Here is an 83,857-nt window from a genome sequence, read left to right on the forward strand (position 1 = left end):
AACGCCTTTTCTACTCTGCATTGATCGGATATATCTTCTATGAAGCACCAGAGGAAGAAAAGAATTTTACCACGCTTCTTGAAATGATAAACGCATCGGAAGCCCGTGAAGATGACCCGGAATTTCAAAGCCCGGTTGACTTAATGTTTCAAAGATTGGAGGAAAAAGGCCCGGAGCATTTTGCGGTAAGGCAGTATAAGAAGTTTCTTCTTTCCGCCGGAAAAACAAGATCCTCAATCTTAATTTCCTGCGGTGCCCGTCTTGCCCCCTTTGACATCCGGGAGCTTAGAGAGCTACTTGAAAAGGATGAAATGGAGCTTGATACCATAGGGGATCGAAAAACGGCACTCTTTGTCATCATAAGCGATACAGACGACACCTTTAACTTTGTTGTATCAATTCTATACACCCAGCTTTTTAATCTTCTCTGTGATAAGGCGGATGACGTGTACGGAGGAAGGCTCCCCGTTCATGTTCGCTGCCTACTTGATGAGTTTGCAAATATCGGGCAGATCCCGAAGTTTGAAAAGCTGATTGCCACCATTAGAAGCCGTGAAATATCGGCTTCTATTATTTTGCAGTCCCAGTCCCAGCTGAAAGCCATATATAAGGAAAATGCGGACACCATTGTCGGAAACTGCGACAGCTTCCTCTTTCTTGGAGGAAAAGAAAAGACAACTCTAAAGGAAGTATCGGAAATACTGGGAAAGGAAACCATCGACAGCTTTAACACCTCTGAAACAAGAGGACGGGAATTATCTCACGGACTGAACTACCAAAAGCTTGGGAAAGAGCTTATGACGCAGGATGAAATCGCGGTTATGGACGGCGGAAAGTGCATCCTGCAAATCAGAGGCGTAAGACCGTTCTTTTCGGATAAATACGATATTACAGCCCACCCTAATTACAAATACCTTTCCGACTATGACAAGAAAAACTCTTTTGATGCAGAAAGGTATATAAAGCGCCGTCCCGCAGTCGTAAGAAAAAATGAAGTTTTTGACTACTACGAAATCGACGGGGAAAAATTAGCGGAAGAATAAAAGAAGGAGAAAAAAGTTTGATATATAAGACAGCAGTATATAGAGCGCGGGCACCTGACGCCTGAATGCTTATCCGCCGAAGCAGGCGGTTTTTTTAATAAGGAAAAATAAAAACTATGTGTAGCCGCACAGGCGGCAGAAAGGATGAATCTATGGCATTTTTTAATTCAGCAGTTGGAGTATTACAGACACTTGTTATCGCACTTGGCGCAGGTCTTGGAATCTGGGGCATCGTAAACCTTTTGGAAGGATATGGGAACGACAATCCCGGCGCAAATGCTTGTGTATGGTAAAGAAGCAGACAACAAAAAAGATAGGCAGAAAGCCTCGCTATTCCGTAAAACGAGGGGAAATAAGCAGCATAGTAAGACGACCGTTTGCACCATTATGTTATTATGACGTGACGAATGATTAAACCGCAGAGAAAAGATACATTCAACTTTTTTGAAACAGCACTATCTTTTTCAAGCTCTCCATTGTTATACATTATAGAGCCGAGCTTTTCAGGGCAGAAAGTAGGGATCGCGTGGATACAGATTTCAAACTGAATCGCCGGGAATCTGTGTAAAAACTATTACCGGCAGCCCAGAGGTCAACCACTTGATTCCATCGGAGAGGAGACTCTATCTGTAAGTCCGGAAGATGCTTTATCCACACAAATCACAGTTCGTATGTGCCTTGATCGACTGTCAGAGGAATTTCGGGAGGTGATTATCTTGTACTACTATCAGGATTTGCGGCAGACCGAAATTGCCGATGTGTTGGGAATTGGGCTGCCGCTTGTGAAGTACCGGCTGAAAAAAGCAAAAGAGCAACTCGAAAAAATGTTGAGAACGGAGGGATAGCATGGATATAGAAAAGTTGCTTAATGAAGAGCGTTTTGAGGTCGTTGCTGACGAGGCGGAAATCCAAACCGTTATTCAGAAAGCAAAAATGGCCTTTTTGGAAAGCGAAAGTAAACAGCTTCTTTCCTACCATGAGTTTATCTGGAATCAGCTTCGCATGATCCGCAAGAGGTGGTGGGCGATTCAATTTGCCGTTTTATATTTGGCGTGGCTGTTTCTTTCGACGGAAAATGAGGTGTTTTATTTACGTCGGGGGATGGGTGTGTTTGCTGCCTTGTTTGCGATTATTTTGATCCCGGAATTATGGAGGAATTTGACAAACCGCTGTATGGAAGTTGAAATTGCTTCCTACTATTCCCTGCATCAGATTTATGCGGCAAGAATATTTTTGTTTGGCGCTGTGGATGTACTGTTGTTGACGGCATTTATTGGCGGCGCACATCACTTTCTTAGCATTGCATTGACGGACCTTGTTACACAATTTCTGCTACCTGTGGTCGTGACTGCCTGCATTTGCTTCGTGGTTCTCGGCAAGCAACACCGTAACGGATGGCTTGCAATAGGGCTTTGTGTATTGTGGAGCGGTGTTTGGTGGGCGATTGCCGCTAACGATCAGTTGTACTCTGCAATAACGATCCCGATCTGGCTGACTGTCTTTGTCTTTGCTTTCCTATTCCTGGCGTTTGCGATCTATCGCCTATTGAAAAACTGTGACAAATACATGGAGGTGAATCTAAATGGAGCTGTCTTTGAATAATCTGACAAAACAATATGACACCCTCACGGCAGTAAAAGACCTGAATCTTACCATGACGAGCGGCGTCTATGGCCTGCTGGGTGTAAACGGGGCAGGGAAAACGACATTGATGCGTATGATCTGTACCTTAATCCGGCCATCACAAGGAAACATTACTTGTGATGGGAAAGACATCTTTGAAATGGAAGGTGATTATCGGCGTCAGTTGGGGTATCTTCCGCAGGACTTCGGATATTACCCTGACCTGACCGTATTAGATTACATGATGTACATTGCATCCATAAAGGGATTGCGGCCAGCATTTGCAAAAAGTCGGACAGACAGCCTTTTGGAACAGGTCAGCATGAAAAAGGCGTCCAAAATGAAGATGCGTAAGCTGTCTGGCGGTATGCTGCGGCGCGTCGGCATTGCACAGGCGATGTTGAACGATCCTAAAATTTTGATTCTGGACGAGCCAACCGCCGGGCTTGACCCGAATGAAAGAATCCGTTTCAGAAATCTTATCAGCGAGCTTGCCGATGATAGATTGGTCTTGCTGTCAACACATATCGTTTCCGATGTGGAGTTTATCGCAAACGAAATCATCCTGATGAACAAAGGTGAGTTTTTCTTTACCGGGACAGCAGAGGACATTGTTTCCTCTATCGGGAAAGAAGTATGGACGTGTGAGGTTCCCCGGCCGGATGTGGATGAATACCTGAAACGATACCTGGTAGCTAACGTAAAAACGGCTCCCCAAGGTGCCGAGCTCCGTATTCTCTCAGATCGTCCTCCTGTGCCGGATGCGCGGCAGGAGCAAGCCACTCTGGAAGATGCGTTTCTATTCTATTTTGGTGAGAAAGCAGGTGAAACAGAATGATGCTGAAATATGAACTGAAGAAAGTCCTGAACAAGCGGATGAATCGCATGTTGCTTGCTGCTGCTATGCTGCTGATGGTTGTTTTCAGCATTTTTGCGATTGGTAGTTTTCGTGCTCTTGATGCTGACGGCGAAACCGTGACCGGCTTCTCCGCCGCTCGCATTATGGTTGAGGACAAAAACCGCTGGAAAGGAGAACTGACGCCGGAAGTAATTGAAAAGAGTGTGGAAAGCAGACGGGCTGACGATTGGCAATCCACCTCTGACATCATTTATTCGACCAGCAGAATGTTGGTTGGTGAATTTAGTGACCTTGATGATTACGAGGCCATCCTTTCCGCCAATCCAGCGCAGATCGCCTCGATCTATGACACTTACCGTGATAACCTGCGGGCAATGAGTGAGGAGTATGGAGATACGCCAGAGAAACAGGCGTTTCTGATGGAACAGTATGAAAAAATCGATACACCTTTTACCTATGAGGCATACGATTCCTGGGATACGATGCTAATGTATGCCACAAATTGCGGCCTCATTCTGATTATTGTCATTAGCTTTATAACTGCTGGCATTTTTGCGGAGGAGTTTCAGTACAAGGCCGACGCCGTGTTTTTTTCCACGAGATATGGGAGAAGTAAAGCGGTGCATGCGAAAATCCGCGCTGGCCTAATCATTGCGACGCTTGTTTACGGAATTGGTATTGGCCTGCTCTCCGCAATTTCATTCGGTGTTTTGGGCACCAGCGGTGCATCCGCTGCATATCAGTTTTCTCAGCCGTATGCCATTTATTCCGTCACTTTTGGCCAGATGTACGGCATTCTCGTTTTGGGTGGATACATCGCCAGTTTGCTTGCCGCCTCTGTATCCATGCTGATTGCCTCAAAAACAAAGACGATGAGCATCGCCATCATTGCCCCGGCTATTCTGTTTTATGTCTCCCCGTTTGTCGGGCGGGCTTTGCCCTTCCATACCTTTTTCAGCTTGACGCCGGATCAGTTGATGAACATCGTAAACTGCGCCCGTATCCCATACATATATCAAGTTGGGAGCCTCGTTTTCCGGCAGATTCCGTTCATTATTGTCTTTTATGCTGTTATAGCTGTTGCTTTTCTTCCGCTGGTGTACCGAAACTACCACAAGTTGCTTTTGAAATAGGAGAACAAAATGAGATACCGAAAGAAATGGCGATTGCCGCTGCTTCTGCTGCTCTTGATACTCGTTATCGCGTTCTTTTCGATCAAAGCAGTTGTGCAGGAATACCCTCTTGATTATACCAGTGTTTTCAACATCCATCATACGGCGGATGAATCAAGAGGGTGGAATCTCATTCTTGTAAATCGGGATAACTATATTCCGAAGAATTACGAAGTTGAATTGACAACATTATCAAATGGCGAACAAGTAGACTCACGGATATATCCTGATTTACAGGCTATGTTCGATGATGCCAGGGCCGCAGGGCTGCAACTCTTTGTACGAGATGGATACCGCACACAGGAAGAACAACAGGAGATTCTTGACGAAAAGATAGAGGCATACCGAAACGAAGGATATTCCAGAAACGAGGCTGAAAAGCTGGCGAAAGAATGGGTGGCTATTCCGGGAACAAGCGAACACCAGCTTGGTCTTGCAGTTGATATTAACGCAGATACTTCCCTCCCGCTATACTGCAAGAAGAGTTCGGCGGGTTGTTCCGCCAGAGAAACGGGAAGGAGTATCGTTATGGCAAAATTCGTTACCGCTCAAGAGGCAGTCCAAGCGATTCACTCTGGCGATCGAGTGGCGTTAGCGCATAGTGTAGGGGAACCACAGGCTTTGGTTAACGCGATGTTAGACAACTGCCAGGCATATCAAAATGTGGAGATCTGCCACATGCTGGCTTTGGGGCCTTGCAAATACACCCAGCCGGAAATGGCCGGCCATTTTTGGCACAACTCTCTCTTTGCCGGACCAGGAAGCCGAAAGGCGGTCAACCAGGGGCGAGCAGATTATACGCCCAACTTGTTTGGGGAGTCGCCCCGTCTGTTTATGGAAGGGTATCTTCCCATCGATGTGGCGCTCATTACCCTCTCTCCTCCCGATGAACGGGGATACTGTTCCTATGGCGTAACGGTAGACTATACAAAGTGCATCACAGAGTGCGCCAAACTGGTGATTGCCCAAATCAATCGCCACATGCCCCGTACATACGGCGATACGCTGGTCCATATTGACGATATCGACCTGGCGGTGGAGTGTGATGAGCCTCTCTTCCAGCGTCCCATTCTTCCGGTCGGTCCTATTGAAGAGCAAATCGGCCGCTATTGTGCCAGCCTTATCGAGGATGGATCTGTGATCCAGCTGGGGATTGGTAGCATTCCGGATGCCATCCTTCATTTTTTAGGGGATAAAAATGACTTGGGTGTTCATTCGGAGATGTTGTGTGACGGTGCGCTGGGGCTTCTCAAAGCAGGGAATATCAACAACAGCCGTAAGCAAATTAACAAAGGAGTCTCTGTGGTAACCTATCTCTACGGGCAAAAGGAACTGTATGAGTATGCTCACTTAAATCCAAAGTTACAGATTTTTCCGGTCAATTACGTGAATGATCCCCGAGTTATCGGCCAGAACGATCATGTTGTCTCGGTCAATTCCGCTTTGAGTGTGGATCTGATCGGCCAAGTGGCTGCGGACTCCCTGAGCGCAGACCAGATTTTCAGCGGAGCAGGCGGCTTTGTAGACTTTGTACGGGGCGCTTCCTTTTCTAAGGGAGGAAAGTCCATTGTTGCAATACCCTCTACGGCTATGGGAGGCAAAATCTCCCGCATTGTCGAGCAGTTTGATGCTGGACGTCCAGTGACCCTGTCTCGCTTTGAAACGCACTATGTTGTGACGGAATATGGCATTGCGCAGCTGCGTGGTAAAACGCTTCAGCCAGAGCACTCATCGAGATTTCTCATCCAGACTTCCAAGATGAATTGAAAGAAGTCTATTCCAGGAGATTCCATGAATCGTATTAACTGTGTTTTTCAAACAGTACGCCTGGTCGTTTTGATCACAGCGCACTGTTTTCTTTATAAACCACAAAAACAAGGTTGCTGTGAAAGCTTCACAGCAGCCTTGTTGGATAAAACGATAGGGCAGGTCAGCGGGTACTTTTGTCGTAAGGAATGCCTTCTGCCTTGGGGGCGCGGGAACTCTTAGAGGTAAACGCAAGGACCACCAGCGTAATGAGATAGGGCAGCATCCGATAGAAATGGGGGCTGACGCCGATCTCTGCCAGCCAGTAGATACCGTCACCATTGATATCAATGCTGGCGTAGCTGGCGGCGATGCACTTGAACATACCAAAGAGCAGGGACGCCCCTGCGATGTTCAGGGGTTTCCAGTTACCGAAGATCATGACGGCCAGGGCCAAGAAGCCGAAGCCTGCTACGTCGCCGTTGGCGCTGCAGTTGGCAGTGGTCAGAGCATACACAAAGCCGCCCATGCCTGCCAGCGCACCGGAAATGGTGGTGCCTGCATAACGCATTTTATAGACGTTGATGCCCAGGGAGTCTGCGGCCTGGGGGTTTTCACCGCAGGAACGCATCCGAAGGCCGAACCGGGTTTTATACAGGATGATCGAGAGGATAATAAACAGGATCATACAGATATAGGTAGCCAGGTAGACCTTATGGAGGAAGGTGTTGCCCAGGAAGCCCAGGTCCGCCGTGCGGTCAAATCCAAGGGTGGATTTTTTGATCATAAACCAGCTGGCGGAGTCTCCGCTGGCCATCTGCAGGGTGTTCTGGTTGGCGATCATTCGGATGAAGAAGAGCACCAGCGCAGGGGCCATCAGGTTCAAGGCGGTGCCGCCGATGGTCTGGTCAGCCCGCAGATTCACAGAGGCGAAAGAGAGCAGCAGGGAGAAAATAGCGCCCATCACCGCCGCTACCAGCATGGCCATAAGCTCCAATCCCTGCAGGGTCATCCAGTCTCCGCTGGACGCTGCCATGGAGAAGAGTTCTGTTCCCTGCATGGTTCGCACGAACAGGACACCGATGAAGGCGCCGAAGATCATGATACCTTCCAGGGCCAGGTTGATGATACCGCTTCGCTCTGCAAAGACGCCGGCGAGGGCCACGATCATCAAAGGAATGGCATAGATCAGAGTTTGCTGAATCAGGAATGTCATGCGTCCTCGCCTCCTTTCTCGTCCTTGGGTTCTTCTGTGTGCGCTGCAGCGGCTGCGTTCTTCTCCTTCCGCTTTTTCCGCCCGGTGATGAACATCTTGATCACCAGAGAGAACGCACTCAGATAGACGATGGTTGCGATGATAACATCCGTGATATATTCATTGTAGGCAGTGAGGTTGGTCAGCTGCATACCGGCCACGTCCAGCATGGACATAAAGCAGCCGGTGAAGATGACGCCGATGGGATTGCTGATAGCCAGCAGCGCCACCGGGATGCCGTTGAATCCGATCACCGGGAGAGACTGATAGGTGGACCAGAAAAACTCGGTGTTGCCGGAGAGATAATACAAGGAAGCACCTGCTGCGGACAGCGCGCCTGCAAGGGCCATGGAAAGCACGATATTTCTCTTGTCATGGATACCGGCGTACCGGGCGGCGTGACGGTTGGCGCCGCAGGCCTTCAGCTGATAACCGAAGGTGGTCTTATTCATGATCACAAACATAACGATGGCAATGACGATCGCGATGATGATGCCCATATTCACCTGAGAATTGGGGAAAAGCTTGTCCAGGCCCATTTTGGGCGTTGCCACCCCGTTAAAGGTAGTTTTATAAATGTAACCGGACTTGGTGTTCTCCACCACGTTTTTGAAATTACTGATGTCGAACATCCAAGTGACCAGGTTGGCGGCCAGCCAGTTGGTCATAATACAGGCCAGCACCTCATTGATGTTGAGGAAGGCCTTAAGCAGACCAGGGATGGCGCCCCACAGAGCGCCTGCCAGACAGCCGCCCAAGAAGGCGATGATCCAGATGAGAGCGGGCGGGACCACTTCGGAGGGGATACCCAGGGCCAGCATCAGGGTCGCCATGGTGCCCATCAGGTACTGACCGGGAGCCCCGATGTTGAACAGGCCGGTCTTAAAAGCCACTGCCACAGACAGACCGGTCATGATCAGAGGCGCAGCCCGGAAGAGCATGTTGCCAATGTTTGTGGGATTAAAACCAAAGGTGAGCTGCCCTGCGGCGTCCCGCCCGGTGCTGAAGATGCCGCCCAAAATGATACGGATCCCATCCCATGCACCGGAAAGGGAAATGTCAGCGCTGGAAAATCCAACGATCAGCACGATCACACAGCCCACCAAAAGGCCAACCAGGATGGAGAGGATCGAGGCGAGCACAGAGCGGGCGCCTTCCTTTTCCATCAGCTTAAAGAAACGCTGTCTCATGCCTGTGCCTCCTCCTTTCTCTCCCGTTTGGCGCCGGACATATACAGGCCCAGCTCCTGAATGGTGGTTTTCTTGGGGTCCAGCTCTGCCACGATCTCCCCTTCGTACATCACAAGGATCCGGTCCGAAAGGCTCATGACCTCGTCCAGCTCCAGAGAAACCAGGAGAACGGCCTTGCCCTTATCCCGCTCTGACACCAGCTGACCATGGATGTATTCAATGGCGCCGACGTCCAGACCACGGGTGGGCTGGACTGCCACGATGAGGGGCTTGTCCCGGTCCACTTCCCGGGCAATGATAGCCTTTTGCTGGTTGCCGCCGGACATGCTGCGGGCCACAGTGATGGGACCCTGGCCGCTTCTCACGTCGTACTGCTCAATGAGCCGCTGAGAGTAGGCACGCACGGCGTCTTTCTTAATGAACCCCATTTTCTGGAATGCAGGGTCCTGGAATTTCTGGAGCACCATGTTTTGTTCCAGGGTAAAGTCCAGAACCAGGCCATGCTTATGACGGTCTTCGGGGATGTAGCCCATATATCCCAGCCGATGATTGATGGAGGCATGGGAAATCTCCTGACCGCAAAGTTGGATGCTGCCGCCAGAGCATTTTTCCAGACCGGTCAGACCGTAGATCAGGTCGCTCTGACCGTTTCCGTCGATACCAGCCAGACAGACGATCTCCCCGGCGCGCACGGTAAAGCTGACGCTCCGCACTGCGTCTGTTTTATGGAGCCGGGAGGGAACCGTCATATTTTCTACGCGCAGGACCACGTCGCTGGGCTTGGCCTCGTCTTTTTTCACTTCCAGCTGCACAGGCCGTCCCACCATCATGTTGGACAGGGCCTGCTTATCGGTGTCCTTGGTCTCGACCGTACCCACGTACCGGCCTTTCCGCAGGGCGGTGACGCGGTCAGCCACCGACATGATTTCGTTGAGCTTATGGGAGATGAACAGGATGGACTTCCCCTCTTTGGTGAGGTTCTTCATGATCTGCATCAGTTCATCGATTTCCTGGGGGGTCAGCACTGCGGTGGGCTCGTCAAAGATCAGGATCTCATTGTCCCGGTAGAGCATTTTCAAAATCTCGACCCGCTGCTGCATACCCACGGTGATATCCTCCACCTTGGCATCCAGGTCTACCTTCAGGCCGTAGTGCTCTGAGAGCTCCAGAATTTTCTTTCTGGCCTCTTTCTTCCGCAGGAACCCAAACTTCGTCGTCTCTGCGCCCAAAATGATATTATCCAGCACGGAAAACACTTCGATCAATTTAAAGTGCTGGTGGACCATACCGATTCCCAGCGCAGTTGCATCATTGGGATTGTGGATGGTTACGGTTTTTCCGTTCTTGCGGATCTCGCCAGCCTCCGGCTGATACATGCCAAACAGAACTGACATCAGCGTCGATTTTCCAGCGCCGTTTTCCCCCAGCAATGCGTGGATCTCTCCCTGTCGCAGCTGTAGGGTAATGTCATCGTTGGCTTTGATGCCTGGAAACTCCTTGGTTATGTGAAGCATCTCGATCACATACTGCGGAGTATTGTCCATGCCATCACCTGCTTTCCTCTCTATTTTGGTCATAATGAACCAATTTTCAGGACTATTATACAGGCAGAGACAAACTGTTGCAAGATTTCCTAAGATTTACACTGGATTCTCAAAAAAATTTGAGCCCGATCCCCTGATATCGACTATCCTTTCGGGATATCGCCCCCCGGAGAAAGGAGTTAGCGTTGTCTTTCTTTCCTTCCCCTGTTATAATAAACAAAAGAAAAATTAAAATCATCCGGAAAGGAGGAATGAGGGTATGGTATCCTGGGAAGAGCTGGAGGCCATCTGTCAGCAGTGCCGCAACTGCGCCCTGGCAGAGACCCGACACAACGTGGTCTTTGGCGTAGGCAGCCGCCAGGCAGATGTGCTTTTCATCGGAGAGGGCCCGGGAGAGCAGGAGGATCTGCAAGGGGAGCCCTTTGTGGGCCCTGCGGGGAAACTGCTGGATGTGATGCTGGAGGTCATCGACCTGAACCGTGAACGGGTCTACATTGCCAACATCGTTAAATGCCGTCCACCCAGAAACCGGGACCCACTCAACGTAGAGCAGGACGCCTGTATTCGCTATCTGAGGACACAAACCGCCCTTCTTCGCCCCAAAATCATCGTCTGTCTGGGCCGCATTGCCGCCATGCGCATCATCGACAAGGATTTCCGCATTACCAAACAGCACGGTCAGTGGTTCGAGCGGGCCGGGGTCCACATGATGGCCATGTACCACCCCTCTGCCCTTCTCCGGGACCCCTCCAAGCGGCCGGATACCTTCCTGGATCTAAAATCTCTTCAGGCAAAAATTCAGGAACTCTGTCCCGAAACCTTTCTCCCGAATCCCTTTCCCGAAATGGCTCCATAAAAAGACAAAAAATTCTCCGGTCTGATGAACTATCATCAGACCGGAGAATTTTTTCTTCCAATCCTTTGTTACAGTTTGCATACGTTTTCCGGCGCGCCTTCCAAGTAGGCGTCCAGGTTCCGGAACACGATTTCTGCCCGGCGCAGCATACTTTCGTCGGTGGCGAAAGCAATGTGAGGGGTGAGGACGGTGTTCTTTGCATGGAGCAGCGGGTAATCCTCGGGAATAGGCGGCTCCATGTCAAAGACGTCGATGCCAGCACCGGCGATCTTCCCCTGGTTCAGGGCATCGGCCAGGGCCTTGTTGTCCACGATGGCGCCCCGTGCTACGTTCAGCAGCAGAGCAGTGGGCTTCATCCGGTCAATGAGCTCCCTGGAAATCATGCCCTTCGTCTCGCCGTTGTTGGGGACGTGTACAGACACGATGTCGCTCTGCTCCATGAGTTCTTCCAGAGAGATGTAGGTAACCCCCATCTCCTGCACGTCCTTCCGCACCGTCCGGGAATACGCGATGACGCGGGCGCCAAAGGCCTGAAACAGTTTGGCGGTCATGATGCCAATGGCGCCGGTCCCGATGATGCCTACGGTCTTTCCACCAATCTCCCGGCCGCGAAGCGCGGCACCGGTCCAACTGCTGCGGGTCACGCTGTCGCACTGGGGAACAAAGCGCAGGCAGGAAATAGCAAGGCCGATGGCCAGCTCTGCTACGCACTGGGTAGAGTACCCTGCTGCGTTGCACACCATGACCCCTTTTTCCTTGCAGGCGTCCAGGCCTACATGGTCAATGCCAGTGAAGGCTACGTCCAGCATTTTCAGGTTGGGTGCACCCAGGACCACAGAGGCAGGGTACGGGGTGTTGGCGATCACGGCAATGTCGCTGTCTCCGGTCCGGCGGAGGAGTTCTTCCGGGTCAACAGTCTTGGTATCATAGGCTGTAAACTGATGTCCCTTGTCCTCCAGCTTTTTCTGATATTCTGCCAGTACAGAGGCGGGAATGCCCAGAGGCTCCAATAAGGTGATTTTCATTGCTCGCACCACTCCTTTTAAATTAGAAGGGAAGATTCATCCCGCTGGTGATCTTTCCCATGCTGGCGCTCATGTCGTCCATAGCAGCCCGGATGGCCTCATTGACCGCTGCGATCACCATGTCCTGCAGCATCTCCACATCATCGGGATCCACTGCCTCAGGATCGATGGTGAGGGCTTTCAGGGTGTGCTTGCCGTCCACGGTAGCAGAAACCACACCGCCGCCAGCGGTGGCCGTGTACTCCTTCTCCTGGAGCTCTGCCTGGGTCTTCTCCATATCTGCCTGCATCTTCTGCGCCTGCTTGATCATGTCCATGTTCAGGCCGGGCATACCCATGCCCATCTTTCCACCCTTTCGTCCCATGGGGGGACGTCCGTAACCTTTTGCCATATGAATGACTCCTTTCCACTTGTAAGATCGGTTGGATCCTTATTTCACTTCAATATTTCCAAATTTCTGCCCCAGCGCCATGAGGTCTGAGAAATGATCCTCCTGCTGCGGGGGTGTTTCAGGCTTAACTTCTGGCCGGCCGATTTGGAATACTACCCGGCGTTTCTCCCCTGTGAGCGTCTGTGCTGCCTGTTCCAGCATGGCTGGAGTGTCCCCCCGGCTGAGGAAGCTCTTGGTCAGTTCCGAATCCACCCAGATGGTCAAGGTTTTTTCCTCAAAGGTTCCTGTCACCGACTCGGGTTTGTGAAGGAAGGAATGGACCATAGGGGGAAGAGCGGGCAGATGGGCCAAAAGGTCCTGCCATTGGCCGCGGCTGCCCTGGGCAGAAGCAACCGGCGTTCTGGCCACAGGCTGCTGCTGCGGTGCCTGTCTGGGAACCGGTGTCTGCTCCACAGGAGGAGCGGGTTGGGGTTCTGGGTCAAGATCCCAGGGAGGCAGATCCTCTTCTTCCGGGGGAGGAAGCTCTTCCCAGGGAGGCGCTTCCTCTGGCGCAGGCGCTGGTGACGCTTCTGTCACAGGCGCCGGTCTGGGTTCTGCTGTTTGGGGTGCGGGCTCTGCCGGCCTTATCGAAACGCCCTGTGCAGCGGCTTCTTCCAGACGGCTGATGCGGGCGGATAGCCCTTCCGGCGTATCTGAGAGGGTCCGGTCACACAGACGAATGACGCAGAGTTCTGCGTCCAGCCGACGGCTGCTGCTGCGGTAAAGGTCCGCCTGGGCGCTTTGCAGAATGGTCAGCATCTGGACCAGCTCTGCGCTGGTAAACTGGGAGAGCAGTGGGCGCAGAGATCGTTCCTCGTAGCCGCCCATAAGAAGGCCGTGGCCACCCTCCGGCGCGGTCTTTCGGATGAGAAGGTCCCGCACCAGGGAAGAAAGTTCCCCCAAGAAGGCGCCCATATCCTTTCCGTCCCGATACAGGGCATCCAATTCGGCCAGTGCACCTGCGGTATCCTCCCGGCCGATGCACTGCATGATCGCCAGCGTCTTTCGGTTTCCCGCCAGACCCAATACATCCAAAACCACTTCTTCGGTAAGGTCTCCCTCCGCGCCGCTGCACTGGTCCAGCAGAGAGAGGCCATCCCGCAGACCGCCGTCGGCCAGCCGGGCCAGCAGTTCTGCTGCCGGTACCGTGAGGGAGATCCCCTCCTGCTCTGCCACATAGCCCAGCCGCCCCGCAATGGTTTTGGGGGTGATCCGCTTAAACGCAAACTGCTGGCACCGGGACTTGATGGTAGCCGGGACCTTATGCAGCTCTGTGGTGGCCAGGATGAACATAAGATGGGCAGGGGGCTCCTCCAGGATTTTCAGGAGGGCGTTGAAGGCTGGGGTAGAGAGCATATGGACCTCGTCTACAATATAAACTCTCTTTCTTACCGCAGCCGGTGTGTAGACCGCTTCCTCCCGGAGGGCTCGGATCTGGTCCACGCCATTGTTGGAAGCGGCGTCCAGTTCCACCACATCCAGGATGGCTCCGCTTTCGATGCCCTGGCAGGAGGGACAGCAGTTACAGGGGTTGCCGTCTACGGGGTGTTCGCAGTTTACCGCCCTGGCCAGGATCTTGGCGCAGGTGGTCTTTCCGGTTCCCCTGGTTCCGGTAAAAAGGTATGCGTGTGAGAGACGCCTTGCGGCGACCTGTCGCTTGAGGGTATCTGTAATGTGGGCCTGTCCCACCACGTCGTCAAAGGTGCGGGGACGCCACTTTCGATAGAGTGCCTGGTACAACCGCCTGTCTCCTTTCCGATAAAACAATAGTCTGCCGAACCCTTTCGGCATCCGGCAGGACCGCACACCGGTCTTTGAAGGACCTCTCATTTCTGTCTCACCAGCAGCCAGCTCAAAACCGGCAGACCTGCGGCACACGCGGCGTTCTGCTTAGTGCTGCTCGGTTCCCCGCCTGACACGGTTCACAGTGCTGCGTTGCGCAGGACCGATTCATCATCACCGCTTACTGGCAACTAACGAAACAAGAGGCCTCCGGGGACCGGGATTCATCCCTGCTACAGCGGATTGCAGGCAGAGGGCACCGCTATCTCCCCGACTAGTGCGGCCATGCCCGACACCGACTATAGTATCCGGCAGACTGTTTTCTTATCATACAACATTTTTCCGAAATAATCAAGAATGGATTCCGGGAAATCCCACTGTTTTCCTTGTAATTTTTTCCAGGCATCTTTTCCTGCACATATTCTCCCCCTTCCTGCATAGACTGGTTTGGATAGCGCAACGGAAGAAAGGAGGTCAACGCCATGACCGATACTGTGTCCTATCCCCTTCCGATCCCCTCTTCGGAGCCGCAGGATCTGGACGATTTTATTTTTCGCTGGGAGTCCGACGTTCCTTCCACCAGCAGCCGCTGAGGGAAACAATCGTCGGTTTTCCCGGCGTTTTCCCTTTACAGGGAGGAAAAAATCGGATATAATAGCACAGTTAAATATTTCAGAATGCGAGTGATCGAAAGATGCTTCAATTTGACGAATACAAGGTCAAACTCAACAACCTGCTCCCCCAGTTGGACGAGCTGGAAAAAGCCCTGAACCTGGAAGGCGCCGCCCGGGAGGCGGACTTTCTGGAAGCCCAGAGTGCAGCGGATGGATTTTGGGACAACCCTGAAAACTCCCAGAAAGTACTGCAAAAACTGAAACAGCTGAAAAATAAGCTGGAGTCTCAGGCAAAACGTCGTTCTTCCTGGGAAGATATGATGGTCCTGTGCGAGATGGGCAACGAGGAAGAGGACGAATCCCTGCTCCCTGAGCTGGAACAGGAATACGCTGCCCTGGTGGAGAGCATGGAGTCTGCCAAACTCCAGACTCTGCTCACCGGAGAGTATGATGCCTCCAGCGCTATCCTTGCTTTCCACGCCGGCGCCGGCGGAACAGAGGCCCAGGACTGGGCGCAGATGCTCTATCGTATGTATACCCGCTGGGCAGAACGCCATGGCTTTACCTATAAAATTATGGACTATCAGGAGGGCGACGAGGCCGGCCTGAAGTCCGCTACCATTATGATCGAAGGTGAAAACGCCTACGGCTATCTGCGGGGTGAGCACGGCGTGCACCGCCTGGTTCGTGTCTCCCCCTTTGACGCCAACGCCCGCCGTCAGACCTCCTTTGCTTCTGTGGAAGTTATGCCTGACCTGCCTGAGGACGTGGAAGTGGAGATCCGCCCGGAGGACATCGAAATGCAGGTCTACCGCGCCAGCGGCGCCGGCGGTCAGCACGTGAACAAGACCTCCTCTGCCGTTCGTCTCATCCACATCCCCACCGGCGTGGTGGTCTCCTGCCAGACGGAACGCAGCCAGTTCCAGAACAAGGACAACTGTATGAAGATGCTCCGGGCCAAGCTGGTGGAGCTTCAGATGCAGGAAAAGGCAGAGAAGATCTCTGACCTCAAGGGCGTGCAGCTGAAGATCGAGTGGGGCAGCCAGATCCGCTCCTATGTCTTTATGCCCTACACCCTGGTGAAGGATACCCGCACCGCTTATGAGACCAGCAACGTCAACGGCGTGATGGACGGCGATTTGGACGGCTTCATTAACGCTTACCTCACCGCAGACGCAACGGGAAACTGGGCCAGCAAATAACCGGTTTTTCCCAATTTTGATTCATATTGTAAAACATCCCCATGTCTGTTCCAACAGGCATGGGGATGTTTTTGTTACCTTCGCCAAAAAGCGAACATAGCTCATGCACTTCTTGACTTTTTAGCTTTTTGGTGTTAAAGTTGGAAAGCAATGAATTGGAGGGATTGTGATGAAACTTGCGCTTTTGCTGATCTACTTCGCCATCATGGTGGGGATCGGCCTCTATTGCCGGAAACACACCACCGACGTGGCAGGCTTTGTGTTGGGCGGCCGTTCTGTGGGACCGTGGCTGACCGCCTTCGCTTACGGCACGTCCTACTTTTCTGCCGTGGTCTTTGTGGGCTATGCCGGACAGTTTGGCTGGAAATACGGCATTGCTGCCACCTGGGCTGGCATCGGCAACGCGCTGGTGGGTTCCCTTCTGGCCTGGGTAGTCCTGGGCCGTCGGACCCGAATCATGACCCAGCATTTTAACTCAGCGACCATGCCTCAGTTTTTCGGGGAACGCTTTCAGAGCAAAGGGTTGAAAATCGGCGCATCGGTGATCGTTTTCCTGTTTTTGATCCCCTATACCGCTTCCCTGTTTAACGGCCTGTCCCGTCTCTTTGGTATGGCCTTTCATATGGACTACGCCATCTGTATCATTCTGATGGGGGTACTCACAGGAATCTACGTCATCGCCGGAGGCTACATGGCCACGGCCATCAACGATTTCGTTCAGGGATGCGTGATGCTGGTGGGGATCTGTGTGGTGATTGCTGCCGTCCTCAACACCCAGGGCGGGTTTACAGAGGCCCTTCACAGCCTGGGTGCGGTCTCTGACCCCACCACCCCCAACGGCGAGGTACCTGGGATTTTCGCTTCCTTCTTCGGGCCTGACCCGGTGAACCTCCTTGGCGTGGTCCTCCTGACCAGTTTGGGGACATGGGGCCTGCCTCAGATGGTACAAAAGTTCTACGCCATCAAATCGGAGGACTCCATCCAGAAAGGCACCATCATTTCTACCCTTTTCGCCTTTGTGGTCGCCGGAGGATGTTACTTTCTGGGTGGATTTGGCCGACTGTTCTCTGACCGGGTGGACATTGCCGCAGATGGCTACGACTCCATCATCCCGGCTATGATGGAAGGTCTGCCGGATCTTCTCATTGCCATCGTGGTCATTCTGGTCCTGTCCGCTTCTATGTCTACCCTGTCCTCTCTGGTCATCGCCTCTTCGTCCACCATGACCATCGACCTGTTAAAAGACAACGTGATCAAGGATCTCAACGACCGGGAGACCATTTTTATCATTCGCTGCTTTATCGTGGTCTTCGTACTCATTTCCATGATCATTGCCATCGTGCAGTATAAGTTCTCCATCGGCTTTATCGCCCAGCTGATGGGCGTTTCCTGGGGCGCGTTGGCAGGTGCCTTCCTTGCCCCCTTCCTCTACGGCCTCTATTGGAAAAAGGTGACCAAAGCAGCTTGCTGGACCTCTTTCCTTTTCGGCTCTGGTATTATGGTTCTGAACCTTTTGCAGAATGCCTTCTTCCCGGAGCTCTTCCCCGTTCTGCTGCGCTCTCCCATTAACTGCGGCGCCTTCGCCATGCTGGCAGGTTTGGTGATCGTTCCTGTGGTGAGCCTCTTTACCCAAACGCCGGATCAGGCGATGGTAGACCAGGCCTTTGCCTGCTACGAAAAGAAGTCCCCTGTGTCCCAGAAAAACGCGCTTAGCGACTAATAGGATTGTTTTGGCATAGCAACACCCCCTGTGTCGGTTTGGTTTCCCGGCACAGGGGGTGTTGTCGTTGTTGTCGTATAAATCAGGTGATTTCTTCCGCCTGAGTGAGCATCTTCTGAAGTTCCTCCAGGGAAAGGACAGGAATCCCAAGGGACTCGGCCTTGGTCAGCTTGCTCCCGGCGGCCTCCCCTTCCAGTAGATAGCTGGTCTTTTTGGAGACGCTGCCGGTCACCTTTCCGCCCTGAGCCTGGATGAGCTGGGCAGCCTCTTCCCGGCTCATACCGGGGAGGGTTCCGGTGATAACAAAGGTTTTTCCGGAGAATGGTAACTCTTCGGAGGGTGCCTTGCGGACCTCCTGCGCCATGGTCACTCCGGCAGCAGTCAGCTTGTCCAGCACAGCCCGGTTGTGGGGGGCGCGGAAATAGGTGTAAACACAGTGGGCGGAGATGGGACCAATGTCATCGATGGCGGTAAGCTCCTCTTCTGTGGCGGCTTGCAGGGCGTCAAAGGAGCCCAAATGGTTCATGAGTGCCTCTGCGGCCGATTTCCCCACGTTGGAAATGCCAAGGCCGGTCAGCAGCCGGGCGGGGGGATTCTGCTTTGCCTTTTCAATGTTGGCCAGCAGTTTATCGGTGTTCTTTTCCTTGCCGATGATCCCGGCCTCAATGAGTTCCTCCCGCTTCTCATACAGTGTGAAGATATCTGCCACATCCGACAGGTATCCCTTTTGGATGAGTTCGTGAACGTAAACTGCACCGAATCCCTTGATGTCCATGGCGCTGCGAGAGACAAAGTGGCCAATGAGACGTTCCAGCTGAGCAGGACAATTCAAGTTTACGCATTTAATATCTGCGGTATCATCTCGCACCGCCGGCTCCCCGCAGACAGGACACACCATGGGGATCTGAAACACCTGTGCACCCTCCGGGCGCTTTTCCCGGACCTCCCCCACGCACTTGGGGATGACGTCCCCGGACTTCTCAATGAGCAGTGTAGAGCCCAGGCAGATGCCGAGATTATTGATGAAATCCTGGTTGTGAAGGGTGCAGCGGGAGACCGTCGTGCCGCACAAACGCACCGGTTCAAAGACAGCCGTGGGGGTGATTTTCCCCGTCCGCCCCACCGACAGTTCGATTTGGAGGAGTTTGGTTTCTTTTCGCTCTGGAGGGTATTTATAGGCCACCTGATACCCGGCGTTTTTTGCCGTATCCTTCAGGTTTTTCCGGGCGGAGAGTTCATTGACTTTCACCACAGCACCGTCAATGTCATAGGGTAGCGCAGCGCGCATCTCTCCAATGGCTTCAATGGCCTCCCAGATCTCCTGGTTGGTCTTGCAGACAAAATAATGGGCGATGACCGTAATACCGCAGTCTTTCAAAAAGGAATAGGCTTCCTCATGGGTTTGCAGTTCTTTCCCCTGAATGTCCTGGATATTGAACACAAAAAAGGAGAGCTTGCGTTCTTTGGTGATGGAAGCATCCAGCTGGCGGAGGGTACCTGCCGCGCAGTTTCTGGGGTTGGCAAAGGTCTTTTTCCCCAGCAGCTCCTGCCGTTCATTTACGGCCTCAAAGGCTTCGTTGGTCATGTAGACCTCACCCCGCACCTCCAGATAAGGAAGGGGCTGGGTCAGGGTCACGGCTACGTCGTCGATGACCTTGGCGTTCTCTGTTACGTCCTCACCGAAGGTGCGGCCGTCCCCCCGGGTGATGGCGGTGACCAGCTTTCCCCCCTCATAGCGGAGGGCCATGGACAACCCATCAATTTTGGTTTCTACCAAAAAGGTGGTCTCCTCCCCTAATTTTTCCCGGCAGTCTTCTGCAAAATGCTCCACATCCTCTCGGGAAAAGAGATCCTGCATGGAAAGCATAGGGACCCGATGGGCTACCAGAACCCCGGCGGACCGCTTGGCGGTCCCCCCCACCTTTTGGGTGGGAGAGTCCGGGGTAATGAGGTCAGGGTTCTCCTTCTCAAGGGCCTTCAGCTCTTGCATGAGGCGGTCATATTCCGCGTCAGAAAGGCTGGGATTGTCTTCGTTATAGTAGAGGTTACTGTGATAGTTCAAAAGCTCTCTCAGTTCTTCTGCTCGCTTGGCTTGGTCCATGATGGGGTCCTTCCTTCCGTGTGGGTATTCAAAGGCTTAGGGGCGCAGCAGCTCCTGGGCTGCCAGAAGGATCCCCAGTTTGCCGGATTCATAGGTCAGTCCTCCCTGCATGTACACCGTATAGGGAGGACGCATGGGGGCGTCTGCAGACAGCTCAATGGAGGCACCCTGAATAAAGGCACCGGCTGCCATGATGACCGGGCAGTCGTAGCCAGGCATGTCCCAGGGCACCGGGGTCACATAGGAGTCCACCGGTGCGCCGGACTGGATCCCTTTGCAGAACCGCTCTACCGCCTCCGGCTTTTCCAAATGAATCATCTGAATAATATCGTGGCGAACGTCCGTAGAGAGGGGGTCAGTGCGGTAACCAAGCAGCTCCATCATCTTGGCGGCAAAGACTGCGGTCTTGGTTGCCTGCGCCACTGTGTGGGGGGCCAGGAACAACCCCTGATATAATGCCCGGTTGTTGCCCAGAGATGCGCCGCATTCCCGGCCAATACCAGGTACGGTCATGCGCATGGCAGTGCTTTCCACCAGATCTCGCCGGCCGGCTACATACCCGCCCATGGGGGCCAGACCGCCGCCGGGGTTCTTGATGAGGGAGCCCATAATGAGGTCGGCTCCCACCTGGCTGGGTTCCATGGTCTCTACGAATTCACCGTAGCAGTTATCTACCAGAATATTGACCTTGGGGTTGGCGCTGCGGATCACCCGGCACAGCTCCCCAATGGTCTCCACCGAGAGGGAAGCCCGGGTGGCATATCCCCGGGAACGCTGAATGAGTACAGCCTTGACCCCTTCCTCCTGCACCGCCTGAACGATGCCAGGAAGGTCGGGCTTGTCGTCGGGCGTCAGGTCCACCTGACGATACCGAATCCCGAATTCTCGGAGGGAGCCGTTGCCATCGCCAGTGATCCCGATGACCCCTTGCAGGGTGTCATAAGGGGCACCCACGGCGGAAACCAGGGTGTCCCCGGGACGAAGGACTCCGTAAAGAGCAGAGGCGATGGCGTGGGTCCCATTGACAAAGTTGATGCGTACCATGGCATCCTCAGTGCCGAAGATGTCCGCATAGATCTCCCCCAGTTTTTCCCGGCCCAGATCATCGTATCCGTAACCGGTGGTCCCCTGGAAGAAGGCTTCCGCTACCTTGTGCTTCTGGAAGGCGAAGAGTACCTTTTCGGTGTTCTGTTCCGCAATGGCGTCGATGCGTGCAAACTGCTCGGCAAGGGCAGCCTGTGCCTGGGCGCCAAGGGCGCGGACGCGCTCACTAATCTGTAAAGGCATTTCACATTACATCCTTTGTTATTTAAAGTTTTTTTCGGAAAACGCAGTGATCAAACGGGAAACCGCACGAACGTCGTCGGTCTCAACTGTTTCCACGGGAGAGTGGATATACCGGCAGGGGATGGAGATACCACCGGTGATAACACCGGCCCGGGTTACATGAATGGAACCGGCATCAGTTCCTCCGCTTATCAGCACATCCTTCTGAAAAGGGATTTTACTTGACATAGCAAGAGACTCAAGGGTTTCTACCATTTCCGGATGAGAAATTACGGCGCTGTCCATCACTTTGATGGCGGCACCGCCGCCCAAAAGTGCGGTCCCTCTCCCCTTGTCTTCGGTTTCCCGAGCAGCGGTGACATCCACGGCGATACCATAGTCCGGGTCGATGGTATAGGCCGCCGCTTTGCTCCCCCGCAGCCCCAACTCCTCCTGGGTGGTAAAGACAAAGTACAGGTCGCTGGTGTGGCTGCGGATCAGGCTGAGGGCCTCCAGCATGGCTGCGCAGGAAATGCGGTTATCCAGGTAAGGAGAGACCAGGCGAGAGTCCATGGAGAAGGCGGGCATCCGGGACACTGCTGTGTCTCCCACCTGCACCAGGCGCTGGGCATGGGCGCGGTCCTTGGCCCCAATATCCAGGTAGAGATCCTGTAAGGTCATCTCTTTGACGGAGCGCCCATGGCGAAGGGAGACCACACCGCACACACCATTCTTAAAACGGAAGGGGGTGTGAAGGATGTTCTCCGGCCGAACCCCACCCAGCTTTCCAAAGGAGAGGTAACCGTCCTCATCGATATGGGTGACAATGAGACCAATGGAATCCATGTGGGCGGCGAACATGACTTTGGGGCCATCGCCCTTTTTATGTACGATCAGGTTTCCCAGGGTGTCGATATAGCATTCGTCGGCGTAAGGTTCTGCCAGGCGCTTGAGGGTCGAGGCGATCTGCCGTTCCTCCCCGGCGGGACCGTGGCAGGCGTTAAGCATCTGGATCACAGAAAGATAATCCATGTTGTATGATTCCTCCTTATTCCATGGTGGCAGCGGCAGAAAGGAACAGTCTGGCCAGAGAAAGGATCTGGCGGCAATCCTCCAGGGATACGACGCTGGAGGGGGTATGGAGGTACCGAACGGCAGCGGAGATGGCCGCCACCTGTACGCCCCCCTTACTTCTCTGAATCGCGCCGGCATCAGTTCCGCCAGAAATCAGTTCCTTGGTCTGCCAGGGGATACCATGTTCCTCTGCCAGAGAACGAAGCAAAAGGAACAGGGTTCGGTCATAGACGGTAGCCCCATCCATGTAAGGGATGACTGGGCCCTTCCCCACAGAGCAGACCCGCTGGTCCTCCGGCGAGTCCGGCAGGTCAGCGGCCGTGGTGCCTTCCAGCACCAGAGCCAGGTCGGGTGTGACGGAAAAAGCAGCCCCAAAGGCTCCTCTGGTCCCCACTTCTTCCTGTACGGTAAAGACAAAGGTGCAGTCCATGGGTAAGGGCTCCTTTATGAGCTCAATCATGACGGCGCAGCCGATGCGGTCGTCAATGGCTTTTGCCTTCAGCAGCCCGTTGCCGAACTCGATCACGTCGCCGTCAAATACGATAGGGTCCCCGGGAGAAACCAGGGCGGCGGCCTCTTCCTTATTCTTTGCACCAATATCAATGGAAAAGTCTTTCAGCTTGGGGACGTTCTTTTCCTCGTCGGCGCTGGTAAGATGGTAGGCTTTCAGACCGATCACCCCAGGCACCCCCTGCTTCCCTACCAGGACTTGTTTTCCGATCAGAACCCGGCGGTCAATGCCCCCTACGGTACGGAATTTTATGTATCCTTCCTCCGTAATGGAGTGGACCATCAGGCCAACCTCGTCCATATGGGCGGCCAACATCAGGGTTTTCTTTCCGGGAACGGCCCCTTTCTTGGTGACAATTAAGTTCCCCATGGTATCCACCCGGAGGGTATCTGCATAGGGAGCCACCTGCTCTTTGATGTAGTCTCGGACGTTGTCTTCCCAGCTGGAGATGCCCGGCAGGGCGCACAGCGTTTTCAGCGTATCAATCAGCAAGGAACTCCCCTCCTTCCTGGGCAAGATCCGTGACAAATGCAGCCAGCAGCTTGGCTGTTTGCTCCAAATCATTCTGATCCAGCGTCTCTACTGGACTATGCATATAGCGCAGGGGCAGGGAGACCACTGCTGTGGCAATTCCCTCCCTGGCGGTCTGAACCCGCCAGGCGTTGGTTCCGCTGTGTCCGGTCATCACCTCCGGCGACCAGGGGATCTGCTGGGCTTCGGCTTTTTGAATGAGCCGTTCCTGCATCCATCGGGTGATGTTAGGACCGATCCCGATGACCGTCCCCTCTCCCAGAGGGAAGGTATCCTCTTTGGGGCCGTCCGGGGTTCTGCCATGGGTGACGTCCACCGCTACAAAGCAGTGAGGAGCCAGCGCGAAGGCCCCCACCAGAGCGCCCCCACCGTTGACCTCCTCCCGGCTGCTGCCCATGACATACAGGTCGACATCCAAGGGGACCTCCCGCAGCAGCTCCAGGGTCCGGAGCAGGGTCACAAAGCCAGCACGGTCGTCCATGGCCTTCCCGGTGACTCGTTGGTTTAATAGAGAGCGGAAGGGCCCTCTGGGTACCACAAAGGTGCCCGTCAGCTGGCGGGCTTCTTCTTGCGTCAGTCCGGCGTCAATATAGAGGTCCTCCACAGGGATACTCTTATTGGCGGCCCCGGGCTTCTGCACATGGGGAGGCAAAACGGCGATGAGCCCAAACCGGGGCGGCTGGGTCAGGATGGTGACCTCCCGGTTGGGGAGCATCCGGGGGTCTACCCCTCCCACCAGCCGGAAGGAGAGAAAGCCCTCTTTGGCTCCGGTGGTCACCATGCCCACTTCATCCAGGTGGGCGTCCAGCACCACCCTCTTTGCATTGGGTTTTCCGCATCGACGCAAGCCGATCACATTTCCGAACCGGTCAACCGTCACCTCATCGGTGAGGGGACGCAGCAATTCTGCGGCCAGCTGCACCGCAGCGCCCTCCCGGCCAGAGGGTGCTGCGCAGGCAGACAGGGCCGACAAATATTCTTTCTGTTCCATAGAACCTCCTCCTCAGAGCGAACGGACAATTTCTTTGAACCGTTCTCCCCGCTGGGCAAAGTTCTTGAAGTGGTCGAAGGAAGCGCAGGCAGGAGACAGGATGACCACATCCCCCTCTTCTGCGGCGTCTCTGGCGGCCAACACCGCCTCCTGGAAGTCGTCCTTCCGCAGGATCACCGGATGTCCTTCCCGATAGTCCGGTCCAGCCATGACGGCCTGCTGGATCTTCTCTGCCGTGGCTCCGGTGAGAACCAGGGTTTTGACATGCCCCGGGACTTCCTGCCCCAGCAGGTCAAAGGGAATTTTTTTGTCATAGCCGCCAGCAATCAGAATGACCTTCTGGTGGAAGGACCGCAGGCCAGCCACCGTACGGGTGGGGCTGGAGGCGATGGAATCGTTATAATACCGTACCCCATTCAGCGTGCGTACCAGCTCGATTCGGTGTTCTACGCCAGGGAAGGTCTCTGCCGTGTGGAGGATCACCTCATCCGTGACCAGGCCCTGCACAGCAGCGATGGCAGCCAGATAGTTTTCTACGTTGTGCTGACCGGGAATCAGAATACGGTTGGTCTCAAAGAGTCTGCGGTGCTCCCCATGGTTTGCCACCACGATAGTACCGTCTTCCACATAGACCCCCTGCTCCACCGGTTGACGACGGCTGAACATCATCACCCGGCCCGGTGCTCGGGCGCTCATTTCCAAGGTCAGGTCATTGTCCTGGTTAAAGATAGCCAGCCCCTCTTTGGCCTGATGGCAGAAGATGTTTTCTTTGGCCTGGGCGTACTCCTCCATGGACTTGTGAATGTCCAAATGGTTGGGAGAGAGGTTGGTAAAGACTGCGATATCCGGGCTCTGGGAAAGAGTCATAAGCTGGAAGGAGGAGAGTTCCAAAACGGCTACGTCGGTTTCCTTCATGTCTCCAGCTTCCGACAGCAGGGGCTTCCCGATGTTGCCGCCCAGGTGCACAGTATATCCGGCGTTTTTCAGCATTTCCGAAATCAGTGTGGTTGTGGTGGTCTTTCCGTCGCTGCCGGTGACTGCAATGATCTTGCAGGGGCAGACCTGGAAAAAGACCTCCATCTCAGAGGTAAGAACACTCCCCTTCTCCATGGCAACCAGGAAGGGCGGGATATCCGGCCGAATGCCCGGAGAACGGAAAATGATGTCCTGGTCCAGGCCGTCCAGGTAGGTGTCACCCAGGTGGAGCTCTGCGCCCAGTTCCTCCAGTTCCTGAGCCAGAGGACCGAATTTCTCCCGGGGGGTCTTGTCACAGGCGGTCACGGAGATGCCTGCACCCAGCAAAGTTTTGATCAGGGGGGTATTCGATACCCCGATGCCGATCACGGCAACCCGTTTCCCTTGGATCGAATCCAGATATTGCTGTAATAAAGTAGTAGCCATTATCCTTCCTCCTATCTGAAATCCACAGACCGGCGCAGAACCGTCCGACTGTGGAACCATCCTTTGATGTACTTCTGCCTCTTTTCCCAGAGACAGACACTATATTATACGTCGAAACCCCATGGATTGCAAGAAAACCGCCCCTGTGCTTTGTGGGCACAGGGGCGGGAACGCTTACGCTTCCAGAGAAGCTTCCAGTTGACGCAGCAAAGCCTCGCTGGCTTTGGCCACCTCTTCCAAGGCACCCTGGGCAAAGGGAGATCGGAGACCAGCCTCCTCCAGCAGCTCGGTAAACACCTTCTCGCCCCCCTGGGAGAGGAAGCGGACATACCGGGCAAAGGCATCCTTGTAATCCTTTTTGGATTCCATCAGGAACTGAAGGGCTGCGGTCTGTGCCAGGCAGTAGTCAATATAATAGAACGGTGTTTCGTAGATGTGCATCTGATACTGCCAACGGGTCCCCTCTTCCAGATAAGGAATTCCCTCGAAGGTGATGTGAGGACGGAACTCGGCCTCCAGCTTTCGCCAGGCAGCCTTTCTCTCCTCGGGCGTCCAGTCGGGATTCTCATAGACCTGGCGCTGGAAATCATCCACAATGGTTCCGTAGGGCAGGAAGGACAGTGCGTCCACCAGATGCATGAACTGATACCGCTTGGCATCCTCGCCGAAGAAATGCTCCATATAGGGCCAGGCAAAGAACTCCATGCTCATGGAGTGGGTCTCTGCCGTTTCCATGCCGCCTACGTTCAGCTCCACAACAAACTTGTTGTGGGAGGTGGTATAGTCGGCAAAGGCGTGGCCTGCCTCATGGGTCACCACATCCACGTCACCGGAGGTCCCGTTGAAGTTTGCCAGAATGAAGGGCTGGTGGTAAGCCATAAAGCTGGTGCAATAGCCGCCGCCCCACTTGTTCTTCCGGGACTCCACGTCAAAGGCCTCGGTTTCCAGCATGAAGTCAAAGAACTCTCCGGTCTCTTTGCTCATGTCATGATACATGGCCTTGGCCGCAGCGAAAATTTCCTCTTTTCCTCCCTTGGGAACAGGGTCTCCCTGGGGGAAGATGATGTCATAGTCGTAGAGCATAAGGGGCTCGGCACCCAGCCGCTTTCCCAGCTCGGTTCTCAGGCGGGAGACAACCGGTACGATGTCCCGGCGAACGTTCTCCCGGAATTGTTTGACCTCGTCCGGACCATAGCACAACCGACCCATCCGGTAGTATCCTAGTTCCACAAAGTTCCGGTACCCCATCTTCTTGGCCATCCGGTCGCGGATATGGACCAGCCGGTCAAAGATATCATCCAGCTCCTTGCTGTGGGCCTGGAGGGTCTCGCCCAGCACCTGGTAGGCTTCCTTTCGGGTGGCCCGGTCCGGCGACTTGGCGTACTTCATCAGCATGGGGCGGGGGAGCTTCTCTCCCCGGAAGGGGAATTCCATCCCAGCCATGAGCTTGGAGTATTCACTGACTGCTTTGTTTTCTTCGATCATGTCCTGGATGATCTCCGGGGACATGGCCTTCAGCTCCACCTCAAAGGACCGGAACACCAGGGGAATGATGTCTCCTCTCTCCTCCAGTTCCTTTCGGTAGGGAGAGTCCAGCATCGCTTTGGTGTACTCCAGCAGATAATTCTGCGCCTGGGGACCGACCTCATCGTAGTAATCCTTTTCCGCCAGATAGAAAGCATCGGCGGTGTTGATGCTGTACCGCATGTAAGACAGGGCCTGGGCGGTTTCCAGCCGGATCGCCAACTGGTTGCAGCGATTTCTGGCAGCCATCACGTCATCTGCGGACGCAGCCGCTTTCACTTGCGCGATGACTTCTTGCATTTCCTGCGCAAATTCCTCAATGGAAAGGCGTTCGTATTTCAGTTCGGATACTTTCATGATCCCATCCTTTCTGACAGGGTTCGTGCCCTCATTTCCCGCCGAAGGGGAGGTCTCTGAGGGCGATTCTTCCGTGGAGACTCTGGGCCTTCCTTACCGAGCGGATGATGGCTTCCTCCACTGCCTTGGCAGCCAGGATGCCCACTGCGTCGGGATCGAAGGAAACCGTTCCCCGGCACATGGCGAACATGCAGTCTCCGTCAAAGGTCGCGTTGGCGGGGCGAACCGCCCGGGCAATGCCGTTCTGGGCGACAGCAGCCAGTTTGGCCGCCTGGCTTTTGGTCATGGCAGCGTTGGTGACAACGCAGCCGATGACGGTGTTTTCTCCAACATATTTTCCGCTGAAAATATCTCTCTGACGCTGTCCGTTGGAAACCAGCCAGGCTTCGGTATCAGCAAAGCCGGTGTCATCATCGTTTCGGGCTCCGGCGATGATTCGGCTGTTTTCCAGCACATCACCCATGGCATTACAGGCCACAATGGCGCCTACCATAAGTTCACCCTGACGGAAGGCGCAGGCGCCAATGCCGCCTTTCATGGCATACTCTGCCCCACGGATCTTCCCGATGGTGCAGCCGGTTCCGGCGCCAGCGTTTCCTTCCCGGAAAGGCTGGCCTTTCAGGGCGTCTTCGCAGGCGGCATAGCCCATCGCGCCATCGGGGCGGATCTCCATAGAGCCGCATTTCAGGTCAAAGAGAACAGCAGCGCAGACGTTAGGGACCACAGTGACGTTGACATCCCGGCCAATGCGCTCTTCTTCCAGCTTTTTCATGACACCGCCAGCAGCGTCCAGGCCGAAAGCACTGCCCCCGGTCAGGACCACACTGTGGACCACCTCACGATTGCAGACCGGGTCCAGGGCGTCCGTGTCCCGTGTGCCTGGGGAGCCGCCGCGGACATCAACGCCGGTAACGGCTCCCTCGGGACAGAGGATGACGGTACAGCCGGTTCCGGCTGCCAGATCCTCTGCCTGCCCGAAAAGGAACCCGGGAATTTCATGTATCTCTATCTTTTCCATTTTTCATTTCTCCAAACAGGACGGTGAAAATTTCTTAGTCCTCTCCCCGCTTGACCAGGGCCTCTCCCACAGTGTAGATATTGCCTGCACCCACGGTCAGGATCAGATCGCCAGGCTGCGCCAGATTATACAGCCAGTTGGTCAGCTCTGCAAAGCTGGGCGCCACCTTGGCGCCGGGGATGTTCTTTGCCAGGTCTTCCGAGGAGACCCCCACGTCATTCTTTTCCCGGGCGGCAAAAATTTCCGCCAGGAAAGTAATATCCGCCTGACAAAGGACCTGAGAAAACTCGTTCAGCAGGGCTTTCGTCCGGGTATAGGTATGGGGCTGGAAGGCACAGATGACCCGCTGATAGTCTAAAGTAGAGGCCATATCCAGCAGGGCCTTCAGCTCGCCAGGATGATGCGCATAGTCGTCGTAGACACTGGCGCCCTTCACCGTTCCCTTGAACTCAAAGCGGCGGCCTGCGCCCCGGAAGTCGTTCAGTCCACGGGCCACTGCCTCTCCCGGGATCCCAAGGATCAGACCGGCAGCAGCGGCAGCAATGGCGTTCTTGACGTTGTGAAGCCCGGGAACCTGAAGGGTGATATGAGCAGCAACTTCCCCGTTGCGTACCAGGTCAAAGGTAGGCAGTCCCCGCTTCCAGACCAGGTTCTCTGCATGAAAGTCCCCCTTCTCCAGGCCGAAGGTCAGGACATCTCCCTTTCCTTTCAGCGCCTGCATGGTGTTTTCGTCCTCGCCGTTGGCCAGAACCGTTCCTCCGGGGGGAACCAGATCCGCAAAGGCACGGAAGGAGTGTTCCACGTCTTCCAGATCCTTGAAAAAGTCCAGATGATCCGCCTCGATATTCAGGATCACTGCCACCGTGGGATAGAAGGAGAGGAAGGAGTTACAGTATTCACAGGACTCCAGAATGATGGTCTTGCCTTTTCCCACCCGATGGCCTGTGCCCAGCAGGGGCAGTGTTCCGCCGATCATCACGGTGGGGTCGATGCGGGCTGCCATGGCAATATGGGTGCACATGGACGTGGTCGTAGTCTTGCCGTGGGTCCCGGAGATGCAAAGGGCGTTCTCATACCGCCGCATAATGGAGCCCCAGGCCTGGGCCCGCTCAAAGACGGGGATCCCGTTGGCTCTGGCCGCCGCGATCTCCGGGTTGCTGTCGTGTACCGCAGCGGTACGAATGAGCAGGTCTTTTCCCTCCACGCTCTCAGGCAGATGGCCGATGACAACAGGGATCCCGATGGAGCGCAGATGCTCTACGGTTTCGCTTTCCTTCATATCGGAGCCGGTAATCACGAGTCCTTCCCCTTGAAGAACTTCTGCCAGCGGGGCCATGGACACGCCGCCAATTCCCACCAGATGCGCCCGTTTCCCGGGCATAATATATTCATGGATTCGATCAATTGCCATTGGGTTTACACACCTTTTCCGTTTCGCTATAATATGACAAAATGACATCTGCCAGCACCCTGATAAGGTGCACGTCAGCAATTGCTTATTATACCCCTTTTCCCGGCAAATTGGCAAGACTTTCCCACTTCTTTTCCCTATTGACAGAAAGGAATCCCCTTATGAAAGTATACGGTGCGAAAAACATGCCTGCGATGCTTTTGTTATCTCAGGTTTTGCTCCGGGAATATGGTCTGCGTTCCCTGCCGGAAGTCCGGACGACTCCCCTGGGCAAACCCTATTTCCCCACCTTCCCCGGCCTGCATTTTAACCTTAGTCACAGCGGCTCCTGGGTGCTCTGCGCAGTTTCCCAGTCCCCTGTCGGCGTCGATATTGAAGAAGTCCGGCTCAGAGGCCCTTCCCTCCCCCGGTATGCCCTGTCGGAAAAAGAGTATGCCCGGTTCTGCGAAATGGGAGGAGACTGGCCCGCCTTTTATTCCCTCTGGACACGAAAAGAAGCGTGGTGCAAATACACCGGGCAGGGCCTGAGGCGGCAGTGGAAAGAGGACCCGCCGGAAGAGGGGCTCTATTACGGAGCGTATGGAGACCAGCTTTGGCGGGCTGCGGTCTGCGGAGAGGAACCCGCCCCCAAAGATATCATTTGGTGGGAGGGCTCGATATGAAACTCTCGCAAGACTTTTATTTACGGGATACCAGAGATGTGGCACGGGACCTGTTGGGAAAGTATCTGGTTCAGATGCAGGGAGACACCCCGCTGGTGGTCAGAATCTGTGAGACTGAAGCGTACATCGGCCCCATTGATAAGGCCTGTCATGCCTACAACTACCGGCGAACCCCCCGCACGGAGACCCTCTTTGCCCCGCCGGGTACGGCGTATGTCTACCTGATTTACGGTATGCATCACTGCCTGAATTTCGTGACAGAGCCGGAGGGGACCCCCTGCGCTGTACTCATCCGAGGCGCCAAGGCCCGGGCGGGACTGGAGGAACTGGCCCTCAACCGATACGGGAAACCCCTTTCTGCCCTGACCCGGCCCCAAAAGAGGCAGTTTCTTAACGGGCCTGGAAAACTGTGCAAGGCCTTAGCCATAACCCGGGAAGATAATGGGCGCTCTCTGTTGGGTGAAACCTTGTTTGTCTGCGACCGCCTGGAGGATGTCGGCCTTGTCACTCCGCCGGAGGATGCGCAGTCCTTTGTCGTACGGCAAACCCCTCGCATCGGGATCGACTACGCAGAAGAAGCCGTATACTTCCCCTGGCGCTATCTTTTTTAGCACAAAAAGCAGGGTTTCTCCTCTGCCTCCTTGGTCTCGGCAGACGGTATCGTTGTTGGCGCCCTGCCAAAAAACAGAATCCTTTGCTCTTACATCATGAAGTGCCGCTGGAGGACAGCGAAAACGACACCTGGCGTATGATGACGCCAGGTGTCGTTTCGTATACAGTCCAAAAACCAGCGCTTTGTTTCCAAAGCCACAAAAAACCACGGCAAGCCCAGAGCAGGAGACGGCGCAGAGACAAGATATAACCAAAAAGCATATCACAGCATACTATATAGGTATTTGTCGTACTCATTTTCCGGTGATACAATGGACGCAGAAATCCCAGTGAACAGGAGCGCACCCATGGAATCAAAGGAATTTTTGACACATTTGAGTTCCGGAAAAACAGTGCACGGAGGCAGCGCTGTGCACCGGTTTATGCACGGCGTCAGCCAGGACGCCCTGCGCATCACCGCCGAGATCAACGGCCGCTACCATGAGCCGGACGCACTGCGTACCCTCTTCTCTCAGCTCATTGGTAAGCCGGTGGACGATGGCTTCACTCTCTTCCCCCCCTTTCACACCGACTGCGGAAAGAACATCCATATTGGCAAGGATGTCTTTATCAATATGGGTTGCAAGTTTCAAGATCAAGGGGGTATTTTTATCGGGGATGGTGTGCTGATCGGCCACAATGTCGTGCTGGCCACCCTGAACCATGCAAAATCCCCCAAAGACCGCCGTACCATGCTCCCAGCCCCGATCCATATTGGAAATCATGTCTGGATCGGTTCCAGCGCTGTCATTCTGCCCGGCGTAACGATTGGAGACGGTGCCATTGTAGCAGCTGGGGCGGTAGTGACCAGAGATGTCCCGGACAATACCATCGTAGGCGGCGTACCTGCCAGTGTCCTACGTCCATTAAGCGGGGAGGAAATGAGTAAAAAAGTTTTGGTCATCTCCACTAGTCCCCGGAAGGGCGGTAACTAGGAGACTCTGGCAGACGAATTTATCCGAGGCGTCCAGGAGGCAGGGAACCTGGTAGAGAAAGTGACTCTGTATGACAAAACCATCGGATTCTGTAAAGGCTGTCTTGCCTGCCAAAACACCCAGCGCTGTACCATCCATGACGACGCAGATACCATTGCGCAAAAGATGCTCACCGCCGATGTGATTGCCTTTGCTGCCCCGATTTACTACTACGGAATGTGCGGACAGATGAAAACCATGCTGGATCGAGCCAACCCCTTCTTCCCTGCTGACTACCAATTCCGGGATATTTATTTGCTGGCCGCAGCAGCCGAAGAGAATGAACACACAGTAGACGGCGCAGTCACTGGCCTGCAGGGCTGGATCGACTGCTTTGAAAAAGCCCGTCTGACTGGGACGGTATTCGCCGGCGGCGTAACGTCAGTCGGTGCGATCAAAGGTCACCCCGCCCTGGAAAAAGCCTGGGAGCTGGGTAAGCACGTGTAAGGAGGCGCAAGAATATGAACGCCAAATATCAAGGATATTCCTTCCCTATGGGGGATACTGTTAAGCGTGAGAAGGTACGCTTCCATAACCGTTACGGCATTGAACTCTCTGGTGACCTATACCTGCCCAAGACGGCTTCGGAACAGCTGGCCGCTGTGGCGGTTGCTGGCCCCTTCGGCGCAGTCAAGGAACAATGTGCCGGGCTCTACGCGGAAGAGCTGGCCAGCAGAGGCTTTGCCGCCCTGGCGTTTGATCCTTTTTTTATGGGAGAAAGCGGCGGAGCCGTGCGCAATGTTGCCTCCCCGGATATCAATACAGAAGACTTTTCCGACGCAGTAGATTTTCTCTCCACCCGTGATTTTATCGATCCGGAGCGAGTCGGCATCCTGGGCATCTGCGGCTGGGGCGGCATGGCGCTCAACGCAGCTGCTATGGACACCCGCATCAAAGCCACGGTTACGTCCACGATGTATGACATGACGCGCGTAAACGCCAAGGGATATTTTGACGCCGACGATACGGAATCCGCCCGGTATGAAATGAAAAAGGCGCTCAATGCACAGCGGACGAAAGACTACAAAAACGGAACCTATGCCCGGGCAGGCGGTGTAGTCGATCCCCTTCCAAAAGATTCGCCCGTCTTTGTGAAGGACTACTATGACTACTATAAGACCGAGCGGGGCTATACCCAGCGCTCCCTCAACTCCAACGACGGATGGAATGTGACATCATCCCTCTCCTTCCTCCTGATGACGAGGGTATTTGCATCTCCCCTCTCACCCCATCATCAATCCCCCTATCCTTGTGTCGATAAAGAAAGCCGCACAGGATAGGGGGGATTTACGATCCATGGTCCTTTGAAGAAACACCAAATATTGAGATGCCAAGAATTGGAAAATTACTGAATAGTAAAACCCGTGGATCATTTTAGTTTTTCTAAAATGATCCACGGGTTAACACATTTTATTTCATATTGATCTGCTGCGCAGCTGCTAAGGCTTCAGCGAACGTGCTATATTCTTTTTCGGTAATATGAGAAATCTTATCGACGTCTTTCGCGGTTAAAGCGGTTTCCACATCATCTGTCTTGGCTTCTTTCACAGTACCCATAAACAGCATGTCGGAAGAAATGATATCGAGCAATTTCCAAGAATTCTCTTCCAAAGTCATCTTCGCTTTGATCCGTTCTACATTCAAGGGGGACCGAATCTTAAAAGTATTAGATTCTTCCTCAATCCATGTGCTGTATCCAGATACCTGTGCCTCTACAATAACATCGGAACCATTTTCATCCGGGGTGATTTCGATGATTTCGCAGTCCAGGATACCACAGTTTACTGTATAGCCGACGGTATTTTGTAAAGCGCCTCCCAATAGTTCTTCATGCATTCCTTTGTACATTTCTCTGCATGGATTGTCTACTGCATAGAATAAATCCACATCTTGATTAAAAGCCTGGATATTATCTTGATACTCTACGCTATCAACTGCCGGAGCCAAGCCATTCTGAGATTCAAACCGTCCTGCATCAAGCTGTACCTGTACGGCACCCATAAGAGAGTTTTTCATTTCCTGATCCGATACATTCGATAAAAACTGGTTTCTTGCTAAAGCAGAGGGATATAAGGCGAAAGCAATCGCAAGCACACAACATAAACTACCACATACGGTCAATATACTTTTGCGTTTCATTGTTTTACCTCCTATCTATCCAAATATGTTTTCTTTTAATGCATTATTATCTATTCCGGTTGCTTCTTTCATCATTTTAATGGCAGCAAATGATGTTTACTCCTAAGTTTTTATCCTCAGATCTCATAGGAGTTTTAGTATTTTACCATATTTTCTTTCAAATAGCAAGCTTATATCATTGATATATGGAGAACATAGCTCCTTCCATGGCTGCAAAGACTTTACAAGATCCCATCGGATCCAGGCCTTCTCTTTTCCTGGGTGAGGTACTGCGCGCAGCGTGGACAGCGTCCCTCTCCAGACCGCCGCAGAAACCCAGGAGGAAAATAAAGCCCTTTCCGTCCGGGCATTTCTCTGGTATACTGTGGCTATCTATGTGGCAGAACCCCAAAAGTCCATGCCATCCAAAAGAGAAGGAGAAAAGAACCCATGCAAAAGAAAACCATTTCCCTGCTTCTGGCGCTGGTCCTGGCGTTGAGCCTGACGGCCTGCGGGACCGCCACCAAAGAAGAGACGCCCTCCTTGTACGCCCAAGCAGAAAACTGGGCCTATCTGGAGACCGAGAAGACAGCGGCAGCCGATGTCTTTTTCCTCTGCCCCACCGTCTACGGGGGTGAAAAGGACCGCTTCAATATGGCTCTGGACGACACGGCTACCAAGGAAAGCTTCCTGGGTGCTACCAACATGGAGAAGGGCCTCTACGACGAGGACGCCCGCTTCTTTGCCCCCTACTACCGCCAGGTCGGTTTGAACGTCTACGAACTGCCCACCGACCAGTGGGAGGCCTATCTGAACCTGGCCTACGAGGACGTAAAGGAAGCCTTCACCTATTACATGGAGCACTACAACCAAGGCCGCCCCATTATCCTGGCCGGATTCTCTCAGGGGGCAGACATGTGCATCCGCCTGATGAAAGACTGCTTTGCCAAGAAAGAGACCCAGGATCTGCTGGTGGCCTGCTATGCCATCGGCTGGAGCGTCACAGAGCAGGAGCTGGAACAGTATCCCCACCTGCGCTTTGCCCAAGCCGCAGACGACACCGGGGTGATCGTCTCCTTTAACAGTGAAGCAGAGAGCGTCACCGACTCCCTGATGATCCCCGAAGGGACCCGCACCCTGGCCATCAACCCCCTCAACTGGAAGACCGACGGAACTCCTGCCGGAAAAGAGGAAAATCTGGGCGCTTGCTTCACTGACTACGACGGTAATATCATCACTGAAATCCCCCAACTTACCGGCGCCTACATCGACCCGGTACGGGGCGCTTTGAAAGTCCCCGATGTAACCCCCGAGGCCTATCCCCCTGTGCTCCCCATCTTCACCGACGGGGTGTATCACCTGTATGACTATCAGTTCTTCTATCGAAATCTGCAGGAAAATGTGGGCGTCCGGCTGGATTCCTATCTGGCCCAGAACGCCGCCTGATTTTCTATCATAACCAAAGAACATCCTCCGATGCCGCCATGCTTCACAGACAGGTTCTGCATCGGAGGATATTCTTTTTTCTATCGCTTACACAGCATTTCCTTTACTTTTGCTTTTTCGGTAGTTTCCCCATTGACTCCAACCGGGCGGTCATGGCCCCACGGCTCCTGCCATGCTCTTTCGCCATGGCAGCGATGGTCATGCCCCCATGAAACTCATCCAACAGCTTGTCTTCCTCGATCTGTGTCCAGGGTTTTCCTGCGTTGGGGGCAGACGATTCCTTCGGAACAGATTGAAGCGCCCCCAGCGCTTTGTGCAGCGCCCGAATGATTTCGGGTCGGTTGCAAATATGATCTTGAGGGAACACCTCCCCAGTAAAGGGATCGACTCCGTCCGCCAAGGCAGACAACAACCATTTCGCCCTGTCTGTCTTCATGCAGCAGTCCTCCTTCCTATCATATGATCGCATTTTTCTGTAGATTTCATTTTCTTCACTTTATATTTAGTATAACTATGTTTCAATGAATACACAAGATTCTTTTTCCTATTTCACCCGCTGAAGATGACGAGTTCTTCTTCTGTTCTGCTTCATTTTGCTCGCGTTTGCGGCGGAACAGGATACACTTTACAGTGGAGTTCCCTTTTTTCGTGTTTTTTCTCTTTTTCTATACAAACTGTTGCAATATACTAAGAATTATAGTACAATAAGCCAGCTTCGATTCTCAGCGTTAAAGCAGCAAATGAGAAAAGGGGCACATTCGAGAGTATAAGAGAGGAATCGCTATGGAGAGAGAACGCTTAGGCAGCCGGTTGGGCTTTATTTTGCTCAGTGCCGGCTGCGCCATCGGCATCGGCAACGTCTGGAAATTCCCCTATATGGTGGGACAGAACGGCGGCGGCGCATTTGTGCTGCTCTATCTGTTCTTCCTGCTCATTATGGGCATCCCCGTGATGACCATTGAGTTTTCCCTGGGCCGTGCCAGTCAGAAGAGCCCTGTACGGCTCTACCAGGCCTTAGCACCCAAAGGTACCTACTGGAAGATCCACGGTTATGTGTCCATGGCCGGTAACTACATCTTAATGATGTTCTACACCGCTGTGGCCGGTTGGATGATCCAGTACTTTTTCGCCACCGCCTCCGGCCGCTTCGAGGGTCTGAACGTAGAGCAGGTGGGCAAGGTCTATGAAGAGATCTGCGCCAACCCCGTGGGCATGGTGGGCTTCACCTCCTTCGTTGTGGTGCTGGGCTTCTTCATCTGCTCCTTCAGCCTGCAGAAAGGTCTGGAAAAGGTGAGTAAGTTTATGATGCTGGCCCTCTTGGCCATCATGGTCATCCTGGCCATCAACAGCTTCACCATGGAAGGCGCCAAGGAAGGCCTCACCTTCTACCTGAAGCCTGACCTGAACAAGATGCAGGAAGTGGGCATCGGAAACGTCATCGTGGGCGCTATGACCCAGGCCTTCTTTACCCTGAGCCTTGGTATGGGCAGCATGGCCATCTTCGGCAGCTACATCAACAAAGAGCGCTCCCTGCTGGGCGAGTCCGTGAATGTGGCCGTTCTGGACACCTTCGTGGCTCTTGTCTCCGGCCTGATCATCTTCCCCGCCTGCTTCACCTATAATGTAGAAGCCGGCGCAGGCCCCAGTCTTATTTTCGTTACCCTTCCCAACGTATTCAATCACATGCCCATGGGCACCCTCTGGGGCTCCCTTTTCTTCGTCTTTATGACCTTCGCCGCCCTCACCACCGTGCTGGCAGTCTTTGAGACCATTCTGGCCTGCTGCATGGACCTCTTCGGCTGGAGCCGCAAGAAGGCTTGCTTCATCAACTGCCTGATCATGCTGGTGCTGGCTCTGCCCTGCGCCCTGGGCTTCAATCTACTGTCTGGTATCAATCCTATGGGCGGCACGTCTACCTTCATGGATCTGGAAGACTTCCTGGTCAGCAACATTATCCTGCCGGTGGGCTCCCTGGTCTTCCTGCTCTTCGTGGTCACCAAGAAGGGCTGGGGCTGGAAAAACTTCACCGATGAAGCCAACGCCGGCAAGGGCTTGAAGGTCAAGGACTGGATGAAAGGTTATATGACTTACATCCTCCCCTTCCTCTTCCTGGCCATCTTCCTCATCGGCCTCATCACTTATTTCAAATGATCTCACGCGATCTGCCTTCGGAGCATAGGTTCCGAAGGCAGATTTTCTTTCCGTTGGGCGTATTGACGAAGACTCTACAACGGGGCTACAATAGGAAAATCTCCACGGGCGGCGCACGGTTCTGTTGCTCTCCCGCTCCTATACTTCCTCATTCGGAAAGAAGATGGTTGCTTGCACTCCTCTACTACTGTACAAAAAACAGTTCGGGTGATGTTCTATCTCATCGGACTGCTGATCCTGGCCCTTGGCATTATCATGAATACCAAAGCCGGTCTCGGTGTCTCTCCCATTATCTCCGTCTCTTACAGTATCTCCACCATCGGACAGTTCAACTTCGGCAACACCACCCTGGCCCTCTACTCTTTCTACCTGCTGGCAGAGATCATCCTGCACCTCTTCCACGCCCGCCGGTGCCGTAAACGAGGGAAACCGCCTGAACGATCTCTGTCCACCCTTCTCCTTCTGGATATACTCCAGTTTCCCCTCAGTCTGGTCTTCACCCGCTTCCTCAACTGGTTCGGGCAGTGGATCCCCGACCTGACCCTTTCATGTCAGGGGAGCTTCTGGGGAACCATGACCGGCCGAATCCTCTTCCTGTTGGTCGCCATCATTCTCACTGGCGTGGGCTCTGCCCTCTCCTTGAATATGCGCCTTATCCCCAACCCTGGTGACGGGATCGTTCAGGCCATCGCCGACACATCGGGAAAGCGCCTGGGATTCTGCAAAAACCTTTTTGATCTGGGCAACGTGACCGTTACCCTGCTGGTCAGCCTGGCGGCCTCCGGGCACATCATCGGGATCGGACTGGGCACCATCCTGTCCGTTCTCGGTGTGGGCCGGGTCATTGCAGTCTTCCATCATTTTTTCTTCCGTCCGCTGGCCTCTCTCACCGGTCTTCTCCCTCCATCTCAGGCATCCCAAACCCCTTGATCTGGTATCCATCACCAACCCCTCTGCTGTCCCTCCCTTCCCTTACGTGTCCATTCCCACGCCGGTTCATACAGAACCCACAGCTTATCTTACATTCAGAAAATTCTTATGAGTGGTTGCATTGTTCGATGAAATATAGTACAATTTGACCCGTTGCGCAAACGCAGCAAAGAGAAAGAAAACGGGAGAGATACTATGCAACGAGATCGTTTAGGCAGCCGGCTTGGCTTTATTTTGCTCAGCGCCGGCTGCGCCATCGGCATCGGAAACGTGTGGAAGTTTCCTTACATGGCAGGTCAGTTCGGAGGCGGCGCCTTTGTGCTGATCTACCTGTTTTTCCTGCTCATCATGGGCATTCCTGTGATGACCATTGAGTTTTCCCTGGGCCGCGCCAGCCAGAGGAGTACCGTCCGCCTCTATCAGCAGCTGGAACCCAAGGGCACCAAGTGGCATATCCACGGATACATCGCCATTATCGGCAACTATCTGCTGATGATGTTTTACACCACGGTAGGCGGCTGGATGATCCATTACTTTATTTCCACCGCCTCCGGAACCTTCAATGGTATGACCACAGAGCAAGTGGGTCAGGAGTTTGTGCGGGTCTGCTCCAATCCTGTTACCATGGTAGGATTCATGGTCCTGGTGGTGGTCCTCGGCTTCTTTGTCTGTTCCTTCAGTCTTAAGAACGGTCTGGAGCGCGTCACCAAGTATATGATGCTGGCGCTGCTGGCCATTATGGTCATCCTGGCCATTAACAGCTTCACCATGGAAGGCGCCAAAGAGGGCCTCACCTTCTACCTGAAACCTGATCTGGGGAAAATGAAAGAGATCGGCATCGGCAATGTGATCGTAGGTGCTATGAACCAGGCCTTCTTCACCTTGAGCCTGGGCATCGGCGCCATGGCCATTTTCGGCAGTTACATTGGCAAAGACCGTTCTCTCATGGGCGAGTCGGTGAACGTGGCCATTCTGGACACCTTCGTGGCCCTGGTCTCCGGTCTCATCATCTTCCCCGCCTGCTTCACCCACGGCGTGCAGGCAGACTCCGGCCCCAATCTGATTTTTGTGACCCTCCCCAACATCTTCAATCATATGCCCATGGGCAACCTCTGGGGCGGTCTGTTCTTCGTGTTCATGACCTTTGCCGCTCTGTCTACTGTGCTGGCGGTCTTTGAGAACATCCTGTCCTCCTGTATGGATATGTTCGGCTGGAGCCGCAAAAAGGCCCCTGCCTGATCAACTGCATCCTGATCATCGTTCTGTCCCTGCCCTGCGCTCTGGGCTTCAATGTTCTGTCTGACATCCATCCCCTGGGCGGCACCACCAACTTCATGGATCTGGAAGACTTCCTGGTCAGCAATATTCTCCTGCCCTTGGGCTCCCTGGTGTACATCCTCTTCACCGTGTCCAAGCGAGGCTGGGGTTGGGACCGATTCATGGAGGAAGCCAACGCCGGCAGAGGCCTGAAGGTCAAAAACTGGATGAGAGGCTATATCACCTATGTCCTCCCTGTGATCGTACTGGCCATCTTTGTGATCGGCCTGATCGACAAATTTAAATAATCCCCGGGTATCCTTCAAGGCCCCAAAGTGAAAAAACACTTTGGGGCCTTGACTTACTCTATTACAGAGTAATTTCTGCGTCGCAGCAGCGATAATCTGTGTCGATGGTATGGGCAATCAAGCGTGCCTTAAACTGTCTGGGACCGCAGATCAAAGTGTCGTCTCCCTCTGCCGGAACCACAAAGGGAATGCACTTCACCAAAACATCACGACAGCCAGGGTCATCATGAGCCGGGATGGTCATGGTCTTCATGCCCCGGGGCTGCTCTGTGCCGCTACTGTCAATTTCGGTCAAAATGGCTGCCAGCGCAACCCGTTTGCCGGGACAGACATTGGGAATGGTCACATCCAGCTGGATGATTTGCCCCTGTGATTCCAAGCGCACCTCTCCCATGTCCACAAGAACCGCATCGGTACAGTGATCCACGGTAAACTCAACAGGAACAGGACATGCTTCGGGATGAACCACAATGGTGCAGTCCACTTCTACCGTGGGCTCGGGGAAAAACACTTCGTTTCCCTCCGCATCAGAATACGTGATAGACTCATTCACCAATTTTGTTCCCGTGGTCTGCGCTGTGTGACGAATGAAAAAGTCGAGGGACGCACTTTCACTATCCATCACACCCAGTTCCGGGATGGTCCAGCGAAGCGTATTGGATCCCGTCATCGTTGCAGTTCCTTTGGTGGGCAGCATCACGCTGGTGATTTCAAAGTCAGGGTTGAGGACTTCTTCCATGACAATGTCGGTGGCGCCGGTTTTAGAAATGTTGGCAGCCAGCTCTGCAAACAGCTCAATCAGGTCTTCTTCGTTGGGCGTCACCGCCACATGGGATGCATCCGGGTCCGTGGCCCAATGGTTCAGTGTATTAATGTCCAGGCCATCGGAACCGATCAGGCCAATGCAATAGATGATAATTCCCTGAGCTCTTGCCGCTGCTGCCACCGGCGCAGGCGAGGCCCCTGTTGTGGTATTGCCGTCCGTAAACATTACCATTACTTTGGCATTATTGGAGTTCGGGTCAAACAGATTGATGGCTTCGTTAAATGCCGCTGCATGATTGGTGCTTCCTCCTGCGGACAACTGATCAATGGCGCTTTTCAGTGTGTTCACGGAAGTGCTCAACGGAGCATTGACGGCAGCGGTGTTGGCAAAGCTCACCATGCCGATCCGGCTGCCGGAACCGATCTGGGAGGGATCATCGCCTGTTACCTCTGCCATGATGTCCACAAAGATTTTCGCACCGGTTTTCATGTTAGCCATAGGTGTTCCCGCCATGCTGCCGGAGCGGTCCAGAACCAGCACAATATCGGTTGGATTCGAAAGAATATCCGGTACTGCGGTGAGGGCCAGAGTAACGCGCAGAGCCCCTTCGCAGTCGATCCGGGTGCGGTCGATGACCTTGTTCGAGTTTGTAACACCCATCATGTTGCCTCCTTCCGGGGATTGCCCCGCCTCATCGTATGCAGGGTCCCCCTTTTTCGTCATCCATCGACAAGCAAAAGAAAAAGAGGACAGCCCGGACGCTGTCCTCTCGTTTATTTATTGTCTTTCTTTCAGGAATTTTCTCAGGAAGGCTCTGAGGGCAGGCTGCGCAAAAAGGCTGACAGGCCGTCCTGAATCTGCTCCATCTCTTCCTGGGTCCGGTCAAAGGCAGTGCGTACAGAATCCAGCTCAGTCTCTGCCACCGCCACAGAGGTTTTGATCTCCTGCTGAAGGGCCTGGCAGCGGGTCTGGAAGTCCAGCAGCCACTGGGTCGCTTTGATGCGGATCTCTTCCGCCTGGACCTGTGCCTCCTGAATGGTGATCTGTGCCCGCTCATGGGCGGAAACCTCAATATTTCCAGCAGTTTCCCGGATCCTCTGCCAGGATTCCGCCCCCGGTTCCAACGCAGTGACTTTGCTGCGGAGGGATGATACGCTGGACTCCGCTTCCACAAGGGCAGCGCTCTTTTGATCCAGCACCTCTTTTGCCTGCGCCAGTTCTTCTTCTGCCGCAGTTTGTGCTGCCTGGGCCTGCGCAAGCTGCGCCTGAACCTCTGCCAGCGCTTCCTCTGCTTTTCCCTGTGCTCTCCGGGCTTCCTCCAGCTCAGCCCGGAGGGCATCCTGTATCTCCTGTTGCTCCCGGGCAGTCTTTTCCAAATAATCCAGCACATCCTGGCGGTGGAACCCGCCAAAAGCAGCGCTGCGGAACTGGCCTGTCTTCTCACTCATTGGATGTTCCTCCTGAAAAGGAATGCTATTGTATGACAGATTCCCGGCGACTTTGGGAAAATCCCGCAAATCTGTCCTTCTTTCCTTTGTTTTCCTCCGTATGGTACCATATTCTCTCGTACAATACAATCATTTTCCCCGGGCGGACAGCCTCTTATGATATAAGATTGACGGAAAGCCTCCGAAATGATATAATTTTCTATCTGTAGACAGGGATATTTTTTGACTCCTGAAGAAGCAGCGCCAGGAGAATTCGGCGTTTTCAACAGACAGGAAAAGGGGAATGACTATGTGGGCATCAACCGATTGGAAAGACTATGAGCTGCTGGACTGCGGCAGAGGTGAAAAGCTGGAGCGCTGGGGAAACTATACCCTGGTTCGTCCTGATCCTCAGGCCATCTGGAACACGCCCCGCCGTCATCCCGGCTGGAAGCGGTTTGACGCAAGGTACGCCCGGTCCAACACGGGTGGCGGGCAATGGGTAAAAAAAGACCTGCCGGAGCGCTGGCAGGTTTCTTATCGTAACCTCACCTTTAATGTAAAGCCCATGAATTTCAAGCATACCGGCCTTTTCCCGGAACAGGCTGCCAACTGGGACTTTGCCGCCCGGCAGATCCAAAACGCAGGCCGTCCCATCTCGGTGCTGAACCTCTTTGCCTACACAGGCGGTGCCACCGTTGCCTGCGCGGCAGCTGGCGCTTCCGTTTGCCACGTGGACGCAGCGAAAGGCATGGTCAGCTGGGCCAGAGAAAACGCAAAAAGCTCCGGTCTGGAAGACGCACCCATTCGCTGGATCGTGGATGACTGCGGAAAATTTGTCGAGCGGGAGATCCGCCGGGGCCGCCGGTACGATGCCGTCATCATGGACCCTCCGTCCTATGGACGCGGACCTTCCGGAGAGATCTGGAAACTGGAAGAAAACCTCTATCCTTTCGTGGAGTTGGTCGCCGGTGTTTTGTCGGACCAGCCGCTGTTCTTTATCATTAACTCGTATACCACGGGACTGGCCCCCTCGGTCCTCACCTATATCCTGGAAACCCTGCTCTCCCGCAAATACGGAGGGCATACTGTAAGCGACGAACTGGGACTGCCGGCCACCGCCAGCGGACTGGTGCTCCCCTGCGGCGCCGCAGGACGCTGGACCGCTGGTAACGAATAAGGAGTTTCTATGCATACCATTATCAAAGCAGAAAATCTCACCTTTTCATACCCGGATGAACCGGCCGGGCATCCCCCGGTTCTGGACCAGATCAATCTTGAGATCGAAGCCGGCTCCTTCGTGGCCATTCTGGGCCACAACGGGTCTGGCAAATCCACCCTGGCCAAGCATATGAATGCCCTCCTGGTCCCAACGGAGGGTACCCTCTGGGTGGAGGATCTGGCCACCTCGGACCCTAACAACCTTTTGGCCATTCGGGAAAAAGTTGGGATGGTGTTTCAGAATCCGGACAATCAGATCGTAGCCAGCGTGGTTGAAGAAGACGTGGCCTTCGGCCCGGAAAACATGGGCCTGCCCCCTGAGGAAATTCGCCGCCGGGTGGACACCGCCCTGAAAATGGTTGGCATGTATGAGATGCGGGAACACTCCCCCCATCTGCTCTCCGGCGGACAAAAGCAGCGGGTCGCCATTGCCGGGATCATCGCCATGATGCCCCGCTGTATCGTTTTGGACGAGTCCACCGCCATGCTGGACCCGGTGGGCCGGCGGGAGACCGTGGATACCATTCGGACTCTGAACGAAAAATACGGGATTACCGTAGTCCTCATCACCCACCACATGGATGAGGCTGCCCAGGCTCAGCGGCTCATCGTAATGGCCGGCGGCAAGATCATCGACGACGGCTCCCCCAAGGAGGTCTTCCAGCATGTGGAGACCCTGCGCTCCGCTGGACTGGCCGTTCCGGAAACCGTCGCACTCCTGTACGAACTGAAAGAGCAGGGCCTCCCTGTTCCTTTGGACGCCATCAGCGACGAAGAGTGTGCCGCCATTCTGGCCGGACTCTTGAAATGACACACCCCTTTTTCTATCGCAAAAAGTGAGGAATGAAGATTGGAACCAATTATTGAAATAAAAAATCTCACCCATATCTACAGCCCTAACACCCCCTTTGAACAGAAGGCTCTGGACAACATCAACCTGACCATCTACCAAGGGGAGTATCTGGGCATCATCGGGCGAACCGGATCAGGAAAATCGACCCTGATCCAGCACCTCAACGGACTCATTCAACCCACTGCCGGCCAGGTCCTCTTTGAGGGGCAGGATATCTGGAGCAGCAAAGACTTGACCCACAACATTCGTTTCCAGGTAGGCCTGGTCTTTCAGTACCCAGAGTACCAGCTCTTTGAAGAGACTGTCTACAAAGATATCTCCTTCGGTCCCCGAAATATGAAGCTGGATGAGCAGGAAGTGGACCGTCGGGTCCGCCGCGCAGCAGAGTTCGCCGGTATCTCCGACGAGATCCTTCAGCGCTCTCCCTTTGAACTCTCCGGCGGACAAAAGCGCCGGGTCGCCATTGCCGGTGTGATCGCCATGGAACCAAAGGTCCTCATTTTGGATGAGCCCACTGCCGGGCTGGATCCGGCCGGGTCCGCCAGCATTCTGGCCAACATCGAGGCCTACCGGCAGGCCAACCAGGCGACCATCATCATTGTGAGCCACTCAATGGAGGACGTAGCCCGCCTCACCGACCGTATGGCGGTGGTGAGCCACGGCACCCTCCCCTATGTGGGCACCCCCAAAGAAGTGTTCTCCCATGGAGAGGCACTGGAATCTCTGGGCCTGGGCGTCCCAACCATGAACCGGGTGTTTTCCCGTATCCGTTCCATGGGCGTGGACATTGATCCCGCTGTCTATACCGTTGAGCAGGCGAAAGCTGCCTTCCTGTCGGCCTATCGCAGAAAGGAGGGGCTGTAATTGGCGCTCAAAGACATTACCCTTGGCCAGTATTTTCCTGGCAACTCCCTCATCCACCGGTTTGACCCCAGAGCGAAAATCATCTTTACCATTTTATACATTGCTGCGATTTTCCTCTGCAAACAGGTGGTGTCCTATGGAGTCACCCTGCTGATCCTTCTGGTTTTCATTGCCATTTCCCGGGTGCAGCCCAAAGTCTTCGTCAAGGGCATGAAACCGGTGGTCTTTATCATTGTTTGTACCGCTGTACTGAACCTTTTCTACACCTCCGGTACGGTACTTTGGAGCTTCGGCTTCTTAAAGATCACAGAGGAAGGCCTGTGGAAGGCAGGATTCATGGTGGTGCGGATCCTGATGCTCATCGCCTGCACCCTGCTGCTCACCTACACCACTTCCCCCATCCTTTTGACGGATGGCCTGGAGCGGCTCCTGCGGCCCCTGAAGAAGATCAAAGTGCCTGTCCACGAGCTGTCCATGATGATGAGCATTGCGTTGCGCTTCATCCCCAATCTGATCCAGGAGACGGACAAGATCATCTCTGCGCAAAAGGCCCGCGGCGCCGACTTTGACAGCGGGAATCTGATGCAGAAGGCAAAAGCCCTCATTCCCATCCTGATCCCCCTGTTCATCTCCTCTTTCCGCCGGGCGGAAGATCTGGCCGTGGCCATGGAATGCCGCTGCTATCACGGGGATGAAGGCCGCACCAGCCTGCGCCAGCTCACCATGCACGGAAGAGACTGGGGTCTGGTGATCTTCAGCATTCTGCTGTGTGTTGCGGTCTGCGTCCTCCGGCAGTTTGGCCTGTAATTCCCTGAACAAGGAGCATGCTATGCGTAATATCGCTTTGACCCTGATGTACGACGGAACAGCATACCACGGATGGCAAGTGCAGAAACGGGACATTTCTGTGGCAGAGACCCTGGAAAAGGCCCTCTCCCTGGTGGTCAACCATCCAGTCAAGTGCACTGGCGCCGGCAGGACTGACGCCGGTGTCCACGCAGAGATCTACGTGGCCAATTTTCGGACCACCTCCACCATCCCCTGTGACCGTTTTCCTTTGGCGATGAATACCCGTCTGCCGGGGGATATCGTCGTCACCAAAGCCACCGAAGTCCCGGATTCCTTTAACGCCATTGGCAGCTGTATCAAAAAAGAGTATACCTATCGGATCTATAATTCCAGAATTCGAAATCCCTTTCTGGTCAACCGTGTCTGGTTCTATCCTAAGCATCTGGACGAAACTGTGATGCAGCAGGCCGCCTCCCACTTTGTTGGAACCCACGACTTTGCCTGTGTGCGCTCGGTGGGCACCGAAACCAAGACCACCGTTCGTACCGTCCACTATTTCCAGATCCAGCGGGAAGGCAATCAGATCTCCTGCCGGGTCTGCGCAGACGGCTTCCTTTATAACATGGTCCGCGCCATGGTGGGAACCTGCGTTTACGCCTCAGAGGGAAAGCTCTCCCCTGACGACATTCCCGCCCTGCTGGAGGGCCGAAACCGCACGGATGCCGGTCCCACTGCCCCTCCCCAGGGACTGTACATGACCAACCTCTGGTACCCCATCCCCGGTCTTCCCTGACCGGTCTTGCAACGCACAACGGAGGATAGTATGAAAAAACTCCAAACCTTAAAAACGTCCCTCTCCCAAAAGCAGAGAATCCTTCTCCTGGTCACCGCCGCTGTGATCGTTTTGGGCATTCTTGCTGCGACCGTATTTCGAGAAAATGTCTCCAGCGCCCTTCGTTGGATGACATATTCCCAAAGTGACGACACCTTTGCCCATAACGCACAGTCCAACAGCCTCTTCCTTGGCCTGGAAAACAACCTGCTCATCTGTACCTCTACACAGATCCAGCTCTACTCCCCCACAGGTACCCCCCGCTTAAAGGAGACTGTCTCTATGGACTCCCCTGCCATGAATGCCTCCGGCCAATATGCTGTGGTATACGATGTGGGAGGCCAGCAGCTGAAGGTCATTGCCGGAGAAAAAATTTCCTACCAAATGGATCTGCCGGCAGAAGAGTCCATCCTCTGTGCCACCATCAACGAAAAGGGATGGCTGGCCGTGACCACCAAGGTCAGTGGATACAAAGGCGTCGTCACCGTTTACAATGCTTCGTATGAAGCTGTCCTTTCGATCCGCCTTTCCAGCCGCTATGTCTCGGACGCCGTTGTCACGCCGGACTGCCGCGGTGTCTACCTCATCTCTCCGGGACAGGCAGAGGGTGCCTTTGAAAACACGCTGCTCTACTATACGTTCTCTTCCCAGGAGACCCCGGAGAAAGAAGTCTCTCTTGGGTCCAACGTGGTCCTTTCCATCCGAAGCAGCAGCGACTGCTGGATCCTGGGCGACAAGAACCTCTTTGTCCTGGATTCCAGCGGAACGGTCACCGCTTCCTATGATTATGAGGGTCAGTACCTGAAAATGGGGTCCCTTTACGGCAGCGATTTTGCCACCCTCCTTCTCTCCCGCTCTGCCTCCGGCAGCGCAGGGACCCTGGTAACGGTAGGTTCCAACGGAAAGCCCTACGGAAGATTGGAGCTGGATGGCCAGGCTGTTGCTCTGGCCGCCCAGAGCAGCGAAGTAGCTGTTCTGACGACTGGTGACATCATCACCGCCAAACGAAATCTGGAGAGCTACTACGTCTCTCCCAACCAAAAGGGGTACCGTAACATGGCCATGTATAAGGATGGCAGCCTTGCCTTGGTCAGCAGCGCATCGGTCAGCCTCTTCTTCCAGGACGGAGAGAAAGTAGACAACAAGGAGGAGAGCAAGTAATGGTCCTGACTGCATCGCTTCTTCTGGACCTTTCCATCCTTGCGCTGCTCCTTTACAGCGTCGTTATGGGGTTCCGCCGGGGACTGATCCTCACCCTTTGCTCTCTTCTGGCGGTCGTTCTCGCTGTGGCTGGTGGATGGTATCTTGCCACCCACCACTCCGCCTCTCTGGAAGTCTATTTCCAGCCTGTGATCGAGGAAAAAATGCAGGACGGTCTGGGCGACCGGCTGCAGGACGGACAATCGGATGCATCCAGCCTCTTCCCCTTCTCCCAGGAGCTGCTGGAAAAAGCCAAGGAGTCGGCCCAATCCGTCCAAAACGCAGCCATCGCCCAGTGGAGCGCCGATATCGCTGTGTTGATAGCACGGTCTATCCTCTTTCTGGTTGGCTTTTTGGTGGTCCTCCTGGTTTGGGAGATCCTTTGCCATGCGCTGCACCTGGCAGCCAAACTGCCCGGTCTCCACATCCTCAATAAGATTTTTGGCGGTGTGGCCGGTTTCATCAAGGGCATCATCCTTCTGGTGATCGCCCGCTGGGTCCTGTGTGACCTGCTTGGGTGGATTCCAAATGAGGTGATCTCCAAGAGCTATCTGCTTCCCCTGCTCTCCTCTTTCTCCGTCTCCTCCCTGTTTCTGGGATGAATTTTACGGACTTTTCTGTCATTCATACCTAATTCATAAAGGCATGATAATATGATAAGAATGCAACATCATCTACGCCCCTAAAAGGAGTGAATTCCTATGAACCCTACCCTTTGCAGCAGATGCAAAAAAAACGTAGCTGTTATTTTTATTACCCGCCTGGATAACAACGGTCAGGGCGGACAAAACGAGGGCCTTTGTCTGAAATGTGCCCGTGAACTGAATATCCGACCGGTTACTGATATGATCGAAAAGATGGGTCTGAGCGACGAAGACCTGGAAGGCCTGACTACGGAAATGATGTCGGCCTTTGAAGGCGCAGAGAGCATGGAAGGCCTCTTGGGCAATCTGGCTGGCGCTATGACGGATCCTTCTGGCGATAAGGACGACGACGAGGACGAAGGCCGCACGGCGACCTTCCCCTTCCTGAATAAACTGATGGGCAACCTGGCCAACCCCGACAATGAGAAGAAGGAGGACGCTCTCTCGGAGACCCCTCCCTCTTCAGGAGACAATCCCCGGGCTGGCCGGGAGGAAAAAGCCGACCGGAAAAATCGGAACAAACGGAAGTTCCTGGATAACCACTGCATCTCCCTCACCCGCAAGGCAGCAGAAGGCAAGCTGGACCGTATGATCGGCCGGGATCAGGAGCTGGAGCGGGTCATCCAAATCTTGAACCGCCGCCAGAAGAACAACCCCTGCCTGATCGGTGAACCCGGCGTGGGAAAAACCGCCATCGCAGAAGGTCTGGCCATGCGGATCTACCAGGGAGACGTCCCCTACAAACTGAAAGGCAAAGAAGTGTATCTGCTGGACCTCACCTCCCTGGTGGCAGGCACCCAGTTCCGCGGCCAGTTTGAGAGCCGCATGAAGGGCCTCATTGAAGAGATCAAAAAGTTTGGCAATATCATTCTTGTGATCGACGAAGTCCATAACCTGGTGGGTGCAGGCGACGCAGAAGGCTCCATGAACGCAGCCAACATCCTGAAGCCTGCCCTTTCTCGCGGGGAGATCCAGGTCATCGGTGCCACCACTCTGGTGGAATACCGCAAGTATATCGAAAAAGATTCGGCACTGGAACGCCGCTTCCAGCCGGTGGTTGTCAATGAACCCTCCATCGAAGACGCCGTGGAGATCATCAAAGGGGTCGCTCCCTACTATGAGCAGTTCCACAAGGTGAAGATCACCCCTGACATGGCTCGACTGGCTGTCATGATGTCTGAGCGGTATATTACCGATCGTTTCCTGCCGGACAAAGCCATTGACCTGATTGACGAGGCCTGCTCGGATGTAAATCTGCGCAACAAGACCCTGGCACGGACCCAGGAAATTCAGGACGAACTCAACGACATCGAAAAGGAGCAGGAGCTTCTGGCCGATGAATCCAGCGACAGAACCTATGAGCGGCTGGCTGCCCTCCGGAGCAAAGAACTACAGTTGCTCCAGGAGCAGAAAGAGCTGGCCGAACAGGAGGCCCCTGCCCTGACCCTGGACAGCCTGGCCCGTGTGGTGGAGCTCTGGACCAAGATCCCCGCCAGCACCATCCAGGAACAGGAATATGAGCGCCTGGCCAAACTGGAAGACCGTTTGAAACAGAATATTATCGGTCAGGACGAAGCCATCGCTGCTGTTTCCTCTGCCATCCGTCGGAATCGGGTCGGCGTCACCACCAAGCGGAAACCGGTTTCCTTTATCTTTGTGGGTTCCACCGGCGTGGGTAAAACGGAGCTGGTCAAGCGTTTGGCGGATGATCTGTTCCACTCCCCCGAATCTCTGATCCGACTGGATATGTCCGAATTCATGGAGAAGCACAGTGTTTCCCGTATCATTGGCTCTCCCCCTGGTTATGTGGGGTACGATGAAGCAGGCCAGCTGACGGAGAAGATCCGCAGAAAGCCCTACTCCGTGATCCTCTTTGATGAGATCGAAAAGGCACATCCGGATGTTCTAAATATCCTTCTCCAAATCCTGGACGATGGTCACATCACGGATGCCCAGGGCCGCACTGTAAACTTTGAGAATACGGTCATTGTCATGACCTCCAACGCAGGCAGTGAGAGCAGCTCCGGCCCCCTGGGCTTTGGTAAGACGTCCAACGAACAGAACAAGGATAAGGCCATGAAAGCCCTGCAGCAGTTCCTGCGCCCTGAGTTCATCAACCGTGTGGACGAAGTGATCTGCTTCAACCAGCTCTCTGAAGAAAACTTCCGCTCCATCGCCCTCATTATGCTCAAGGAGCTGCAGCAGGTTCTGGAGGAAAAGCACCTTGTCTTCCTTTGGGATGACAGTGTGCTGGATCATCTGGTCAAGCACTCCTATTCCGCAACATATGGCGCCAGAAACCTGCGGCGGTATATCCAGAAGCACCTGGAAGACCCCATCGCCACCCAGATCATCGAAAGCTATCTCCACCCCATCTCCGCACTGAAAGCAGTTGTGGAGGATGACAAGATTTCGATCCTGTCCCTGTAAGCAAAATAAAAACCGCGTGCCGCAAACGGCACGCGGTTTTTCCACGGAGTGATGTTATCGTTTTTCGCCCAGGAAAAACAGCGCCAGGGTACCAAGACCGCTGTGGGCACCGATGACAGGGCCGACATAGCCAATGGTAACGGACACCACATTCATTCTCTCCTGGATCATGGCAGCCAAGGTCTTGGCGTCGTTCTCGCAGTCTCCATGGCTGATATAGATACGCTGGGTCTCCGGATGGACAACGCTTTCCTCCATCTTCTTGACCAGAGCTTCCAGGGACTTCTTGCGGCCCTTCACAGAATCCACGGGGACCAGACGTCCCTCGTCGTCCACATGGAGGACAGGCTTCACGTGGAGCAGGTTCCCAAGGATCGCCTTGCCCGCAGAAAGACGGCCGCCCCGGCGCAGCTGGCTCAAATCGCCTACGGTGAACCAGTGACACAGGTGAGGCTTGGTCGCTTCAATGAAATCGACCACCTCATCCATGCTCTTCCCCTTGTTCTTTTCCTGTACAGCCAGATCCACCAGAAGGCCCTGTCCCAGAGAAGCGCAAAGGGTGTCCACGGTGCGTACCTTGGCCTCCGGGAACTCCTCCTGGAGCTCTTCTGCTGCCATGGCGCCGTACTGGTAGGTTCCGCTGAGGGCGGAAGAGAAGCCCATGTACAGCATATCCTTCCCGGATTCCAACACCGGACGGAAATAGTCTTTGAACTCTTCCACGTTGGGTGCGGATGTCTGGGCAGGCTCCCCCTTACTCAGCCGGGTGTAGAAGTCGTGGCTGTCCGGCGCTTCTTCTGGTGCGTTGCGAAACCGGTCCGGACCGATCTGCACGGTCAAAGGAATGACGACAAGTCCCCATGCCTTGACCAATTCCTCCGGAAGATCACAAGAGGAATCCGTTACGATGACATACTCTCTCATAATAGTCTCTCCTTTTAAGAACAACAGTTCATATATACAGTAAAGAATTGAAAGATGGTACCGCCCAGCACAAAGAAGTGCCAGATCCCGTGGCGGTACAGTTTTTCCTTCTGCCGGTAGAAAATCACCCCAACGGTGTAAGACACACCGCCTAAAAACAGGAAAATCACGCCGGCCAGAGACATATTTCGAATAATAAAGGGAAGCGCCAGAACCCCCATCCAGCCCATGACAATGTACAGGACCATGGAGATCTTTTTAAACCGCTTCAAATCTACCGCATTGAGAATGATTCCCAGGATGCCGCAAGAGACATTCACCGCGAAAATGGAAAAGCCAAGTACTCCTCCCATAGTGACCAGGCAAACAGGGGTATAGGTGCCCATAATCAACAGGAAAATGGAGCAGTGATCCAGAACCTGGAAGACTTTCTTTCCTTTGGACATGGGGAGCGCATGGTAGAGGCAGGAAATCAAATACAGCACAACCATAGACACTCCAAAGATCCCCACACTGACCACGTTGAGCACTGTGCCGTAGGTCTTCGCTTTTATCAAAAGAAGAACCAGACCAGCAACGGACAGCAGCGCACCCGCGCCATGAGAGATGGCATTGAGCAACTCTTCTCCAAGGTTTTGGCGGCGAACCATATCTCCGGGATAGGGCAAAGACTCTGTCATATCGAATTCCTCCTTACTGACCCTTTGATTGGTTCATCTTGTGTTCTATATTAAGAATATCACTTTGCTATTTGAAAGTCAATAGTATATTATAGGTCATACGGAATTATCTTGTTTGTAATATGACATATTATCTTAATGCCATGTTTCCCTGCAAAATTCCATTTTTTCCTTGACTTTTTGCTTCTATTCCTTTATACTTAACATAAGAAAAACATTATGCTATTATAATGAACGAAAATAATCCAATAGAGTTAGGAATGATCATCCATGCCAATGTATCAACCGGAAATCGAGACCATGTCTCAGGACCAGCTCCGTGCGCTCCAGAGCGAATGGCTGGTCAAACAAGTCCACCACGTTTATGAAAACGTTCCCTACTACCGCGCAAAAATGGAAGCCGCCGGGATCACCCCCAACGACATCCATGGGATCGAGGACTTGCACAAGCTTCCCTTCGTAACGAAAAGCGATTTGCGGGAAGGCTATCCCTATGGTCTGCTGGCCAAGCCTCTCAGCGAGTGTGTGCGTATCCACTCTACTTCCGGAACCACCGGTCGTCGTGTGGTCGCCTTCTATACGCAGCATGACGTTGACCTTTGGGAGGACTGCTGCGCCAGAGCCATTATGGCAGCAGGCGGAACCAACGAAGACGTTTGCCACGTCTCTTATGGTTACGGTCTCTTCACCGGAGGCGCCGGTCTTCACGGTGGCGCACACAAAATGGGCGCCATGACTCTTCCCATGTCCTCCGGCAATACCGATCGTCAGATCCAGTTCATGTGCGACCTGGGGTCCACCATTCTCTGCTGCACCCCCTCCTATGCTGCCTTCCTGGCAGAGAGCATTCTGGAACGGGGCCTGAAGGACCAGATCAAGCTGAAGGCCGGTATCTTTGGCGCTGAAGCCTGGTCCGAGGAAATGCGCCAGGATATCCAGAGAAAGCTGGGGATCAAGGCATACGACATCTATGGTCTGACTGAACTCTCCGGTCCCGGCGTTGCCTATGAGTGCAGCGAGCAGAATGGCATGCATATTTGCGAAGACCACTTCATTGCAGAGATCATCGACCCCGACACCGGCGAAGTCCTTCCCGAGGGCAGCAAGGGCGAGTTGGTTTTCACCTCTATCACCAAGGAAGCCTTCCCTCTGCTCCGTTATCGCACCCGTGACATCTGCGTTCTGGACCGTACCCCCTGCTCCTGCGGACGTACCCACGTGCGTATGGCTAAGCCTATGGGTCGCTCTGACGATATGCTCATCATCCGTGGTGTTAACGTCTTCCCCTCTCAGATCGAAGAAGTCCTGCTGAAGGTGAGCGGCGGTGATATCACCCCCAACTATCAGATCATCGTCGGCCGGGAAAACAACACCGATACCCTGGATATCAACGTGGAGATGAGTGAAGCCATGTTCTCCGACGATATCCGTTCTGTGGAAAAGGTAGAAAAGAACATCGTCTCTCAGCTGCGGTCCATGCTGGGGATCGGCGCCAAAGTCCACCTGGTCAACCCCAAGACCATCGCCCGCAGCGAAGGCAAGGCCCAGCGTATCATCGACAACCGGAAACTGTAAGGAGGTACTATCATGTTAATTAAGCAGATTTCCGTCTTTATTGAAAACCTGCCCGGTAAACTCAGCGAAATCACGGAAGTTCTGGGCGACAACGGGATCGATATGAGTGCCCTCTCCTTGGCAGACACCACTGACTTCGGCATCCTCCGTCTCATCGTCAATGACCCTGACAAGGCTTGCCAGATCCTTCGGGAGCAGAATTTCATCGTAAAGCAAAGCGATGTTCTGGCTGCCGTCATTGATGACCGTCCTGGCGGACTCACGACCGTTTTGAAAACCCTGTCCGCTGCAGGGGTCTCTGTCGAGTATATGTATGCCTTCGTGGGCAACAAGGATGGCCACGCCGTAGTTGTCATGCGCACCGACAATGCAGAAACTGCCTGGAAGGTCCTCGAGGAGAACCACATCTCTACCCTGGACCCCAAAGATATCTATCGTTTATAAATCCTCTCTCGATTTTCCGTGCGCTGCCTCTCTTTCTATTTCCTTCTCTCTTCCAGCAGCGCACGAAACCAGTCCCCGGACGAATAATCCGGGGACTGGTTTTTTTTATGGTAATCCTCCACTCCTGCCGAGTAGCACCTTGCTTCAAGCGTCCAGCAAAGGGAGCTGGAAGCGTAAGCAGTTGCTCCTTGATGCGCTATGGAAGTGATAGCAGCGAAATAACAGTGCATCTGAGATGCCGATAATAGAGCCTCACAGGGCCAACCCAGAGCACCGGCTAAGCCCGATGGCTATGACTATAGAGAAACCCAGTTAGAAGATCCATCCTTCCACGAACACTGCAACAGAAACCCATCTGGCCAGCCCTCTCCAGGCAAATAAGAAAAGAGAAGTCATTGCAGATGCAATGCCTTCTCTTATTGTTCTTTCTCTACTTTGCCAAAGGGGGCAGCGAAGAATCTCAATCAAATTACTTTTCGTCCTGCTTCTCAGCAAAGTGACGCTTGGTCTCTCTGACAACCACACCGGACAGACCGATCAGAGCGACCAGGTTGGGCAGAGCCATCAGGCCGTTCAGGGTGTCAGCGATAGCCCATGCCAGGTCCAGCTTCATGGTAGCACCAACAATGATGACCAGAATGAAGAGGATCTGATAAGGCTTAATGGACTTAGGACCAAACAGGAACTCGCAGCAGCGGGTGCCATACAGAGCCCAGCCGAGGATGGTGGAGAATGCGAACAGAGCCAGACCGATAGCGATGATCAAAGCACCGCCCTTGTTGGTGAATACTGCGCCCAGAGCAGCAGCGTTCAGAGCGGTGGTGCCTTCAACGCCATAGTTCAGGTCCAGGCCAACGCCCTCAGCAGCGCAGAGGATGGTCAGACCACTCAGGGTACAAATGATGATGGTGTCCATGAAGACTTCGAAGATACCATACAGGCCCTGCTTCACGCAGTCGGTCTCAGAAGTGGTAGCGTGAGCCATAGGAGCAGAACCCAGACCAGCTTCGTTGGAGAACACGCCGCGCTTCACGCCCCAGGTCAGAACCAGGATCATACCGCCGGTAACACCGCCAGCCACGCTGGAGGGGTTGAACGCACCGACGAAGATGTCATGGAACACTGCGGGCAGAGTGCCAGCAAAACGAATGATAACGATCAGGCAGGCCAGAATATAGATAACAGCCATGAAGGGAACCAGCTTCTCGGTAACAGCACCCAGACGCTTCACGCCGCCGAAGAGAACCACGGCAGCCAGAGCGGCAATGATGATACCCAGAACCAGGTTAACGGTACCCTGACCCTGGAAGTCGGGGTTGAAGGAGGTGATCACGGTGTTCACAGAGCTGGTGATGTTACCAACCTGAACAGCGTTACCGATGCCGAAAGCAGCCAGAGCGGCAAAGACGGCGAAAATCACACCCAGCCACTTCCAGTTCTTTCCGAGACCGTTCTTGATGTAATACATAGGACCGCCGACCCAGTCGCCTTCCTTATTTCTCTCACGGAATCTGACAGCCAGCAGAACCTCGGCGTACTTGGTACACATACCGATCAGAGCGGTGATCCACAGCCACAGCAGAGCACCAGGGCCGCCCAGGGTGATAGCGGTGGTGATACCAGCGATGTTACCGGTACCAACGGTACCAGCCAGAGCGGTGGTCATAGCCTGGAAGGGGGTGATCTCACCCTCGCCGGCTTCGTGCTTCGAGAAGATCTTGCCCAGGGTGTTCTTCATGGCATAGCCGAACTTCCGGAACTGCAGACCCTTGGTCATGCAAGTCAGGATGATACCGGCGCCAACCAGAAGGACCAGCATGGGGATACCCCAAACGAAGCTGTTGACCGCACCATTAATTTTTTCAATTAATTCCATGCGTATCTCTCCTTTTCTCAAAAATCTCTTCGCTCAATTTGCAGGATACCGCTGATGAAAGCGTCAAAACGGAGTGCCGCAAGATACGCGACACTCCGTTCAAAAGTACAAATTATGGGACTGATTTTGCGCTGTAAATTCGTCCTACCGATCTGTCCTTTTGCCTGAGAGTCTCGATGTGTCTTGCCCCTTCGGCCCCTGCGGGATGCAGGTTTCTCCAGATTGCCATCTTTCCCTTGCCGCCTCTTTCGATAATAAAAAGTATGGGACAATGGAATTCATCTGACGGTATTCACTTTGCAAAATTCATTTTAATCTCATTTGAATAAAAAAGCAAGCCTTTCTCGAGATTCCTTTCGCTTTTTCCTGTCAAAGTGAGAAAGTTTATCTGGTTTCCCAAAAACCCTTATAAAGTCAATGCTTTCTTTATCGAAAGTGCCTGCCGCACTTTTTCGGAAATTCCCTCCGGGGTCAGCTCATAGGCCTCCAGCACTTTTTGTGCTGCGCCAGAACGTCCAAACACGTCTTCCACACCATGACGGATAACAGGAACGGGGCATGCAGAAGCCAAGTACTCTGAGACCGCACTGCCAAGACCGCCAATGACATTCGCTTCCTCCGTAGTGACAATACAGCCGGTATCCCGGGCTGCGTCCAAAAGAACCTGTTCATCCAGAGGCTTGATGGTGTGCATGTCGATGACACGAACGGAGATCCCCTCTTCCTCCAGCTGCTGGGCAGCCTTCAGTGCCATCTGGACCATCATACCAACAGCCACCACAGTGACATCGCTGCCGTCCCGGAGCAGAGCGCCCTTGCCGATCTCAAAACGATAGCCTTCCACGGTATCGGTGACCGTCTCGACAGCTAAGCGTCCCAAACGCATATAAGCAGGGCCGTCGTAGGCCACCAGTGCCTTGACTGCCTCTCGCATCTCGTTTCCGTCACAGGGACAAAGCACCGTCATGCCGGGGATCGTCCGCATGATGGCCAGGTCTTCGATACACTGATGGGTGGCGCCGTCCTCCCCTACCGAGAGACCTCCGTGGGATCCCACAACTTTTACATTCAAAGCAGGATAGGCTACACTGTTGCGCACCTGTTCCCATGCCCGGCCGGCGGCAAACATGGCAAAGGAATTGACGAACGGTTTCTTTCCGCAGGTAGCCAGGCCCGCAGCAACACCCACCATGTTTGCTTCTGCGATGCCCATGTCAAAGAAACGGTCCGGATGGGCCTGTCCAAAGTCCTTGGTCATGGTAGACCCTGACAGGTCTGCATCCAAGACAACCAGATCAGGCTCGGATTCTGCCAGTTCCACCAGTGCCTTGCCGTATGCTGCGCGGGTTGCTATTATTTCTGCCATCTTACTTTCCCTCTCTCTCTGCCAACGCTGTCACCAATTCCTGCCGTGCCTGCTGATACTGCTCCTCATTGGGGGCCTTTCCATGCCATCCAGCCTGGTTTTCCATGAAGGAGACCCCTTTGCCTTTGACCGTTTTTGCCAGAATGACCGTAGGCATACCCTGATATGCACGCGCTTGCTCAAAGGCAGCTTCCACAGCCTCCATGTCATGGCCGTCTACCTTCAGCACATGCCAGCCAAAGGATTCCATCTTCTGATCCAGAGGCTCAGTGGGCATGACATCCTCTGTCTTGCCATCGATCTGCAGTCCGTTGACATCGATAACAGCGCAGAGGTTATCCAGCTTATACTTGGCTGCGCTCATAAAGGCTTCCCACACCTGGCCTTCTTCGATCTCTCCGTCGCCCAACAGCGCATAGACCCGATAAGTCTTCTGATCCATCTTGCCCGCCAGCGCCATACCAACGGCAGCCGAGATCCCCTGTCCCAGGGACCCTGTGGACATATCTACGCCCTTGACATGGTGCATCTCCGCATGACCGGAAAGATGCCCTTCCACGCTGCGGAAGAGCTTCAGATCCTCTTCCGGGAAAAACCCCCGCTGCGCCAAAACAGGATACAGGGCAGGGGTACAGTGTCCCTTGGACATAACAAAACGGTCGCGATCAGGATCCTCCGGATTGGCCGGATCCACATTCATCACATCATAATACAAAACAGTCAGGATATCCATAGCAGAGAAAGAACCGCCCAGATGCCCGGACGCACACTGATATACCATATCCAAACCCAGAAGCCGCCCCTTCGCTGCCACGACTTCTAACACGTGCCTATCTGTTTTCATACTGTTGCCTCCTCATGCGGACTGCGCATCGTTCAAACTATGCTTAGTTTACCATGTAACGTTTCCAAGGTCAATTCTCTTTCTGGCCGTGCATTTTCTTCTTTCTTTTCCATGCAATACCTTCCGCTTTAAGCCGGGCCGGGCGCGCACATTTCTCTCTTCCAAAAAGGATCTGAGCACCCTTTCTCCCCTGCCCTCCCTCTTGAAAATACCCTCTAAGTATGTTATGGTATCCTTAATAGTTTAAAATGAAATGGGACGAGACATTTATGCATTTACAAGAATCCGGGGAAATGTATCTGGAGACCATCTATATCCTGTCCAAGCAGGGAAAGGCTGTGCGCTCCATCGATGTCAGCGAATACATGGGATACTCCAAACCCAGCGTCAGTCGGGCCATTGGTCTGCTGAAGACCGGTGGGTATGTCACCATGGAAAAAGACGGTCATCTCCACCTAACCGATGCAGGTCAAAAAGTCGCAGAGAACATCTACGAGAAGCATACCCTCCTCACCAAGTTTCTGGTCCACCTTGGCGTCGATGAAAAAACCGCAGCAGAAGACGCCTGCAAAATGGAGCATGTCATCAGCGACACCTCCTTTTCCGCCATCAAAAAGCACGCCGGCTGGAAAGAGTTCTCCAATCCTGACGCAGAGTAAGCCCCCTTTCAGCAACAAGCCCCCCTCAAAGGACCCAACACGGGTTCTTTGAGGGGGGCTTTCTTTCCTTGACTTTTATTCGACGGAAAGAACCGGATAGTCCTGGGCTTCTACCGTCTCCTTCAAAACCTGCGCAGGAACATCTTTGTTCAGATGGACCACGGCAGTCCCCGCCTCGTGGCTCACATCCGCTGCCGAAACTTCTTCCAGCGCTTCCAGCGCCTTCTTCACTCGAGCTTCACAGTGCGCACACATCATACCTTCGATCTTCATGGTCTTTTCCATTGTCATATCCTCCTTGTTATGATTCTTTTCCAACGGTTGTTTTTCTTCCTGCGCCGGGCTGTTCCAACGGAACAGGTTCAGGCGCAGAGCATTGGTCACGACGCAAAAACTGGATAAACTCATGGCTGCTGCGGCAAACATGGGGTTCAGCGTCACGCCCAGGGGGATGAGCACGCCGGCCGCCAGAGGAATTCCAATCGTGTTATACAGAAACGCCCAGAACAGGTTTTGGTGAATATTCCGCAAGACGGAGCGGCTCAAACGAATGGCTCCAGGAACATCTCCCAGTCGACTTTTCATCAAAACCACATCTGCTGCATCCATCGCCACATCGGTTCCGGCCCCAATGGCCAGTCCAATATCTGCCCGGGTCAGCGCAGGGGCGTCGTTGATCCCGTCCCCTACCATAGCGACCTTCCCCTGGGCTTTCAGCGAACGCACCGCCGCCTCCTTGCCATCCGGCAGGACACCGGCAATCACTTCGTTCACCCCGGCCTGATCGCCGATGGCTTTGGCCGTTCTCTCATTGTCACCCGTTACCATCACCACGCGAATGCCCATGCTGCGCAGGGTCTCAATGGCCATGGGGCTATCCTCTTTCAGTGTATCTGCCACTGCGATGATCCCAAGGAAACGGTCACCCAGCGCAAAGAAAAGGGGGGTCTTTCCTGACTCGGCGAGGGTTTGCGCCGCTTTCCTGCTCTCTTCCGGGATCGTGACCCGGGTACCAAGGAAGGCTTCGTTGCCCCCTGCCGCATTTTCTCCCTTCCAATGTCCTGTTAACCCGTTCCCGGGCAACGCCTGAAATTCGGTGACCTCATCCCACACCCGGTTTTCCTTCCGGCCCTTCTCCAGGATCGCTTTGGCCAGAGGATGCTCACTTTTTTCTTCCAGTGAACAAGCCAGCGTGAGCAGTTCTTCCGGTGTTACGCCGGGCGCGGGAAGGATCTCCGTAACGGTGGGCTCACCGGTGGTGATGGTCCCCGTCTTATCCAGGGCAACCACTTGCACCTTTCCTGTCTCCTCCAGCGCTTCTGCGTGCTTGAAGAGGATCCCATGCTTGGCGCCTACGCCGCTCCCCACCATAATAGCAACCGGGGTAGCCAGCCCCAGAGCACAAGGGCAGGAAATGACCAGCACAGAAATCCCCCGGGCAAGCGCAAAACCAATCCCGTATCCCAAAAGGGTCCAGACCAACGTAGTCACCACCGCAATGGCGATCACCACCGGTACAAAGACCCCGGACACCCGGTCCGCCACTTTGGCAATGGGCGCTTTGGTGGCAGCCGCATCGCTGACCATCTGAATGATCTGGGCCAAGGTCGTGTCCTCTCCCACCCGCGTTGCCTGACAACGAAGGAAGCCGGACTGGTTCAGGGTCGCTGCGGATACCGGGTCCCCGGCTTCCTTGTCCGCTGGGATGCTCTCCCCTGTGAGGGCCGATTCATTGACTGCGCTGATCCCCTCCAGAACCACCCCATCCACCGGGATGGTCTCTCCCGGGCGAACCAGGAAGCAGTCCCCTTTGACCACTTGTTCCACAGGGATTGACAGGGTTTTCCCCTGGCGCTCAACCACAGCGGTTTTCGGGGCCAGATCCATCAGGCTTTTCAATGCATCCGTGGTCTTCCCTTTGGCCTGGGCTTCCAGCATCTTCCCCACGGTGATCAGAGTAAGGATCATGGCTGCCGACTCAAAATACAGGTCCATCCCATATGCCTCTGCCGCCGCCCAGTCTCCCAGTTTCATGGCCCCTGCCATAGCAAAGAGCACGTACACACTGTAAACAAACGCCGCACCGGCGCCCAGGGCCACCAGTGCATCCATATTGGGTGCCCTGTGCCACAGGCTTTTTCCGCCGCTGATAAAAAGCCGCTGGTTGATCACCATGATCACCACAGTGAGCAGCAGCTGAACCAGCCCCACCGCCATGGGGTTTCCGTGAAGGAACCCAGGAAGGGGCCAGCCAAGCATCATATGCCCCATGGAAACATACATCAGGGCTGCCAGAAACACCAGAGAACTCACCAGGCGATGCCGCAGGAAAATCTCTTCCTCCTCTCCCGGTGTTCCTCTGGGGGCAGTCGTTCCAGAAGCTGTTCCGCCCCGCTCCCGGGTCGCTGCGCCGTATCCGGCCTGCTCCACAGCCCGGATGATCTCTTCCTGAGAAGCGCTGCCCTCTACCCCCATAGAATGGGTCAGGAGATTGACAGAGCAGGCCGTCACACCCGGAAGCTGCGAGACCGCTTTTTCGACCCGTGCGCTGCATGCTGCGCAGCTCATTCCAGTTACCGTATATTGTTCCATGAGAGCCCCCCTTACTTCATTAGTTTTTGCAACGTTGCCACCAGTTCATCGATCACTTCGTCCTTGCCTTCCCGGATATCTGTTGCCACACAGGTACGGATATGGTCGGCCAGCAAATGGCGGTTGAATGCGTTCATTGCTGCGGTGACTGCGGCAGACTGGATCAGGATATCCGTACAATAGGCATCCTTCTCCACCATGCCGCGAATCCCCCGGATTTGTCCCTCGATTCTGCTGAGACGGTTGAGCAGGCGCTTCCGTTCTTCCATGGACCGCTCTTTGGTTTTATGACAGCAACATGCCTGATGCTCCATGAAGTTCACCTCCAAATACCCCGGTAGGGTATTTATATAATATACCCCCCAAGGGTATTTGTCAAGAAAATTCTACCCCCTGTTTTCTCTGTCAGAAGAACAGAGAAAACAGGGGGTAGATAACGATTGAAAGGTTTACTTTTCTTTTGTCACAGGGAGTGTGACCGTAAACAGGATCTCCTCATTCTGGCTCACAGCAGAAATGCTCCCTCCGTGCAGCTCCACGATCTCCTTGGCAATGGCAAGGCCCAGGCCCGCTCCGCCGGAACGACTGGACCGTGAGGAATCCAGCCGGAAAAACTGCTCAAAGATCCGGTCCAGCTTTTCCTTGGGGATCGTATGTCCCCGGTTGGCCACTGTGACCATCACCTGGCCTTCCTTCTCCTCCAAGGTAAGACGGACGGTCGTACCCAAATAACTGTAGTTCACTGCGTTGCGGATCAGGTTGTCAAAGACACGTTCCAATTTATCCGGATCACAGGAGAGCATGACCCCCGGCTGGAGGCGCAGATCCCAGGTCAGATTGCGCTCGCTGAGAACAGGCTGAAACTCAAAGGTGACCTGCTCCAGCATCCGGGTCAAATTCACCTCTTCCATATCCAACGAAAGCTGCGTCAGGTTAAACCGTGTGATCTCAAAAAACTCATTGATCAAAGCCTCCAGACGTTCCGCTTTATCCAGTGCAATGCCTGTGTACTGGGCCCGAACTTCCGGCGATATATTGGGCTCATCCCGCAGAAGGGTAAGGTACCCAATGACGCTGGTCAAGGGGGTTTTTAGATCGTGGGCCAGGTAAACGATCATATCGTTTTTCCGCTGCTCCGCCTCCCGTGCGTACATGGCGTTCCGGAGCGCCCCTTCCCGCACCACGTTCAATTCATCCTGAACGCTCTCCATGGCCGCCGACAAACGAATCGGGTTCTCATCCGGGTTGGCCAGCTGCTCGGCCGCCGCAATCACCTCGTCCAAATAGTCCAGAGGCTTGGAGATATACCAGTAGGTCTGAACAAATACCCCCACCAGGATCAAGCCGCCTCCCCAAAACATCACGGTATCCTGCATGGCCTTCAGAAAACGATACAGGGGATCATAGGCCTGCCAGATGAACAGCCGGCACACCAGCCACCCCACAAAAAACAGGAGGGCAAACCCCGCGATCATTCCCAACACACTTAAAATATACTGCGCCAGAATCTGACGGGAGATCTGACTATGCCTCCGCCGGACAGGCGGATGATATTTCTTCCCCTTATTCAATGGTATATCCCACTCCCCAAACAGTCTTGATGAATTTTGGTTTCCGGCTGGGTTCTCTCATCTTTTCCCGCAGGCGGGCAATGTGCGCCATCACGGTATTGTTGCTGTCCATGTATTTTTCTTTCCACACCGCCTCAAACAGTTCCTCAGAAGAAACCACTTTTCCCCGGTGTTCACATAAATACCATAGAATATTGAACTCTATCGGTGTCAGGGTCAACTCTTCCCCATTCAGTGTGCACTGATGGCTGTCCTGACAAATAAAAAGGCCGCGGAAGTCGTGCTCATTTCTCACCTTGGTGTCAGGTGCGTTGTATCGTGTGTACCGCCGAAGCTGGGTCTTGACCCGTGCAACCAGTTCCAGGGGACTGAAGGGCTTGGTAATATAATCGTCCGCCCCCAAAGTCAGGCCCATGATCTTGTCCATATCCTCTACCTTCGCACTTACCATCAGAATCGGAAAGAAATACTGCTCCCGTATTTTTTGGCACAAGGTAAAGCCGTTGATGTCCGGCAGCATAACATCCAGGATCGCCAGGCTCAGTCGCTCTTTGGACAGGATCTCCAGGGCCTCCGCTCCACTATATGCTTTTAACACGGGATATCCTTCGTTCTTCAAGTAGACTTCTATCAGATCGGCAATTTCCCGCTCATCATCCACAACAAGAATTTTGTGTTCCATGGTCCTCACGCTTTCCTATGAAATCGTTTCAATATAGTATAGTCATATTATCATAGATTTCTTAAATTGTCGTTTCAAAAGTCCTACAATTACGCCTTAAAATCTTAAATTTTCCTTACAGTTCTGCCCCGTCCTTTTCCATCCGTCGCCTCCTTCCCAGGGAATCGGAAATTGTTGTTGACGGTCCATTCTCCTTATTGTATAATAATCGGGAACGCTATGCTGCGAGACAAGGAGACGTATCGAAGTGGTCATAACGAGAACGACTCGAAATCGTTTGGCGGTTTACCCCGTCCGTGGGTTCGAATCCCACCGTCTCCGCCAAAGCCCCCAGAGGTCAATCCCTCTGGGGGCTTTCTTTCAATAGAAAAGTCTGCCTGTAAACCACTGGTTTTTCAGGCAGACTTTTTTCCATGGTTATGCTTGTTTGGACAGGCTCCTGCTTTTTCTAAGCGCCATAAACAGCAGTACGATAGCAATGGTCATAATGATATGGGCAATGCCCGCAATACCCGATATGGCAGAGGTGGCTCCTCTGGAGAGCTCGATCCCAAGCACCTGAGGGATCCCCCTTACAAAAAGCATAAGGACCATGAATGGAAGCCCAATATTATACAGCCGTAAAAACCATGCAAAGTTCTTTTGCGTTTCCACATCCGTCAGCTGGCTGAACATTGCAAGGATCAAAAAGAGAAAGGTCCCCAGCACAAAAAGGTGCAGGTGGGTGAACGCCAGAGTCGTTTTTCCCGTAAACCCATTAAACTTTGTAAATTCACGGTAGAATACGCCGCAGGCAATGGCGGCGATCCCATAAAGAAATGCGATGTTGATATATTTTTTCATGATTTGACACCCCTATCTAAAAATCCAATCACAACTTTACACTGCGTTGGCGTTCCGCCTGATCTGCTGGATAAAGCGAAGCCCGAAGAGGATCCCTGCCAAAAGCAGAGAGGCACCTAACCCGGAATAGAATACGGCGATAAATCGATCCGGCGCTAACCCTGATACCCGGAGCCAGATCCCCCCTGTCATCATCACCGCCATGATCAGGAAGGATTTGAGATCAAAGAACTGAATGAACCATTGCCGTTCTTCATACGCAAGGATCCGTCCGGTATGCTTTTTCACCAGTCGCCCAAAGACAAAACGTTGGAATACCGCAAAGACAAGAACCGATAGGATCAGGTTGAGGACTGTAACATATCCATCATATGCTTCCACTCCAATGCGGACAATGTTGGCCCCTGCAATGGTCCAGACCAGGCAGGCAAGCAGCAGAAGATATTGTTTTTGTACTTTCATCGTCTTATCACCTCACATTCTGAACACCGTTCATTTTTATGGTTAGAAGCAGCCTGCTGAAAGCAGGCTGTTACGGCCTATAAAGTACCTCCCGGATGATTGCGCTCAAAAGATCGCAGGTAGCCTCTTCCCGGCTCAAAAGAGAAATCAGGTTGGAAAACACAAACTCGACAAATGCTTTCTGGGTGCAGGCTCCAGAGAAGAACGCATGGTTCACCCGCTCATCGGCCTGAAGGGAGGACAACAGGTCAGTTTGGATGGAGTCGAAACACTGAAACATGATTTCACGCCCCTTATCCCTTCCGCTTTGCCCAACTCCCATTGAATGGATGCCAAAAAAGAAAGGATATTTTTCCCCGCCGCTTTTTATTCCGTAAAATAGCTTTTCCACTTCTTCCAAAAAACCAATAGAAGGGGTACGGTCTTCAATCCCCTGTATGATCTCCCTCCATATGGCATCGATCGTCGCAATGACCAGGTCATTCTTCGAGGGGAAATAATTGTAAACAGAGCCAACTGCCACGCCGCACTGTTTGGCGACGCTGCGCATGTTAATGGCGTGCAGCCCTTGCTGCGCTACCATGTTTTTACTGACGGAAAGGATCTCCTCTTTGGATGTGACTGCTTTGTTCATCCCTTTTCCTCCAAACTGAACATAGTTCACTATATCATCGCTCAGACGTTCTGTCAATAGAATGGCACCATGGACTGTGCCATCAGACAGCCCCTCCCCCATTCGTGCACAGTCCGGATCTCCCTTCATAGAACAAGAAAAACCGCTTGCCCCCTCTTCAGGAAAAGCAAGCAGTTTCATCTGCACGGTTATGGTTCCTCGTCCTTTTCGTTCTCCTTCGTCTCCGGGAGGAATCGTTCCTGCATCTCGGAGGCAGGTCTCTTTTCCTGTACGGATGCCTGACTCTTCTCCCTTTCTTTGCGCTCCCGTCTCTTCGACATCACATGGATCACCGCTGCGATCAAAAAGAGGATCCAGAAGTGACCGCCGTACAAATATCGTGTACCGGTCTCCGGCGCAAAAATATAGACCAGCCGATCCCAGAAGACACTGAGCAACAAGGTGAGCCACAGCAGGAAAAGTGAACCGAACCAGTTCTTTTTCCTCAAAAATCGCTCTTGAAGAACCAAAACGACGGCCCATACCACGATCCATGGGATCTGCGTTACAAATCTTTCCATACCCCTTCTCCCTCCTCATACTTGATAGCATGGATTATATCATACTTCCTCTTTCTTCTCAAGCGCTCTGCCTGACCCACACCCCGCCCCCGTCAATACATAGAGGCAGGGGTGAAGCGCAGATTGCGCCTCACCCCTGCCTGGTTAAGGAAGGAATGTGATAATCGCTTACTTCCCAGAGAGATACTCGTCAATGCTGACGGCTGCACGCTTGCCGGCTCCCATGGCCAGAACCACGGTAGCAGGACCAGTCACAGCATCGCCGCCGGCAAACACGCCGGGACGGCTGGTCTTGCAGCCGTCGTCAGTAGCGATACCGCCCCACTTATCCTTGTCGATGCCGGTGGTGGAACCAACCACATCTTCACTGTAAGTGGTACCGGTTGCAATGACCAGATTGTCACAATCCAGATCAAAGAACTCACCGGTGCCAACAGGACGGCGGCGGCCGGATTCATCGGGTTCACCCAGCGCCATCTTTTCGCACTTCACGCCCACCAGAACGCCATCCTTGCCATAGCACTCCACAGGGTTGGTCAGCTCCATGATGGCAATGTTCTCTTCCTGGGTGTGATGGATCTCTTCCCGGCGAGCAGGTGCTTCCTCCAGGGTACGACGGTAAACTATGGTGGTCTCTGCACCCAGACGGCGTGCGCAGCGAACGGCGTCCACTGCCACGTTACCGCCGCCTACCACCACAACGCTCTTGGCGTTCTTGATGGAGGCAGGCATAGTCTCGCTGTTCAGGTTGATCTCGGTCAGATAATCGTTGGCAGCCCAAACGCCTTCCAGGCTGGTGTCCAGTCCTCTGGGAGTCTGGGGAACGGCTGCGCCGTTGCCTACGAACACTGCGTCATAGCCAGCGGAAAACAGGTCATCCACCGTCTTGCTCTTGTCGATGGGGCTGCTGGTCACGATCTCCACGCCACGTGCCTTCAGCTCAGCCACTTCCCGCTCCACAACCGTGTTGGGCAGAACGAACTGAGGAATGCCGTAGGTCAGGATACCACCTGCGTAGCTCAGCTTCTCAAAGATGGTAACGTCATAGCCCAGCGCAGCCAGGTCGCCAGCGCAGGCGATACCGGCAGGGCCGGAACCGATAACGGCAACCTTCTTCCCCTTCTTCTCTACGGGAGCAGCGGTCACTTCGCTGTGAGCAGCATGCCAGTCGGCAACGAACCGCTCCAGACGGCCGATGCCAACAGCCTCGCCGCGGACAGCCTGTGCGCAGTTCTTCTCGCACTGGTTTTCCTGGGGGCAGACACGGCCACAGACAGCAGGCAGGCAGCTCTTGCTGTTGATGATCTCATAAGCGCCTTCAAAGTCGCCTTCGGACACACGCTCAATAAATTCAGGGATCCGCTGTCCAATGGGACATCCCGCAGTGCAGGGCTTTTTGCGGCACTTCAGGCAGCGCATTGCCTCACGGATGGCGTCTGCCGGGGTATAGCCCAGCGCAACTTCATCAAAGTTGCTGCAGCGGACGGAAATGTCCTGCTGGGGCATGGGGTTTCTTTCTCTTACATTGTTGATCATTTCGCCTGTCCCTCCTTAGGTTCCAGACTATCACGTCTGTTGATCAGGCCGGTGTATCTGCCCAGAGCAGCCTCCTGGGATTCCTCAAAGAGTGCTTCTGCCCGTTCAGGATTCTTCAGAGCCAGAGATGCATAACGAACTTCGCCCTTCAGGAAGCCCTTATAGTCTTCGTTGGGCTTAGCGCTGTCGATCTGCAGGGGGTTCTTGCCCTCTGCTGCCAGACGGGGATCGAACCGCAGCAGGTTCCAATAACCAGAGCGAACAGCTTTCTTCATCTCGACCATGGAGCGGTTCATACCAGCCTTAATACCATGGTTAATACAGGGAGCGTAAGCGATGATCAGGGAAGGTCCGTCGTAGCTTTCCGCTTCAACCAGTGCCTTCAGGGTCTGAGCGGGGTTAGCGCCCATGGCCACCTGAGCCACATAGACATGACCATAGGTCATAGCGATCTGTGCCAGATCCTTCTTGCCGGTGGGCTTACCGCCTGCTGCGAACTGTGCCACAGCGCCGGTGGGCGTTGCCTTGGAGGACTGGCCGCCGGTGTTGGAGTAGACCTCGGTGTCGAAGACCAGGATGTTGAAGTTCTCGCGGGAAGCGATGATGTGGTCCAGGCCACCGTAGCCGATGTCGTAAGCCCAGCCGTCGCCGCCGAAGAGCCACATAGAAGGACGGGGCAGCATATCAGCATTCTCGATCACATAGGCTGCGTCCTTGTTCTCAGGATAGACCTTGCACAGCTCTACCAGAGCTTCGCCCAGGCCGGCAGCCTCGCTGGTGTTCATCTTCTTCAGCCAGGCCCCTGCCGTGCCGGCAAAGGCACGATCAGCAGCCAGACGCTCCACGACAGCCTTCATCTCATTGCGGCGGGTCCGCAGGCTGACGGCCATACCATAACCGAACTCTGCGTTATCTTCGAAGAGGGAGTTGGCCCAGGCGGGACCGCGGCCCTTCTCGTCCACCACATAAGGCATGCTGGGTACGCTGGCGCCCCAGATGGAGGAGCAGCCGGTGGCGTTGGCGATGACAGCGTGATCGCCGAAGAGCTGGCTGACCATCTTTGCGTAAGGCGTCTCGCCGCAGCCCGGGCAAGCGCCGGAGTACTCCAGATAAGGACGCAGGAACTGAGAGGTCTTGACGCTCTTGTTGCTGCCCTTCTGGACCCCTGCCTTCTTGGCAAACTCGAAAGCTTCCTGTTCCTTTTCCATACGGCCGCTGGCAAGTTCCATGGACAGAGCCTTGTTGTGAGCGGGGCACATTTCCACGCAGGAACCGCAGCCGGTGCAGTCATAGGCAGAAACGGTGATGACAAACTTCTTGCCCGGGGCAGTCTTGCAGTCTGCGGTGGCCACACCGATCTTCTCGGCGTCTTCGGGGTTCAGGATCGCAGGACGGATGACTGCGTGGGGACAGACCGCAGAGCACCAGTTGCACTGGGTGCAGTTCTCTGCATGCCACACAGGGATATCCACGGCGATGCCGCGCTTCTCGAAGGCGGAAGTACCAGAGGGCACCTTGCCGGTGGTATAATCCATGAAGGCAGACACAGGCAGGGCGTCGCCTTCCAGGTTGTTGGTGGGAATGAGGATGTTGCGGACATAGTCCTCCTGCTGCTTGTTCACAGCGTTGAGCTTCAGCTCGGCCTTGGCCTCATCCTTGGCGTCAGCCCAGCTTGCAGGCACGGTGACTTCCTTGGCAGCAGTCTGGCCGGCCATAACGGCGGCCACGTTCATGTCCACGATGTTCTGGCCCTTGGCGCCATAGTCGTTGATGATACCCTGCTTCATATACTCAATGGCATCCTCTGCGGGGATCAGGTCAGCCAGCTTGAAGTAAGCAGACTGGATAATGGTATTGATTCTGCCCTTCAGACCGATCTTACGGGCGATGTTCACAGCGTCGCAGGTATAGAACTTGATGTTCTTTCTCGCGATCTCACGCTTGATGTTGGCAGGCAGGCGGGCTTCCAGCTCTTCCCCTTCCCAATCGCAGTTGAGCATGAAGATGCCGCCGGGCTTGATATCCCGGACCATGTCATACTTGCCGATATATGCGGGGTTGCCGCAGACCACGCAGTCTGCTGCGCCCACGTAGTAGGAAGAACGGATGGGCTTGTCACCAAAGCGCAGGTGGCTGATGGTCAGACCGCCGGACTTTTTGGAGTCATACTGGAAGTACGCCTGGACATATTTGTCGGTGTGGTCGCCGATGATCTTACTGGTGTTTTTGGATGCACCGACCAGACCGTCGGAGCCGATGCCCCAGAACTTAACGGAAGCCTGGGTGGGATCGTGGGGCATGTCCATATGGCACTTCTCGATGGACAGGTGGGTCACGTCGTCCACGATGCTGACGGTAAAGTGGTTGTGACCACCCTTGGCCAGGTGCATGAAGACGGAGTACATGTCGTCGGGAGTGGTGTCCTTGGAGGACAGGCCGTAACGGCCTCCGATGACCTTGATGTTGGTGCGGCCGGCGTCGTTGAGGACAGCGGTCACGTCCAGGTACAGAGGCTCGCCGAATGCGCCGGGCTCCTTGGTGCGGTCCAGCACAGCGATCCGCTGCACGGTATCGGGCAGCTCAGACAGGAAGTGCTTGGCGGAGAAGGGACGATACAGGTGCACCTCAATGATACCCACCTTCTTGCCCTGGGCGGTCATCACGTCCACCACTTCTTCCAGGGTGCCGCAGACAGAACCCATGGCCACGATCACGTCGGTGGCGTCGGGTGCGCCGTAGTAATTGAAGGGCTTGTAGTTGGTACCGATCTTGGCGTTGACCTTGTTCATGTTCTCCACGACAACGTCGACGATGTTGTTATATGCGGTGTTGGAAGCCTCTCTGTGCTGGAAGAAGGTTTCAGGGGGCTCGTTGCTGCCGCGGTGATAGGGGTGGTGCGGGGTGTTGGCCTCTGCGCGGAACTTGGCAACGGCGTCCCAATCCAGCATGTCTCTCAGGTCTTCATACTCCCAGGTGCGCAGCTTCTGGATCTCGTGGCTGGTGCGGAAGCCATCGAAGAAGTTCATGAAGGGCATGCTTGCCTGGATAGCGGACAGGTGGGAGACAGGAGACAGGTCCATGACCTCCTGGGGGGTACCGGAGGCCAGCATGGCCACGCCGGTCGCACGGCAGGCCATCACGTCGGAGTGGTCGCCGAAGATGGACAGGGCATGGCTGGTGAGGGTACGTGCTGCCACATGGAAGACACCGGGCAGGCCCTCGCCGGCGACCTTGTACAGGTTGGGGATCATCAGGAGCAGGCCCTGAGATGCGGTAAAGGTAGTGGTCAGAGCGCCGGTAGACAGGGAGCCGTGGACAGTGCCTGCAGCGCCTGCCTCGGATTCCATCTCGACGATGTTCACTTCATGACCAAACAGGTTCTTACGGTTCTGGTTAGCCCATTCGTCCACATGCTCCGCCATAGGGGAAGACGGGGTGATGGGATAGATGGCAGCTACTTCTGTAAAGGCGTATGCCACATGAGCGGCTGCCGCGTTGGCGTCCATACTCTTAAAAGGTCTCATTTCGACATGCCTCCCTTCTGTGCTGCCATAGCGCGCACCTGAACATACGTGTACTCCGGCATGGTCCGGCTGGCGATAACGCCGTTGGGACATACGTAGGAGCAGATGTTGCAGTCCTCGCAGCGCTCCGGCTCGATCACTGCACGGCCGTTTTCCAGATGAATGAGTTCATCAGGACAGTTGGCAGCGCAGTCGCCGCAGCCAATGCAGCTGACCCAGCAGAGCTGCTTACGGACTTCAGGATCGTCCTTGGAGGCACAGGGCACCAGCTTAGCGCCCTTGTAAGGCACGATAATGGGCAGCTCCTGGGGACATACGTGAACGCAGGCAGTACAACCCACGCACTTGTCGGGATTGACCTTTGCGGTCCCCTGGAAGATGTCGATGGCGTCAAAGCGGCAGGCCTTGGCGCAGTCACCGAAACCGGCGCAGCCATAGTTGCAGTGATAAGGCAGGTCCATCTTCACAGCCTCGCGGCAGGAAGTGGCGCCGGCCTTGGAATAGACATCATGGTTATGCCAGCCGCCGCGGCAGCGAATGAATGCCGTGGTGGGCTTGAGCTTGGTCAGATCATGGTAGGTATCCACAATGATCTTCTTGCGGCAGGCCACGGTACAGGCAGCGCAGCCCACGCACTTTTCATAGTCGATCTGGGCACAGTTGTCCACGATGGAGATGGCTTCCTCGGGACATGCCTCTTCACAGTCGCCGCAGCCGATGCAGCTGTAGCCGCACAGGCGCAGTGCTCTTTCCTCCTCGTCCTTGTTGGAGCAGGGAACGAAGTTGGAAGCGTCGTCAGGAACCATGTGGATAAGGTTCTGCACGCAGGCATTGGCGCAGGCGCCGCAGCCGTTGCACTTTTCCTTGTCGATCTGAACGTTTCCGTCCACAATGGTCATGGCCTGGAACGTACAGGCCGCCACGCAGGATCCAGCACCTACGCAGCCGTACTGACATTCATCAGCGGCAAATCCGCCTTTGACTGCCTCTTCACAGCTGGCATAGAATTTCAGTCGGGGCTTTCCCGCTGCACAGCCGGAACATTTGATGAACGCGGTCTCATGCTTGGCAGGAAGAAGTTCTCCACCCGTTAAAGCTACGATAGCGGCAATATCTTCTTCCTTACAGGCAGGACACAGGTTGGCAGGACTGCCCTCCGCAATGGCTTGCGCACATTTGTCACAAGTGGCAAATCCACAACCGCCGCGGCCAGTGCAATCCCCACCCGGAAGCAACTTCCGGATCTCCTTTACAAGATTACTTGACTGCATACGTATATCACACCCTTCTATTGCTTTGCAATGCTTGGCTAAATTCACTATCATTATGCCCCCCCTAAAATGAAATGTCAACATTTTAAATAAAAATACTTTTTAATTTTCTGAAAAAACCTAAGATTTTTTTGTGGTTTTTGTATAAATCATCCTACACAATTTGTTAGCTTTTCACGAGAATAAAAAATAAGGAATGATTGACAAGCATTCTCCCCTGTGGTAGAGTAAATTGCAATCCTTATCTCTTGCTGGAGGTCCATTATGCAGAAAGTGTTCCTGTCCGGTTATGCCAAGCTCCCGGAAAACACCACCGCACAAAAACTCTACAACCATCTGGTCCTGGTCGTCACCGCAGAAATGCCTTCCGGCACGATTGTAGACGCCGACTGTACCATGGCCACCGACTTGGCAAAAGACTTTATTCGAGAACTGCTGACCGGATACGATCTGCGCAAAGGACCTGACCCGCTGATCGATCTGCTCAGCCGCAGCTATTATGGTCACCTCCGAAAAGCGCTTCAAACCTGCATCAAAGGGATCTGCACCCAGTATGCCGAAATTCTTCGCAACGCAGCCCCTTCAGACGCTGCCCGTTAACTCTAATCCTTACTGACCGATTGCTTGAACTGTGCGCAAGGAGGCGTTCCTATGCTCTTGTCCGGAGAGGAAATCAAAAAAAATCTCGGAAAAAACATCATCATCGAACCCTATCGGGAATCCCAGCTCAATCCCAACAGCTACAACCTTCGCTTGTCCAATGAACTGCTGGTCTATGACTGCGATACACTGGACATGAAAGCCAACAATCCGGTCAAACATCTGATCATTCCGGAATCCGGACTTTTGCTGGAAGCAAACAAGCTCTACCTGGGGCGTACATTAGAATATACCAAAACCGATCAGTTCGTTCCCATGCTGGAGGGCCGTTCCTCTGTGGGGCGATTGGGGCTCTTCATTCACGTTACCGCCGGATTCGGTGACGTGGGCTTTTCCGGTTACTGGACGCTGGAGATGTTCTGCATCCATCCTATCGTTATTTATCCCAATGTCGAGATCTGCCAGATCTACTACCATACCATTCAAGGTGACTACACCAAGTACGACTCCGGGAAATATCAAAACAATACAGGTGTCCAGCCCAGTATGCTCTATAAGGATTTCCTGAAAGAATAATCTTCATACGTTTCAAAGGACCTGCCCCCAAAGGCAGGTCCTTTTCTTCTATCCTTGCTTCTTCTCTGCGGCTTTTTCATAGAATCCCGGAAAATCCGTTAAGTCAGGCAGATAGAGGTGGCTCACCTTTCGCAGGGCCTGCTGGTCGCTGTAGGCATCTGCCACACCTGCCACCCAATATCCCGCCCGGTATGCTGTTTCCGCTGCATGGACTGCATCCTCAAAGACCCAGGTCTCCCTTGTCCGGGTCCCCATCTGATCCCTGGCATAGTCAAAAATATCCGGGTGGCGTTTGTCCACCTTCAGCTCCCCGCAGGTATACACCCCATCAAAGAGCGGGAGGAGCTCCGTCCGGCGCAATCCCTCCAGGATCACCGCCCGGTCCGTAGCTGTTGCCAAAGTGAGCTTGACGCCCTTGTCTTTCAACTGGTGCAAAAAAGACAGGACCCCTGATTGATTCCCGCTTCGATCTGCTGATAAGAATGGGGCAGTTCATACCGGCCTTTCAAATACACCGCACATTCTGCCAGACTCATGGGAAATAGGATCTTCCGCAGCCCTGGTTCCGCTTCGATTCCCAGGCCCGCCAGATAGCGTTGCCCTACGGTATCCCACATACCCATGGAATCCAATAACGTCCCGTCTGCGTCAAAAATCGCACCTTGTATCATATCTAACCACCGTCTCCTTTGCTTTTTCTCTGAAACTCGCACCTCTCCTGTAGCCAAAACGCCAAAAACATGGTACCATTTCACCAGAGTACCATTTACGGTTTGCCATACCCGTTTCTGGAAGGAGAGTCCTATATGTCTGACCGTTCCTGTTTTGTATTTGGCGCCGGGCCATTCTTCGGCCTTCCAAAAGCGCCTTCACCCCAAGATTATATCATTGCCGCAGATGGCGGCTATGAACATTGTCTGGCCGCAGGGCTCCGGCCTCATCTTCTTTTGGGTGACTTTGATTCCATCCCCGCCCTCCCCTCTCAGGAAAGCATCCAGCAGTTTCCAGTGGAAAAGGACGATACGGACACCATGCTCGCCTTAAAGACAGGGCTCTCCATGGGATTCCGTACTTTTCATATTTACGGAGGAACAGGAGGACGCATGGATCACACCATCGCCAACCTTCAGGCCTTAGGCTTTCTGGCCCACCAAAATGCCCAGGGCTTTCTGTATGACGAGGGCTTCGTCTTTACTGCCCTGCGCAACGGAAGCCTTCGCCTCCCGCCCCGAAGACAAGGGATCTTTTCTCTCTTCTGTCTGGGGCCTGATGCCCATGGGGTCTCCATCCAGGGGGCACAATACCCACTGCAGCAAGGGACCCTCTCCTCTACCTTTCCTCTCGGCGTAAGCAACCATTTCCTTGGTGAACCTGTAGAGATCCGGGTGGAAGATGGTTGTCTTCTTGTGGGATGGGAGCTGGCAGAAGCACCTGACACTGTAAAAAAATCCCCGTCAGAACTCTGACGGGGATTTTTTATTACATCAGTTTCGAGGTGAAATAGACAGCAAGGATAAACAACCAAGCTGCTGTGATCCAAATCCCATAATAGGCAACCGCTGCGCCCAAAGCCAGGGGCGCCAGCAGCAGAACCGCTACCACCACCGCTGTCAAGTAGTAAGCCAAGTACGCTGCTCCCTCCTGGAGAATCGCAACGTCCCGGCCCTTGACCGACAGCACCCCGTCTTTTTTTCTCAGAAGCAGTGCAAAGACCACCCCCGCTGCTGCTACCACCAGGGTGAGCGCCAGGTATCCATAATACATCGCAGTACCGGCTGCAACACGGAATACCCAAAGACCCAGGATCCCCATACCACCGACCAGCACACATGCAAAGAACTCTTTTTGATACAGGAAAAAGACGATCACCAGCACAGCCAGCCCAGGAACGGCAGACAGAATCATCGGTGCAACGGGTGCACCCAGGCTTCTCATCAGGAAACCTCCGACCCCGACGCAGAGGAATGCCGCCGCTACAATAAACTGCAGCGTACCACCTTTCCGTCCCTCCGCCTTTTTGCGGATCTGGATCCCCCAGCCTAAGAAGACGGCAAACAGGATGACCCCACCCGCCAGGAAAAAGCCGAGGGCCTGATGGATGGCAAAGTAGACGCCGTTTACCATCTCGTTGGCACGAGCGTGGAGATAGAACCGGTTGATCAACAGCATGATGACTTCAACGATCGCAGCCCCTGCGACCCACAGAAGCATCTTATTAAAAATACGATCTTCTTCCTGCTCTCTCAGACGAACTTCCAGCCGTTTATTTTTTTCGAACTTTGTTTCGTTTTTTTTCATATGGTGAAAACACTCCTACTCTTAGGACTGTGCATATCCCCTTGGAATACACATACGCTATCCTAACTATTATAGCAGAGTTCTCGGGCTTTCGCAAGGAAAAGGCGGTTTTTTTCTCACCGCCAATTCCTTTCTCTTACTTTTTCTTAAAGCCGTCTTTCAAAGAAACACTGCGGTTAAAAACCAGGTGTCCAGGCGAAGCGTCCCGATGGTCCAGGCAGAAGTAGCCCTGCCGCATAAACTGATAAGCCTGTGCAGTTTTTCCCTGCTCCGGCATGGGGATCTCAGCCAGGCTCTTCTCGACTTTGCAGCCTGTCAAAACCTGTAAGCTGTCCGGATTCAGGCAATCCAGAAAATCCTTGTCCGGGCCGTCGGGGGCAGCGTCGGAGAAGAGATAATCGTACAGGCGGATCTCAGCGTCCACAGCGGTAGCTGCGTCCACCCAGTGGATGGTGGCCCCCTTCACCTTCCGGCCGTCGGCGGGGTTTCCGCCCTTGGACTCGGGGTCATACTCGCACAGCACTTCCACCACCTGTCCGCTCTCATCCTTCACACAGCCAGTGCAGCGAATGAGATAGGCACCCTTCAGACGGCATTCCTGCCCGCCGGGTGTCAGGCGTTTATACTTGGGAACAGGCTCCTCCATAAAATCGTCTGCTTCCACGTAGAGATGGCGGGAGAAAGTGATCTTCCGAGTCCCGGCTTCCGGGTCCAGAGGATTGTTCTCCACCTCGATCTCTTCCTGCTGATCCTCCGGATAATTCGTGATGGTAAGGCGGACAGGACGGAGCACACCCATAACACGCTGGGCCGTCTCGTTCAGGTCATCCCGCAGACAGGACTCCAGGAAGGCCCAGTCCACGGTGGAATCCACCTTGGACACGCCAATGCGCTCGCAGAAGTCCCGAATGGCTTCGGGGGTGTAGCCCCGGCGGCGCAGACCGCACAGAGTAGGCATTCTGGGGTCATCCCAGCCGGAGACACGGCCTTCCTCCACCAGCAGGCGGAGCTTCCGTTTGGACATCACGGTATAGTTGATCCCCAGCCGGGCAAACTCGATCTGCCGGGGCTTGCTGGGCAGGTCACAGTTGTCCACCACCCAGTCGTACAAGGGCCGGTGGTTTTCATACTCCAGGGAGCACAGGGAGTGGGTGATCCCCTCCAGGGCATCCTGAATGGGGTGCGCAAAGTCATACATGGGGAAAATACACCACTTAGTCCCCTGACGGTGGTGCTCAATATAACGGATCCGATACAGGACAGGGTCTCGCATATTGAAGTTGCCAGAAGCCAAATCGATCTTTGCACGAAGGGTGTACCGGCCTTCCGGGAACTCTCCGTTCTTCATGCGTTCAAAGAGATCCAGATTCTCCTCTACAGGACGATCTCTCCAGGGGCTCTTGGCAGGGGTGGTGGTATCACCCCGGAACTCCCGGAACTGGTCCGGTGTCAACTCACAGACATAGGCCAGTCCCTTCTTGATCAAAGAAACAGCCAGCTCATAGGTCTTTTCAAAATAGTCAGACCCATAATAGAATCGATCGTCCCAGTCAAAGCCAAGCCAGTGGATATCTTCCTGAATGGCATCGACGTATTCTGTATCCTCCTTAGCCGGATTGGTATCATCCATACGAAGATTACACAGACCGCCATACTTTTCTGCCGTACCAAAATCAATCGTCAGCGCTTTGCAGTGTCCAATATGAAGATAGCCATTGGGTTCGGGCGGAAACCGGGTATGGACCCTTTTCCCTTCGCAGCGTCCCCCAGGCTGCAGTTCTTCCTCAATGATCGCATGAATAAAATTGGTGCTCATGGTTTCTTCCGCCATGGTATTCACTCCTCGCCATACTTTTCTTGGTCGTAATACAGTATTATACACTGATTGCCTCAAACATTGCAACCATAAACTCCATGTCCTTCCATTACTTTTCCGGACCCACAGCCACGGCTTCCGCCACGCGGATGCCATCCACCGCCGCAGAGACGATGCCGCCAGCATATCCAGCCCCTTCTCCACAGGGATAAACTCCACGAATGTTAGACTGGAAAGCTTGATCCCGCAGCAAACGAACAGGGGAAGAGGAACGCGTCTCGATCCCCACCATAAGTGCATCCGGGGCGGCAAAACCACGAATCTTTCGGTCAAAGGCAGGAAGGGCCTGTATCAGGCTGTCAGAGACAAAGCCCGGCAGGGTATCCCGCAGGTCCCCAAAGCATACATCCGGCCGATAGGTGCTTCGATTGCTCAATCCGGCAGGACTGGGCACCCCACGCAGAAAATCACCCACACGCTGAGCAGGTGCCTCATACCCCGGGCGACCATACTGATAGGCACGTTGTTCCCAAAACTCCTGGAAGACAACCCCAGCCAGAGGATCTTCACTTCCAAAGTCGCCAGGCCCCACGCTTACCAAAAAACCACCATTGATATATGCTCCATCTCTTGCCCGGTTGCTCATGCCATTGGTCACCAACCCTCCCGGCTGAGAGGCCGCTGCCACAATCTGGCCACCTGGACAGACACAAAAGGTATAGACCGCTCTTCCATTGGGCAAATGGGCCACCAACTTATAATCCGCCGGCGGCAGTTGTTCCCAGGCCGGTCCAAACTGAGACATGCTGATCCTTTCCTGCAGATGCTCGATCCGGACCCCCACCGCAAAGGGTTTTTGCTCCATCTGGAGCCCCACTCGCCGGAGCATACGAAACGTATCTCTGGCAGAATGCCCCAGCGCCAAAACCACTGCCTGGCACGGCATGATATAACTTCCCTTCCCGTCCGAAACACGCAGGGCAGAAACAGAATCTTTCTCCACCAACACCTCATCTAAACGGTGCCCAAATCGAACCTCTCCTCCCAAACGAAGGATTTCCTTGCGAAGATTGACCACCACTTCACGCAAAAGATCTGTTCCCACGTGTGGCTTGTGCTGCCACAAAATATCCGAGGGGGCACCCATTTGAACAAATGTGTCCATAACATGGGATAGTCTGGGATCATGGGTCCCTGTGGTGAGCTTTCCATCCGAAAAAGTTCCGGCGCCCCCTTCCCCAAACTGTACATTGGACTCAGGGTCCAAGTCACCGCCGCTCCAAAAGGCCTCCACATCCTTGACTCGTTGTTCTACAGGTTGACCTCGCTCCAAAACCACCGGGCACAGCCCAGCTTTCGCCAGACAAAGCGCAGCAAAAAGCCCCGCAGGACCACTGCCAACCACCACGGGAGGATCAGAAAAAAAACTTTCAGGAGCCGGAAAGACATAGGGTGTATGCTCAGGGCGCATGGTGATATCTTTTCGTTTTAAGCGTCCTACAAGGGACTCCTCATGGGGAACCGACACATCCACTGTAAAGACATAATGTACATCCGACTTCTTTCTTGCGTCAATGGACTGACGAACGGGAATGCATCGATGGATCTTCCCCGGAGAAATGTTCAAGGCTTTTGCCGCTTTCTTTTTCAGGTCAGAAACATCACCGCCAGGCGGCAAAATTAAGTTCCGAATACGTATCATGACAGCTGTTCTTCTCCGTTACACAGAATTCGTGAAAATCCGCTTCTTTATATCCGATATTGTACCACAAGCAGAAATTCTCTTCCATAGAATTTTTGCTAAGAAAAACCCATACCAAAGTATGGGTTTTTCTTAGCCTTCCCGGATGTCAGGCAGATCCACAACGATCGGCTCACGATTGAGGTGGGGCAGAAAGATGGACAGCAGATCTGTCGTTGCAATGGAAAGGGTACTGGTATTCTTACAGGGATGACACCCAAAACGTTCGCACTGAAGAACAGGGGCATCCAGCAGGAGCGTCACCTGGTGTTCCCGGTCATTCATCAGAGAGAGAATGGTAGCAGAACCAGGCTCAACCCCTAAGTAGCACTCCATATCCTCAGGAGGGGCAAAAGAAAGACGGGAAGATTCAATCTGTTTGGACAGATCCTTTGTACGAAAAGGCTTCTCTCCTTCCATAATCAAAAGGTAAAACTTCGTCTTCTGACGATTGCACAAGACAAGGTTTTTATGGATCGGTGCTTGTAAGTACCCCTCGATCTCCAAACAGTCCTCTATGGTATCTGCATGGTCATGGTCGATGCGTCCATAATCGATCCCTAACTGATCCAACAGATCATAACAGGCAATCTCCACAGCCGAACGACCTGTTGCGTCGGCTGGCCTGCCCTTATATAAGGTTGTATCAATATGCATAGTTCTCACCTTACTCGAAAAAAAAGGCCCAGCGGAAATACCGCTGAGCCTTCTTTCCATTTGTCTTTAGACGATGTCCAAGATGAATTACTTCAGCATCCAGCTGGAAACAACCATCTTCTGAACTTCGGTGGTACCCTCGTAGATCTCGGTGATCTTAGCGTCACGCATCATTCTCTCGAAGGGATACTCACGGGTGTAGCCGCAGCCGCCAACCAGCTGAACAACACGACGGGTAACGTCGGAAGCAACCTCAGCTGCGAACATCTTACCCATAGCAGCCAGGTGGCTGTAGGGCTCGTGGTTCTGCTTAGCCATTGCGGAACGATAGATCAGCAGACGAGCTGCGTCGACCTTGGTCTGCATATCAGCCAGCTCGAACTGGGTGTTCTGGAATGCGGACAGAGGCTTGCCGAACTGCTTACGGTTCTTGACGTAGGGGATGCACTCGTCGATAGCACCCTGAGCAATACCCAGAGCCTGAGCAGCAACGCCGATACGGCCGCCGTCCAGCAGCATCATAGCGATCTTGAAGCCTTCGCCTTCCTTACCCAGCAGGTTCTCTGCGGGGACTTCGCAGTCATCAAAGACCAGCTCATAGGTAGCGGAAGCACGGATGCCCATCTTCTTCTCCTTGGTGCCGAAGCTGAAGCCCTTGAAGCCCTTCTCCACGATGAAGGCGGACAGGCCCTTGTGACCAACGCTCAGGTCGGGGTTGGTACGAGCGAAGATAACATAGGTGTCAGCATAGTAGCCGTTGGTGATGAAGATCTTGGTGCCGTTCAGGATGTACTTGTCACCCTTCAGGACAGCAGTGGTCTTAACGCCGTTAGCGTCGGTACCAGCGCTGGGCTCGGTCAGGCCCATAGCACCCAGCTTCTCGCCCTGTGCCAGGGGAACCAGATACTTCTGCTTCTGCTCCTCGGTACCGAACTCCAGGATGGGCCAGGAGCACAGAGAACCGTGAACGGAGAACATAATGGAAGTGGAAGCGCAGTACTTAGCCAGCTCTTCGCAGCAGGCAATGTAGGTCAGATAGGACAGGCCAGCGCCGCCATATTCCTCAGGAATATAGGTGCCCAGCATACCCATCTCAGCCAGCTTCTCTCTAGCGTTCTGAGTAAACTCTTCCTTCTCATCCAGGTCGTGAGCCAGGGGCTTAACTTCCTTGATGCAGAAATCGTGAAGCATATCAACGATTTCCTGTTCCATTTCGTTCAGCTTGAAATCCATAGTTGTTCCTTTCCTTCCCCATGGTACGCTGTGCGATCACGCACAGCGTACTGGGGATATATTAAATTTTTTTATTAACTTAATTAGTCCTTGTCAGCCAGGATCAGCTTGGTCAGCACGGGGCAGACATCATACAGGTTGCCGATAACGCCCAGGTCAGCGACGCCGAAGATGGGAGCCTCGGGATCCTTGTTGATAGCGACGATGAAGTCGGAGGAGCCCATGCCAGCCAGGTGCTGGATAGCACCGGAGATGCCGCAAGCGACATACAGCTTGGGGCCAACGGTCTTACCGGTCTGGCCAACCTGGTGGGAGTGGGGAATCCAGCCAGCGTCAACAGCTGCACGGGAGGAACCCACTACGCCGCCCAGAGCGTCAGCCAGAGGCTTGATGGTGGTCTCGAAGCCCTCGGGGCCGCCCAGACCACGGCCGCCGGAGACGATGATCTCAGCGCCTTCCAGGTCGACCTTCTCGCCTTCCTCAGCGATGGTCTCGATCAGCTTGATGCGGATCTGCTCTGCGGGGAACACGAAATCAACCTTCTCCACCTCAGCGGTACGGTTGTAGTCGGGCTCCAGCTTCTTGTTCACGCCAGGACGGCAGGTGCCGATCTGGGGGAAGGTGAAGGGGCACAGAATGGTAGCCATCAGGTTACCACCGAAAGCGGGACGGGTCCAAGCAACCTTACCGGAAGCTTCGTCGATGTCCAGAGAGGTGCAGTCTGCGGTTAGACCGGTCTTCAGACGGCCAGCAACACGGGGACCGAGGTCACGGCCCAGAGGAGAAGCGCCCATCAGAATGGTGGTGGGGCAGTCGTTCTCGACGCAGTGCACGATAGCAGCGGTGTAAGCGTCGGTGCTGTAGTGATCATAAACTTCGTTGTCCACGACCAGAACCTTGTCAGCGCCGTAAGCGATAGCTTCCTTAACAGCCTCATCGCAGTTGTAGCCAACAACCAGAGCAACGGTCTTACCGCCCTGGATAGCAGCCAGACGACGGCCGGGGTTCAGCAGCTCCAGGCCAACGTTTCTTGCCTTGCCGTTCTTGGTCTCAATAAAGACCCACAGGTCCTTAGTCTTTGCTTCGTAGCTAGTCTGTAACATTGTTCTTCGTCCTCCCCTCTA

At 54.0% G+C, this 83,857-nt stretch carries 73 protein-coding genes, 1 tRNA gene, 1 other RNA gene, 4 pseudogenes and 1 riboswitch; of the genes and pseudogenes, 35 read left to right on the forward strand and 44 right to left on the reverse strand.

Annotation, left to right across the window (positions count from 1 at the left end):
- From SOR61_RS02145 to SOR61_RS02180, 8 genes and pseudogenes are all read left to right on the forward strand, one after another.
- A partial coding sequence (locus SOR61_RS02145) for a VirD4-like conjugal transfer protein, CD1115 family (RefSeq protein ID WP_320611054.1) occupies nucleotides 1-1,043 on the forward strand: 1,043 nt, incomplete at its 5' end.
- A 152-nt stretch (nucleotides 1,044-1,195) separates the two neighbouring features.
- Nucleotides 1,196-1,324 (forward strand): annotated as a pseudogene (locus SOR61_RS02150) (Maff2 family mobile element protein); the annotation flags it as partial.
- A gap of 279 nt (nucleotides 1,325-1,603) precedes the next feature.
- Nucleotides 1,604-1,888 carry an RNA polymerase sigma factor gene (locus SOR61_RS02155; RefSeq protein WP_320611123.1) on the forward strand — a complete coding sequence of 95 codons (285 nt, stop codon included), beginning with the start codon at nucleotides 1,604-1,606 and terminating at the stop codon, nucleotides 1,886-1,888.
- A gap of 1 nt (nucleotide 1,889) precedes the next feature.
- Entirely contained in the window at nucleotides 1,890-2,645 is a 756-nt protein-coding gene (locus tag SOR61_RS02160; protein ID WP_320611055.1) for a hypothetical protein, read from the forward strand.
- Nucleotides 2,626-3,504, forward strand: a complete 879-nt coding sequence (locus tag SOR61_RS02165) for an ABC transporter ATP-binding protein (protein ID WP_320611056.1) — start codon at nucleotides 2,626-2,628, stop codon at nucleotides 3,502-3,504. The genes SOR61_RS02160 and SOR61_RS02165 overlap by 20 nt, the downstream gene beginning before the upstream one ends.
- Nucleotides 3,501-4,658, forward strand: a complete 1,158-nt coding sequence (locus SOR61_RS02170; protein ID WP_320611057.1) for an ABC transporter permease — start codon at nucleotides 3,501-3,503, stop codon at nucleotides 4,656-4,658. Before SOR61_RS02165 ends, SOR61_RS02170 begins: the two co-directional genes overlap by 4 nt.
- Before the next feature lie 150 nt (nucleotides 4,659-4,808).
- A pseudogene (locus tag SOR61_RS02175) lies at nucleotides 4,809-5,153 on the forward strand (D-alanyl-D-alanine carboxypeptidase family protein); the annotation flags it as partial.
- A gap of 72 nt (nucleotides 5,154-5,225) precedes the next feature.
- A pseudogene (locus tag SOR61_RS02180) lies at nucleotides 5,226-6,502 on the forward strand (acetyl-CoA hydrolase/transferase family protein).
- A gap of 125 nt (nucleotides 6,503-6,627) precedes the next feature.
- Here the strand turns inward: SOR61_RS02180 and SOR61_RS02185 are convergent.
- The 3 genes from SOR61_RS02185 to SOR61_RS02195 are packed head-to-tail and all read right to left on the reverse strand — an operon-like array spanning nucleotide 6,628 to nucleotide 10,432.
- Nucleotides 6,628-7,659, reverse strand: coding sequence for an ABC transporter permease (locus SOR61_RS02185; protein ID WP_320611058.1), 1,032 nt, complete (start codon nucleotides 7,657-7,659; stop codon nucleotides 6,628-6,630).
- Nucleotides 7,656-8,888 (reverse strand): ABC transporter permease, encoded by a 1,233-nt coding sequence (locus SOR61_RS02190; protein WP_320611059.1) that lies wholly within the window; start codon nucleotides 8,886-8,888, stop codon nucleotides 7,656-7,658. Before SOR61_RS02190 ends, SOR61_RS02185 begins: the two co-directional genes overlap by 4 nt.
- Entirely contained in the window at nucleotides 8,885-10,432 is a 1,548-nt protein-coding gene (locus SOR61_RS02195) for an ABC transporter ATP-binding protein (protein WP_320611060.1), read from the reverse strand. Before SOR61_RS02195 ends, SOR61_RS02190 begins: the two co-directional genes overlap by 4 nt.
- A gap of 259 nt (nucleotides 10,433-10,691) precedes the next feature.
- Here SOR61_RS02195 and SOR61_RS02200 point away from each other — a divergent pair, with 259 nt between their 5' ends.
- The gene (locus tag SOR61_RS02200) at nucleotides 10,692-11,288 is read left to right on the forward strand and encodes a uracil-DNA glycosylase (RefSeq protein ID WP_320611061.1); all 597 of its coding nucleotides are present in this window, start codon (nucleotides 10,692-10,694) and stop codon (nucleotides 11,286-11,288) included.
- Nucleotides 11,289-11,356: 68 nt separating this feature from the next.
- Here SOR61_RS02200 and SOR61_RS02205 read toward each other — a convergent pair whose 3' ends face one another.
- The 4 genes from SOR61_RS02205 to ffs all read right to left on the reverse strand — a co-directional run bounded on the left by SOR61_RS02205 (nucleotide 11,357) and on the right by ffs (nucleotide 14,808).
- Nucleotides 11,357-12,313, reverse strand: a complete 957-nt coding sequence (locus SOR61_RS02205; protein ID WP_320611062.1) for a 2-hydroxyacid dehydrogenase — start codon at nucleotides 12,311-12,313, stop codon at nucleotides 11,357-11,359.
- 22 nt (nucleotides 12,314-12,335) lie between these two features.
- On the reverse strand, nucleotides 12,336-12,704 hold the full coding sequence (locus SOR61_RS02210) for a YbaB/EbfC family nucleoid-associated protein (RefSeq protein ID WP_407066494.1): 369 nt from the start codon (nucleotides 12,702-12,704) through the stop codon (nucleotides 12,336-12,338).
- Between the two features lie 39 nt (nucleotides 12,705-12,743).
- The gene (gene dnaX / locus SOR61_RS02215; protein WP_320611063.1) at nucleotides 12,744-14,483 is read right to left on the reverse strand and encodes a DNA polymerase III subunit gamma/tau; all 1,740 of its coding nucleotides are present in this window, start codon (nucleotides 14,481-14,483) and stop codon (nucleotides 12,744-12,746) included.
- Between the two features lie 60 nt (nucleotides 14,484-14,543).
- An RNA gene (ffs, locus tag SOR61_RS02220) (signal recognition particle sRNA large type) lies at nucleotides 14,544-14,808 on the reverse strand.
- A 411-nt stretch (nucleotides 14,809-15,219) separates the two neighbouring features.
- Here ffs and prfB point away from each other — a divergent pair.
- Both prfB and SOR61_RS02230 read left to right on the forward strand, forming a co-directional pair.
- A complete protein-coding gene (prfB, locus tag SOR61_RS02225; protein WP_320611064.1) occupies nucleotides 15,220-16,341 on the forward strand; it encodes a peptide chain release factor 2 in 1,122 nt (373 codons plus the stop codon).
- 169 nt (nucleotides 16,342-16,510) lie between these two features.
- A complete protein-coding gene (locus tag SOR61_RS02230) occupies nucleotides 16,511-18,061 on the forward strand; it encodes a sodium:solute symporter family transporter (RefSeq protein ID WP_320611065.1) in 1,551 nt (516 codons plus the stop codon).
- An 82-nt stretch (nucleotides 18,062-18,143) separates the two neighbouring features.
- Here SOR61_RS02230 and ligA read toward each other — a convergent pair whose 3' ends face one another.
- The 9 genes from ligA to murC form a co-directional block, all read right to left on the reverse strand.
- The gene (gene ligA / locus SOR61_RS02235) at nucleotides 18,144-20,162 is read right to left on the reverse strand and encodes an NAD-dependent DNA ligase LigA (protein WP_320611066.1); all 2,019 of its coding nucleotides are present in this window, start codon (nucleotides 20,160-20,162) and stop codon (nucleotides 18,144-18,146) included.
- A gap of 36 nt (nucleotides 20,163-20,198) precedes the next feature.
- A complete protein-coding gene (locus tag SOR61_RS02240; RefSeq protein WP_320611067.1) occupies nucleotides 20,199-21,449 on the reverse strand; it encodes a methionine gamma-lyase family protein in 1,251 nt (416 codons plus the stop codon).
- Between the two features lie 18 nt (nucleotides 21,450-21,467).
- Nucleotides 21,468-22,460: a M20/M25/M40 family metallo-hydrolase gene (locus tag SOR61_RS02245; protein WP_320611068.1), complete on the reverse strand. Its 993-nt coding sequence runs from the start codon at nucleotides 22,458-22,460 to the stop codon at nucleotides 21,468-21,470.
- A gap of 16 nt (nucleotides 22,461-22,476) precedes the next feature.
- Entirely contained in the window at nucleotides 22,477-23,505 is a 1,029-nt protein-coding gene (locus SOR61_RS02250; RefSeq protein ID WP_320611069.1) for a M42 family metallopeptidase, read from the reverse strand.
- On the reverse strand, nucleotides 23,495-24,535 hold the full coding sequence (locus SOR61_RS02255) for a M42 family peptidase (RefSeq protein ID WP_320611070.1): 1,041 nt from the start codon (nucleotides 24,533-24,535) through the stop codon (nucleotides 23,495-23,497). Before SOR61_RS02255 ends, SOR61_RS02250 begins: the two co-directional genes overlap by 11 nt.
- 12 nt (nucleotides 24,536-24,547) lie before the next feature.
- On the reverse strand, nucleotides 24,548-25,936 hold the full coding sequence (murD, locus tag SOR61_RS02260) for a UDP-N-acetylmuramoyl-L-alanine--D-glutamate ligase (RefSeq protein WP_320611071.1): 1,389 nt from the start codon (nucleotides 25,934-25,936) through the stop codon (nucleotides 24,548-24,550).
- 174 nt (nucleotides 25,937-26,110) lie between these two features.
- Nucleotides 26,111-27,817 carry a M3 family oligoendopeptidase gene (locus SOR61_RS02265; RefSeq protein ID WP_320611072.1) on the reverse strand — a complete coding sequence of 569 codons (1,707 nt, stop codon included), beginning with the start codon at nucleotides 27,815-27,817 and terminating at the stop codon, nucleotides 26,111-26,113.
- Between the two features lie 31 nt (nucleotides 27,818-27,848).
- On the reverse strand, nucleotides 27,849-28,835 hold the full coding sequence (locus SOR61_RS02270; protein WP_320611073.1) for a P1 family peptidase: 987 nt from the start codon (nucleotides 28,833-28,835) through the stop codon (nucleotides 27,849-27,851).
- A 34-nt stretch (nucleotides 28,836-28,869) separates the two neighbouring features.
- The gene (gene murC / locus SOR61_RS02275; protein ID WP_320611074.1) at nucleotides 28,870-30,246 is read right to left on the reverse strand and encodes a UDP-N-acetylmuramate--L-alanine ligase; all 1,377 of its coding nucleotides are present in this window, start codon (nucleotides 30,244-30,246) and stop codon (nucleotides 28,870-28,872) included.
- Between the two features lie 161 nt (nucleotides 30,247-30,407).
- On the opposite strand from murC, the gene SOR61_RS02280 reads away from it, so the two are divergent.
- The 5 genes from SOR61_RS02280 to SOR61_RS02300 all read left to right on the forward strand — a co-directional run bounded on the left by SOR61_RS02280 (nucleotide 30,408) and on the right by SOR61_RS02300 (nucleotide 33,813).
- Nucleotides 30,408-30,908: a 4'-phosphopantetheinyl transferase superfamily protein gene (locus tag SOR61_RS02280; RefSeq protein ID WP_320611075.1), complete on the forward strand. Its 501-nt coding sequence runs from the start codon at nucleotides 30,408-30,410 to the stop codon at nucleotides 30,906-30,908.
- Nucleotides 30,905-31,519, forward strand: coding sequence for a DNA-3-methyladenine glycosylase (locus SOR61_RS02285; RefSeq protein ID WP_320611076.1), 615 nt, complete (start codon nucleotides 30,905-30,907; stop codon nucleotides 31,517-31,519). Before SOR61_RS02280 ends, SOR61_RS02285 begins: the two co-directional genes overlap by 4 nt.
- Before the next feature lie 348 nt (nucleotides 31,520-31,867).
- Nucleotides 31,868-32,494, forward strand: a complete 627-nt coding sequence (locus tag SOR61_RS02290) for a sugar O-acetyltransferase (protein ID WP_320611077.1) — start codon at nucleotides 31,868-31,870, stop codon at nucleotides 32,492-32,494.
- A gap of 6 nt (nucleotides 32,495-32,500) precedes the next feature.
- Nucleotides 32,501-32,980 (forward strand): flavodoxin family protein, encoded by a 480-nt coding sequence (locus tag SOR61_RS02295; protein ID WP_320611125.1) that lies wholly within the window; start codon nucleotides 32,501-32,503, stop codon nucleotides 32,978-32,980.
- A gap of 14 nt (nucleotides 32,981-32,994) precedes the next feature.
- Entirely contained in the window at nucleotides 32,995-33,813 is an 819-nt protein-coding gene (locus SOR61_RS02300; RefSeq protein ID WP_320611078.1) for an alpha/beta hydrolase, read from the forward strand.
- Nucleotides 33,814-33,943: 130 nt separating this feature from the next.
- Here the strand turns inward: SOR61_RS02300 and SOR61_RS02305 are convergent, their stop codons facing one another.
- On the reverse strand, nucleotides 33,944-34,672 hold the full coding sequence (locus SOR61_RS02305; protein ID WP_320611079.1) for a hypothetical protein: 729 nt from the start codon (nucleotides 34,670-34,672) through the stop codon (nucleotides 33,944-33,946).
- Nucleotides 34,673-35,101: 429 nt separating this feature from the next.
- Between SOR61_RS02305 and SOR61_RS02310 the strand changes: the two genes are divergently transcribed.
- The gene (locus tag SOR61_RS02310; protein WP_320611080.1) at nucleotides 35,102-36,097 is read left to right on the forward strand and encodes a DUF3089 domain-containing protein; all 996 of its coding nucleotides are present in this window, start codon (nucleotides 35,102-35,104) and stop codon (nucleotides 36,095-36,097) included.
- Nucleotides 36,098-36,200: 103 nt separating this feature from the next.
- On the opposite strand, the gene SOR61_RS02315 is transcribed toward SOR61_RS02310, so the two are convergent.
- Complete coding sequence (locus SOR61_RS02315; RefSeq protein WP_320611081.1) at nucleotides 36,201-36,533, reverse strand: hypothetical protein; 333 nt, start codon at nucleotides 36,531-36,533, stop codon at nucleotides 36,201-36,203.
- A gap of 347 nt (nucleotides 36,534-36,880) precedes the next feature.
- Between SOR61_RS02315 and SOR61_RS02320 the strand changes: the two genes are divergently transcribed.
- From SOR61_RS02320 to SOR61_RS02330, 3 genes and pseudogenes are all read left to right on the forward strand, one after another.
- A complete protein-coding gene (locus SOR61_RS02320; protein ID WP_320611082.1) occupies nucleotides 36,881-38,248 on the forward strand; it encodes a sodium-dependent transporter in 1,368 nt (455 codons plus the stop codon).
- Nucleotides 38,249-38,458: 210 nt separating this feature from the next.
- A complete protein-coding gene (locus SOR61_RS02325; protein WP_320611083.1) occupies nucleotides 38,459-39,178 on the forward strand; it encodes a DUF6198 family protein in 720 nt (239 codons plus the stop codon).
- Between the two features lie 195 nt (nucleotides 39,179-39,373).
- A pseudogene (locus tag SOR61_RS02330) lies at nucleotides 39,374-40,743 on the forward strand (sodium-dependent transporter).
- A gap of 61 nt (nucleotides 40,744-40,804) precedes the next feature.
- Here the strand turns inward: SOR61_RS02330 and SOR61_RS02335 are convergent.
- Both SOR61_RS02335 and SOR61_RS02340 read right to left on the reverse strand, forming a co-directional pair.
- Nucleotides 40,805-42,172, reverse strand: coding sequence for a vWA domain-containing protein (locus SOR61_RS02335; protein WP_320611084.1), 1,368 nt, complete (start codon nucleotides 42,170-42,172; stop codon nucleotides 40,805-40,807).
- A gap of 140 nt (nucleotides 42,173-42,312) precedes the next feature.
- Nucleotides 42,313-42,957: a hypothetical protein gene (locus SOR61_RS02340; protein ID WP_320611085.1), complete on the reverse strand. Its 645-nt coding sequence runs from the start codon at nucleotides 42,955-42,957 to the stop codon at nucleotides 42,313-42,315.
- Between the two features lie 289 nt (nucleotides 42,958-43,246).
- On the opposite strand from SOR61_RS02340, the gene SOR61_RS02345 reads away from it, so the two are divergent.
- From SOR61_RS02345 to SOR61_RS02380, 8 genes are all read left to right on the forward strand, one after another.
- On the forward strand, nucleotides 43,247-44,116 hold the full coding sequence (locus SOR61_RS02345; RefSeq protein ID WP_320611086.1) for a class I SAM-dependent methyltransferase: 870 nt from the start codon (nucleotides 43,247-43,249) through the stop codon (nucleotides 44,114-44,116).
- Nucleotides 44,117-44,125: 9 nt separating this feature from the next.
- Nucleotides 44,126-44,968 (forward strand): energy-coupling factor transporter ATPase, encoded by an 843-nt coding sequence (locus SOR61_RS02350; RefSeq protein ID WP_320611087.1) that lies wholly within the window; start codon nucleotides 44,126-44,128, stop codon nucleotides 44,966-44,968.
- Between the two features lie 39 nt (nucleotides 44,969-45,007).
- Complete coding sequence (locus SOR61_RS02355; RefSeq protein ID WP_320611088.1) at nucleotides 45,008-45,874, forward strand: energy-coupling factor transporter ATPase; 867 nt, start codon at nucleotides 45,008-45,010, stop codon at nucleotides 45,872-45,874.
- On the forward strand, nucleotides 45,875-46,681 hold the full coding sequence (locus SOR61_RS02360; RefSeq protein WP_320611089.1) for an energy-coupling factor transporter transmembrane component T: 807 nt from the start codon (nucleotides 45,875-45,877) through the stop codon (nucleotides 46,679-46,681).
- A 22-nt stretch (nucleotides 46,682-46,703) separates the two neighbouring features.
- The gene (gene truA / locus SOR61_RS02365; RefSeq protein WP_320611090.1) at nucleotides 46,704-47,456 is read left to right on the forward strand and encodes a tRNA pseudouridine(38-40) synthase TruA; all 753 of its coding nucleotides are present in this window, start codon (nucleotides 46,704-46,706) and stop codon (nucleotides 47,454-47,456) included.
- A 30-nt stretch (nucleotides 47,457-47,486) separates the two neighbouring features.
- Nucleotides 47,487-48,656 (forward strand): DUF5711 family protein, encoded by a 1,170-nt coding sequence (locus SOR61_RS02370; protein ID WP_320611091.1) that lies wholly within the window; start codon nucleotides 47,487-47,489, stop codon nucleotides 48,654-48,656.
- Nucleotides 48,656-49,297, forward strand: coding sequence for a CvpA family protein (locus SOR61_RS02375; protein ID WP_320611092.1), 642 nt, complete (start codon nucleotides 48,656-48,658; stop codon nucleotides 49,295-49,297). Before SOR61_RS02370 ends, SOR61_RS02375 begins: the two co-directional genes overlap by 1 nt.
- A gap of 99 nt (nucleotides 49,298-49,396) precedes the next feature.
- Nucleotides 49,397-51,769 carry an ATP-dependent Clp protease ATP-binding subunit gene (locus tag SOR61_RS02380; protein WP_320611093.1) on the forward strand — a complete coding sequence of 791 codons (2,373 nt, stop codon included), beginning with the start codon at nucleotides 49,397-49,399 and terminating at the stop codon, nucleotides 51,767-51,769.
- Between the two features lie 54 nt (nucleotides 51,770-51,823).
- Here the strand turns inward: SOR61_RS02380 and SOR61_RS02385 are convergent, their stop codons facing one another.
- Together SOR61_RS02385 and SOR61_RS02390 are read right to left on the reverse strand one after the other, a co-directional pair.
- Complete coding sequence (locus SOR61_RS02385; protein ID WP_320611094.1) at nucleotides 51,824-52,693, reverse strand: DegV family protein; 870 nt, start codon at nucleotides 52,691-52,693, stop codon at nucleotides 51,824-51,826.
- A gap of 14 nt (nucleotides 52,694-52,707) precedes the next feature.
- Nucleotides 52,708-53,373, reverse strand: coding sequence for a hemolysin III family protein (locus tag SOR61_RS02390; protein ID WP_320611095.1), 666 nt, complete (start codon nucleotides 53,371-53,373; stop codon nucleotides 52,708-52,710).
- A gap of 276 nt (nucleotides 53,374-53,649) precedes the next feature.
- Here SOR61_RS02390 and SOR61_RS02395 point away from each other — a divergent pair, with 276 nt between their 5' ends.
- Complete coding sequence (locus SOR61_RS02395; protein ID WP_407066495.1) at nucleotides 53,650-54,948, forward strand: phenylacetate--CoA ligase family protein; 1,299 nt, start codon at nucleotides 53,650-53,652, stop codon at nucleotides 54,946-54,948.
- Nucleotides 54,949-54,960: 12 nt separating this feature from the next.
- On the forward strand, nucleotides 54,961-55,392 hold the full coding sequence (locus SOR61_RS02400) for an acetolactate synthase (RefSeq protein WP_320611097.1): 432 nt from the start codon (nucleotides 54,961-54,963) through the stop codon (nucleotides 55,390-55,392).
- A 469-nt stretch (nucleotides 55,393-55,861) separates the two neighbouring features.
- Here the strand turns inward: SOR61_RS02400 and SOR61_RS02405 are convergent, their stop codons facing one another.
- The 3 genes from SOR61_RS02405 to SOR61_RS02415 all read right to left on the reverse strand — a co-directional run bounded on the left by SOR61_RS02405 (nucleotide 55,862) and on the right by SOR61_RS02415 (nucleotide 59,478).
- Nucleotides 55,862-57,268, reverse strand: a complete 1,407-nt coding sequence (locus tag SOR61_RS02405; RefSeq protein WP_320611098.1) for a sodium:alanine symporter family protein — start codon at nucleotides 57,266-57,268, stop codon at nucleotides 55,862-55,864.
- Between the two features lie 142 nt (nucleotides 57,269-57,410).
- A riboswitch (glycine riboswitch) is annotated at nucleotides 57,411-57,499 on the reverse strand.
- A 175-nt stretch (nucleotides 57,500-57,674) separates the two neighbouring features.
- Entirely contained in the window at nucleotides 57,675-58,634 is a 960-nt protein-coding gene (locus SOR61_RS02410; RefSeq protein WP_320611099.1) for a transketolase family protein, read from the reverse strand.
- Nucleotide 58,635: 1 nt separating this feature from the next.
- Entirely contained in the window at nucleotides 58,636-59,478 is an 843-nt protein-coding gene (locus SOR61_RS02415; RefSeq protein ID WP_320611100.1) for a transketolase, read from the reverse strand.
- Nucleotides 59,479-59,747: 269 nt separating this feature from the next.
- Between SOR61_RS02415 and SOR61_RS02420 the strand changes: the two genes are divergently transcribed.
- Complete coding sequence (locus SOR61_RS02420; protein WP_320611101.1) at nucleotides 59,748-60,137, forward strand: metal-dependent transcriptional regulator; 390 nt, start codon at nucleotides 59,748-59,750, stop codon at nucleotides 60,135-60,137.
- 75 nt (nucleotides 60,138-60,212) lie between these two features.
- Here SOR61_RS02420 and SOR61_RS02425 read toward each other — a convergent pair whose 3' ends face one another.
- The 4 genes from SOR61_RS02425 to vanR all read right to left on the reverse strand — a co-directional run bounded on the left by SOR61_RS02425 (nucleotide 60,213) and on the right by vanR (nucleotide 64,982).
- Nucleotides 60,213-62,729 carry a heavy metal translocating P-type ATPase gene (locus SOR61_RS02425; RefSeq protein WP_320611102.1) on the reverse strand — a complete coding sequence of 839 codons (2,517 nt, stop codon included), beginning with the start codon at nucleotides 62,727-62,729 and terminating at the stop codon, nucleotides 60,213-60,215.
- An 11-nt stretch (nucleotides 62,730-62,740) separates the two neighbouring features.
- Nucleotides 62,741-63,043 carry a metal-sensing transcriptional repressor gene (locus SOR61_RS02430; RefSeq protein ID WP_320611103.1) on the reverse strand — a complete coding sequence of 101 codons (303 nt, stop codon included), beginning with the start codon at nucleotides 63,041-63,043 and terminating at the stop codon, nucleotides 62,741-62,743.
- A 135-nt stretch (nucleotides 63,044-63,178) separates the two neighbouring features.
- Entirely contained in the window at nucleotides 63,179-64,204 is a 1,026-nt protein-coding gene (vanS, locus tag SOR61_RS02435; protein WP_320611104.1) for a vancomycin resistance histidine kinase VanS, read from the reverse strand.
- Between the two features lie 88 nt (nucleotides 64,205-64,292).
- A complete protein-coding gene (gene vanR / locus SOR61_RS02440) occupies nucleotides 64,293-64,982 on the reverse strand; it encodes a VanR-ABDEGLN family response regulator transcription factor (protein WP_320611105.1) in 690 nt (229 codons plus the stop codon).
- Nucleotides 64,983-65,215: 233 nt separating this feature from the next.
- Between vanR and SOR61_RS02445 the strand changes: the two genes are divergently transcribed.
- A tRNA-Ser gene (locus tag SOR61_RS02445) sits at nucleotides 65,216-65,306 on the forward strand.
- Nucleotides 65,307-65,399: 93 nt separating this feature from the next.
- On the opposite strand, the gene SOR61_RS02450 is transcribed toward SOR61_RS02445, so the two are convergent.
- From SOR61_RS02450 to SOR61_RS02480, 7 genes are all read right to left on the reverse strand, one after another.
- Complete coding sequence (locus SOR61_RS02450) at nucleotides 65,400-65,825, reverse strand: DUF2871 domain-containing protein (protein WP_320611106.1); 426 nt, start codon at nucleotides 65,823-65,825, stop codon at nucleotides 65,400-65,402.
- Nucleotides 65,826-65,861: 36 nt separating this feature from the next.
- Nucleotides 65,862-66,287, reverse strand: coding sequence for a hypothetical protein (locus SOR61_RS02455; RefSeq protein ID WP_320611107.1), 426 nt, complete (start codon nucleotides 66,285-66,287; stop codon nucleotides 65,862-65,864).
- A gap of 70 nt (nucleotides 66,288-66,357) precedes the next feature.
- Nucleotides 66,358-67,101: a TetR/AcrR family transcriptional regulator gene (locus SOR61_RS02460; protein ID WP_320611126.1), complete on the reverse strand. Its 744-nt coding sequence runs from the start codon at nucleotides 67,099-67,101 to the stop codon at nucleotides 66,358-66,360.
- Nucleotides 67,102-67,109: 8 nt separating this feature from the next.
- The gene (locus SOR61_RS02465) at nucleotides 67,110-67,481 is read right to left on the reverse strand and encodes a hypothetical protein (protein WP_320611108.1); all 372 of its coding nucleotides are present in this window, start codon (nucleotides 67,479-67,481) and stop codon (nucleotides 67,110-67,112) included.
- A 168-nt stretch (nucleotides 67,482-67,649) separates the two neighbouring features.
- Nucleotides 67,650-69,017 (reverse strand): FAD-dependent oxidoreductase, encoded by a 1,368-nt coding sequence (locus SOR61_RS02470; RefSeq protein ID WP_320611109.1) that lies wholly within the window; start codon nucleotides 69,015-69,017, stop codon nucleotides 67,650-67,652.
- Nucleotides 69,014-72,541 (reverse strand): pyruvate:ferredoxin (flavodoxin) oxidoreductase, encoded by a 3,528-nt coding sequence (gene nifJ, locus SOR61_RS02475; protein WP_320611110.1) that lies wholly within the window; start codon nucleotides 72,539-72,541, stop codon nucleotides 69,014-69,016. Before nifJ ends, SOR61_RS02470 begins: the two co-directional genes overlap by 4 nt.
- Nucleotides 72,538-73,776: a 4Fe-4S binding protein gene (locus SOR61_RS02480; protein WP_320611111.1), complete on the reverse strand. Its 1,239-nt coding sequence runs from the start codon at nucleotides 73,774-73,776 to the stop codon at nucleotides 72,538-72,540. Before SOR61_RS02480 ends, nifJ begins: the two co-directional genes overlap by 4 nt.
- Nucleotides 73,777-74,076: 300 nt before the next feature.
- On the opposite strand from SOR61_RS02480, the gene SOR61_RS02485 reads away from it, so the two are divergent.
- Both SOR61_RS02485 and dcd read left to right on the forward strand, forming a co-directional pair.
- On the forward strand, nucleotides 74,077-74,412 hold the full coding sequence (locus SOR61_RS02485; protein WP_320611112.1) for a DUF3870 domain-containing protein: 336 nt from the start codon (nucleotides 74,077-74,079) through the stop codon (nucleotides 74,410-74,412).
- Between the two features lie 51 nt (nucleotides 74,413-74,463).
- The gene (gene dcd, locus SOR61_RS02490) at nucleotides 74,464-74,988 is read left to right on the forward strand and encodes a dCTP deaminase (protein WP_320611113.1); all 525 of its coding nucleotides are present in this window, start codon (nucleotides 74,464-74,466) and stop codon (nucleotides 74,986-74,988) included.
- Nucleotides 74,989-75,036: 48 nt separating this feature from the next.
- Here the strand turns inward: dcd and SOR61_RS02495 are convergent, their stop codons facing one another.
- A complete protein-coding gene (locus SOR61_RS02495) occupies nucleotides 75,037-75,423 on the reverse strand; it encodes an HAD hydrolase-like protein (RefSeq protein WP_320611114.1) in 387 nt (128 codons plus the stop codon).
- Nucleotides 75,411-75,659: a hypothetical protein gene (locus SOR61_RS02500; RefSeq protein WP_320611115.1), complete on the reverse strand. Its 249-nt coding sequence runs from the start codon at nucleotides 75,657-75,659 to the stop codon at nucleotides 75,411-75,413. The genes SOR61_RS02495 and SOR61_RS02500 overlap by 13 nt, the downstream gene beginning before the upstream one ends.
- A 135-nt stretch (nucleotides 75,660-75,794) precedes the next feature.
- Between SOR61_RS02500 and SOR61_RS02505 the strand changes: the two genes are divergently transcribed.
- Nucleotides 75,795-76,454 carry a thiamine diphosphokinase gene (locus SOR61_RS02505; protein ID WP_320611116.1) on the forward strand — a complete coding sequence of 220 codons (660 nt, stop codon included), beginning with the start codon at nucleotides 75,795-75,797 and terminating at the stop codon, nucleotides 76,452-76,454.
- A 13-nt stretch (nucleotides 76,455-76,467) separates the two neighbouring features.
- Here SOR61_RS02505 and SOR61_RS02510 read toward each other — a convergent pair whose 3' ends face one another.
- From SOR61_RS02510 to SOR61_RS02535, 6 genes are all read right to left on the reverse strand, one after another.
- Nucleotides 76,468-77,286: a hypothetical protein gene (locus SOR61_RS02510; protein ID WP_320611117.1), complete on the reverse strand. Its 819-nt coding sequence runs from the start codon at nucleotides 77,284-77,286 to the stop codon at nucleotides 76,468-76,470.
- 136 nt (nucleotides 77,287-77,422) lie between these two features.
- The gene (locus SOR61_RS02515) at nucleotides 77,423-79,117 is read right to left on the reverse strand and encodes a glutamine--tRNA ligase/YqeY domain fusion protein (RefSeq protein WP_320611118.1); all 1,695 of its coding nucleotides are present in this window, start codon (nucleotides 79,115-79,117) and stop codon (nucleotides 77,423-77,425) included.
- A gap of 94 nt (nucleotides 79,118-79,211) precedes the next feature.
- Complete coding sequence (locus SOR61_RS02520; protein WP_320611119.1) at nucleotides 79,212-80,804, reverse strand: FAD-dependent protein; 1,593 nt, start codon at nucleotides 80,802-80,804, stop codon at nucleotides 79,212-79,214.
- Between the two features lie 132 nt (nucleotides 80,805-80,936).
- The gene (locus SOR61_RS02525; protein WP_320611120.1) at nucleotides 80,937-81,500 is read right to left on the reverse strand and encodes a prolyl-tRNA synthetase associated domain-containing protein; all 564 of its coding nucleotides are present in this window, start codon (nucleotides 81,498-81,500) and stop codon (nucleotides 80,937-80,939) included.
- An 87-nt stretch (nucleotides 81,501-81,587) separates the two neighbouring features.
- On the reverse strand, nucleotides 81,588-82,733 hold the full coding sequence (locus tag SOR61_RS02530; RefSeq protein ID WP_320611121.1) for an acyl-CoA dehydrogenase: 1,146 nt from the start codon (nucleotides 82,731-82,733) through the stop codon (nucleotides 81,588-81,590).
- An 83-nt stretch (nucleotides 82,734-82,816) separates the two neighbouring features.
- On the reverse strand, nucleotides 82,817-83,836 hold the full coding sequence (locus tag SOR61_RS02535; protein ID WP_320611122.1) for an electron transfer flavoprotein subunit alpha/FixB family protein: 1,020 nt from the start codon (nucleotides 83,834-83,836) through the stop codon (nucleotides 82,817-82,819).
- Between the last annotated feature and the right edge of the window lie 21 nt (nucleotides 83,837-83,857).

This window comes from Evtepia sp., from assembly GCF_034090835.1.
In the GTDB taxonomy this organism is placed as follows: Bacteria; Bacillota; Clostridia; order Oscillospirales; family Oscillospiraceae; genus Evtepia.

Coding starts and splice junctions, on each gene's coding strand:
- SOR61_RS02160 (WP_320611055.1), top strand. CDS start 1,890: ATGGATATAGAAAAGTTGCTTAATGAAGAGCGTTTTGAGGTCGTTGCT.
- SOR61_RS02165 (WP_320611056.1), top strand. CDS start 2,626: ATGGAGCTGTCTTTGAATAATCTGACAAAACAATATGACACCCTCACG.
- SOR61_RS02170 (WP_320611057.1), top strand. CDS start 3,501: ATGATGCTGAAATATGAACTGAAGAAAGTCCTGAACAAGCGGATGAAT.
- SOR61_RS02185 (WP_320611058.1), bottom strand. CDS start 7,659: ATGACATTCCTGATTCAGCAAACTCTGATCTATGCCATTCCTTTGATG.
- SOR61_RS02190 (WP_320611059.1), bottom strand. CDS start 8,888: ATGAGACAGCGTTTCTTTAAGCTGATGGAAAAGGAAGGCGCCCGCTCT.
- SOR61_RS02195 (WP_320611060.1), bottom strand. CDS start 10,432: ATGGACAATACTCCGCAGTATGTGATCGAGATGCTTCACATAACCAAG.
- SOR61_RS02200 (WP_320611061.1), top strand. CDS start 10,692: ATGGTATCCTGGGAAGAGCTGGAGGCCATCTGTCAGCAGTGCCGCAAC.
- SOR61_RS02205 (WP_320611062.1), bottom strand. CDS start 12,313: ATGAAAATCACCTTATTGGAGCCTCTGGGCATTCCCGCCTCTGTACTG.
- SOR61_RS02210 (WP_407066494.1), bottom strand. CDS start 12,704: ATGGCAAAAGGTTACGGACGTCCCCCCATGGGACGAAAGGGTGGAAAG.
- prfB (WP_320611064.1), top strand. CDS start 15,220: ATGCTTCAATTTGACGAATACAAGGTCAAACTCAACAACCTGCTCCCC.
- SOR61_RS02230 (WP_320611065.1), top strand. CDS start 16,511: ATGAAACTTGCGCTTTTGCTGATCTACTTCGCCATCATGGTGGGGATC.
- ligA (WP_320611066.1), bottom strand. CDS start 20,162: ATGGACCAAGCCAAGCGAGCAGAAGAACTGAGAGAGCTTTTGAACTAT.
- SOR61_RS02240 (WP_320611067.1), bottom strand. CDS start 21,449: ATGCCTTTACAGATTAGTGAGCGCGTCCGCGCCCTTGGCGCCCAGGCA.
- SOR61_RS02245 (WP_320611068.1), bottom strand. CDS start 22,460: ATGGATTATCTTTCTGTGATCCAGATGCTTAACGCCTGCCACGGTCCC.
- SOR61_RS02255 (WP_320611070.1), bottom strand. CDS start 24,535: ATGGAACAGAAAGAATATTTGTCGGCCCTGTCTGCCTGCGCAGCACCC.
- murD (WP_320611071.1), bottom strand. CDS start 25,936: ATGGCTACTACTTTATTACAGCAATATCTGGATTCGATCCAAGGGAAA.
- SOR61_RS02265 (WP_320611072.1), bottom strand. CDS start 27,817: ATGAAAGTATCCGAACTGAAATACGAACGCCTTTCCATTGAGGAATTT.
- SOR61_RS02270 (WP_320611073.1), bottom strand. CDS start 28,835: ATGGAAAAGATAGAGATACATGAAATTCCCGGGTTCCTTTTCGGGCAG.
- murC (WP_320611074.1), bottom strand. CDS start 30,246: ATGGCAATTGATCGAATCCATGAATATATTATGCCCGGGAAACGGGCG.
- SOR61_RS02280 (WP_320611075.1), top strand. CDS start 30,408: ATGAAAGTATACGGTGCGAAAAACATGCCTGCGATGCTTTTGTTATCT.
- SOR61_RS02285 (WP_320611076.1), top strand. CDS start 30,905: ATGAAACTCTCGCAAGACTTTTATTTACGGGATACCAGAGATGTGGCA.
- SOR61_RS02290 (WP_320611077.1), top strand. CDS start 31,868: ATGGAATCAAAGGAATTTTTGACACATTTGAGTTCCGGAAAAACAGTG.
- SOR61_RS02300 (WP_320611078.1), top strand. CDS start 32,995: ATGAACGCCAAATATCAAGGATATTCCTTCCCTATGGGGGATACTGTT.
- SOR61_RS02305 (WP_320611079.1), bottom strand. CDS start 34,672: ATGAAACGCAAAAGTATATTGACCGTATGTGGTAGTTTATGTTGTGTG.
- SOR61_RS02310 (WP_320611080.1), top strand. CDS start 35,102: ATGCAAAAGAAAACCATTTCCCTGCTTCTGGCGCTGGTCCTGGCGTTG.
- SOR61_RS02315 (WP_320611081.1), bottom strand. CDS start 36,533: ATGAAGACAGACAGGGCGAAATGGTTGTTGTCTGCCTTGGCGGACGGA.
- SOR61_RS02320 (WP_320611082.1), top strand. CDS start 36,881: ATGGAGAGAGAACGCTTAGGCAGCCGGTTGGGCTTTATTTTGCTCAGT.
- SOR61_RS02325 (WP_320611083.1), top strand. CDS start 38,459: ATGTTCTATCTCATCGGACTGCTGATCCTGGCCCTTGGCATTATCATG.
- SOR61_RS02335 (WP_320611084.1), bottom strand. CDS start 42,172: ATGATGGGTGTTACAAACTCGAACAAGGTCATCGACCGCACCCGGATC.
- SOR61_RS02340 (WP_320611085.1), bottom strand. CDS start 42,957: ATGAGTGAGAAGACAGGCCAGTTCCGCAGCGCTGCTTTTGGCGGGTTC.
- SOR61_RS02345 (WP_320611086.1), top strand. CDS start 43,247: ATGTGGGCATCAACCGATTGGAAAGACTATGAGCTGCTGGACTGCGGC.
- SOR61_RS02350 (WP_320611087.1), top strand. CDS start 44,126: ATGCATACCATTATCAAAGCAGAAAATCTCACCTTTTCATACCCGGAT.
- truA (WP_320611090.1), top strand. CDS start 46,704: ATGCGTAATATCGCTTTGACCCTGATGTACGACGGAACAGCATACCAC.
- SOR61_RS02370 (WP_320611091.1), top strand. CDS start 47,487: ATGAAAAAACTCCAAACCTTAAAAACGTCCCTCTCCCAAAAGCAGAGA.
- SOR61_RS02375 (WP_320611092.1), top strand. CDS start 48,656: ATGGTCCTGACTGCATCGCTTCTTCTGGACCTTTCCATCCTTGCGCTG.
- SOR61_RS02380 (WP_320611093.1), top strand. CDS start 49,397: ATGAACCCTACCCTTTGCAGCAGATGCAAAAAAAACGTAGCTGTTATT.
- SOR61_RS02385 (WP_320611094.1), bottom strand. CDS start 52,693: ATGAGAGAGTATGTCATCGTAACGGATTCCTCTTGTGATCTTCCGGAG.
- SOR61_RS02390 (WP_320611095.1), bottom strand. CDS start 53,373: ATGACAGAGTCTTTGCCCTATCCCGGAGATATGGTTCGCCGCCAAAAC.
- SOR61_RS02395 (WP_407066495.1), top strand. CDS start 53,650: ATGTATCAACCGGAAATCGAGACCATGTCTCAGGACCAGCTCCGTGCG.
- SOR61_RS02400 (WP_320611097.1), top strand. CDS start 54,961: ATGTTAATTAAGCAGATTTCCGTCTTTATTGAAAACCTGCCCGGTAAA.
- SOR61_RS02405 (WP_320611098.1), bottom strand. CDS start 57,268: ATGGAATTAATTGAAAAAATTAATGGTGCGGTCAACAGCTTCGTTTGG.
- SOR61_RS02410 (WP_320611099.1), bottom strand. CDS start 58,634: ATGGCAGAAATAATAGCAACCCGCGCAGCATACGGCAAGGCACTGGTG.
- SOR61_RS02415 (WP_320611100.1), bottom strand. CDS start 59,478: ATGAAAACAGATAGGCACGTGTTAGAAGTCGTGGCAGCGAAGGGGCGG.
- SOR61_RS02420 (WP_320611101.1), top strand. CDS start 59,748: ATGCATTTACAAGAATCCGGGGAAATGTATCTGGAGACCATCTATATC.
- SOR61_RS02425 (WP_320611102.1), bottom strand. CDS start 62,729: ATGGAACAATATACGGTAACTGGAATGAGCTGCGCAGCATGCAGCGCA.
- SOR61_RS02430 (WP_320611103.1), bottom strand. CDS start 63,043: ATGGAGCATCAGGCATGTTGCTGTCATAAAACCAAAGAGCGGTCCATG.
- vanS (WP_320611104.1), bottom strand. CDS start 64,204: ATGATCGCGGGGTTTGCCCTCCTGTTTTTTGTGGGGTGGCTGGTGTGC.
- vanR (WP_320611105.1), bottom strand. CDS start 64,982: ATGGAACACAAAATTCTTGTTGTGGATGATGAGCGGGAAATTGCCGAT.
- SOR61_RS02450 (WP_320611106.1), bottom strand. CDS start 65,825: ATGAAAAAATATATCAACATCGCATTTCTTTATGGGATCGCCGCCATT.
- SOR61_RS02455 (WP_320611107.1), bottom strand. CDS start 66,287: ATGAAAGTACAAAAACAATATCTTCTGCTGCTTGCCTGCCTGGTCTGG.
- SOR61_RS02460 (WP_320611126.1), bottom strand. CDS start 67,101: ATGAAACTGCTTGCTTTTCCTGAAGAGGGGGCAAGCGGTTTTTCTTGT.
- SOR61_RS02465 (WP_320611108.1), bottom strand. CDS start 67,481: ATGGAAAGATTTGTAACGCAGATCCCATGGATCGTGGTATGGGCCGTC.
- SOR61_RS02470 (WP_320611109.1), bottom strand. CDS start 69,017: ATGATCAACAATGTAAGAGAAAGAAACCCCATGCCCCAGCAGGACATT.
- nifJ (WP_320611110.1), bottom strand. CDS start 72,541: ATGAGACCTTTTAAGAGTATGGACGCCAACGCGGCAGCCGCTCATGTG.
- SOR61_RS02485 (WP_320611112.1), top strand. CDS start 74,077: ATGCAGAAAGTGTTCCTGTCCGGTTATGCCAAGCTCCCGGAAAACACC.
- dcd (WP_320611113.1), top strand. CDS start 74,464: ATGCTCTTGTCCGGAGAGGAAATCAAAAAAAATCTCGGAAAAAACATC.
- SOR61_RS02500 (WP_320611115.1), bottom strand. CDS start 75,659: ATGATACAAGGTGCGATTTTTGACGCAGACGGGACGTTATTGGATTCC.
- SOR61_RS02505 (WP_320611116.1), top strand. CDS start 75,795: ATGTCTGACCGTTCCTGTTTTGTATTTGGCGCCGGGCCATTCTTCGGC.
- SOR61_RS02510 (WP_320611117.1), bottom strand. CDS start 77,286: ATGAAAAAAAACGAAACAAAGTTCGAAAAAAATAAACGGCTGGAAGTT.
- SOR61_RS02515 (WP_320611118.1), bottom strand. CDS start 79,117: ATGGCGGAAGAAACCATGAGCACCAATTTTATTCATGCGATCATTGAG.
- SOR61_RS02520 (WP_320611119.1), bottom strand. CDS start 80,804: ATGATACGTATTCGGAACTTAATTTTGCCGCCTGGCGGTGATGTTTCT.
- SOR61_RS02525 (WP_320611120.1), bottom strand. CDS start 81,500: ATGCATATTGATACAACCTTATATAAGGGCAGGCCAGCCGACGCAACA.
- SOR61_RS02530 (WP_320611121.1), bottom strand. CDS start 82,733: ATGGATTTCAAGCTGAACGAAATGGAACAGGAAATCGTTGATATGCTT.
- SOR61_RS02535 (WP_320611122.1), bottom strand. CDS start 83,836: ATGTTACAGACTAGCTACGAAGCAAAGACTAAGGACCTGTGGGTCTTT.